The sequence below is a fragment of the Kitasatospora mediocidica KCTC 9733 genome (assembly GCF_000744225.1).
Taxonomy (GTDB): domain Bacteria; phylum Actinomycetota; class Actinomycetes; order Streptomycetales; family Streptomycetaceae; genus Kitasatospora; species Kitasatospora mediocidica.
This window is the reverse complement of sequence record NZ_JQLN01000006.1, coordinates 622,280-737,622: the sequence shown is the minus strand read 5'-3', so window position 1 is coordinate 737,622 and position 115,343 is coordinate 622,280. Positions and strand designations below refer to the sequence as shown.

General features: G+C 70.8%; 87 protein-coding genes and 10 pseudogenes (2 of these 97 running past the window's edge). 46 read left to right on the top strand and 51 right to left on the bottom strand.

Translation table 11 applies throughout. The annotated features are described in order from the left end of the window. On the bottom strand, positions 1 to 487 hold the start of the coding sequence (locus BS80_RS29580) for an ROK family protein (protein WP_083975573.1). It extends 677 nt beyond the left edge of the window; only the first 487 of its 1,164 coding nucleotides appear in the window; it begins with the start codon at positions 485 to 487; its stop codon lies beyond the left edge, outside the window. A 72-nt stretch (positions 488 to 559) separates the two neighbouring features. After that, positions 560 to 1,990, bottom strand: coding sequence for a xylulokinase (xylB, locus tag BS80_RS29575; protein WP_083975572.1), 1,431 nt, complete (start codon positions 1,988 to 1,990; stop codon positions 560 to 562). A gap of 123 nt (positions 1,991 to 2,113) precedes the next feature. Here xylB and xylA point away from each other — a divergent pair, with 123 nt between their 5' ends. Continuing rightward, positions 2,114 to 3,286, top strand: coding sequence for a xylose isomerase (xylA, locus tag BS80_RS29570; RefSeq protein ID WP_035803773.1), 1,173 nt, complete (start codon positions 2,114 to 2,116; stop codon positions 3,284 to 3,286). Between the two features lie 265 nt (positions 3,287 to 3,551). On the opposite strand, the gene BS80_RS29560 is transcribed toward xylA, so the two are convergent. Next, positions 3,552 to 3,800: a hypothetical protein gene (locus BS80_RS29560; protein WP_035803770.1), complete on the bottom strand. Its 249-nt coding sequence runs from the start codon at positions 3,798 to 3,800 to the stop codon at positions 3,552 to 3,554. A gap of 125 nt (positions 3,801 to 3,925) precedes the next feature. Here BS80_RS29560 and BS80_RS43180 point away from each other — a divergent pair, with 125 nt between their 5' ends. The 3 genes from BS80_RS43180 to BS80_RS43170 all read left to right on the top strand — a co-directional run bounded on the left by BS80_RS43180 (position 3,926) and on the right by BS80_RS43170 (position 7,811). Further along, positions 3,926 to 4,078, top strand: coding sequence for a transposase (locus tag BS80_RS43180; protein WP_232246690.1), 153 nt, complete (start codon positions 3,926 to 3,928; stop codon positions 4,076 to 4,078). Positions 4,079 to 4,689: 611 nt separating this feature from the next. Next, positions 4,690 to 6,921, top strand: a complete 2,232-nt coding sequence (locus BS80_RS43665; protein ID WP_157536666.1) for an IPT/TIG domain-containing protein — start codon at positions 4,690 to 4,692, stop codon at positions 6,919 to 6,921. Positions 6,922 to 7,484: 563 nt separating this feature from the next. After that, positions 7,485 to 7,811, top strand: coding sequence for a transposase (locus tag BS80_RS43170; RefSeq protein ID WP_051967354.1), 327 nt, complete (start codon positions 7,485 to 7,487; stop codon positions 7,809 to 7,811). Positions 7,812 to 8,679: 868 nt separating this feature from the next. Here BS80_RS43170 and BS80_RS29535 read toward each other — a convergent pair. Both BS80_RS29535 and BS80_RS29530 read right to left on the bottom strand, forming a co-directional pair. Beyond that, the gene (locus tag BS80_RS29535; RefSeq protein WP_051967353.1) at positions 8,680 to 10,203 is read right to left on the bottom strand and encodes a cellulase family glycosylhydrolase; all 1,524 of its coding nucleotides are present in this window, start codon (positions 10,201 to 10,203) and stop codon (positions 8,680 to 8,682) included. 67 nt (positions 10,204 to 10,270) lie between these two features. Next, positions 10,271 to 12,268 carry a glycoside hydrolase family 6 protein gene (locus BS80_RS29530; protein ID WP_035803766.1) on the bottom strand — a complete coding sequence of 666 codons (1,998 nt, stop codon included), beginning with the start codon at positions 12,266 to 12,268 and terminating at the stop codon, positions 10,271 to 10,273. A gap of 429 nt (positions 12,269 to 12,697) precedes the next feature. On the opposite strand from BS80_RS29530, the gene BS80_RS29525 reads away from it, so the two are divergent. Beyond that, positions 12,698 to 15,676 (top strand): glycoside hydrolase family 48 protein, encoded by a 2,979-nt coding sequence (locus BS80_RS29525; RefSeq protein WP_051967352.1) that lies wholly within the window; start codon positions 12,698 to 12,700, stop codon positions 15,674 to 15,676. A gap of 87 nt (positions 15,677 to 15,763) precedes the next feature. On the opposite strand, the gene BS80_RS29520 is transcribed toward BS80_RS29525, so the two are convergent. The 6 genes from BS80_RS29520 to BS80_RS29495 form a co-directional block, all read right to left on the bottom strand. Beyond that, positions 15,764 to 16,825: a LacI family DNA-binding transcriptional regulator gene (locus BS80_RS29520; protein ID WP_083975529.1), complete on the bottom strand. Its 1,062-nt coding sequence runs from the start codon at positions 16,823 to 16,825 to the stop codon at positions 15,764 to 15,766. A gap of 353 nt (positions 16,826 to 17,178) precedes the next feature. Beyond that, positions 17,179 to 18,732 carry an alpha-L-arabinofuranosidase B gene (locus tag BS80_RS29515; RefSeq protein WP_035803764.1) on the bottom strand — a complete coding sequence of 518 codons (1,554 nt, stop codon included), beginning with the start codon at positions 18,730 to 18,732 and terminating at the stop codon, positions 17,179 to 17,181. Between the two features lie 180 nt (positions 18,733 to 18,912). Next, positions 18,913 to 19,920: an ABC transporter permease gene (locus BS80_RS29510; RefSeq protein WP_035803762.1), complete on the bottom strand. Its 1,008-nt coding sequence runs from the start codon at positions 19,918 to 19,920 to the stop codon at positions 18,913 to 18,915. Then, complete coding sequence (locus tag BS80_RS29505; RefSeq protein WP_051967351.1) at positions 19,917 to 21,485, bottom strand: sugar ABC transporter ATP-binding protein; 1,569 nt, start codon at positions 21,483 to 21,485, stop codon at positions 19,917 to 19,919. The genes BS80_RS29510 and BS80_RS29505 overlap by 4 nt, the downstream gene beginning before the upstream one ends. Before the next feature lie 5 nt (positions 21,486 to 21,490). Then, positions 21,491 to 22,648, bottom strand: a complete 1,158-nt coding sequence (locus BS80_RS29500) for a substrate-binding domain-containing protein (RefSeq protein ID WP_035803760.1) — start codon at positions 22,646 to 22,648, stop codon at positions 21,491 to 21,493. 116 nt (positions 22,649 to 22,764) lie between these two features. Then, positions 22,765 to 23,811, bottom strand: a complete 1,047-nt coding sequence (locus BS80_RS29495) for a LacI family DNA-binding transcriptional regulator (protein ID WP_035804280.1) — start codon at positions 23,809 to 23,811, stop codon at positions 22,765 to 22,767. 570 nt (positions 23,812 to 24,381) lie between these two features. Between BS80_RS29495 and BS80_RS29490 the strand changes: the two genes are divergently transcribed. After that, positions 24,382 to 25,392, top strand: coding sequence for a LacI family DNA-binding transcriptional regulator (locus BS80_RS29490; RefSeq protein ID WP_051967421.1), 1,011 nt, complete (start codon positions 24,382 to 24,384; stop codon positions 25,390 to 25,392). Positions 25,393 to 25,474: 82 nt separating this feature from the next. Here BS80_RS29490 and araA read toward each other — a convergent pair whose 3' ends face one another. From araA to BS80_RS29475, 3 genes are read right to left on the bottom strand one after another with little or no spacing between them, the layout of a single operon-like run. Beyond that, a complete protein-coding gene (gene araA, locus BS80_RS29485; RefSeq protein ID WP_035803755.1) occupies positions 25,475 to 26,980 on the bottom strand; it encodes an L-arabinose isomerase in 1,506 nt (501 codons plus the stop codon). Positions 26,981 to 26,994: 14 nt separating this feature from the next. Next, positions 26,995 to 27,666 (bottom strand): L-ribulose-5-phosphate 4-epimerase, encoded by a 672-nt coding sequence (locus BS80_RS29480; RefSeq protein ID WP_035803753.1) that lies wholly within the window; start codon positions 27,664 to 27,666, stop codon positions 26,995 to 26,997. Beyond that, positions 27,663 to 29,408: a ribulokinase gene (locus BS80_RS29475; protein ID WP_232246689.1), complete on the bottom strand. Its 1,746-nt coding sequence runs from the start codon at positions 29,406 to 29,408 to the stop codon at positions 27,663 to 27,665. Before BS80_RS29475 ends, BS80_RS29480 begins: the two co-directional genes overlap by 4 nt. Before the next feature lie 628 nt (positions 29,409 to 30,036). On the opposite strand from BS80_RS29475, the pseudogene BS80_RS39835 reads away from it, so the two are divergent. Beyond that, a pseudogene (locus tag BS80_RS39835) lies at positions 30,037 to 30,351 on the top strand (transposase); the annotation flags it as partial. A 130-nt stretch (positions 30,352 to 30,481) separates the two neighbouring features. Here the strand turns inward: BS80_RS39835 and BS80_RS29470 are convergent. Further along, positions 30,482 to 31,243 (bottom strand): SDR family oxidoreductase, encoded by a 762-nt coding sequence (locus BS80_RS29470; protein WP_035803751.1) that lies wholly within the window; start codon positions 31,241 to 31,243, stop codon positions 30,482 to 30,484. A gap of 188 nt (positions 31,244 to 31,431) precedes the next feature. Between BS80_RS29470 and BS80_RS29465 the strand changes: the two genes are divergently transcribed. Then, the gene (locus BS80_RS29465; RefSeq protein ID WP_035803749.1) at positions 31,432 to 32,304 is read left to right on the top strand and encodes a helix-turn-helix transcriptional regulator; all 873 of its coding nucleotides are present in this window, start codon (positions 31,432 to 31,434) and stop codon (positions 32,302 to 32,304) included. Between the two features lie 323 nt (positions 32,305 to 32,627). Here BS80_RS29465 and BS80_RS29460 read toward each other — a convergent pair whose 3' ends face one another. Next, a complete protein-coding gene (locus tag BS80_RS29460) occupies positions 32,628 to 33,905 on the bottom strand; it encodes an FAD-binding protein (RefSeq protein ID WP_035803747.1) in 1,278 nt (425 codons plus the stop codon). A 297-nt stretch (positions 33,906 to 34,202) separates the two neighbouring features. Here BS80_RS29460 and BS80_RS29455 point away from each other — a divergent pair, with 297 nt between their 5' ends. Further along, positions 34,203 to 36,101, top strand: a complete 1,899-nt coding sequence (locus tag BS80_RS29455; RefSeq protein WP_051967350.1) for a cellulose binding domain-containing protein — start codon at positions 34,203 to 34,205, stop codon at positions 36,099 to 36,101. A gap of 530 nt (positions 36,102 to 36,631) precedes the next feature. Here BS80_RS29455 and BS80_RS29450 read toward each other — a convergent pair. Both BS80_RS29450 and BS80_RS44165 read right to left on the bottom strand, forming a co-directional pair. Beyond that, positions 36,632 to 36,811 (bottom strand): hypothetical protein, encoded by a 180-nt coding sequence (locus BS80_RS29450; protein WP_035803745.1) that lies wholly within the window; start codon positions 36,809 to 36,811, stop codon positions 36,632 to 36,634. Between the two features lie 52 nt (positions 36,812 to 36,863). Continuing rightward, on the bottom strand, positions 36,864 to 37,451 hold the full coding sequence (locus tag BS80_RS44165) for an adenylate kinase family protein (protein ID WP_408607448.1): 588 nt from the start codon (positions 37,449 to 37,451) through the stop codon (positions 36,864 to 36,866). A gap of 448 nt (positions 37,452 to 37,899) precedes the next feature. On the opposite strand from BS80_RS44165, the gene BS80_RS29440 reads away from it, so the two are divergent. From BS80_RS29440 to BS80_RS44290, 4 genes and pseudogenes are all read left to right on the top strand, one after another. Further along, on the top strand, positions 37,900 to 38,313 hold the full coding sequence (locus tag BS80_RS29440) for an alpha-crystallin domain-containing protein (protein ID WP_035803743.1): 414 nt from the start codon (positions 37,900 to 37,902) through the stop codon (positions 38,311 to 38,313). A gap of 83 nt (positions 38,314 to 38,396) precedes the next feature. Then, on the top strand, positions 38,397 to 39,248 hold the full coding sequence (locus BS80_RS39830) for a Tn3 family transposase (protein ID WP_083975525.1): 852 nt from the start codon (positions 38,397 to 38,399) through the stop codon (positions 39,246 to 39,248). A gap of 224 nt (positions 39,249 to 39,472) precedes the next feature. Next, positions 39,473 to 39,793 (top strand): GatB/YqeY domain-containing protein, encoded by a 321-nt coding sequence (locus BS80_RS39825; protein ID WP_083975523.1) that lies wholly within the window; start codon positions 39,473 to 39,475, stop codon positions 39,791 to 39,793. Between the two features lie 48 nt (positions 39,794 to 39,841). Beyond that, positions 39,842 to 40,063 (top strand): annotated as a pseudogene (locus BS80_RS44290) (IS701 family transposase); the annotation flags it as partial. Between the two features lie 163 nt (positions 40,064 to 40,226). Here BS80_RS44290 and BS80_RS41230 read toward each other — a convergent pair. After that, on the bottom strand, positions 40,227 to 40,979 hold the full coding sequence (locus BS80_RS41230) for a hypothetical protein (protein ID WP_157536665.1): 753 nt from the start codon (positions 40,977 to 40,979) through the stop codon (positions 40,227 to 40,229). Between the two features lie 190 nt (positions 40,980 to 41,169). Between BS80_RS41230 and BS80_RS29420 the strand changes: the two genes are divergently transcribed. After that, positions 41,170 to 42,123, top strand: coding sequence for a recombinase family protein (locus tag BS80_RS29420; RefSeq protein WP_035803732.1), 954 nt, complete (start codon positions 41,170 to 41,172; stop codon positions 42,121 to 42,123). A gap of 588 nt (positions 42,124 to 42,711) precedes the next feature. Here the strand turns inward: BS80_RS29420 and BS80_RS29410 are convergent. Genes BS80_RS29410 through BS80_RS29395 form a run of 4 tightly spaced genes read right to left on the bottom strand, consistent with a single transcriptional unit; the run spans position 42,712 to position 48,203 of the window. Continuing rightward, positions 42,712 to 45,060 carry a beta-xylosidase/alpha-l-arabinosidase gene (locus tag BS80_RS29410; RefSeq protein ID WP_232246687.1) on the bottom strand — a complete coding sequence of 783 codons (2,349 nt, stop codon included), beginning with the start codon at positions 45,058 to 45,060 and terminating at the stop codon, positions 42,712 to 42,714. Positions 45,061 to 45,068: 8 nt separating this feature from the next. Next, the gene (locus tag BS80_RS29405) at positions 45,069 to 45,896 is read right to left on the bottom strand and encodes a carbohydrate ABC transporter permease (RefSeq protein ID WP_035803725.1); all 828 of its coding nucleotides are present in this window, start codon (positions 45,894 to 45,896) and stop codon (positions 45,069 to 45,071) included. Between the two features lie 11 nt (positions 45,897 to 45,907). Further along, the gene (locus BS80_RS29400) at positions 45,908 to 46,807 is read right to left on the bottom strand and encodes a carbohydrate ABC transporter permease (RefSeq protein ID WP_035803723.1); all 900 of its coding nucleotides are present in this window, start codon (positions 46,805 to 46,807) and stop codon (positions 45,908 to 45,910) included. 31 nt (positions 46,808 to 46,838) lie between these two features. Continuing rightward, entirely contained in the window at positions 46,839 to 48,203 is a 1,365-nt protein-coding gene (locus tag BS80_RS29395) for an extracellular solute-binding protein (RefSeq protein ID WP_083975521.1), read from the bottom strand. Positions 48,204 to 48,405: 202 nt separating this feature from the next. Between BS80_RS29395 and BS80_RS29390 the strand changes: the two genes are divergently transcribed. From BS80_RS29390 to BS80_RS29380, 3 genes and pseudogenes are all read left to right on the top strand, one after another. After that, positions 48,406 to 49,416, top strand: coding sequence for a LacI family DNA-binding transcriptional regulator (locus tag BS80_RS29390; RefSeq protein WP_232246715.1), 1,011 nt, complete (start codon positions 48,406 to 48,408; stop codon positions 49,414 to 49,416). A 325-nt stretch (positions 49,417 to 49,741) separates the two neighbouring features. Then, complete coding sequence (locus tag BS80_RS29385; protein WP_035803721.1) at positions 49,742 to 50,716, top strand: glycoside hydrolase family 6 protein; 975 nt, start codon at positions 49,742 to 49,744, stop codon at positions 50,714 to 50,716. 161 nt (positions 50,717 to 50,877) lie between these two features. Continuing rightward, a pseudogene (locus BS80_RS29380) lies at positions 50,878 to 51,156 on the top strand (RICIN domain-containing protein); the annotation flags it as partial. 59 nt (positions 51,157 to 51,215) lie between these two features. Here the strand turns inward: BS80_RS29380 and BS80_RS29375 are convergent. Then, positions 51,216 to 51,731 (bottom strand): Rieske (2Fe-2S) protein, encoded by a 516-nt coding sequence (locus BS80_RS29375; protein ID WP_035803718.1) that lies wholly within the window; start codon positions 51,729 to 51,731, stop codon positions 51,216 to 51,218. 103 nt (positions 51,732 to 51,834) lie between these two features. After that, a pseudogene (locus BS80_RS29370) lies at positions 51,835 to 52,947 on the bottom strand (TIM-barrel domain-containing protein); the annotation flags it as partial. 142 nt (positions 52,948 to 53,089) lie between these two features. On the opposite strand from BS80_RS29370, the gene BS80_RS29365 reads away from it, so the two are divergent. The 4 genes and pseudogenes from BS80_RS29365 to BS80_RS29350 all read left to right on the top strand — a co-directional run bounded on the left by BS80_RS29365 (position 53,090) and on the right by BS80_RS29350 (position 57,359). Further along, on the top strand, positions 53,090 to 54,001 hold the full coding sequence (locus BS80_RS29365) for a hypothetical protein (protein ID WP_051967347.1): 912 nt from the start codon (positions 53,090 to 53,092) through the stop codon (positions 53,999 to 54,001). Positions 54,002 to 54,086: 85 nt separating this feature from the next. Continuing rightward, complete coding sequence (locus BS80_RS29360) at positions 54,087 to 55,598, top strand: glycoside hydrolase family 43 protein (RefSeq protein WP_035803716.1); 1,512 nt, start codon at positions 54,087 to 54,089, stop codon at positions 55,596 to 55,598. Positions 55,599 to 55,905: 307 nt separating this feature from the next. Then, positions 55,906 to 56,967, top strand: a pseudogene (locus tag BS80_RS38205) (beta-galactosidase trimerization domain-containing protein); the annotation flags it as partial. Positions 56,968 to 57,149: 182 nt separating this feature from the next. After that, complete coding sequence (locus BS80_RS29350) at positions 57,150 to 57,359, top strand: hypothetical protein (RefSeq protein WP_035803714.1); 210 nt, start codon at positions 57,150 to 57,152, stop codon at positions 57,357 to 57,359. 60 nt (positions 57,360 to 57,419) lie between these two features. On the opposite strand, the gene BS80_RS29345 is transcribed toward BS80_RS29350, so the two are convergent. From BS80_RS29345 to BS80_RS43150, 3 genes and pseudogenes are all read right to left on the bottom strand, one after another. Further along, a complete protein-coding gene (locus tag BS80_RS29345; protein ID WP_051967345.1) occupies positions 57,420 to 58,508 on the bottom strand; it encodes an aldose epimerase family protein in 1,089 nt (362 codons plus the stop codon). 317 nt (positions 58,509 to 58,825) lie between these two features. Then, positions 58,826 to 59,137 (bottom strand): annotated as a pseudogene (locus tag BS80_RS29340) (hypothetical protein). Next, positions 59,134 to 59,271, bottom strand: a pseudogene (locus BS80_RS43150) (phytanoyl-CoA dioxygenase family protein); the annotation flags it as partial. The pseudogenes BS80_RS29340 and BS80_RS43150, both read right to left, overlap by 4 nt. Position 59,272: 1 nt before the next feature. Between BS80_RS43150 and BS80_RS29335 the strand changes: the two are divergent. Continuing rightward, a pseudogene (locus BS80_RS29335) lies at positions 59,273 to 59,578 on the top strand (helix-turn-helix transcriptional regulator); the annotation flags it as partial. Positions 59,579 to 59,584: 6 nt separating this feature from the next. Here BS80_RS29335 and BS80_RS29330 read toward each other — a convergent pair. The 3 genes from BS80_RS29330 to BS80_RS29320 all read right to left on the bottom strand — a co-directional run bounded on the left by BS80_RS29330 (position 59,585) and on the right by BS80_RS29320 (position 62,958). Beyond that, positions 59,585 to 60,052, bottom strand: a complete 468-nt coding sequence (locus tag BS80_RS29330; RefSeq protein ID WP_035803712.1) for a cupin domain-containing protein — start codon at positions 60,050 to 60,052, stop codon at positions 59,585 to 59,587. A gap of 211 nt (positions 60,053 to 60,263) precedes the next feature. Continuing rightward, the gene (locus BS80_RS29325) at positions 60,264 to 61,169 is read right to left on the bottom strand and encodes a serine hydrolase (protein WP_035803710.1); all 906 of its coding nucleotides are present in this window, start codon (positions 61,167 to 61,169) and stop codon (positions 60,264 to 60,266) included. A 298-nt stretch (positions 61,170 to 61,467) separates the two neighbouring features. After that, entirely contained in the window at positions 61,468 to 62,958 is a 1,491-nt protein-coding gene (locus BS80_RS29320; protein ID WP_083975511.1) for an arabinofuranosidase catalytic domain-containing protein, read from the bottom strand. A 496-nt stretch (positions 62,959 to 63,454) separates the two neighbouring features. Between BS80_RS29320 and BS80_RS29315 the strand changes: the two genes are divergently transcribed. From BS80_RS29315 to BS80_RS29275, 8 genes are all read left to right on the top strand, one after another. Then, positions 63,455 to 64,951, top strand: a complete 1,497-nt coding sequence (locus BS80_RS29315; protein ID WP_408607442.1) for an endo-1,4-beta-xylanase — start codon at positions 63,455 to 63,457, stop codon at positions 64,949 to 64,951. Between the two features lie 609 nt (positions 64,952 to 65,560). Continuing rightward, positions 65,561 to 66,214 carry a hypothetical protein gene (locus BS80_RS29305; RefSeq protein ID WP_035803706.1) on the top strand — a complete coding sequence of 218 codons (654 nt, stop codon included), beginning with the start codon at positions 65,561 to 65,563 and terminating at the stop codon, positions 66,212 to 66,214. A gap of 136 nt (positions 66,215 to 66,350) precedes the next feature. Further along, positions 66,351 to 67,409, top strand: a complete 1,059-nt coding sequence (locus BS80_RS29300) for a 2-dehydropantoate 2-reductase (RefSeq protein WP_269676127.1) — start codon at positions 66,351 to 66,353, stop codon at positions 67,407 to 67,409. A gap of 102 nt (positions 67,410 to 67,511) precedes the next feature. Then, positions 67,512 to 68,105 carry a TetR/AcrR family transcriptional regulator gene (locus BS80_RS29295; RefSeq protein WP_035803704.1) on the top strand — a complete coding sequence of 198 codons (594 nt, stop codon included), beginning with the start codon at positions 67,512 to 67,514 and terminating at the stop codon, positions 68,103 to 68,105. Beyond that, a complete protein-coding gene (locus BS80_RS29290) occupies positions 68,102 to 68,977 on the top strand; it encodes an alpha/beta fold hydrolase (protein ID WP_035803702.1) in 876 nt (291 codons plus the stop codon). The genes BS80_RS29295 and BS80_RS29290 overlap by 4 nt, the downstream gene beginning before the upstream one ends. 139 nt (positions 68,978 to 69,116) lie before the next feature. Further along, entirely contained in the window at positions 69,117 to 70,136 is a 1,020-nt protein-coding gene (locus BS80_RS29285; RefSeq protein WP_035803700.1) for a S66 peptidase family protein, read from the top strand. Positions 70,137 to 70,879: 743 nt separating this feature from the next. Continuing rightward, complete coding sequence (locus BS80_RS29280; protein ID WP_232246685.1) at positions 70,880 to 71,452, top strand: hypothetical protein; 573 nt, start codon at positions 70,880 to 70,882, stop codon at positions 71,450 to 71,452. 166 nt (positions 71,453 to 71,618) lie between these two features. Beyond that, positions 71,619 to 72,743 carry a DUF6183 family protein gene (locus BS80_RS29275; protein ID WP_035804256.1) on the top strand — a complete coding sequence of 375 codons (1,125 nt, stop codon included), beginning with the start codon at positions 71,619 to 71,621 and terminating at the stop codon, positions 72,741 to 72,743. A gap of 62 nt (positions 72,744 to 72,805) precedes the next feature. On the opposite strand, the gene BS80_RS29270 is transcribed toward BS80_RS29275, so the two are convergent. Together BS80_RS29270 and BS80_RS38200 are read right to left on the bottom strand one after the other, a co-directional pair. Continuing rightward, positions 72,806 to 73,168, bottom strand: a complete 363-nt coding sequence (locus BS80_RS29270) for a hypothetical protein (protein WP_198045648.1) — start codon at positions 73,166 to 73,168, stop codon at positions 72,806 to 72,808. A gap of 201 nt (positions 73,169 to 73,369) precedes the next feature. Then, the gene (locus BS80_RS38200) at positions 73,370 to 73,828 is read right to left on the bottom strand and encodes a hypothetical protein (protein ID WP_051967344.1); all 459 of its coding nucleotides are present in this window, start codon (positions 73,826 to 73,828) and stop codon (positions 73,370 to 73,372) included. A gap of 539 nt (positions 73,829 to 74,367) precedes the next feature. On the opposite strand from BS80_RS38200, the gene BS80_RS29260 reads away from it, so the two are divergent. Further along, positions 74,368 to 75,042, top strand: a complete 675-nt coding sequence (locus BS80_RS29260) for a Type 1 glutamine amidotransferase-like domain-containing protein (RefSeq protein ID WP_035803696.1) — start codon at positions 74,368 to 74,370, stop codon at positions 75,040 to 75,042. Positions 75,043 to 75,319: 277 nt separating this feature from the next. Here the strand turns inward: BS80_RS29260 and BS80_RS29255 are convergent, their stop codons facing one another. After that, positions 75,320 to 75,592: a hypothetical protein gene (locus BS80_RS29255; RefSeq protein ID WP_157536664.1), complete on the bottom strand. Its 273-nt coding sequence runs from the start codon at positions 75,590 to 75,592 to the stop codon at positions 75,320 to 75,322. A 173-nt stretch (positions 75,593 to 75,765) separates the two neighbouring features. Between BS80_RS29255 and BS80_RS29250 the strand changes: the two genes are divergently transcribed. Next, positions 75,766 to 76,038: a helix-turn-helix transcriptional regulator gene (locus tag BS80_RS29250; RefSeq protein ID WP_035804251.1), complete on the top strand. Its 273-nt coding sequence runs from the start codon at positions 75,766 to 75,768 to the stop codon at positions 76,036 to 76,038. A gap of 109 nt (positions 76,039 to 76,147) precedes the next feature. Here the strand turns inward: BS80_RS29250 and BS80_RS29245 are convergent, their stop codons facing one another. Both BS80_RS29245 and BS80_RS42100 read right to left on the bottom strand, forming a co-directional pair. After that, positions 76,148 to 77,701 carry an NCS1 family nucleobase:cation symporter-1 gene (locus tag BS80_RS29245; RefSeq protein ID WP_051967343.1) on the bottom strand — a complete coding sequence of 518 codons (1,554 nt, stop codon included), beginning with the start codon at positions 77,699 to 77,701 and terminating at the stop codon, positions 76,148 to 76,150. Between the two features lie 186 nt (positions 77,702 to 77,887). Continuing rightward, a pseudogene (locus BS80_RS42100) lies at positions 77,888 to 78,016 on the bottom strand (TIGR03842 family LLM class F420-dependent oxidoreductase); the annotation flags it as partial. 310 nt (positions 78,017 to 78,326) lie between these two features. On the opposite strand from BS80_RS42100, the gene BS80_RS38690 reads away from it, so the two are divergent. Both BS80_RS38690 and BS80_RS29230 read left to right on the top strand, forming a co-directional pair. Further along, complete coding sequence (locus tag BS80_RS38690) at positions 78,327 to 83,816, top strand: AAA family ATPase (protein ID WP_063772100.1); 5,490 nt, start codon at positions 78,327 to 78,329, stop codon at positions 83,814 to 83,816. Between the two features lie 253 nt (positions 83,817 to 84,069). Continuing rightward, on the top strand, positions 84,070 to 84,477 hold the full coding sequence (locus BS80_RS29230) for a hypothetical protein (protein ID WP_035803690.1): 408 nt from the start codon (positions 84,070 to 84,072) through the stop codon (positions 84,475 to 84,477). A gap of 53 nt (positions 84,478 to 84,530) precedes the next feature. Here the strand turns inward: BS80_RS29230 and BS80_RS29225 are convergent, their stop codons facing one another. Continuing rightward, positions 84,531 to 85,520 (bottom strand): LacI family DNA-binding transcriptional regulator, encoded by a 990-nt coding sequence (locus BS80_RS29225; protein ID WP_035803688.1) that lies wholly within the window; start codon positions 85,518 to 85,520, stop codon positions 84,531 to 84,533. A gap of 329 nt (positions 85,521 to 85,849) precedes the next feature. On the opposite strand from BS80_RS29225, the gene BS80_RS29220 reads away from it, so the two are divergent. The 5 genes from BS80_RS29220 to BS80_RS29200 all read left to right on the top strand — a co-directional run bounded on the left by BS80_RS29220 (position 85,850) and on the right by BS80_RS29200 (position 91,335). Continuing rightward, on the top strand, positions 85,850 to 86,773 hold the full coding sequence (locus BS80_RS29220; protein ID WP_035803686.1) for a carbohydrate ABC transporter permease: 924 nt from the start codon (positions 85,850 to 85,852) through the stop codon (positions 86,771 to 86,773). Between the two features lie 3 nt (positions 86,774 to 86,776). Next, positions 86,777 to 87,706: a carbohydrate ABC transporter permease gene (locus BS80_RS29215; RefSeq protein WP_035803684.1), complete on the top strand. Its 930-nt coding sequence runs from the start codon at positions 86,777 to 86,779 to the stop codon at positions 87,704 to 87,706. A 43-nt stretch (positions 87,707 to 87,749) separates the two neighbouring features. Then, complete coding sequence (locus tag BS80_RS29210; protein WP_035803682.1) at positions 87,750 to 89,093, top strand: ABC transporter substrate-binding protein; 1,344 nt, start codon at positions 87,750 to 87,752, stop codon at positions 89,091 to 89,093. 148 nt (positions 89,094 to 89,241) lie between these two features. Continuing rightward, complete coding sequence (locus BS80_RS29205) at positions 89,242 to 90,993, top strand: glycoside hydrolase family 35 protein (RefSeq protein WP_035803679.1); 1,752 nt, start codon at positions 89,242 to 89,244, stop codon at positions 90,991 to 90,993. A gap of 144 nt (positions 90,994 to 91,137) precedes the next feature. Then, the gene (locus BS80_RS29200; RefSeq protein WP_035803678.1) at positions 91,138 to 91,335 is read left to right on the top strand and encodes a hypothetical protein; all 198 of its coding nucleotides are present in this window, start codon (positions 91,138 to 91,140) and stop codon (positions 91,333 to 91,335) included. 119 nt (positions 91,336 to 91,454) lie between these two features. Here the strand turns inward: BS80_RS29200 and BS80_RS44285 are convergent. Beyond that, positions 91,455 to 91,781: pseudogene (locus BS80_RS44285) on the bottom strand (SCO2400 family protein); the annotation flags it as partial. 363 nt (positions 91,782 to 92,144) lie between these two features. Between BS80_RS44285 and BS80_RS29195 the strand changes: the two are divergent. The 4 genes from BS80_RS29195 (at position 92,145) to BS80_RS29180 (ending at position 98,303) form a co-directional block, all read left to right on the top strand. Then, on the top strand, positions 92,145 to 92,402 hold the full coding sequence (locus BS80_RS29195) for a hypothetical protein (protein WP_157536663.1): 258 nt from the start codon (positions 92,145 to 92,147) through the stop codon (positions 92,400 to 92,402). Positions 92,403 to 92,616: 214 nt separating this feature from the next. Continuing rightward, positions 92,617 to 94,521 (top strand): phosphatase PAP2 family protein, encoded by a 1,905-nt coding sequence (locus BS80_RS29190; RefSeq protein WP_035803674.1) that lies wholly within the window; start codon positions 92,617 to 92,619, stop codon positions 94,519 to 94,521. Positions 94,522 to 94,546: 25 nt separating this feature from the next. Continuing rightward, entirely contained in the window at positions 94,547 to 95,623 is a 1,077-nt protein-coding gene (locus BS80_RS29185; protein ID WP_035803672.1) for a PI-PLC domain-containing protein, read from the top strand. Next, a complete protein-coding gene (locus BS80_RS29180) occupies positions 95,616 to 98,303 on the top strand; it encodes a lectin (protein WP_083975506.1) in 2,688 nt (895 codons plus the stop codon). Before BS80_RS29185 ends, BS80_RS29180 begins: the two co-directional genes overlap by 8 nt. Before the next feature lie 98 nt (positions 98,304 to 98,401). Here the strand turns inward: BS80_RS29180 and BS80_RS29175 are convergent, their stop codons facing one another. From BS80_RS29175 to BS80_RS29155, 5 genes are all read right to left on the bottom strand, one after another. Continuing rightward, positions 98,402 to 100,168, bottom strand: coding sequence for an RICIN domain-containing protein (locus BS80_RS29175; RefSeq protein WP_035803670.1), 1,767 nt, complete (start codon positions 100,166 to 100,168; stop codon positions 98,402 to 98,404). A 51-nt stretch (positions 100,169 to 100,219) separates the two neighbouring features. Continuing rightward, positions 100,220 to 101,062 carry a carbohydrate ABC transporter permease gene (locus tag BS80_RS29170; RefSeq protein WP_051967341.1) on the bottom strand — a complete coding sequence of 281 codons (843 nt, stop codon included), beginning with the start codon at positions 101,060 to 101,062 and terminating at the stop codon, positions 100,220 to 100,222. Continuing rightward, positions 101,059 to 102,033 (bottom strand): carbohydrate ABC transporter permease, encoded by a 975-nt coding sequence (locus BS80_RS29165; protein ID WP_035803668.1) that lies wholly within the window; start codon positions 102,031 to 102,033, stop codon positions 101,059 to 101,061. The genes BS80_RS29170 and BS80_RS29165 overlap by 4 nt, the downstream gene beginning before the upstream one ends. A 65-nt stretch (positions 102,034 to 102,098) precedes the next feature. Next, positions 102,099 to 103,346 carry a sugar ABC transporter substrate-binding protein gene (locus tag BS80_RS29160; RefSeq protein WP_035803666.1) on the bottom strand — a complete coding sequence of 416 codons (1,248 nt, stop codon included), beginning with the start codon at positions 103,344 to 103,346 and terminating at the stop codon, positions 102,099 to 102,101. 97 nt (positions 103,347 to 103,443) lie between these two features. After that, positions 103,444 to 105,438, bottom strand: coding sequence for a glycoside hydrolase family 127 protein (locus tag BS80_RS29155; RefSeq protein ID WP_035803664.1), 1,995 nt, complete (start codon positions 105,436 to 105,438; stop codon positions 103,444 to 103,446). Between the two features lie 225 nt (positions 105,439 to 105,663). On the opposite strand from BS80_RS29155, the gene BS80_RS29150 reads away from it, so the two are divergent. After that, the gene (locus BS80_RS29150; protein ID WP_083975504.1) at positions 105,664 to 106,683 is read left to right on the top strand and encodes a LacI family DNA-binding transcriptional regulator; all 1,020 of its coding nucleotides are present in this window, start codon (positions 105,664 to 105,666) and stop codon (positions 106,681 to 106,683) included. 13 nt (positions 106,684 to 106,696) lie between these two features. On the opposite strand, the gene BS80_RS29145 is transcribed toward BS80_RS29150, so the two are convergent. Continuing rightward, complete coding sequence (locus BS80_RS29145; protein ID WP_035803662.1) at positions 106,697 to 107,413, bottom strand: response regulator; 717 nt, start codon at positions 107,411 to 107,413, stop codon at positions 106,697 to 106,699. Next, a complete protein-coding gene (locus BS80_RS29140; protein WP_035803660.1) occupies positions 107,410 to 109,038 on the bottom strand; it encodes a sensor histidine kinase in 1,629 nt (542 codons plus the stop codon). The genes BS80_RS29145 and BS80_RS29140 overlap by 4 nt, the downstream gene beginning before the upstream one ends. Before the next feature lie 136 nt (positions 109,039 to 109,174). On the opposite strand from BS80_RS29140, the gene BS80_RS29135 reads away from it, so the two are divergent. Further along, on the top strand, positions 109,175 to 110,551 hold the full coding sequence (locus BS80_RS29135; protein ID WP_063772099.1) for a cation:dicarboxylate symporter family transporter: 1,377 nt from the start codon (positions 109,175 to 109,177) through the stop codon (positions 110,549 to 110,551). A gap of 236 nt (positions 110,552 to 110,787) precedes the next feature. On the opposite strand, the gene BS80_RS29130 is transcribed toward BS80_RS29135, so the two are convergent. Then, complete coding sequence (locus BS80_RS29130; RefSeq protein ID WP_035803658.1) at positions 110,788 to 111,642, bottom strand: patatin-like phospholipase family protein; 855 nt, start codon at positions 111,640 to 111,642, stop codon at positions 110,788 to 110,790. An 82-nt stretch (positions 111,643 to 111,724) separates the two neighbouring features. Here BS80_RS29130 and BS80_RS29125 point away from each other — a divergent pair, with 82 nt between their 5' ends. After that, positions 111,725 to 112,285, top strand: a complete 561-nt coding sequence (locus BS80_RS29125; protein ID WP_035803656.1) for a TetR/AcrR family transcriptional regulator — start codon at positions 111,725 to 111,727, stop codon at positions 112,283 to 112,285. Between the two features lie 57 nt (positions 112,286 to 112,342). Here BS80_RS29125 and BS80_RS41225 read toward each other — a convergent pair whose 3' ends face one another. From BS80_RS41225 to BS80_RS29105, 5 genes are all read right to left on the bottom strand, one after another. Continuing rightward, positions 112,343 to 112,552, bottom strand: coding sequence for a hypothetical protein (locus BS80_RS41225; RefSeq protein WP_157536662.1), 210 nt, complete (start codon positions 112,550 to 112,552; stop codon positions 112,343 to 112,345). Positions 112,553 to 112,790: 238 nt separating this feature from the next. Continuing rightward, positions 112,791 to 112,976 (bottom strand): CsbD family protein, encoded by a 186-nt coding sequence (locus BS80_RS29120; RefSeq protein WP_035803654.1) that lies wholly within the window; start codon positions 112,974 to 112,976, stop codon positions 112,791 to 112,793. A 122-nt stretch (positions 112,977 to 113,098) separates the two neighbouring features. Beyond that, entirely contained in the window at positions 113,099 to 113,269 is a 171-nt protein-coding gene (locus BS80_RS29115) for a hypothetical protein (protein WP_035803652.1), read from the bottom strand. A 448-nt stretch (positions 113,270 to 113,717) separates the two neighbouring features. After that, complete coding sequence (locus BS80_RS29110) at positions 113,718 to 113,999, bottom strand: helix-turn-helix domain-containing protein (RefSeq protein WP_408607447.1); 282 nt, start codon at positions 113,997 to 113,999, stop codon at positions 113,718 to 113,720. Positions 114,000 to 114,834: 835 nt separating this feature from the next. Beyond that, positions 114,835 to 115,343, bottom strand: the final stretch of a protein-coding gene (locus tag BS80_RS29105) for a PP2C family protein-serine/threonine phosphatase (RefSeq protein WP_035803648.1). 670 nt of this gene lie beyond the right edge of the window; the window shows 509 of its 1,179 coding nt (coding positions 671–1,179); its start codon lies beyond the right edge, outside the window; the stop codon is at positions 114,835 to 114,837.

Genomic DNA, 115,343 nt, shown 5'->3' with positions numbered 1-115,343 from the left:
GGGCGTGCTCGATCAGGCCCTGCCGCGCGGTCGGCACCACCCCGGGCACGGCCAGCACCCGGCCCTCGACGTGCAGTCCGAGCCCGGCCGCCTCGGCCTGCGCCTCGGCGCCCAGCTCGGCGAGCTCCGCCAGCACCCGCCGGGCCGGCCGGCCCGCGTTGGCCCGCTCCACTCGCCGCCACACCCGGGACTCGCCGCGCAGGTCCACGACGCACGCGCCCAGGTGCGAGACGCCGACCTCCAGTCCGAGGCCCGCCGGTCCGCAGCTGCTCACGGCCAGCGCCCGGCCGGGCCGGCCGACCCGGCCGCTCGGCGCGGTCTCCAGCTCGGTCAACGCGCCGCGCCCGATCAGTTCGTCGACGAGCGAGGAGACCGCCGCCCTGGTCAGCCCGGTGAGCCCGGCCACGTCCGCCCGGGAGAGCGGGCCCTGCCCGGCGACCGCGTCGGCGACCGTGCCGAGGACCACCGCGAGGTTCTGCCGGCGCATGTCCTGCTGCGAGGCCGGCCCGGCCTCCGGGTTCCTGTTCCCTGCGCCGACCGCCACCGCGCGCCTTCCCTCCTACCGCTCCCGTGCCGGGGCGCCCTGCAGCGCTCCCGCCCGACGCAGGGTATCGGTGATCCTCTCAAGCGCCTCGCCGTCGCGTGCCACCGGCTCCAGCAGCAGGCCCTCCGCGGTCCGCCAGCGGCGGGCCACCGCGTCGGCCGGCTCGCCGGTCAGCAGGGCGGCGGCCTGGGCGGCGGCGCCGAGCGCGACCAGTTCCCCGGCGGCCGGCACCTGGACGGCGCGGCCGCTCAGGCGCAGCACGGTGCGCTGCCAGGCCTGCCCGCGGGCGCCGCCGCCGATCAGGACCAACGGCACGTCCAGGTCGGGGCTCTCCCCCGCCGAGCGCAGCACGTCGTCCAGCGCGGTGAGCAGCGCGTGGGCGGCGCCGTCGTAGGCGGCCTGGAGCAGCTGGCCGGGGGTGGTGTCGTGGCGCAGGCCGTGCACCAGGCCGGAGGCGCCGGGCAGGTCCGGGGTGCGCTCGCCGTCCAGGTAGGGCAGCACCACGGCCGTGCCGCCGTCCTCGACCTGCTCGCGGTCGCGGCCGAGCAGGGCGGCGAAGCGGTCGACGGCCAGCGTGCAGTTCAGCGTGCAGGCGAGTGGCAGCCAGCCGCCGAGGGCGTCGGCGAAGCCTGCGACGGTGCCGCTCGCATCGGTGGGGCGCTCGCGGCCGACGGCGTAGACGGTGCCGGAGGTGCCGAGGCTCAGGACCGGCTGGCCGGGCGGCAGGCCGAGACCGAGCGCGGCGGCCATGTTGTCGCCGGTCCCGGTGGCGACCAGCGCCCCCCGGCGCAGGGCCAGGCCGGGGCGGACGAAGCCGACGGCCGAGCCCGGTTCGAGGACCGGCGGCAGGAGCGCGGGGTCGAGGCCGATCCGGTCGAGGATCTCCCGGTCGTAGCCGTCCGGGCCCCACCAGCCGGTGCCGGAGGCGTCACCGCGGTCCGTGGCCGCCTCGCCGGTCAGGCGTTCCGTCAGGAAGTCGTGGGGCAGCCGGACGGCCGCGACCCGGTCGGCGGCGGCGGGCTCGTGGGCGCGCAGCCAGGCCCACTTGGCGGCCGTGAAGGCGGCGGTCGGGACGCTGCCGGTGCGGCGGGCGATCTCCGCCGGGCCGAACTCCGTCCGCAGCAGCTCGGCCTGGGGGGCGGACCGGACGTCGTTCCAGAGCAGGGCCGGGCGGACCGGCCGGCCCGCCGCGTCGAGGGCGACCAGTCCGTGCTGCTGCCCGGCGATCGACACGGCCATCGCCCGGTCCGCCCACCCCGTCCCGGCGACCGCCTCGTCGAACGCCAGCCACCACTGTTCGGGATCGCTCTCGCGCCCGGCACCCGCACTGACCGTGTGTGCGGCGCGGCCCTGACCGAGCACGGTCCCGGTGGCGAGGTCGACGGCCAGGGCCTTCGTGGACTGGGTGGAGCTGTCCACCCCGATCACAACTCGCTGTCCTGCCATGCGCTCCTCCATCTGACGCGGTCCCAGGGGTTCCTTCGGACGCCTTGGCATACTAATTTGTTTTCCGCCCTGACAAACACCCCGACGAACAAACATCCCTCAGCAAGTGATCGGAGCCTTCCAATGACCAGCCTCCCCCTCGCCCCCACCCCCGCCGACAAGTTCACCTTCGGCCTGTGGACCGTGGGCTGGCAGGGCCGGGACCCGTTCGGCGACGCCACCCGCCCCGCTCTCGACCCGGTCGAGACCGTCCAGCGGCTCGCCGCACTCGGCGCCTACGGCGTCACCTTCCACGACGACGACCTGATCCCCTTCGGCTCGGGTGAGACCAAGCGGGAGAGCATCGTCAAGCGGTTCCGTTCCGCCCTGGACACGGCCGGCCTCAAGGTGCCGATGGCCACCACCAACCTCTTCACCCACCCCGTCTTCAAGGACGGCGCGTTCACCGCCAACGACCGCGACGTGCGCCGCTACGCGCTGCGCAAGACCATCCGCAACATCGACCTGGCGGCGGAGCTGGGAGCTTCGGTGTACGTCGCCTGGGGCGGGCGCGAGGGCGCGGAGTCCGGTGCGGCCAAGGACGTGCGCACCGCGCTGGACCGGCTGAAGGAGGCCTTCGACCTGCTCGGCGAGTACGTCGAGCAGCAGGGCTACGACCTGCGCTTCGCCATCGAGCCCAAGCCCAACGAGCCGCGCGGGGACATCCTGCTCCCCACCGTCGGCCACGCCCTGGCCTTCATCAACGAGCTGGAGCGTCCCGACCGGGTCGGCCTCAACCCGGAGGTCGGCCACGAGCAGATGGCCGGGCTGAACTTCGCGCACGGCATCGCCCAGGCCCTGTGGCACGGCAAGCTCTTCCACATCGACCTCAACGGCCAGTCCGGCATCAAATACGACCAGGACCTGCGCTTCGGCGCCGGCGACCTGCGCCAGGCCTTCTGGCTGGTCGACCTGCTGGAGTCCGCCGGCTACGACGGCCCCAAGCACTTCGACTTCAAGCCCCCGCGCACCGAGGACTTCGACGGCGTCTGGGCGTCGGCCGCCGCCTGCATGCGCAACTACCTGCTGCTCGCCGAGCGGGCCCGCGCCTTCCGCGCCGACCCCGAGGTCCAGGCCGCGCTGACGGCGTCCCGGCTGCCCGAGCTCGCCGCCCGCACCGCCGGGGACGGCCTGGCCGGACTGCTGGCCGACCGCAGCGCCTTCGAGGAGTTCGACGTGGACGCGGCGGCCGCCCGTGGCATGGCCTTCGAGCAGCTCGACCAGCTGGCCTACGAGCACCTGCTCGGCGCCCGCTGAACAACCGCCCGCCACTGCCCGGCGGGGCAGTGGCGGGCACCCACCCCCACCCACCCAGATCGGGACGCACCTGCCATGGCGAACACCACCCGAACCACCCGCTTACTCAGGTCTCTCCGGGCGCTGGCCCTGGCGGCGACGGTCGCCCTTGCCGGCCTGTCGGCCACCACCGCGCAGGCGGCGACCCCCAGCCAGTTCACGCCCGGGGCGAGCTGGAACGACCAGAACGGCAACCCGCTCCAGCTCCACGGACTCGGCATCGGGGTCACCCCCGATGGGCGCCCTTGCGCTGGGCGCGGGTGCGCAGGGCCGGCACACCGCCGCCGATGGCCAGCAGACCCACGCCGGTCAGCGGCAGCAGGTCGTTGGAGCCGGTGAAGGCGAGGTCGTGGGCCGACCCCCCGGTCGGGCCCGGCGAAGGCGCAGCCGAAGCCGACCCGGACGAGCCCGCGGCGCCCGCCGGCGCGGGCTGCCCCGCCCACGCGGACGGTGCCGCCGGAACGGGCGGCGCCATCGGCGCAGGCTTCCGTCTCCGTGCCATTGCCGTCCAACTCCGCACCCCTGTCGTGTGACTGCCTCGCTCACCGGTTCGGGAGCGCCGGGCATCGGCCGCACAGGCGTCCGAGGCACCTCTCGGACATGACCGACGCGGAATGGGCCGTCGTGCGCGACGCGATGCCCGTGCCGGGGTGGCTGGAGGGCCGGGGCGGGCGGCCGGAGGGCTACTGCCACCGGCAGCTGGTCGACGCGGCCCCCTACCTGGTCGCGGGCGGGTATCTTCGGGCTCGCTGAGCCGGTCGATCTGCGCGCGCACGTCCTCGGTCTGTGTTCGTGCGACCTGCTCCCGGTCGGTGATCTTCTCCGGGGCGGGCTTGTGCATCGGCGCCTCTTGACTACCGGTTCGAGAGTCCGAGCGGGGCCAATGCGGGGCGGTTTCAACCGGGCCCACCCCCTGATCGAGCTGCCTCCGGCCCGGGGTAGGCCGGGGCCAACGACCGGCGGGCCGTGGCTTGTTCCAGGTTTTCCGCGCTCTTGCGAGGCCTATCTCGCGCTCGCCCTGCCAGTGTTCGGTGAAAGGTGCGCCCGTTCGTGATCGGTCGGTGCCAGGTGAGAAGCGGGTGTCGTCCGCGGTTCGGGCGTGGCGGAGGGTTGGCCGAAGAAGTGGCTGACACCGCGTCGGATATCGGCTACTGATAGTGATGGACATTTCAGGGTTCTTGTACTGAACGGGAGCGGGAGGCGGGTTGCGTGCCACTGGGGCTCACTTGCGCCTGGACCCCGCTTCCAGCTCCGTATGGCCGCGTTCACGGCGGCCGCCTGATGTCCGGAATGCGACGCACTGCCGCGGACGTCAGAGCCCGCCGGGCTCGGCCGGGGTGTGCGGCCACGAACAGGAGCCCACCATGATGATGTCCTCGACCAGCCCTCCGATGACCGGCAGGAGGCGCCGCGGCCGCGGCCTCATGATCACCCTGGCCGCGTCCGGCGCGGTGGTGGCGGGCCTGCTGGTGCCCACGGCCGCGCAGGCGGCGTTCCCTGGCGGCAACGGAAAGATCTACTACCAGCAGTCGGGCAACGTGTTCTCGGTCAACCCCGACGGCACCGGCAACACCCAGCTCACCACCACCGGCGACGCCCAGTCCGGCGGGTACGCCAACCCGGCCGGCACCAAGATCGCCTTCCAGCGCTACACCACCTCCGACCAGGTCTGGACGGTCAACCCCGACGGCAGTGGGCTGACCCAGATCACCACCGGCAGCAGCGCCTACAGCGGGCTGCTGGGCTGGTCGCCGGACGGCAGCAAGCTGGTCTACGCCCCCGGCGGCACGCTGACGGTCATCAACGCCGACGGCACCAACCCGGTATCCCTGGGCGTGTCCTCCCCGTTCTCGGTGGACTGGTCCCCGGACGGCACCAAGATCGCCTACACCGACGGCAACGGCATCTCCACCATCCACCCCGACGGCACCGGACAGACCCTGCTGACCGCAGCTCCGGCCGGCCAGTTCGTCGGTTCGGCCAGCTGGTCCCCGGACGGCAGCAAACTCGCCTACTCCGCCAGCGACGGCAACGGCGGCCTCGGCCAGCTCTACACCATCCACGCCGACGGCACCGGACAGACCACGATCCTGGCCAACAGCACCGACAACGAAGGCTCGCTGTGGTCCCCGGACGGCACGAAGATCGCCTTCTACGCCGGAGGCCCGCTGGCCACCGTCAACCCCGACGGCACCGGCGAGACACCGGTCGGCACCACCAGCGCCTTCCCCACCGACTGGGCCCCCGTCCCCGCCGCACCGGCCCCGACAGTGACCGGCTTAAGCCCGGTGCACGGCCCTGAGGCCGGCGGCACCGTGGTGACGATCACCGGCACCGGCCTGACCGGGGCCACCGTCGCCTTCGGCACGACCCCGGCCGCCGCGGTGTCCTGCACCGCCACGTCCTGCACCGCCACCGCCCCGGCCCGCACCGACGCCACCGTGGACGTGACGGCCACCACCGCCGGCGGGACCAGCGCCACCAGCACGGCCGACCACTACACCTACGACGAACCCGCACCTGTGATCACTGGGATCAGCCCGGCCTCCGGCGACGCCACCGGCGGCACCACCGTCACGATCACCGGCACCGACTTCCTCGGCGCCACCGCCGTGCACTTCGGCACCGCCGCGGCCACGTCGTTCACCGTCACCAGCGACACCCAGATCACCGCCACCACCCCGGCCACCAGCACCCTGGGCCCGGTGGACGTCACCATAACCACCCCCGCCGGCACCAGCGCCACTTCGTCGGCGGACGAGTACTCCTTCGTCAACACCGTCGCCAAAGCCACCGCCGACGGCCGGATCGACGTCGGCGGCCACGATGCGAACATCTCCTTCACCGCCCGCCGCACCACCCCGGGCGGACCGGTCAAGGGCAACCTGACCTATAACAACCACGACGCCAACATCAAGATCAAACAAGCGGTCATCACGGCGTTTTACCTCACCACGGCGAACACCGCCTACGCCGCGGGCACCGCGCAGTGCACCATCAGCGGAACCACCAGCACCTGCCCGTTCACCCTCACCATCGTGGACAACGGCGACCACGGCGACGGCAAGCCCCACCTGGACACCGTCACCCTGACCTACAACACCACCACCGTCGGCGGCCGACTCGAAGACGGCCGGGTCGAGATCTCCCCGGAGACCGGAGGCAACGGCAACTCCGCCACGCGATTCGCCAGCCCGGCCACCACACCGGTCGACGCCACACCGATCAGCGCCGCCATGGACGGCGGGTTCTCCGCTTCCCTGCTGGGCGTCACCCTGACCGGCGGACGCTGCGCCACCGCCGCCCTGGCCTACACCGACGGCACCGCCTACGGCGACACCACCTGCCGGCTGCTGGGCCTGCTCGGCGTCGACATCGACCTCGACCTGCACCTCACCGGCGCCACCCTGGGCACCGGCGCCACCTCCGCCACCGTCACCGGAACTTCCACCGTCACCGTAGCCGGCCTCCTGCCGGTCACCCTCCCGGCCACCGAGGTCCTCACCAGCACCGGCACCACCGGACTCCAGCTCACGGTGGGAGGGGTGAGCCTGCCCGCACTGCCCATCGGCACCGGTGCCATCCAGATCGGCTAACCACCTACGCCGCATACGACCCGAACAACCGCCCCGCCGCCGCCCGCGGCGGGGCGCGAGGTCAGCACACCCTTGCTGTAGCAGGAGAAGGGCAGTGCGACCAGGACCGCGGGCGGCCAGCCGGCGCCGCTCTGACCGTCGGCACGGTAGCCGTCCTCGAAGGCTGAGAGATCGAGCTCCTCGAACCCCTCGAGCACTCTCCAGGAGCAAGTGCCCGGGCGGCAGCCACTCCCGGACACTCCTCGGCATCTCAAGATCACTTTCACGGTTGCAAGCCAGGAAGTTGGAGTAGCTAGCCCTTGCTCCATCGATCTTGGTGATCGTGAGTTCGAGTCTGCCGACTCAGTCGGGTGATCTTCTGGTCGGCAGGGCTTGGAAGTGGGGCTTCCCGCACAGCTCGTGGGTGTCGAATCCAGCCGAGCAACAGGAGGCCCCTGATGCCGCAGGCTTCCGTCTCCGTGCCATTGCCGTCCAACTCCGCACCCCTGTCGTGTGACTGCCTCGCTCACCGGTTCGGGAATGCCGGGCATCGGCCGCACAGGCGTCCGAGGCACCTATCGGACATGACCGACGCGGAATGGGCCGTCGTGCGCGACGCGATACCCGTGCCGGGGTGGCTGGAGGGCCGGGGCGGGCGGCCGGAGGGCTACTGCCACCGGCAGCTGGTCGACGCGGCCCCCTACCTGGTCGCTGGCGGCATCGCCTGGAGGGCGGTGCCCGCGGACTTCCCCGCGTGGGACCGCGTGTACGCCTTCTTCCGACGCCGGCGCGGCACCCGCCTGGTGACCCAGTTCCACGACCGGCTGCGCGACGAGGTCCGCCAGGCGGCGGGCCGTGATGACGCAAGCGGCACATCCTGGTGGACACCCTCGGGATGCTGCTGGCCGTGATGGTCACCGCAGCCTGCGTCACCGACCGCGAGGCAGGCCGGACGCTGCTGGAGCGGCTGTGGCTGATGCACTCACGCCGCCTGGCCCGCGACTACGACCCGCACCGACACCTCCGAGGCGATGATCCGGTGGTCGATGAGCATGGTCATGAGCCGCCAACTCGCCCGGCGACCACACTGAGCCCCCGGCGGCCCGCGCAGGCCGTTCACTGGCCACCCCGGCCGGCGGCGCCTCCTCGCCTGCATGGCGTTCCGCCAGGACTTCGGCCACCGTCTGACGGGCGATCACGAACCGCTCCCACGCGGCTTCCTCCTCCTGCAGCTCGGCCTGCAGGACCTCCACCCGTTGCCGAGCAGCACGCTCGCGCTCCTCCAGCAACCCCATCACCGACGGCATCCGGCACCTCCACCCAAGAGACGACACGACACCCCGTCTCTGCTACCGAGGCACCGGCACTATGCCTGAACAGCGGAAACGTACGCGTCGCTCTCGGAAAGACAACGGCTTCTGATCGCCACTGATCCGCCAGCGCAGGGCGTTCTGGTAGGCGGCGTGGACGTCGTTGTAGAGCGTGGTGAAGTTCTGCGGAGCATCGCCTCCCCGGTGGACGACGGCTTGCGGGTTGGCCTTCCAGCCGCGCTGCGCGTGCTGGTAAGCGTGCGACAGCGACCCCGGCCGGAGCCGCCCGCGCCCGCGCCGCCTGGCGAAGTGCCAAGGCGGAGCGGGCCGTGGCCGTGAGCAGATCCCTGAACCCGGTTGGGTGCGCCGGCAGTTGGTGATGGGCATCGGGACTCGGCGTGGGCGTGACCGGGCAGGCCGGACTGCCGGGAGCTCCCCCGGGCTCCCGGCAGTGTGGTGGGCGGACGGGTCAGCCGAGGGTGGCCAGGTGTGCCCGATAGCCTGCCCCGAACGCGGTGGGGGTGCCGTCGTAGGAGGAGATCAGCGAGGGGCCGCTGGAGCAGTCCCAGGTGTTCCAGGTCCACGCCAGGTAGGAGATCCCGTGCTGGTCCAGCCAGGGCAGCAGGCTGTCCAGGTAGCCGTGTGCGCAGTCGCTCTCGCCGAGTTCGCCCGCGACCAGCGGCACGGCGGCCGCGACCGGGGCGATCTGGGAGTTCCAGCAGCTGGGCGAGGAGCAGGTGTTGAAGTTGTACGAGTGCCAGGAGGCGGCCAGCTGGTGCAGCGGGTCGACCGGCTCGTAGGCGAGCCACTGCGTGAGGTCGTTGGAGTACTCCATTCCGCCGAGCATCAGCACGTTGTCCGCGCCGGTGCCGCGCACCGCGTCCACCATCGCCTGCATGCCGGCCACTTGGTAGCCGATGCCGTTGCAGGTCCCACCGTCGCGCCAGCAGGCCCAGCCGCTCGTCTCGCTGCCGGTGGCACGGGAGGGGTAGGGCTCGTTGAACAGGTCGAAGACCGTGGCGTCGTCGCCCTTGAAGGTGGCGGCCACCGAGCGCCAGAACGGGATGGCGTTCGCGGCGTCCGGCATCGGCTTCTGGCAGGTGGCGGTGGCCGAGGCGCAGGCCGAGGAGTTGCCGGTGTAGGCGCCGTCGGTCCAGTGCAGGTCGAGAATGGTGGTGATGCCGTTGCTGTGCAGCAGCGCCACGTACGACTTGATCGCGTCGATGTAGGCGGCCCCGGCGTAGGCCGGCTGGACGTTGGCGAGACCGAGCCAGCAGTCCTCGTTCAGCGGGATCCGCAGGGCCGTGATGTGCCAGTTCTTGATGGCGTCGATCGAGGCCTGGTCGACCGGTCCGTCGAAGATGCCGTTGCCCTGCACGCAGGCGAACTCGGCGCCGGAGCGGTCGGCGCCGTGCAGGGTGACGGTGTGTCCGTTCGGGTCCTGGAGCTGGTTGCCGGCCACGTGCAGCGCGGGCGCGGGGCCACCGGGCGACGGCGTGCCGGTGGGAGTGGGTGTCGGCGTCGGGGTGGGCGTCGGGGTCGGGCTCGGGGTGGGCGTCGGGCCGGACTGCGGACCGCAGGTGGTGCCGTTGAGGGTGAAGGTGGTGGGGGTGGTGTTGGTGCCGCTGTAGCTGAAGTTGGCGCTGGTGGTGTAGGTGCTGCCGGGGTTGATGGTGGTGGCGTAGCCGGGGTTGGTGACGGTGACGGTGGTGCCGGTCTGGGTCCAGTTGCCGTTCCAGCCGTTGCTGAGGGTCTGGTTGCCGCTGTAGGCGTAGCTCAGCGTCCAGCCGTTGACCGGGGTGCTGCCGGTGTCGCTGATGGTGAGGTTGGCGGTGAACCCGCTGCCCCAGTCGTTGGTGCTGTAACTGACGCCGCAGGAGACGGTGCCCGCGGCGGCGGCGGGGGTGCCGAGGACGCCGCCGGCCGCGGCGGCCAGGGCGAGCGCGCTGATTGCGGCCGCGGCGAACGTGGTACGCGGGGTGAGTGGTCCCATGGGTGCGCTCCTAGGGAGCGGGGCCGACCGGTGGGTGGACCGGTCGGCCCCGTGGGGAGGGAGTGGATCAGCCGGCGGTGCAGGTCAGCGTCGGGGCGGTGTTGGCGCCCGAGTAGCTGCCCTGGAAGCCGAAGCTGGTGTTGGCGCCGGCCGCGATCGCGCCGTTGTAGCCCGCGTTGACGGCGCTGACCGAGCCGCCGGTCTGGGTGACGGTGGCGTTCCAGCTGTTGGTCAGCTGCTGGTTGCCGCCCCAGGTCCAGCCGACCTTCCAGGAGTTGGTGGCCGTGCTGCCGGTGTTGGTCACGGTGACGTTGGCGGTGAAGCCCGAGCCCCAGTCGTTGGCCACCGAGTAGCTCGCGGTGCAGCCGCTGCCGCCGGTGCCGCCGCCGCCCGCGGTGGTGGCGGTGACGGCGGCCGAGGCGGTGGAGACGTTGCCCGCGGCGTCGTGCGCGGTCACGGTGTACTGGTAGGCGGTGGCGGCGGTCAGCCCGCTGTCGGTGTAGCCGGTGGTGGTGCTGGTGGCGACCTTGGTGGCGTTGCGGTAGACGTCGTAGCCGGTGACGCCGACGTTGTCGGTGGAGGCGGTCCAGGAGAGCGAGACGCTGCTCGCGGTGGTGCCGGTGACGCTCAGTCCGGTCGGGCTGCTGGGCGGGGTGGTGTCGCCGCCGCCCGTCGTGGAGCCGAACGAGGGGTAGGCGTTCTGCACCAGCTGCTGGAACTGCGCGCCGAACCACTGGCCGGCCGGGACGTCGTAGCCGGGGATGGCGTCGGTCGGGTAGGTGTTGGTGCCGTCGGTCTGGGTGCCGTTCGGGTCGCAGTGCGGGTCGCCGTGCGGGTGGGTGGCGGTCGGGTAGTCGCCGTCCGACTCGCCCGGGGGCTTCACCCAGAGGAAGGCGATGATCGGGTTGGTCGATCCGTACGGCTGAGCCTGCGGCCGCGCGCCGATGCCCGCGCCGTTGATGTTGCACCAGTCGCCGCGGAACGGGCGCTGGTCCACCTTGTTCTGGGTGACGTAGTCGTTGACGTTGGTCGCGCCGGAGTTCAGCGCGGTGGGCCGGGAGCTGCCGCCCCAGCCGTTGCGCGAGGTGTCGACCAGCATGCCGATGGTGCTCGGGAAGCCGTCGGAGACCAGGGTCGAGTACATCTGGGTGTCGTAGGTGTACTCGTCGAAGTCCGGGTTCCACTGGTAGAAGTTGGCGGACTTCACCGGCTGGCCGCCGACCTGCTGGTCGGGGTTGGTGAGGAACGGCTCGTTCAGCGGGGTGGTGTTGGCCGTGTCGCTGATGAAGCCGTCCACGCTGGCGAAGCCGGCGTTCGTGGCCTTGGCGATCTTGGCAAACTCCTGCCCGGCCGGGCCCATGTTGCTCGACCAGCCGAGCCAGCCCGAGTGGCCGATGTCCAGGTAGTCGTAGACGTTGCCGATCGGGTGGAGCTTGTTCAGCGTGTACTCGACGCCGGACTCGTAGAACGGCGTGGCGGTGGCGCAGGCGGGCTTGCTCTGGTTGGTCACCGCGTTCGGCAACGAGTCCGGCTCGATGATCGCGGCGATCCGCAGCGAGGCGTACTTCGGGGCGGCGAGGATCGCGGCGATCGGGTCGACGTACTGGGTCTCGTACGTGGTCAGGCCGGCGGCGGTGGCGGGGACCTCGCCGTTGGAGGCGAGCGCCGCGCAGTCGCGTCCGGGCAGGTCGTAGATGACCACCTGGACGACCACCGGAGTGTTGCCGGCCGCCGCCTGGGCCAGGGCGTGGTCCAGGTGGGCGCTCAGCCCCAGGCGGCCGCCGTCGCCGGCGATGGCGCCGATGTGGTCCATCCAGACGGCGGTGGAGTTGCCCGCCACCTTGGCCTCGGTGGCGCCCAACGCACCGCCGTCGGCCGTGGCCTGGGCGTTGACCTCGGAGGTGAAGTCCGGGTTCAGGTAGCCGGTCGCGCCGACGAACGGGTTGGTCAGATGGGTGGTGGCGGCGTGCGCGGCTTGCGCGCCGACCATCGGGACTAGGGCCGCGGCGCCGAGCACGGCCGCGGCGGCGGCCGTCCGGAGTCTGCGTAACGTGGGGAGATGCACAGGTCGGGTCCCTTCGGGTGGGAATGCGTGGTGGCCCGGTTGGTGCCTTGGCGGATGCTGCGGGCGAGGCCAGGGCGTCCCCGGTCGAGCGCTCCGATCCGAGCGAGCCGTGGGAGCGCTTCCACTTGTCCGGCAGACTGCGTCACCGGTGCCGAATCACATAAAGCCAGGATGACGAAGGGCCGTCAAGAGCAAAAGCCGAGACGGTCCGATCGAAATGGGCACGCTCCCATGAACACGATGTAACTTACCCGTTGCGAGTCCGAGTCGTCGGCGACCGTCCGCGCTGGTCGGCGCCGCGATCGCGCCGGGAGAGCCGGGTGGGCGACGGGCGGCGGCGTTTACGGAGCCCATCGGTCGCGGCACGCTGCGCCACACGGGACCGGGCAGCAGGCCCACCCGTGCTCCCCCACACTCCGGAGGTCGCGCATGCGACGCAAGACCCTGCGCTCCCGCGCCCCAGCCCGCACCCTCGCCTCGGTCAGCGCGCTCGCCCTGGCCGCCGCGGCCGGCGGCGTCCTCGGCACCCCCGCCGCCGCCGCGGGCACCGTCTCCTGCGGCGTCAGTTACAGCACCAACGACTGGGGCAGCGGGTTCACCGCCAACCTCACCATCAGCGACACCGGCAGCACCCCGGTCAACGGCTGGACGCTGAGCTACGCCTACAGCGGCAACCAGACCCTCAGCAACGGCTGGAACGGCAACTGGACCCAGACCGGCACCACCGTCACCGTCACCAACCCCGGCTACGCCACCACCATCAACCCCGGCAGCACCTACACCACCAGCGCCAACTTCAGCTACAGCGGCACCAACACCACCCCCACCACCTTCACCCTCAACGGCACCACCTGCCACGGGGCCAACCAGGCACCGACCGTCTCGCTCACGTCCCCGGCGGCCGGGCGGACCTTCACGCCCGGCTCCACCGTCCCGCTCGCGGCCACCGCGGCGGATGCCGACGGGAGCGTCGCCAAGGTGGACTTCTACGCCAGTACCGGCCCGGGCAACAACACCCTGATCGGCACCGCCACCACCGCGCCCTACCAGTTCAGTTGGGCGAACGTCCCGGCCGGCGACTACTCGCTGACCGCGGTGGCGACCGACAACCTGGGCGCCACCACCACGTCCGCCCCCGTGGCGATCAAGGTGGCCGGGCCCAGCGTGCTGGTCAACCCGACGACCCTGGCGGTGCAGCAGGGCAGCAGCGGAACCTTCACCGTCGCGCTCTCCCAGGCGCCGGCCGCCAACGTGACCGTGGCGGTGACCCGTTCGGGCAGCGACAGCGACCTGTCGGTCCAGTCCGGCGGAACCCTGACGTTCACCCCGGCCAACTGGAACACCCCGCAGACCGTGACCCTCGCGGCCGGCACGGACGCCGGGCAGGCCGGCGGCACCGCCACCTTCACCGCCGCCGCCACCGGCTACGGCTCGGCCTCGGTCACCGTGACCGAGGCGGCGAAGAGTTCGGGGTACGACACGTACTTCCTCGACCTCTACAGCACGATGAAGAACCCGGCCAACGGCTACTTCAGCCCGCTCGGCATCCCCTACCACTCGGTGGAGACGCTGATCGTCGAGGCCCCCGACTACGGTCACGAGACCACGTCGGAGACCTACAGCTACTGGCTCTGGCTGGAGGCCGACTACGGCCGGGTGACCGGCGACTGGACCGGCTTCAACAACGCCTGGACCAGCCTGGAGACGTACATGATCCCCGGGCACGCCGACCAGCCCGGGCAGAACACCTACAACCCGTCCAAGCCGGCCACCTACGGTCCCGAGAAGGCCCAGCCGGACCAGTACCCGGTCAAGCTGAACTCCTCGGTCCCGGTCGGCAGCGACCCGCTGGCCAACGAGCTGTCCACCACCTACGGCAGCTCGGACATGTACTCGCCGGCCTGGATCATGGACACCGACAACAAGTACGGCTTCGGCCGCTGCGAGGACGGCAGCACCAAGCCCAGCCTGATCAACACCTACCAGCGCGGCCCGCAGGAGTCGGTCTGGGAGACCGTCCCGCAGCCCGACTGCGACGTGCTCAAGTACGGCGAGTCCGGCTCGGGCTTCCTCAGCCTCTTCAACGACGGCGGTGGCTCCTACTCCAAGCAGTACAAGTACACCGACGCGCCGGACGCGGACGCCCGCCTGGTCCAGGTCGCCTACTGGGCGGAGACCTACGCCAAGGCGCAGAACAAGAGCACGACGATCAGCGGCACCGTCGCCAAGGCGTCCAAGCTCGGGGACTTCCTGCGCTACGCGCTCTACGACAAGTACTTCAAGCAGGCCGGCAACTGCAACGGGTCGATGAGCTGCCCCGCCGGCACCAGCAAGGCCAACGAGCAACTCGGTCTGCTGACCTGGTACTTCGCCTGGGGCGGTGACACCGGCGGAGCGTGGTCCTGGCGGATCTCCGGCTCCACCGCGCACCAGGGCTACCAGAACCCGATGGCGGCCTGGGCGCTCTCCACCGATCCCGGTCTGGAGCCCAAGTCGCCCAGCGCGGCCACCGACTGGTCCGGCAGCCTGGACAAGCAGCTGCAGTTCTACCAGTGGCTGCAGTCCACCGAAGGCGGCATCTCCGGCGGCGCCACCAACAGCTGGGGCGGCGACTACGGCGACGACGCGGCGCCCCCGGCCGGCGACCCCACCTTCTACGGCCTGTCCTACGACTCGCAGCCGGAGTACCACGACCCGGCCAGCAACCAGTGGTTCGGCTTCCAGACCTGGTCGATGGAACGGGTGGCCGAGTACTACTACGCCACCGGCGACGCCCGGGCCAAGAGCGTGCTGGGCAAGTGGATCCCGTGGGCGATGTCGGTCAGCAAGGCCGACCCGGCCACCGGCACCCTCACCACGCCCGACACCCTCACCTGGACCGGCGCGCCGGACACCTGGAACGCCACCAGCCCCGGCGCCAACGCGAGCCTGCACGTGACGGCCGCCGGCGCGGACACGGACCTCGGCGTGGCCGGCTCGCTCGCCAAGACCCTCTCGTACTACGCGGCGAAGGCCGGTGACGGCTCGGCGCAGAAGTTCGCCCAGAACATCCTGGACATCATTCACGCCAAGTACGCCGACCCGCTCGGCTACTCGGCACCGGAGACCCGGACCGACTACAGCCGCTTCACCCAGCCCTACGACCCCTCGACCCACCAGGGCCTGTACATCCCGCCGGGCTGGACCGGGAGCTACCCGGACGGGACGCAGCTCAGCTCGTCCACCGACACCTTCCTGTCCATCCGGCCCTGGTACACCAGTGACCCGCAGTGGTCCAAGGTGCAGAGCTACCTGAACGGCGGCGCAGCACCGGTGTTCAGCTACCACCGGTTCTGGGCCGAGGCGGACATCGCCACGGCCTTCGACACCTTCGCCCAGCTCTTCCCGACGGTGAACCCGGGCAGTTGACGCCACGTCAGGCCATTCCCGGGAGCCCACCGGGGCGGTGCCGTGCGGGGTGTTCCCGCACGGCACCGCCGGTTGCCCGGCCGGCCGTCAACCGGCCGAGTCGCGCAGCACCAGACTGGTCGGGAGCACCAGGGAGGCCGTCCGGTCCGGCCCGTCCAGCACCATCTCCAGGGCCCGAGCGCCGAGTTGCTCCACCGGCTGGTGCACCGTGGTCAGCCGGGGCCGGGCCCGGGCCGCCGCCGGCACGTCGTCGAAGCCGATCACGGCGACCTGGTCCGGCACCCGGCGCCCGAGCCGCCGCAGCACCCGCAGGGCGCCCATCGCCATCGGGTCGGAGGCGACGAACACCGCCTCCAGGACCGGGCGTTGCTGCAGAAGCCGGAGCATCGCGTGTTCTCCGGAAACGCCGGAGAAGTCACCGTAGGCGACCGCCGGCCGGAAGGCCGGCCCGGCCTCCGCCACCGCCTGCCGGTAGCCCGCCAGCCGGTCCGCGCCCACGGCGGTGTCCGGCGGTCCGGCGATGGTCGCCACCGAACGCCGTCCGCTCTCGCACAACCACAGAGCGGCGGCCCGGGCACCGCTCAGGTTGGCCACGTCCACGTACGCCGCCGCCCCCGCCCGCACCGGACGGCCCACCGAGACCACCGGCACGCCGGCCGCCCGCAGCAGGCGCGGCAACTCCGCGTCCTCCCACGCGCCGACCAGCAGCACCCCGTCCACGTGCCCGCCGCACAGGTGTCGCAGCAGGGTGGGTCGTTGCGCGCGCTCGGGGACGGTGAAGACCGCCAACTCCCGCTCCAGGCCGGCCGCGGCATGGCGCAGCCCGGCCAGCAGCCGGTGGTGGAATGGGTCGGCGTGGGAGCGGAGCGGATCCGCGAAGACGACCACCGCCACCACGCCGGTGCCCCGGCCGCGCGGCGCTCGGCGCCGCACATAGGTCAACTCCCGGGCTGCGTCGACCACTCGGGCGGCTACTGCGGCGGAGACCGGTGCGGACCGGCTCAGTACCCGGGAGGCGGTCGCGGTGGAGACGCCCGCTCGCCGGGCGACCTCGGCGAGGGTGGCGGGTGCGCGGGCGGGCACGGGTACCGCTACGGGTGCGGGTGCGATGGTGGCCGGCGGCTCGGGGGTGGTGTCGGGCTGCTGCATGCGGGCGGACCTCGCCTGTCGGGGGAGGAGGAGATCGGACGGCGACAGCGCGCGCCGCCCGCTACGCCGCGCCAAGTCACCATCGCGCACGCTGTGGGCGCCGTCAAGGAGGGCGGCCGACCTTCGCAGGAGCGGACGTCGGCCATGACACCCGCGCAGGCCGAAGGCGCGGGTCGCATCGAGCGGCCCGCGCCGTGCAGAACGAACGGCCCCGCGCGGCGGTAGGACGCCGCACGGGACAGACCGCCGACGGGGTCGCGGACACACGACCCCGTCGGCGGCGCCTGGTCACACCCCGGGCTCACAGCCGCGATCTGTCACACGCGCGTGCCGGGTGACTGTCCGACCTGTGGTCAGCTCCAGGGCTGGTCGACCAGCCAGCTGCTGTCGTCCTTCCAACTGTTGCTGCTGTCCCAGGCGTTGGAGCCGCCGTCGCTGGCGACGTAGAGCGTGTAGTCGTAGTGGCGAAGGTACTTGGTCGGATAGTTGACGGACTGGAACGAGAAGCCCGTGCCACTGTTCCCGGCCCCGGAGCAGAAGGTGGCGTCCTGTGCGAACGCGGCGCCCCCGTCGTCCGGGCTCAGGTAGAGCTCGAAGTTGTAGTGCCGCAGGAACTGGCCGGGGTCGTTGGCGGACTCGAAGGTCAGGCAGGAGCTGTTCGCCAGCCCGGCCCGCACGATCCAGGACGCGTCGCCCTTGAGGGCGGACGAGCTTGAGGAGTTGACGGCGGTGATGCCGGCCTTGTTGTCCGCGTCGTCGTGCGTGATGTAGTCCCCGGTGCAGCAGGTGGTGGTGGCCCGCAGCGAGACTCGGGAGCCGGGCGTCAGCGTGTTGCCGGCGACACTGGCACTGCTGTAACCCGCCGCGGTGACATTGGCCTGGACGGCGTTCTCGGTGGCGTCGCTCGGGTAGCCCGAGGTCATCACGCCCTCGTAGAAGGTGCCCGCGGAGCCCTTGCTGTTGTCGCCGCCGATGCCGAGGATGATCGAACCCTCCTTGTGCATCGGGTTGTAGCCGGCCGCGTTGGGGCGGGCGCCGCTGTAGTAGGTGGAGAGGCCACCGGACTGGGCGTCGCCGGCGCGGATCGCCCACTGGTTGGGCGCGCCCTTGACGATGGCGGTCAGAAAGCGGTCGTTGACGCTGGGGTCGTTGGCGTTGAACTGGGTGCCGGCGCCGGAGAACAGGCCGTTCTCCTGGTCGGCCATCACCCAGGGGCCGTTGCCGGTGCCGTAACCCCAGGCCTTGATGTCGCCGAAGTAGATGGCCTCCATGTGGCCGTTGCCGGTGTCGTGGTCGTTGGCCTCGGCGTTGCCGTAGTCGAAGCAGCAGCCGCCGTCGTAGTGGGTGCCGTCGAGGACGGCGTACATGCCCTCGGGCTGGTCGCCGGTGGCGATGCCGTTGGTGTGGTCGTCGCGGTAGCCGGTGCCCGGGGCGATGTAGACGCCGTAGGCCTTGTGCCCGCCGACCGAGACCGGCGCCTCGACCGCGTTGGCGAGGTTGTCGGGACCGCCGGCGGCTCCACCGGCGGGGGCCTGGGTGAGGTTGTTGCCCTTGCCCGACTGGTCGTAGATCACGGTGATCACGCAGCTGGTCCCGGCGCAGAAGGAGTCCTGGGCGGCCGCGTTGGCGTAGCCGCCCGCGCCCAGCACGCCGATGTCCTTGGTGGCGCCGTCGGAGGCCCGCTTCACCTGGTACAGCGGGCCGTTGTAGGAGCCGTACAGGGCCCGGGTGCTGCTGTGCGCGGCCACGCACGGCGTGCCGCCGCCCTGGTAGATGTCGCAGGGGCCCTGAACCGCTGCCTGCGAAGGTGTGGCCGTACCGGTGAGCACACCGGCGGCGAGGGCGAGGGTCGCCCCCGCCGTCATCAGGGTGCGCCGCAGCCGGCGCACCCACTGTCCCGTGGTCATGGTTCTACTCCTCCGGGTGGGAAGGAAATCGGATGTCGGCACCAGCGGGCCGCCGCGTCGTGGCAGGGGCCCGCACGGGGATAGCGAGTGTTAGCGCTAACATTTCAGCGCCCTCCGATGCGGGTGGCCGCGGCCTCACCATGGAGACACCCCGGCACGCCCGCTTCGGGTGTCGCGGCGTCAGGCCCTGCTGGAGAAGTGCTTGGCGCGGAGCCGGTCAGCGAGGATGGCGATGCCGAGGACACCACCGAGGACGATGTTGGTGTAGTTCGAGTTGATCTGCAGCGTGGTCAGGCCGTTGGTGATGAGCTCCAGCAGTACGGTGCCCGCGACGATGCCGAGGATCCGCCCCTGGCCACCGGTCAGGCTGACGCCGCCGATGACGGCCGCCGCGATGGCCTGGAGCTCCCATCCGACGCCGACGCCGCTCGCGGAGCCGACACCCATCCGGCCCAGCACCAGCATCGCCCCGAAGCCCGCGAGGAGTGAGCTGGTCACGTACATCGAGACGATCCGCCGGTCGCCGCGGATGCCCGCCAGTCGGGCCGCCTCGGGGTTGCCGCCGACGGCGTAGACCTGGCGTCCGACGAAGGTGCGCTCCAGGAAGAACCAGGCCGCCACCGCCACGATCGCAAAGAGGATCAACGGGACCGGGATCTGGGCGAGGTAGGACTGGCCGATGTCGCCGAAGAAGCCCGAGATGCCGACGATCGACGTCCCGGAGGTGATCGCCAGGGTGACGCCCTGGGCGACGGTGTAGGTCACCAGGGTCACCACGAACGGGGGCATCTTCAGCCTGGTGACCGCGATTCCGTGCCACAGGCCGATCAGCCCGGTGATGGCCAGGGTGGCCAGCATCGCGACACCGGCCGGGAGTCCGGCCCGCACGTTGAACCAGGAGATGAGGATCACCGAGGTGCCGAGCAGAGCGCCGACCGACAGGTCGATGCCGCCGGTGAGGATCACCAACGACTCACCGATCGCGATCAGTCCGTACTGGGCGAGGTCGAAGCCCATGCCCTGCAGGTTGACCGCGTTGGCGAAGGTGTCCCTGGCGAGCGCGAGCGCGACGAACACCGCGACGCACGCGACGACGACGCCCACCTCGGGAGTCTCCACCAGCGAGCGCAACCGCCTGCGCGGGGTCACTCCTGCCCCCTTGGTGACGGGGGTGGTCTGCGTGGTCATGCGGTTGCCTCCGAGCCTGCGGTCAGCGACTGCGTGCCCGCTGCCGCTGTCATGATCTGTTCCTTGCTGAAGTGCTCGCGCGGCAGGTCGGCGACGATCCGGCCCTGCGCCATCACGACGATCCGGTGGCACATCCGGAGCAGTTCCTCCAGCTCCGAGGAGGCCACCAGGACCGCCAGCCCGTCCTGCGCCGCGTTGTCGATGAGCTGGTAGATCTCGGCCTTCGCCCCGACGTCGACGCCCCGGGTGGGCTCGTCCAGGAGCAGCAGGTCGGGGCCGGCGTGCAGCCAGCGCCCGAAGACGACCTTCTGCTGGTTCCCGCCGGACAGGTCACCGATCGGCTGCTCCTGGGAGTGCATCCGCACCCCCAGGTCCTGGACGATCCGCTGCGACCGTTCCTTGTCCCCGCCGGGGGTGAGGACACCGTGCCAGGAGTCGCGGCGCAGGGTGGCCAGCGTCGCGTTCCACCGGACCGGGTGCTGGAGCAGCAGGGACTGCTCCTTGCGGTCCTCGGGCACCAGACCGACCCCGGCCGCGACGGCGTCGGCCGGGTGCCGCGGCCGGAACGGCCTGCCGTTCAGCTCCGTCTCACCGCCGGTACGGGGCTGGGCCCCCATGATCGTGTGCAGCAGGCGGCTGCGGCCGGAGCCCATCAGGCCGGCGACACCCACGATCTCACCGGCCTTCAGCTCCAGGTCGACGGGTCCGAGGCCGTCGGCGGTCAGCGAGCGGGCGAGCAGGACGGTGCGGTCCGTGCGGGAGACGGGCGGAGCGCCGTCGGAGTGGGCGAGCTCGCTGCCGACCATCTCGCGGATCATCCGTTCCTCGGTGGCCTCCTCGGGCGTGAGGTCGGCCACCAGTTGGCCGCCGCGCAGCACGACCACGCGGTCGGCGATGTCACGGACCTCGTCCAGGCGGTGGCCGATGAACAGGACCGCCCCGCCGTTCGCGGTGTGGCGGCGTGCGAGGTGGAGGACCTTGGCGGCTTCGACCGGGCCGAGGGAGGAGGTGGGCTCGTCCAGGATGAGGACCAGCGGGTGGTTGCCCCAACCCTTGGCGATCTCGATCATCTGCCGCAGTGGTACCGGGAGCTGCCCGACCGGGCGGTCGACGTCGATGCCGTCCACTCCGACGTCCGCGAGCAGTTCCCGGGCCTCCTGGCGGGTTCCGGACCGGTCGAACAGCACCCGCCGCAGCCGGCCCGCCTGCTCGGCCGCCCGGCTGTGACGGCCCAACAGCAGGTTCTCCGCGACGCTGAGCCCGCCCACCAGGGGGAACTCCTGGGCGACCATGCTGACGCCGAGCGCCTTGGCGTGGTCCGGACGGCCCGGCTGGAGGGCCTGTCCCGCGATCAGGATCTCCCCCGTGGTCGGGGAGACGGTGCCGGAGAGCACACCCATCAGGGTGGACTTCCCGGCGCCGTTCTCCCCCACCACGCAGGTGATCTGGCCGCGCTTCAGCTCGAGTTCGGGGATGTCCAGCACGGTGACCGGCCCGTAACTCTTCTGTACCCCGCGCAGGACCGCGGCCGGGCCGAGGCGGGTCGGGGAAGCGTTGCTCGTCACCTCTCTCACCCCGTGATGCCGAGCTGGGTCTGCTTGGCCTGGTAGTCGCCCTGGTTGGCCTGGGTGACCACGCCGACGCCGGAGCTCAGCGTCGTCCCGTCGGACTCCAGGTACTGCTTGACCAGCGCCATGGTGGCGTCCTTGCCGAGCACCTTGAGGGCGGCCAGCAGGTAGGCGCCGGTGTAGCCCTGCTGGTAGGGCGACTGCACGACCGTCGCCTGGATGACGCCCTGCTGGATGAACTTCAGGGTCTGGGCGTCGGAGTCGTCCGAGATGACCTTGACCTTGCCCGCCTTGCCGGCGGCCTGCACGGCCTGGGCGGCGGAGGGTCCGTCGTAGGAGTAGACGCCGTAGAGACCGGTCACGTTCGGGTCGGTCTGGATGGCCGTCTGCGCGTTGGTCAGCGCCTTCGAGGCGTCCATGCTGTCGGACAGCTTGTTGACCACCTTGATGCCGGTGCCCTTGAGCGCGTCCTCGAAGCCCTGGATCCGCTCCACGGCGTTGGACGCGGTGAGCGAGCCGACCAGCACGACCACCTCGCCCTTGCCGCCCAGCGCGGCCTTCATCGCCTCGCCGGCCTTCTGTCCGGCCTGGTAGTTGGGGGTGCCGAGGTAGAGCGCGGCGCCGTCCTCGGCGGGCAGCGGGGAGTCGATCGCCAGCACCGGAATGCCGGCCGAGTTCGCGTCCTGGATGGGTGCCTTGATGGCGGTCGGGTCGATCGCCGAGACCGAGAAGGCGGAGATGTTCTGGCCGCGCATGGTCTGGATCATCGACAGTTGCTGGTCCAGCCGGCCGTTCGCCGGGGCCTGGAAGGTGCCCTTCACGCCGAGGTCGGCCAGACCCTTGTTGAATCCGACCTTGCCGGCGTTCCAGTAGTCCACCGAGACGTTGACCACCATGGCCAGGTCCAGCTTCGACAGGTCCTTGCCCTGCAGGGAGCCCTTCAGCGCGTCGTCCAGCTTGGCCAGGTTGGCGTCGTTGAAGGTGATGTCACCCTGGATCACGGGGGCGGCGGCGGCCCCGGTGGAGCCGGCGCCGCTGTCGCTGCCGCTGCTGCCGGCCCCCTGCTTGGAGCAGGCGGTCGCGGTCAGGGCGAGCGAGGCCACGGCGGCGATGGCGGCGAGGCGCAGGCCTCTGCTGGAGCGGGTGGTGGTGGCGCTCATGTGATTCCTCTTCTGGTCTGTACCGGGCGGTGCGAATCGGTGCGGTGGACAGGGGGATGCCGGCGGTGCTCCCGTCCCTCGTCGGGAGCGGGGACGGACCGCGCATCCGGTGGGGGTCAGCGGCCGGGCTTCGCGCTACTGGCCCTGACAATCAACTCGGGTGTGACGATGGCCACTTGGTGGCTGCTGTCGTCCCCGGCGGCGGTGGGAGCGGAGAACTGGACGCGGTGCAGCAGCAGTTCCAGACCGCAGCGCCCGAGTTCTCCGAAGTGCTGGCGGACGGTGGTGAGCGGCGGCGTGAGGAATGCGGCCTCGGGGATGTCGTCGAATCCCACGACACTCACGTCCCGCGGAACCCGTCGCCCCGTCTGATGGAGGCCGCGGACGACTCCCAGCGCCATGTGGTCGTTGGCGCAGAAGACCGCGGTCACCCCCGGGTCGTCGGCCAGCCGCAGGGCCGCCTGGTACCCCGACCTCGCCGACCAGTCCCCCGGCAGGCAGTCGGGCACGGGCCGCCCGTGGTCCTGGAGCGCGCCCCGCCAGCCCACCTGACGGGCCTTGGCCTCCAACCAGTCGTCCGGTCCGGCGACGTGGTGGACCGTTTCGTGCCCCAGGTCGAGCAGGTGACGGACCGCCGCCCTGGCGCCGGCCTCGTTGTCCACGCCCGCTCCGGGCAGCCGGCCCGGATCCGTGGGCCCGACGGTGACCATGGGGACGGTGGCGATCTGCCGTGCGAGCGCCGCCATGGCGGAGACTCGCGAGGCGATGACGGCGATCCCCTCGACGGCCTGGTCCCGGAGCCGGTCCACGGCCTCGTGGACGGAGAACGTGTCCTGGTCGCGCAGGCTCGCGATGCTGATGTAGTAGCCCGCAGCCCGGGCAGCCTGCTCGATTCCGTACAGCATCTGGGAAGGCCCGTAGAGAGTGGTGTCGAAGCTGATCACACCAAGGGTCTGGGAACGACGGGTGACCAGTGCCCGCGCTGCGGTGTTGGGACGGTAGTCGAGTTTCCGGATCGCCGCAAGCACACGTTCCCGGGTCTGCGCACGCACATGGGGACTGCCGTTCAGCACGCGCGAGACGGTCTGGTGGGACACACCGGCCAGAGCGGCCACGTCCACCATCACCGGCTGCGTACCGCCGGCGGTTCTGGCTTCCGACATGGTCTCTCCCGAGTCAGGGGTGGCGAGGTTCCCGAGGGCGGCGCGCGGGCGGTCCCCGTCGACCTCCCGTTCCGACACGTATTGTTAGCGCTCACAAATCTTCCGTCAATGGGTCGCGCGGGTCACGTTTGTGTCACTGGTGTTACCCCGCCCAGGGGCCCACCCGCCCCACGCAGGCGCCCGGGGAGCAGCAAACGGGACGGCAGGACGGGACGGCGAACGGTCGGCACACCCGAGGGCGTGCCGACCGCAGCGGGCGGAGGTGGGCGCGTGCGGCGCTGCACGCCCTCCACCCACCTGCCGGTCCGGCCGCACCAGGGCGAGCGGACCGCTGCCGACGGCCGCGACGGAAGCGGGTGGCCAACGGCCGCCGGCAGAGCATTTCGGCACCCGCGCGGTCGAGGGCGCGGTACGCGGACTCGCAGGGACTCGCCCGGACCTCGCACCGCGGGCTCCGCTGTCCGGCCAGGGGTGAGTAGGCTGCGGTGTGCAGTTGGATCGTGAGTACCGCACCGGGACAGAGCCGTGGAGGGGCATGTGAGCGAGGCCGCCAACAGGCGCGCACCGACGATGGCGGATGTCGCCAAGGTGGCGGGCGTGTCCCACCAGACGGTGTCGCGCGTCCTCAGCAATCATCCCAACGTTCGCGATTCCACCCGCACCCGGGTCCGCGAGGTCATCGCCGAACTGGACTACCGTCCCAACTCCGCCGCCCGCGCGCTGGTGACCAAGCGGTCCCGGACCCTGGGCGTCGTCGCGGCGAACACCACGCTGTACGGCCCGGCCAGCATCCTGGCCGGACTCGAACACGCCGCCCGCGACAAGGGGTACCTGATCGCGGCGGTGAACCTGGACGAACTGGGCGAGACGGCGCTGCGCAAGGCGCTGGAGCACCTGGCGGCCTGGGGCGTCGAGGGCGGCGTGGTGATGACGCCGCACGAGCGCACGGTCACCGCCCTGCTGCGGCTGGCGGCGCCCTTCCCGATCGTGACGGTCGAGGGCGGCCACGAGCTGGACGTGCCGGGTGTGGCGCTGGACCAGTTCGCCGGCGCCCGGCTGGTCACCGAGCACCTGCTGTCGCTCGGCCACGCCTCGGTGTGGCACGTCGCCGGGCCCCGCGAGTGGCTGGAGGCGGAGGGCCGCTTCCAGGGCTGGCGCGCGGCCCTGGACGACGCGGGAGCCCCGGTCCCGCAGTGCCTGAGCGGTGACTGGAGCGCCGCATCGGGCTACCAGGCAGGGAAACTGCTGGCCGCGGCCCACGCCGGCCTCGACCCGGCCGACAGGCCGACGGCGGTGTTCGTCGCCAACGACCACATGGCCCTCGGGGTGCTGCGGGCGCTGCGCGAGGCCGGGCTTCGCGTCCCGGAGGACGTGGCCGTGGCGGGGTTCGACGGCCTGCCGGAGTCCGACTACTTCGCGCCTCCGCTGACCACCGTCCGGCAGGACTTCACGGCGATCGGCAGGGCGGGTATCGACCTGCTGCTGCAACGGATCGAGGACCCCTCCGCCAGGCCGGTGCACACCACGCTCACGCCGGAACTCGTGGTGCGCTCCAGCACGGGCGCACCGGTCGGCCGCTGAACCGTGCCCGGGCGGTGCTGCGGCGCTGCCCGGGCACGGAGCGGTCCGAACTCCGGCCGGGGCAGCGGACATCGGCGCAGGCCTAGAAGCCCTGAGCCAGGCGGTAGTAGGCCTGGTTCCAGCGCAGTTCGCGGGTGAAGCGGCGGATGCTGGTGCTCTCGTCGATGACGACGAGTTCGACCGCGAGCATCTCCGCGAGGTCGTCCAGCACATCGGTGCCGAGCGCCCGGGTCAGCACGGTGTGATGCGGGGCTCCGGCGGTGAGCCATGCCTCGGTGGAGGTGCGCAGGTCGGGCTGCGGCCGCCAGACCGCGCGGGCCACCGGGAGACTGGGCAGCGGCTCGGTGGGCTCGACCACCTCGATCTCGTTGGCGACCAGCCGGAAGCGCTCGCCCATGTCCGCCAGCCCGACCACGACGGCCGGGCCCGGCTCGGCGTCGAACACCAGGCGCACCGGGTCCTCGCGGCCGCCGATGGAGAGCGGGTGGATCTCGCAGGACGGCGTTCCGGCCGCGATGGAGGGGCAGACCTCCAACATGTGGGCGCCGAGGATCAGCTCGTTGCCGGGCTCCAGGTGGTACGTGTAGTCCTCCATGAAGGAGGTGCCGCCGGGCAGACCCTCCGCGGCGGCCTTGAGGGTGCGCAGCAGGACCGAGGTCTTCCAGTCGCCCTCCCCGCCGAAGCCGTAGCCGTCGGCCATCAGACGCTGGACGGCCAGACCCGGGAGCTGCCGCAGCCCGCCGAGGTCCTCGAAGTTGGTGGTGAAGGCGCGGAAGCCGCCGTCGGTCAGGAAGCCGCGCAGGCCGAGTTCGATGCGGGCGGCGTAGCGCAGCGCGTCGTGCCGCTCGCCGCCGGCGCGGAGCTCGGGCGCCAGGCGGTAGAGGTCGTCGTAGTCCTTGACCAGGTCGGTGATCTGCGCGTCCGGCACGGCGTCCACGACGGCGACCAGGTCGTTGACGCCGTAGGTGTTGACCGAGACGCCCAGGCGCAGCTGCGCCTCCACCTTGTCGCCCTCGGTGACGGCGACGTCGCGCATGTTGTCCCCGAAGCGCGCCAGCTTGAGCGTGGCGAGTTCGGCCCGGCCCGCGGCGGCGCGGGCCCAGTCGGCGACGCGGCCGGCGACGACGGGGTCGCTCGCGTGGCCGGCGACGGTCTTGCGGGCGACGCCGAGGCGGGACTGGATGTGGCCGAACTCGCGGTCGCCGTGGGCGGCCTGGTTCAGGTTCATGAAGTCCATGTCGATGGTCGCCCACGGCAGGTGCGCGTTGGCCTGGGTGTGCAGGTGCAGCAGCGGCTTGCGCAGCGCGTCGAGGCCGGCGATCCACATCTTCGCCGGGGAGAAGGTGTGCATCCAGGCGATCAGGCCGACGCAGGAGTCCTCGGCGTTGGCCTCCAGGCAGATCCGGCGGATCGCGGCGGCGTCGGTGAGGACGGGCTTCCAGACCAGCCGGACCGGGATCCCGGCGCCGGTGAGCTGCTCGACGACCTGGCGGGACTGCTCGGCGACCTGCTGCAGCGTCTGCTCGCCGTAGAGGCCCTGGCTACCGGTGAGGAACCAGACCTCACGCCCGGAAAAGGTTTCAGTCACTGGGGTTTGCTCCTTCAGCGGGCAGCGGGCTGCTGGCCGTAGACGTTTCGGTAGCGGAAGTTCAGGCTGTCGATGTCGGCCTGGGCGATGGGAAGCGGTTCGCCGAGCTGGCGGGAGATGTGGACCGTGCGGGCGACGTCCTCGCACATCACGGCGGCCTTGACCGCGGCCTCGGCGTCCTTGCCGATGGTGAAGACACCGTGGCTCTTCATCAGGACGGCGGGCGAGCGGTGGCCGCGCAGCGTCTCGACGATCCCGCGGCCGATCGAGTCGTCGCCGATCAGGGCGAACGGCCCGACCGGGATCTCGGCACCGAACTCGTCGGCCATCGCCGTCAGCACGCACGGGACGGCCTCGCCGCGGGCGGCCCAGGCGCACGCGTAGGTGGAGTGGGTGTGCACCACGCCGCCGACCTCGGGCATGTGCCGGTAGACGTAGGCGTGGGCGGCGGTGTCGGAGGACGGGCTGTAGTCACCCGCGACGACGTTCCCGTCCAGGTCGCACAGGATCATCTTCTCCGGCGTCAGCTCCTCGTAGGGGACTCCGCTGGGCTTGATGACGAACAGGTCCTCGCCCGGAACCCGGCCGGAGACGTTGCCGGCCGTCCAGACCACCAGGTCGTAGCGGACGAGTTGCTGGTGCAGATCGCTGACTTGACGGCGGATCAGCTCGATGGGGTCGGTCACAGCCGGTCAACCTCACAGTTCGAGTCTTCGGAGGCCCGGTGGGCCTCGCTCACGGCGGCGTTGCGGATGGCGCGCAGGCGGTGCAGCTGCTTGTCCGGGCCCGTGCCGAAGTGGTCGTGCAGCAGCCGGTACTCCGCGTAGAGCGCGTCGTAGGCGTCGGCGCGCGCGGGCTCGGGCAGGTAGGCGTGGCGCTCCACCCGGCCCATGGCGGCGGCGGCGGTGCGCACGTCGGGGTGGGCCCCGGCGGCGACGGCGGCGTGGATGGCGGAGCCGAGCGCGGGTCCCTGCTCGGAGGCGGCCAGCGAGACCGGGCGTCGCAGCACGTCGGCGTAGGTCTGCATCAGCAGGGCGTTCTTCTTGAGCCCGCCGGCCACCACGAACTCGGTGACCGGGACCCCGCCCTCCTCCAGGGCCTCGACGATCGCGCGGGTGCCGTAGGCGGTGGCCTCCAGCAGGGCCCGGTAGACCTCCTCGGGGCGGGTGGCCAGGGTGAGGCCGACGATGACGCCCGACAGGTGGTGGTCCACCAGGACCGAGCGGTTGCCGCCCATCCAGTCCAGCGCGACCAGGCCGTGGCCGCCGACCGGCTGGTCCGCGACCTTGCGGGTGAGCAGCTGGTGCAGGTCCTCGCCGGTGGCCTCCGCCTCGCGCAGGTAGTCGGCCGGAACGCCCTGGCGCAGCCACCAGGCGAAGATGTCGCCGACCGCGCTCTGCCCCGCCTCATATCCCCAGGCGCCGTCGACGATCCCCCCTTCGACCACGCCGCAGATGCCCGCGACCTCGGCGAGGACCGGGCCGTTGACGACGTGGCAGGTGGAGGTGCCCATGATGGCGAGCAACTGGCCGTCGTCCACGGCCCGGGCCGCGGGGGCGGCGACATGGGCGTCCACGTTGCCGGCCGCCACCGCGATGCCCTCGGGCAGGCCGGTCCACGCGGCGGCGCGCGCGCTCAGCGAGCCGACCCGGGAGCCGAGCGGGGCGAGCGGGTGCTCCAGCCGGGTACGCGCGAAGTCGGCGAACCCGGGGTGCAGGGCGGCCAGGTACTCGTCGCTGGGGTAGCCGCCGTCCTGGTGGATGCCCTTGTAACCGGCGGTGCAGGCGTTGCGGCTCTCGGTGCCGGTGAGCTGCCAGACGATCCAGTCGGCGGCCTCGATCCAGCGCTCGCAGGCCGCGTAGACGGCCGGGTCCTCCTCCAGCAGCTGCAAGGCCTTGGCGTACTGCCACTCGGCGGAGATCCGTCCGCCGTAGCGGTGGATCCACTTCTCGCCGCGGGCGTGGGCCAGGGCGTTGATCCGGTCGGCCTGCGGCTGGGCGGCGTGGTGCTTCCAGAGCTTGGGCCAGGCGTGCGGGCGGGCGGCCCACTCGGAGGTCTCGGCCAGCGGGGTGCCGTCGGCCCGGACCGGCAGCACGGTGCAGGCGGTGAAGTCGGTCGCGATGCCGATGACGGCGGCGGGATCGATGCCCGCGGCGGCCACCGCCGCCGGCACGGCGGTGCGCAGCACCTCGCGCCAGTCCCCCGGGTGCTGCAGCGCCCAGTCGGGTGGCAGGGCCCGGGCGGTGCCCGGAAGACGGTCCTCGATCACGGCGTGCGGGTAGGCGTGGACGGCGGTGCCGAGCTCCTCCCCGTCGTCGACCCGGACGACCACGGCCCGCCCGGAGAGGGTCCCGAAGTCGACGCCGACTACGTAGCGATCGCCCTGGCCAGCAGCGTCGGCGGCCCGGGCGGAGATCGTCTCGGTCACAGTTTCGTTCCGTCCTTCATGCGTGGCGGGGTGGAGAGCGGCCGGCCGCCGCAGCTCCGCCGACGGATCGGCGGCCGGCCTGGGGTTCCGCCGCCTCACCCTCATAAGGCGCGGAACCGCTACCGCCGCGGCCGGAAGGCGACGCCATCCGGCCGGCGGGGTGTGGCGACACGGTAGGACGCGGGGTACGCAGGGCGGTTGGCCTGTTCCGTCGCGCTCCGAACCGTGGAGCCTTCGAGATGTTAGCGCTAACAAATACTCTCCACAAGAGCCCTGTCAAAGGCCGGACGACCCGGGGCCGGCCGCCCGTCGAGCCGGACGGGTCGCGGGTCGCGTTGACGGCCCCGGGCCGGTGCCGAGGATGTCCTCGGCACCGGCCCCCGGGGGGCCGCTCGTCAGCTCAGGGGGGCGACGGCGAGCCAGCTGGTGTCCTGGGCTCACGACGAGGTCGCGTCCCAGGCGTTGGTTCCGCCGTCGCTCGCGACATAGAGGCCGCGCGGATAGGCGGCAGGCGGGGCCAGCTGACAGACGGAACAGGCACAGGTTCTGTGATCACGGAGTTGCGACGCTCTGTGATCACTGGGGAGACCTGTGCCTGCGCTGCCATCCTGGCTGACCGAACCGCTGGGACCAGATCACCGTCCATCTCGACGCCGGCTACGACTCGGCCAACTCCCGCGCCGTGCTTGCCGAGCGCGGTCTGCACGGCCGGATCGCCCGCAAGGGGATCAGAGCGCCGGTCCAGGCCACCCACCGGTGGCACATCGAGCGCACGCACGCCTGGCAGAACGCCTTCCATCGGCTCACGCGCTGCTACGAACGCCGGACCCGCGTTATCGAGGCCTTCTTCGACCTCGCCGACACGATCATCACCGTACGTAGTCTGATCCGCCGAGCCTGGACCACTCACCGCTGGGCAGCCCGCCCAGGATGCCGACCTTGACGGGCCGCCAGCGGCAGGCCATGCTCTCGCCGACCGGTAGCGCGCCGTCACGGGCCGCGGCGGCGATCTCCTCAACGAGGCGAGAGCGATCGGCCGAGTTGAATGGCGGCCCAAAGGGCGAGCGGCTGTGTCAGCCTTGGCGGCTGGGGAGCATGGTCAGGGCCTGGGAACGCTGTGCGACAAGGCCGTCGTAGGTGCCGTCGCGCTCGGCCCAGCGGTGCATGAGGACCCGGTCGACCAGGATCTCCTCGGGGGTGGGGTCCTGCGAGAGCAACTGCATGACCTCGGCGCCGAAGTCGTCGAGCGGCAGTGCAAGCGGGTTCACCTTCTCCTGTCCTGCCGTGGCGACGGCCGGGGGGACGAGCTCGACGACGCTGACGCCGGTGCCGTCGAGTTGTGCGCGCAGTGCCTCGGAGTAGGCGTGCACCGCAGCTTTCGAGGCGGCGTAGGTGGGCATCGGCGGGAACGGCAGGAAGGCGATGCCGGAGGTGACGGTGATGAACGTGCCTGCGCCGCGTTCAACCAGGTGCGGGGTGAAGGCGTCGATGACGCGGATGGTGCCGACCAGGTTGGTGTCGATCGTCGTCCGTGCCGCCTCGAAGTGCGCGGAGTCGCGCAGGTCCTCCAGGAGCATGACGCCCGACATGGTCACCACGGTGTCCAGTTCGGGGTACTGGGCGAGCACGGCGTCGCGGGCACGTGCGACGGAGACACTGTCGGTGACGTCGATGCCGAAAGTGCCGAAGCCTTCCTGGGCGAGTTCCGAGAGTGCCTCCGGGCGACGGCCGCCGACAGCCACGGTGCTGCCCGCTGCGGCGAACCGGCGGGCCAGTTCTCGCCCGATGCCCGAGGTCCCGCCGACGATGAGAACGGTGCGGTTGGAGAGATCCACGAGATCTTCCCTTCAGTTCAGGGCGCGACGGCGTTTGGGCTCGCGGCGCATTCAGCGATGGTCCCTGTCCTTCACAAACAGTGATGCCGCAAGTCTTGACCGCATCCGCCGGGTGTGGCAGGGCCCCCGTCTTCCCTGGTCCTGCCAGGGCCCCCTCTGAAACGCGCGCACCGCATTACGGTGTCGGTATGAAAGATGAGGAATCCGGCAACCGGCTCGGCAGCTACCTCCGCGCCCGGCGTGAGCTGGTCTCCCCGGTGCAGGCGGGGCTCCCGTCCGGCGGCAACCGCCGCGTCCCGGGCCTGCGCCGTGAGGAAGTCGCCCTGCTCGCCGGAATCAGCGCCGATTACTATCTGCGCCTGGAACGGGGCCGCGACAAGAATCCTTCTCCTCAGGTCCTCGAATCACTCGCGCGTGTCCTGCACCTCGACGACATCGAGCGGACGTATCTGCTCGGCCTCGTGGCAGCCCGCCCTAGGATGCCGCGCCGCAAGCGACCCGAGCAGGTACCGGCACGGGTGCACCAGCTCCTTGCCCACCTTCAGATCCCCGCGTTCGTCGAGGGACGCGCCTTCGACGTCCTGGCCTCCAACCCGATGGCCGTCGCGCTCTCCCCGCGACTGCGGCCCGGTGAGAACCGGCTCCGTTCCCTCCTCCTCGACCCCGAGGAACAAGCCTTCCACCAGGACTGGACGAAAGCCGCCGCCGGCTTCATCGCCACCCTTCGCACCACCATCGGGGACGACACCGACAATCCCCGGTTCGTCGAACTCGTCGGAGAACTCGCACTGTCCAGCCAGCGGTTCCGCACCCTGTGGGCCCGACACGACGTCCGCAACCTCGACGGAGGCACCACCACCGTCAATCACCCAGTCGTCGGTGAACTACGGCTCCACCGCGACAAACTCCCCGTAGACGACGTCATCCTGGTCGTCTACTACCCAGACAAGGACAGCGACAGCGACGAGAAACTGCAACTCCTCGCCGCACTCTCACACACCGAACCTATCGACACAGCACGCAGCAGGCCGGCAGACACCAGGCACCCGAAGACACCCTGACGGACACCGGCCGTCCGGCGGCGCAGCCAGAACGACCGCGCCAACGGGTGGGCCGGGTCGAACTCGGGACGCTGCGGCAGCAGGGCGGCGAAACCGCGTTGAGCACGATCCCGCAGGCCCGGCACGCGAATGCTGCTTGACGCCTGATGGTGGTGGAATGACCGCACCAGGCCCCGTGACCGGCATCACTATGGCCACCCATCGAGGCACCGTCAAGACATCGCGCACGCCGCACCGTGCACCCGATGCGGGCAGTGCGGGCGATGCGGGCGATGCGGGCAGTGCGCCCGGTACGGGGGTCGGCGGACGGAGCTCGCGAGCGGTCAGCCGCCGGTGCCGGACAGCCAGTCGTCCAGCAGCTCGTTGCGGAACTTGCCGTCGGGGTCGAGGCCCCGGGCGAGTGTGGCGAAGTCGGCCAGTCGCGGCACGGCCTCGGCCAGTTGGGACGGGGTGCAGGAGAACAGCTTGCCCCAGTGCGGGCGGGCGCCGAGCGGCAACAGGGCCTCCTCGACCGCGATGATCAGCGGAGCGACCCGGGACTGGTCCGCGACCCAGGTGAAGTGGAAGGCGACGCTGTCGCGCCGGAAGGCGGGACTCAGCCAGAGCTCGTCGGCGGCGACGGTGCGGATCTCGGAGATGTGCAGCGCCGGTGCGAGCTGCGGCCCGAGGGCCGTCAGCCGGGCGATCCCCTCGGCGGCCAGGCCTCGCGGCAACAGGTACTCGGACTGCAGCTCGTCACCGCTGCTCGGGGTGAAGGCGGCGCGGAAGTGCGGCAGGCGGTCGTGCCACGGGCCCGGCTGCCCGAGCTGGGCCGTGCAGTTGACCGCCGGAACGCCGGGGATCGGGTGCTGCGGCGTGCCGGCCGCGACGGCGCCGGCCGGCGACCCCGGCGGCTCGGCAGCGTCCGTACGGTGCTTGGTCCAGACGGCCGCCCGGCCGCCGGCCCAGTCGGTGAACGCGCTGACGCTGTAGGCCGCGGCGAAGACCTCGTCGAAGTCGGCGGCGAGGCGGTCGAGCGCGAGGTCGAGGTGCACCGTCTGCGCCACCTGGAAGGACGGCTCGACGGCCAGCGTCAGCTCGGTCACGATGCCGAGCGCGCCCAGAGCCACCACCGCTGCGGGGAACAGGTCCGGGTCGGCCTCCCGGTCCAACGCGCGCAGCTTGCCGTCGGCGTCGACGAGTTCGAGGGCGAGGACGGCCGATGCCAGCCCCTGGTTCCGGTCGCCGGAGCCGTGCGTGCCGGTGGCGACCGCCCCCGCCACCGAGATGTGCGGCAGCGAGGCGAGGTTGGCGAGGGCCAGCCCCGACGCCTCCAGCTCCTCGGCGATCTCCGCGTAGCGCAGGCCTCCGCTCACCCGTACCGAGCGGCGGTCCGGGGCGATCCTCAGCACCCTGGGCAGCCCGGCCGTACTGACGAGGTCCCCGGTCGTGTCCGCGAGCGCGTTGAAGGAGTGCCGCGACCCGACGGCGCGCACACGTGCGGCGGATCGGACCAGCGCGCTCAACTCCTCGACGCTGGTGGGCCGGTGGAAGCGCGCCGCGGAGTAGCGCAGGTTCCCGGCCCAGTTGGCCGGCGGTAGGTGGGCGGGGTCTGCGGGCATCGGCTCTCTCCTGATGGGTCTGCCGGTCAGCATTTCGTCACAGCAGTGAACAAATTAGTGGACGAGACCCCCCGGAGGGAAGGAGCCGGCCGCCCGACGGAGGCGGTCGCCGGATGAAAATTACGCCGGACCGCCCGATCGTCCGCCGCAGCTCAGCCCCTGCTGCGGCGCGGCCGCCGGGAAGCACCGTTGACGCCTCCCAGTCCTCCGGCGACCCTCGGGTCACCGTCGGCTCCGCTCCCCCGTCCCCACCCGCGGCGCATCCGGCGGTACCCACCCGTCGAGAGGAACACGTCCATGTCCCTGCGGCCCCCATCGAGCAGGTTACGCCTGCCCGCCGCGCTGGCCTGCCTGGCCCTGCTGGCCGCCGGCCCGCTGTGGAGCACCGCGTCGAGTGCCGGCGCGGTGGCCCCCGCCACCACCACGGCGACGGTGAGCGTGAACGCCGCGCAGTCGCTCGCCACCGTCCCCACCACCGCGATCGGCACCAACGGCTCGGTCTACGACAGCAAGTTGACCGACGCCGCCGTGCCCGGGCTGTTGAAGCAGGCCGGGGTCGGCCTGGTCCGCTTCCCGGGCGGCAGCTCGTCCGACAGTTACGACTGGAAGACCAACAGCGACCTCACCAACGGCACCCAGGCAGTCGACTTCGACCAGTACGCCACCATGCTCCAGCAGTCCGGCGCCCAGGGCATGGTGACGGTCAACTACGGCAGCGGCGACGCGGTCGGGGCCACCGAGTCCCCGGCCGAGACCGGTGCCCAGCTCGCGGCCGACTGGGTGCGCTACGCCAACGTGACGCACGACTACCACGTCAAGTACTGGGAGATCGGCAACGAGATCTACGGGAACGGGACGTACGGCGCCGACTGGGAGACCGACAAGCACTGCGCCGCCGGAGCCGACCCGGCCAACTGCGGTCCGGCCGTGTACGCGCAGAACGCCAAGGCGTACATCGCGGCGATGAAGGCGGTGGACCCGACCATCCAGGTCGGCGTGGTGCTCACCGCGCCCGGCAACTGGCCGGACGGCACCACCTCGGCCGGCAGCCCGCAGCCGTGGAACCAGACCGTGATGACGGCACTGGCCGGGCAGATCGACTTCGCGGACGTGCACTGGTACCCGCAGAACCCGAGCAGCGTCACCCCGCCCGGGCCGACCGACTCCGGTCTGCTCGCCTCCCCCGCGCAGATCCCCGCGATGGTCGGCACGCTGCGCTCCCAGCTCGGCCAGTACGCGGGCAGCAGCTCGGTGCCCATCATGATCACCGAGACCAACTCGGTCTCCTCCAATCCGGGGAAGCAGACCGTCGGCCTGGTCAACGCCCTCTTCCTGCCGCAGGACTACCTCGGCTGGCTCACCAACGGCGTGGCCGGGGTGGACTGGTGGCAGATCCACAACGGCATCGTGACCGGTAGTGACAACGGCGCCGGGCTCTACGGCTCGGCGACGTACGGCGACTACGGCATGCTCGCCGACGGCAGCTGCGCCCCCGGCAGCGGCAGCGGCACGCCGCTGTGCGAGCCGGCGGCCGACACGCCGTTCCCGGCCTTCAACGGCATGACCCTGCTCGGCCGGTTCGTCCACCCCGGGGACACCCTGGTCCAGGCAAGCTCCGACCAGTCGCTGCTCAAGGCCTACTCGGTGAAGGCCGCCGACGGCTCGTTGCGGGTGCTCCTGGTGAACAACGATCCGGCCAACAGCTACCAAGTGGGCCTGGACTACGCCGGGTTCGTCCCGGCCGCCGGCACCGCGCCGGTGACCACGATGGCCGGCGCCACGGCCGCGCTGACCACCACGAGCACCGGCACCGCCGCGTCGCAGACCGTCGCTCCGTACAGTGCGGTGCTGCTCACCCTGCAACCCGGCGGCGCGACCGGCGGCGGCAGCTGCAAGGTCGGCTACTCGGTGAACGACTGGGGCACCGGGTTCACCGCCACCCTGGTGCTCAGCAACACCGGCAGCACACCGGTGAACGGCTGGACGCTCTCCTTCGGCTGGCCCGGCAACCAGCAGGTCGGCAGCGGCTGGAACGCCAACTGGGCCCAGTCCGGCAGCACGGTGACCGCCACCAGCCTCTCCTACAACGCCGCCCTGGCACCGGGGACGAGCACCACGATCGGGTTCAACGCCGCCTACTCCGGAGGCAATCCGGCTCCGAGCGGCTTCACACTCAACGGCCAAAGCTGCGGCTGACGGGGTGACAGGGTGACGGGGGCGGCCGCCGGTGCACGAGCACCCGGCCGCCCTCCTCGCGCATTCCCGGTCGCCGGGATACCCCCGGATCGAACGGCCTGATGCTTGCTGACTGACCGCCGGCGTGGTCACCGACACGTTCGACTCGCGGCCGGTCACCGCCGCGAGCACTCCCCGGCCGCCTCAGCGCGCGGTGCCGCCGCCGGGGCGCGGGGCGCCGCGCCGCACCCAGCCGATCGCCCGCCCGCGCACGCTCGGGAACGTGTGAATGACCTTGATGCGTGACTTGATGGTGTCCTCGGTCGGATCGGAGCCGAGGTGATCTGTTCGGTGAGGACGGTGCCGTGGGTGATCGGGACGGCGGCCAGCTCGATCAGTTCAGGTGGGGATGTGCCGTTGCCTTCGGTGTCGACGACCAGCAGGCGGGGCCAGGTGTCGTAGTCCAGGCGGTTCCTCCGGGCGGGACGTGGGTGGGCCGGGCGCCGGCTGTCGAGAGGGCCGAGGGCCGGCGCCCGGTCGAGGGCGGGCTGTTAAGCGGGGGTGGTGCGCGGGCCGGGGATGGCGCGGTCGCGTTGGAGGTCGAGGAGTTCGCGGAACAGGCCGTCCTGCTGTTCGGCGAGTTCCTGCCAGGTGCCGGTCTGGATGACGCGGCCTTCGTCCATGACGATCACGCGGTCGGCGACGGCCGCGTTGGCGATGTTGTGCGTCACCAGCAGGGTGATGCGTCCGGGGGCGAAGGCGCGCAGGGTGGCTGGTCGGGCCCTATGACGTCGGTGGCCCTGAGCGGGGCCGGGGGCTATGCGCCCGAAGCGCCGTCAGCGCGCACCTGGTTATCTCGTCGGACGTGCCGGCAGCGTCGACCGTGACGAGGAGATCCTGCCTGGCGTAGTGCTGGGCAATGGGTTCCAGCCACGCGTCGCGGGACCTGAACTTACTGCGGATGCTGTTCTCATTGTCGTCCCCGCGTTGATAGAGCTCACCGCCGCAGACGTTGCAGACGCCATCGACGCGCAGCTGATCCACCTCTGGCTCGAAGCGGTGGGTCCGGTCGTCGCGGCAGAAGCGACGGGCCGCCAGCCGGCGGACGTGGCGCTCCACCTCCGCCTCGGAAAGGCGCAGGTGGAGCACGCCGTCGAGGGGTTTGCCGAGCTCGCGGAGCAACTGGTCCAGAGCGAGCGCCTGGGCGGCACTGTTCGGATATCCAACGAGGAGGAAGTCCGGCTGGTCCGCTCCGTGCAGGCGGTCGCGGGCGACCGCGGTGATGATTTCTTCAGGGAGCAGGCTGCCGGAGTTCATGATCTCGGCGGCTCGGATCCCCAGCTCAGTGCCCCGGGAGAGGTGGGTACGCATGAGATCGCCGAAGGAGATCCGAGGCACTCCCAGGGCCTCAGCCAGCAAAGCGGCCGGGGCTTCGTGCCTGAACACTGGCGGTTGGAAGAGGACGACGCGCATGAGCCCATCATTCCTTGGCTCGGCTCTGGCTCAGATCCATGGGCCCGTGTGCAGCTTGGACGCGCTGATCGGAGGTTCCACACGACTTGTCCAATCGGACATCCGCTGTACAAGGCGCCCGCGTCCGCGCTGCCAAGGCAATCCTGGCTCGTCGACGGTAATCGTGCCGACGAAAGTGCTGCCGCGGCCCGCCTGAAGCGACTCTGCCTGACGAGTGGCCAGCTGGAGGAGGTGAGACAAACCGAACAGGTGGCGTGACACCCGGTAGTTATACTGTAGCGCTAAGGCACCACGCAGGACGCGTACCGCCACTACCTGGCGGACAACACAGATGACGGAGCATCGTATGGCTGACGCAGTAACCCCCAAGGTCATGTGGGCACAGAGGTTGGATGAGATCTACCTGACCATCGATGCGGAAATGATGAACACGACGGCCGACATTGCTCTGACCGAGACCCGGATCGACTTCAAGGCCACGGGGCTCTCCGGCGAGAACTACGCCTTCAGCCTCGAATTCCTGCATGAGGTCCTCCCCACCCCGGCACGTCGGGAGAACGAGGTTCGCTCGCTACTGCTCGTACTGACCAAGAAGAAGGCGGGCTCGTGGGCGACGCTGCAGAAGGGGCAGAAGCTCGCTTTCGTCGGGGTCGACGCGGAGCGGTGGAACGAGACGAAGGCGGAGGAGGACGAGCAGGAAGGGGATTACGGTATGGACGAGGACCTTCGTCAGACGCTCAACAAGCTTCCCGGCCGGTAGCCCGGCGCGGCGCACGGACACCTTCACCACCCGCTGTCCTGTCGAAGTGGATCTGTCAGGTGGCGAGCTGTTGACCTGCTGGGGTGCCAGGTCGTTTGAGAAGTCGGAGGCCCGGGGTTCTCGGGCGACCTGGCTTTCGCGGAAGTCGCGATCTCGGTAGAGGCAGAGTCTCCGGTAGAGGGGGTCCTGGGTTCCGACCAGACCCAGATCCATCGCCCCCCTCGGCTCGGCGTTCCTGCCGAAGCGACCGTGACAGGTACTGCGAGAACCGGATCTTCCGGCCCACGCGGCAGACCTCCTACGTCCACATCGACGCGCTGTTCGGCGAGGCGGGCCGCAACGTCATCGACTGGGACCTCATCGAGCAGCACTTCAAGGGCCTGATGCGGGTCGCGTTGTCGGTGCGCGAGGGCAAGGGCTCCTCCGTGCTGCTGCTGCGGCGCCTGCGCTCGGGCTCGCGCAAGAACGCCCACTACGCGGCGTTCCGCGAGGTCGGGCGGGTGATCCGCACCATCCAGCTGCTGCGCTACCTGACGGACCCGCAGATGCGCCGGCGGGTGACGGCCGCGACCAACAAGGTCGAGGCGTACAACGGCTTCTCCGAGTGGGGGCGCTTCGGCAACCGGGGCGTCATCACCGACAACGACCCGGTCGAGCAGGAGAAGGCGGTCAAGTTCAACGCCCTGCTCAGCAACTGCCTGATCTTCCACAACACCCTGGACATCGCCCAGGCGGTGCGCGAGCTGCAGGCCGAGGGCTGGAAGGTGGAGCCCGAGGACCTGGCCGAGGTCTCGCCCTACCTGACCGAGAAGATCATGCGGTTCGGCGAGTACTCCACCCACGAGCTCGACCTGGCGCCGGAAGCGTACGAGCCGCACCTGGACGTCGACTTCGCCAAGCTCGACCCACAGGACCAGGCAGGCCCCGAGCGGTAGCGGGTACGTGGCCGGGGGCCGGATCCACCTTCTGCGACTCCGGCCCCCAGGGGTTTCCCGGCTAGTACTCCAGTCTGACTTCGCGATCTTGTCGCCGGGCGTAGCCCCTCACATGGCGGGAAGTCTGATGGCGCACGTATATCGCGTTGTGGGTTCGGCGGTGCCGCCATAAGGTCACCGGCATGTCTCTACGTCTTCGTATGCGTCAAGCACTGCCGGAAGCGATGCGCGCCCGTGACAAGGCCGCGGTGAGTGCCCTGCGCGCAACGCTTGCTGCGCTGGACAACGCTGAGGCGGTGCCCGTCGACGAAGCTGAGCTTAGCGGCGTGGCCCTTGAGCATTCGCCGGTTGGTGTCGGTACCACCGAAGCAGCGCGGCGTGAGCTGAGCGAGCGCAGTGTGGTGGATATCGTGCGCGCCGAGGCCGCCGAGCGACTGGAGGTTGCAGCGCAGTTGACTGCGCCCGCGCACGCTAACCGAGCCGAGCGGCTCCGCACGGAGGCCGCCGTACTGCATCGCTTCCTCGATGGCCCCGGCACCGCATAGGACACGGCGTCGCAGTACGTCAGAAGCGATGTAGGAGCAGGGCTGGGCACGAAGCCCGCCAGAAGGGCGGATCCGAACCGTCCCGCCCGCAGCAGCGACCCGATCGACCTGACCATCCCGGAGATCCGCCACCTGATCGGCGCCCTGCAGAAATGGCCAGCCGCATCAGTGAACTCGCTGCTGGCCTGGTCGATCTGGCGCAGAAGCCACCAAGCACAGGCCAGACGCTGCCACTACCGACGGCGCCTTGCCGCCTTCTCGTCCACCTAGATCACGAAGTCGCACTGGAGTACTAGGCCGGGTGAGCAGGGCGGGGCCAACTCCGAGCCAGCGACCGACTGTCGACATCCCGCGAGCTCCTGATGCCCGCTGACGTCCCGAGCTTGTGGCCAGCGGCTTCCCCCTGAGCGCCGCCCGGTCGTTGAGGCCACACTCAATCCGGGAGGTCCGCGACATCCTGCATCTTCTGGTCGAAGGTCACGCTCACCACAACCTGGTAAGCCACGATGTGTACGGATCCATCTGACAGCAAGACGCGGGCTTCACCGCACTGCCAGATGCGCTTCCAGCTCAGCACGATCCGCACAGCGGCGCGTTCTGGGACCGTGACGCTGATTTCCTCCTCGAACAGGTGCGTACTGCCGATCGCGAGCGAGAGCGTACTTTGCAGTTCGGCTTCGATGCTCCCCTTTGCCGAGAGCCAAAGCAGGCTTGCGGTCACGTCACCGTGCACGGTCTGACTGTGGCTTCCGCCCAGGGTCAGAGTGCGAGTCCACTCGCGGCTGGCCTTCAAGGTGCGAGTGACTGGGGCAGGACTGGCGCGGTTATCGATCAGACGTACGTCCTCACCGAGCGATTCCTCAATGCGTCGCGTCTGTGTCACTTCCATGACCCGGGCGTCCGCAGCCCCGGTCTCAGATAGTGAGGATGTTGGTGGGTCTTCGAGGCTTTCGAGGCGTCGAAGTGTGACTTTGGACCAGTTGCTCTTCTCCATGACGTACTCGCCCCGGAAGCGGACGACCTGATGAGGCTCTACCAGGACAGAAAGCGTCTCACTGTTCCTCACGCCGAGCAGGCTGAGCGGTGGCGCGACGCGGAGTTGCACACGATGGGCGCCTGGCGGCACCGGGATGTCGACTACTCGCCGGGCGCGCAGCATGGCCACCTGAACGTCGTCGATATACACCCTGAACTTGTACAGCGGATAGTCGTCTCGCCCGTCTCGGGATATGTGTACTGTCCCACCGGGCCCCGATGCCTGACCAATCATCAGGCAAGTATGGCTGGGTGTCGCGCATCCGGGCTCGCAAACGACCCTTTCCGGGAGCAAGATCGGAAATGGACGTCGAGGGCAGTCCGGACGCCCGATCTCTGGCGTGACGGACCCTCAGGACACCATCGAGAGCGACGCCGACGACGTCGAGCGCCACGACTGCCCCCGCTGCGGCGTTCAGCCTGGCTCACCCTGCCGATCTCGCTCGGGCGCGGTCGCCGGGATCTACCACACCGGCCGCTTCAAGAAGGTGGCCCGGCTCGCCAAGCTGCTGCGGGTGCCGACCCCCGCCGACCGCGGCCCCGGTCAGCCCTGGCGGCCCGGCACCCCGCCGCCGGCCGCGCCCGAGTCGGACACCCCGGGCGCCGACATCCGCATCGGGTACGCGAGGTGCAGCCACCTCACCCAGGAGCTGCAGTCGCAGCTGGACGCGCTCAGCGCGCACGGCATCCCCCGGGACAAGATCTTCTCCGAGAAGATCAGCACCCGCATCCGGGTCCGCCCCCAGTTCGAGGCCGCCCTCACCCTCGCGCGCGAGATCAAGGCCCACGCCCCGCACTGCCGGGTGCTGTTCACCGTCTACGAGATGAAGCGGCTCGGCCGCGACGCCGCCGAGCTCACCGCGCTGGCTGACCACCTCAGCGCCCACGGCCTGGCCCTGGAGATGCCGGCCGGCCCGCTGCCCGGCATCTACGACCCGTCCGGCCCCGGCCGGATGCTCTTCGGGTTCTTCGCCGCGATGGCCGAGACCGAGCGCGAGAGCATCCGCGAAGCCACCCTCGAAGGGCTCGACGCCGCCGCCCGCAAGGGCAAGCGCGGCGGCCGGCCGCCCGTCATCACCGACGACATGCTGCACACCGTGCTGCGGCGCCGGTCGGCGGGCGAGTCCGTCGAGCAGATCCGGCCCGACCTGATCATCCCCACCGGCAAGCGCAAAGGCCAGAACCCTGGTCTGGCCAGCATCTACCGGGCACTGGCCGAGTACGAGAAGCGCCAGGCGTACCCCGAAACCGTCGCCCAGGCCGAAGCCGACTTCGCGGCTCTCCGAACCGGCTGACGACGGATCCGCCTACAAGATCATCTCAGTGTGGGTTTTGCAGGCACCTTGGCCGGACCCCTATGAAACTGCTCCCCAATTTCGCCGGGAAAAATGAGCGGAGCCGTTCACGACCTCGGTCGGGGCTCAGCCGGCGCCGCCCGGTCGCTGACGCCGAATCAGGTCAGCGACGGCGGCCGAGCAGCTCAGGTAGGGCGAGTGGCTGGTGTCCCACGTTTCCGTGCGAGAGCAACGCCCGGCGAAACGGTCCGGGAGTGGAGTCGCTATGGTTCGGTCCTGCTGCCCACGGAGGTAGATCGAAGGGGTGTCCCGCCAACTCACGCGAGTGGGCGTGGCGTCGAAGATCGACGGGGGTTCCGGACGCAACAACTCCAGCGCACGCGTGGCCGCCGGTTCGTCGACGTCGCCGAAGAGCTTCGCCCGAGCGTCATCCAGGTCCAAGTTCGACGTAGTGAGCGGGCTGATGCCAGGCTCCGTGAAGGATGGTCACGTCAGTCACTTCTGCACACTACCGCTCTTGGCCCGACCGAGGGCACGTACTTGGCCCTCTCGAACAACGCTGCGCACGCCACGGGACGCGCCCGGTGGTCACTCGGCCCGGAACGAGGGGTGCAGCCGCCGGGTGTGGTCCACCTCCCGCACCGCTCCGGTCAGCCGGAGCGCAACCGTGTGCCGGACGTCGGTGCTCGAGGCCGCAAGCCGCAGCTCCAGGTCTCCCGGCTCCACGATCCGCCGCCCGGCCCGGCCGGTGAACGAGGCCAGGTCCGCGGGCACCGTGATCCGCAGCCGGGCCCGCTCCCCCGGCTTCAGGGCGAGCCGGTGATAGCCGACCAGTCGCTGCACCGGCTGCACGACCGAGGCGACCGGGTCGTGCAGGTAGAGCTGCACGACCTCGTGGCCGGCCCGGTGCCCCGTGTTCGCCACCGTCAGCAGCAGTTCGAACTCACCGCCGGTGTCGGTCCGGTCGCGCGTCACCACGGGCTCGGACCAGCTGAACTCGGTGTACCCGAGACCGTGTCCGAACCCGTAGGCCGGTGTCGGGTCGGTGCTCGACACGCTGCCGGCCTGGGCGAGCCGGGGCGCCAGGTAGCCGGCCGGCTGCCCGCCGGGCCGGGCCGGGATGCTGATCGGCAGCCGCCCCGAGGGGTTCACCCGGCCGCTGAGCACTCCGGTGGCCGCGCGGGCGCCCTCCTCGCCGGGGAAGAAGGCCTGGACGACGGCGGCCGCCTCGGTCACCGCCCGCCCGAGCGCGTAGGGGCGCCCGGCCAGTAGCACCAGCACCACGGGAGTGCCGGTGTCCAGTAGCGCGTCAAGCAACGTCCGCTGCGCGCCGGGGAGTTCCAGGGACTCGGCGTCGCAGCCCTCGCCGCTGGTGCCGCGCCCGAACAGGCCCGCGCGGTCGCCCAGGGCCAGCACCGCCACGTCCGCGTCGCGGGCCGCCGCCACCGCCTCGGCGAGGCCGGAGGTGTCGCCGGTGTCGATGCCGGTCCCGGCGGCGGTGACCACCTGCGCGCCCGGGAACTCCTCCCGGACCCGCTGCAGCAGGGTCGGCAGCTCGATGCCGGGCGGCAGATCGGGGTGCAGGCTGCCGACGTGCACCGGGAACGAGTAGCAGCCCAGCAGCGCCTGAGCGGTGTCCGCGTTCGGGCCGACCAGCGCGATCCGCTGCGGCCGGTCCAGCGGGAGGGTGCCGTCGTTGCGCACGAGCACCACGGCCGCCTCGGCGATCCGCTCGGCGAGGGCGCGGTTGGCGGGGCCGTCCAAGTCGATCCGACCGAGCAGTGCGGCCTCCTCGCCCGCCGCGCCGTCCAGGCCGGCCAGCGCGCTCGGCACGGGCGACCAGTCCGGGTCGAGCAGGCCGAGCTGCACCTTCTGCACCAGTACCCGGCGCAGCGCGCGGTCCACCAGGTCCTCGTCGATCCGCCCGTCCAGCAGGCCGTCCAGCAGGGGCCGCCCGAACGTCTTGACGGTCGGGAGTTCCACGTCCACCCCGCTGGCCAGCGCCGTCAGGGCCGCGTCGGTCCAGTCTGCGGCGACGCCGTGCAACAGCTTGAGGAACGCGATGCCGAAGTAGTCGGCGACCACGGTTCCGGTGAACCCCCAGCGCTCGCGAAGCAGTCCGGTGAGCAGGTCCGGGTCGGCGGCCGAGGGGATGCCGTCGGTGTCGGTGTAGGCGTGCATGACGGAACGCGGCCGGCCCTCGCGCACCGCCATCTCGAACGGCGGCAGGACCACGTCGGCGCGCTCGCGCGGGCCCATCGAGACGGGGGCCAGGTTGCGGCCGGCCCGGGAGGCCGCGTAGCCGGCGAAGTGCTTCAGGGTGGCGACGATCCCGGCGGACTCCAGACCCCGCACGTAGGAGGTGGCGATGGTGGCAACGAGGTACGGGTCCTCCCCGATGGTCTCCTCCACCCGGCCCCACCGCGCGTCGCGGACCACGTCCAGCACCGGGGCGAGGCCCTGGTGGATCCCCACCGAGCGCAGGTCGCGCCCGATCGCGGTGGCCATCTCGCGGATCAGCTCCGGGTCGAAGGTGGCGCCCCAGGACAGCGGAACGGGGTAGGCGGTCGCTCCCCAGGCCGCGAATCCGGCCAGGCACTCCTCGTGGGCCAGCGCGGGGATGCCGAAGCGGTTCGCCGCGGCGATCCGCCGTTGTGAGCGGGCCAGCGACAGCGCGCCCAGCGCGGGGTCGACGGGCGCTGTGCCGAACGGGCGCGTCAACTGCCCCAAGCCGTCCGGCAGTAGCGCCTCCAGGTCGATCGAATCCTCCAACTCGTGCTGGTGCGGTGCGACTTCACCACCGTCAGCGCCAGCGCCGACCCAGACACCGACCAGTTGGGCGATCTTCTCCCGGATCGTCATGGCGGCGATCAGCGCGTCGGCCCGCGCGTGCGGGTCGAGCGACGGGTCGCGCCAGGGTTGGTCGTCCTGCCTCACGGATTTCCTCACTTTCCGCCCATCCCCATCAGGCCCTGGACCAGGGCGCGGCGGGCGAACAGGTAGACGCCGAGCACCGGCAGCATCGACAGCACCACGGCACTGAGCAGGCCGGGCGCGTTCACCCCGTGCTCGGTCTGGAAGCTGTAGAGACCAAGGGTGATGACCTTGGTCGAGTCCGACTGGGTGAGCACCAGGGGGAAGAGGAAGCCGTTCCACGCCTGGAGCGAGGCGAACACCACGACGGTGGCCAGTCCGCCCCTGGACAGTGGCAGCACCAGTTGCCAGAACACCCGCCAGGGCGAGGCTCCGTCCACCGCCATCGCCTCGTACAGCTCGGGGGTGATCTCGCGCATCGTCCCGGTGAGGATCAGGGTGCAGATCGGCAGGCTGAAGGCCGCGGTGGGGAGCACCACGCCGGTCAGGTCGTCGTACAGGCCGGCCTTGCTGATCAGGTAGAACATCGGGACGATCACCGCCTGGGCCGGCACCGCGAGCCCCAGCAGGAAGACCCGGAAGACGGTGCGCACGCTGCGCCGTCGGCTGCGCACGATGGTGTAGGAGAGCGGTGGCACCAGCAGCAGCACCACGGCGACCACGCTCACCGTGACCAGGCAGGTGTTGGCGAGGTCCTGGGCGAAGCCCTGGGACAGGGCGTCGGTGTAGTTCCCCAGGGTCAGCCGCTTCGGAAGGGTGAGCGGGCCATTGGTGGCGTAGTCCGACTGGGTGCGCAGGGTGGTGGTCAGCAGCACCACCAGGGGCAGGCCGACGACGCCGAGCCAGACCAGCGAGCCCAGCCCGGCCAGGTAGTTCGCACGGACCTGCCGGCGCGTCATATGACGGATCATCAGATCCCCTCCGTCCCGGCCCGCATGGCGTCGTAGCCGGACAGTCGCACCATGGCCAGCGACACCAGCGTGGCGACCAGCACCAGCACCAGCGCGATCGCCGAAGCCTGGCCGAAGTCGAAGCTCTTGAAGCCCTGTTCGTACATGTAGTAGGCGCTGATCGTGGTCTCGGTCCCCGGGCCGCCCTGGGTGAGGATCAGCACGGTGTCGAAGGTGGTCAGCCCGCCGACCACCATCAGGACGGTCGAGGTGACCATGGTGGTGCGCAGCTGCGGGAGCGTCACGTGCCAGAACTGCCGTAGCCGGCCGGCGCCGTCGATGGCGGCCGCCTGGTAGAGCACCTGCGGGATCGCCCTGGCGGCGCCCTGGTAGATCAGCGTGTGCAGCGGGGTCCACTGCCAGGCGCCGACGAAGGCCAGCACCCCGATGGCACCGTCGCGGCTGCCGAGCAGGTTGCCGTCGCCGAACAGCCAGGGCGCCTGGGCGGGCAGGCCGAAGTTGGGGTCGAGCAGCGCCCGCCAGAGCACCGAGACGGCGGTGGCGGAGAGCAGCAGCGGCACGAAGTAGATCGCGGACAGGATCGCCCGGTGGCGCTGGTGGCCGGCCGCCCAGACCCCGAGCAGCAGGCTGATCGGGGTCTGGACCAGCACGCCCAGGGTGGTGAGCAGTGCGCTGAGCCAGAGGCTCTTGAGCATCACCGGGTCGTGCAGCAGGGCGGTCCAGTTGGCCAGTCCGGCAGCCCGCGGTGAGTCGACGCCGTTCCACGCGGTGAACGAGAGCACGGCGACCAGGGCGAGCGGGACCAGGGCGAACACGGCGAAAAAGGCGGTGGCGGGCAGCGCCCAGGCCAGGCCCGGGCGGGTCAGGCCGGCGCCGCCGGCCGCGGGTGAACGGGTCATCGGTCGAGACCTCCGTACTCGGCCGGGTGGCTCAGGGAGTGGGCAGGGCCTGCATCGCCGCGACGAAGCCGCCTGCGTCCAACTGGCCGTCGAAGAAGCGCTGCACGGCCTGGTGCATCGGAGTCATCGCGGCCGGCGGGTAGGCCTGGTCCCAGGACAGCTGGAACGACGGGGCACGCTCGACCAGGTCGTACTGGTACTGCGAGTACGCCGGACTGGCCGAACTCGCCAGGAACTTCGGGGTGTTGGTGGTGGTCGGCAGGTTGCCGATCGCCAGCTGCGCCTTGACGAACTCGTCCGAGTACATCAGCTTGAGGAACTGCGCCACGGCGTCCGGGTACTTGGTGGTGCTGCGCACCGAGTAGAAGTTGTTGGTGTTGCCCACCAGGTCGTTCGGGTCGCCCTGCCCGTCGGCGACGCTCGGGAAGGCGCTGTAGCCGAGCTGGTTCTTGGCGAAGTCGGGGTTGGCGGACTGCTGGGTGGCGTACTCCCAGGAGCCCATCAGCTCGAACGCGGCCTTGCCCTTGGCCAGCAGGGCCGGTGACCCGCCGTCGGTGAACTTGACCGAGTCGTAGGTGGTGCCGAACGCGCCCGCGTCGATCAGCTGCTTGAGCAGGCCCAGGGCCTTGGTGCTCTCCGGGCTGCTCCAGGCGCTCTTGTCGCCGCCGACAGCCTTCTGGAGGACGCCGGGGCCGGCCACCCGGTCGAAGAGGTACTCGAACCACATCAGCTCGGGCCACTGGTCACCGCCGCCGAGGGCGATCGCGGTGATCCGCTTCGCCTTCAACGTGCGGACCTCGTCCAGTAATTGGTCCCAGGTGGTGGGCGGGGTGAGCCCGGCGTCGGCGAGTACCTTCTTGTTGTCGAACAGCAGCACCGGCTGGGTACCGCGCATCGGGACGCCGTAGGACCTGCCGTCGATGACGGCCGTGTTGAACACCGAGGGCAGGAAGTCGGCCTTCAGGGCCGGGTCCTTGGCGATCATGTCGTCGAGCGGCATCAGCAGGCCGGCCTTGACGAAGGGTGCGATGCTGCCGCCGCCCCAGTTGAAGAAGACGTCCGGCGCCTGCGGGGTGTTGATGACGGTCTGCAGCTTGCTCTGGTAGTCCGCGCCGGGAATGGTGTCGAGCACCGCCTTGACCTTGGAGGTCTTGTTGAACGTGTCGACGATGCTCTTCTCGACGGTGTTGCCCGCGTCGCCGTAGGCCAGGACGTGGATGACGCCCGAGCCGCCCGAGCCGCTGCCGCCGCTGGAGCCGCAGGCGGTGACCAGGGACAGCGCGGCCGCGCAGGCCAGGGCGGTGGCCGTCAGCGGAACGTGGGAACGGCGGGGAGCACGGGAAGGGTGGGAAGGGCTGGAAGCCCGACGGTGGGGGGCGGTCGAGACGTGCTTCATCGCCTGCCTCTTTCGATTGTTTCGGATGAACGACCGAATGTTGTGGGGAAACGTAGGCCGGGCGATCGAGCGCGTCAAGCCCTTCGCACAGCTTCACTTCACGGCTCCAACGCGTCGGGCAGGGGCTACCATCCGTGCTGTGAAGCTTTCAGGAAGCGGAAATTCGCAGGCAGCAGCGGACGAGGCGGACGAGGAGGAGGCCGTGACGGGAACGGCGACACTGGCGCAGATCGCCAGAGCGGCAGGGGTTTCAGCTCCGACAGTTTCGAAGGTGCTGAACGGCCGGGCGGACGTCGCCCCGGCCACCCGGGAACGGGTGGAGGAGCTGCTCCGGGCCCATGGCTACCGTCGGCGGCGCGGCACCGGCCACGCCGCGCCCCTGCTGGAGCTGGTTTTCCACGAGCTGGAGAGCCCCTGGGCGATGGAGGTGATCCGCGGCGTGGAGAACGTGGTCCGCGAGGAGGGGCTGTCGGTGGTGCTCTCCGAATCCTCCGGCCGCCTCAGCATCGGCCAGTCCTGGGTCGACGGGGTGCTGGCCCGCCGGCCGACCGGCGCGCTGCTGGTGCTCTCCGGCCTGGATCCGGTCCAACGGGCGCAACTCACCAGCCGGGACATCCCGTTCGTGGTGATGGACCCGGCCGGCGACCCCGGCCAGGAGGTGCCCGCGGTCGGCGCCACCAACTGGAACGGCGGCCTGGCGGCCACCCGCCACCTGCTGGACCTGGGCCACCGGCGGATCGCGGTGATCGCCGGGCCGGGCCGGATGATGTGCAGCCGCGCCCGGGTGGACGGCTACCGGGCGGCGCTCGAGACGGCCGGCGTCCCGTTCGATCCGGCCCTGGTGCGCGAGGGCGACTTCCACCACGAGGCCGGGTACGTCGCCGGCCTGGAACTGCTGCGCGCGCCGGACCGTCCCACCGCGGTCTTCACCGGCAACGACCTCCAGGCGCTCGGGCTCTACCAGGCCGCCCGCGAACTGGGCCTGCGGGTCCCGGAGGACCTGAGTGTCGTCGGCTTCGACGACCTTCCGCTGGCCCGCTGGGTGGGGCCGGCGCTGACCACGGTGCGCCAACCGCTCACCGAGATGGCCGAGGTGGCCACCCGGATGGTGCTCGACCTGGCCCGCGGCAACCGGCCGAACACGCTGCGGGTCGAGCTGGCGACCACGCTGGTGGTGCGCGGCAGCACCGCTGCTCCGTCCGCCCGCTCTTGACGGCCCGCCGCTCGGGCTTTAGGGTCGCCGCCTGGCGATCGGTAGCCTGGTCGAAACCTTCGAGCCCCCTTCAGCCGGGTCGGCCCCAGGGCTCCCCCAGCCGCGACCAACTGACGCCCCGCCGGTGACCAGGCGGCGGTCGCACCCCCATGGCGACCGCCGCCTGCCGCCTGCCGTCGCGGCGTCAGGCGGGGGACGATCCGGCCGGCGGCGGGTGCGCCCGACTCCTTGACAGTGAGTCACCGAGGGGCCAATCATCCAGACGTGGAAGCGCTCCCACGCACCACTCCCCCAGCCTCCACCCACCCCCAGCGGAGGAAACGCCATGCGCCGTTCGCGCCGCAGGTTGTCATTGCTCATCGCGGCATCGCTGACCGCACTCCTGGCCGCCGTCCATCCCGGGACGGCATACGCCGCCGCCCCGACCACCATGACCGACGGTTTCTACGTCGATCCCGGCTCCAGCGCCCAGCAGTGGCTCAACGCCAACTCCGGTGACGGCCGCGCCGCCGCCATCCGTTCGTCGATCGCGAACGTGCCCACGGCCCGTTGGTTCGGCAACTGGAGCGGCCCCATCGGGACGGCGACCGGCGCCTTCGCCGGTGCCGCCGCCGCCAACGGCAAGCTGCCGATCCTGGTCGCGTACGACATCCCCAACCGGGACATCTGCGCCGGCCAGTCCGGCGGCGGTGCCGGCTCCGACGCCGCCTACGACAGCTGGATCGCCGCCTTCGCCAGCGGCATCGGCAACCGGCCGGCGGTGGTCGTCCTCGAACCCGACTCGCTGGGCGACGAGAGCTGCATGACGCAGGCCCAGATCGCCGATCGCAACGCGCTGCTGAACAACGCCGTCGCCCAGTTCAACGCCAAGGCCCCGAACACCTGGGTCTACCTGGACGCGGGCAATCCCGGCTGGCTGGACGCCACCACCATGGCCCAGCACCTGGTCGCGGCGGGGCTGCGCGGAGCCCACGGGTTCTCCCTCAACGTGTCCAACTTCTACCCCACCGCGCAGAACACGGCGTACGGCAACGCGGTCGACGCGGCACTGCAGCAGACGAACGGGTTCACCAAGCCGTACGTCGTCGACACCAGCCGCAACGGCAACGGCTCCGACGGCCAGTGGTGCAACCCGGCCGGCCGCCGGACCGGCACGCCCACGCAACTGGGCGGCGGCGCCGAGATGCTGTTGTGGATCAAGGCGCCCGGCGAGTCCGACGGCAACTGCGGCACCGGCGCCGGCTCGAGCGCCGGACAGTTCCTGCCCCAGATCGCCTACAACCTGGTCTACGGGTACTGAGAGTCGCTGAACATCCCATGTATGCCGGAACTTCCGGCACGGCAACGAAGAGACAAGCCGCCAGATTGCCCACAAAGGTGCCACTGTCCGCCATCTGCCTCGGCGAGGTCTTCGACTACGAACGCGGCGGCCCCGGCGACATCGCCGCCCCGTACTGGCACGGCAACGGCTCCTACCGGCTGGTCAACCGCACCAACGGCATGGTCGCCGACGGCTGGGGCGCCACCGCCGACGGGTCGCCCGCGCAGCAGGCCGGCTGGAACGGCGGCACCAACCAGCAGTGGCAGATCACCGACCGGGGCAACGGCCAGTACAGCATCGCCAACCGCACCGCGGGCCTGGTCCTGGACGGCGGCGGACAGGTCGCCTCCGGCTCCGTCACCAAGCAGTGGACCTGGAACGGCAGCACGAACCTGCAGTGGTCCTTCACCGCGCAGTAGCCCGGTGACCGGGGGCGGTTCACGACGTGCTCGTGAACCGCCCCGTTCGTCGAGTGCCGTCAGCTCAGGGTGATCGAGTTCCCGGACACCGTCACCTTGGCCTCCGCAAGCGGCTGGGTGGCCGGGCCGTTGGCCACGCTGCCGTCACTGATCTTGAACTTGCTTCCGTGGCAGGGGCAGTTGATCGTTCCGCCGGTCACGTCGCCGACCGTGCAGCCCCGATGGGTGCAGACGGCCGAGAACGCCTTGAACTCGCCGGGAGCGGGCTGCGTCACGACGACCTTCTGCTCCTCGAAGATCTTGCCGCCCCCCACGGGGATGTCCGCGGTGGCGGCCAGCGGGGAGCCTCCGGCGGCCGGGGCAGCAGAGCCGGAGGCCGCGGCGGAGCCGGCGGACGTCGGCGGCACGGCCCCGCCCGCCGGGAGCGAGGAGTCTTGGACGGCAGGTGACTGCGCCGCCGACGGCTTGTCGGTGCCGGAGCACGCGGCGAGGGCCGCCACCAATCCGGTGCCGCTCACGGCCGCCACGACCGTGCGGCGCGTGGGGAATCCTGCTGCGCTGGGGTTCTCTGCCACTGCGTGTTCCTGTTCGCTGAGAGTGCCGGTGGTACGGGCCGTGACCGGCCCGGAAGCGGTCGCCCGCGTTCTAGCACTCATACGCTCGCTGACGGCCGAGCGTTCAATCCGGCGGAGGAATTCCTGACGCCCGCGTGCCGTCTCCCGGCGCACCCGGACCGGTCGGCCTCCGCCGGACACTCTCACGCCGGGTAGGGAACTCGGCCTCCCGGGTGCCGGCGGGCTGGGTGTGCAGGGTGCCGGCCGGGCCGCCGATCCGCAGCTTCCACGGGTGCGGGCTGTCGGTGGTCACCCGCAGCAGCTCACCCTCACGCCGCAACTGGAAGACGGCGGTCCGGCCGGGTCCGTCGGTGCGCGGGATCTCCAGGATGCGCTCCGCTCCGTCGGCGAAGGCGTGCACCCGCAGCTCCACGCCCTCCGCCCAGGCGCAGACCGGGTGCTGGTCGTCGGCGGCGAGCGGGATGACGGAGTCGGGGCGGGCGAGCAGCGGCAGCGTGCGGAAGCCATGCTGCTCCCGCACCCAGCGTGGGCCGGTGAACTGGTCACCCGTCAGGAAGTTGGTCCAGGTGCCCTCGGGCACGTAGTACTCGACCATGCCCTCGTCGGTGAAGACCGGGGCGACCAGCAGGTCCTCCCCCAGCAGGTACTGCCGGTCGAGCGCGGCGGCGGCCGGGTCGTCCGGGAACTCCAGCAGCATGGCTCGCATCACCGGGATGCCGGTGGCGGACGCCCGCTGGGCGGCGTGCTGCAGGTAGGGCGCGAGGCGGTGCTTGAGCAGGGTGAACTCGCGGGTGACCTCGACGGCCTCCTCGCCGTAGTCCCACGGCACGCGGTAGGACTTGCTGCCGTGCAGTCGGCTGTGGGAGGACAACAGGCCGAACTGCACCCAGCGCTTGAAGACCGCGGGCGTGGGCGTGCCCTCGAAGCCACCGATGTCGTGGCTCCAGAACCCGAAGCCGGACAGCCCGAGTGACAGGCCGCCGCGCAGCGACTCGGCCATCGCGTTGAAGTGGGACTCGCAGTCGCCGCCCCAGTGCACCGGGTACTGCTGGCCGCCGGCGGTGGCGGACCGCGCGAAGAGCAGCGCCTCGCCCTCGCCGCGCTCCTCGCGCAGCAGCTCGAAGACGGCCCGGTTGTACAGGTGGGTGTAGCAGTTGTGCATCCGCTCGGGGTCGGATCCGTCGTGCCAGACGACGTCGGTGGGGATGCGCTCGCCGGTGCACCGCGAGCCCGGGTCCGGGTCCACCGTCGCGAACACGGGAGATCCACACCACCCACCCGAGCACGACGCCATCCCCATGGAGGGACAACATGAGATGGTCGTTCCACACCACCCGTAACCGCACGGTCGCGACCGCGTGTCGGTGTCGGTCGACGCCGCGCAGCAGCTCGCCACCAGCCCGAGCACCGGCGTCGGCGTCGGCGTCAACACCGCCGTCTTCGACGCGAACATGAACGCCTCCGACACCCCCGGCCTGCTCGCCAACGCCGGCATCGGCGCCGTCCGCTACCCCGGCGGCAGCCACTCCGATGTCTACCACTGGCAGACCGGTACCGCCTCGGGCGGCGCCTACGTCGCCCCGAACACCGGCTTCGACGCCTTCATGGGCACCATGCGCGCGGCCGGCGCGCAGCCGATCCTGACCGCCAACTACGGCTCCGGCACCGCCCAGGAGGACGCCGCCTGGGTCCAGTATGCCAACATCACGAAGGGATACGGCGTCAAGTACTGGGAGGTCGGCAACGAGGTCTACGGCAACGGCGAGTACACCAACGGCAACGGCTGGGAGTACGACACCCACAGCAGCCACAGCGCCACCACCTACGCCAACAACCTCGTGCAGTACATCTCGGCGATGAAGGCGGTCGACCCGACCATCAAGATCGGCGCCGTACTGACCACCCCCGGCTTCCGGCCGGACGGCATCGTCGGTCCGGGCGACACGCAGGACTGGAACCACACGGGCCTGTCGATCGCGGGCTCGAAGATCGACTTCGCGATCGTGCACACCTACCCGAGTAGCACCAGCGAGGCCGACCTGCTCAGCAAGCCGCAGGCGCTGATCCCCAACATCAGCGGCTCCGTGCGCTCGCTGATCAACCAGTATGCCGGTACCAACGCCCCCAACGTCGGTATCGCGGTGACCGAGGCCAACGCCGCCATCCCCCAGGGCGGAAACGTCCAGTTCGTCTTCCAGGCGACCTGGACCAGCAGTGACGCCGACCCGTCCACCTTCTGGTTCAACGGCTCCACCTGCGCAACCGGCTAGTGCCGCGAACGAACCGTGGTGCCCCGGCCGCCCAAACAGCCGGGGCACCACCCCTCAAGAACAGACCCTGAGAGGAACTGAGCACGTGTCAGGCCAGCACCAGGCGGACGGTACCGTCGCCAACCCCGTGATCCCCGGCTTCCACCCCGACCCCAGCATCTGCCGGGTGGGCGACGACTACTACCTCGTCTGCTCCAGCTTTGAGTACTTCCCGGGCATCCCTGTGTTCCACAGCCGCGACCTGGTGAACTGGAGTCAGATCGGCAACGCCCTGGACCGGCCGAGCCAGCTGCGCCTGCCCCGCGACATGCCCTCCTCCGCCGGGATCTACGCGCCCACCCTGCGCCACCACAACGGCCGGTTCTGGCTGATCGTCACCAACGTGGGCGCAGCCGGCAACGTGCTCTTCACCGCCACCGATCCGGCGGGCCCGTGGTCCGACCCGCTGCCGCTGCCCGGCGTTCCCGGCATCGACCCCGACCTGGCCTGGGACGAGGACGGCACCTGCTGGTGCACCGTTGCCGGCATCTCCCAGCTCCGCCTCGACCCGGTGACCGGCGAGAACCTGAGCGAACCGGAGCGGACCTGGTCCGGCGCGCCCGGAGCGCAGGCCCCCGAGGCACCGCACCTGTACCGGATCGGCGACTACTGGTACCTGCTGATTGCCGAGGGCGGCACCGAGCGCGGCCACTGCGTCTCGATCGCCCGCGGCGACTCGCCGACCGGCCCGTTCGAGCCGTGCCCGGCCAACCCGATCCTGACCCACCGCAGCACCCATCACCCGATCCAGAACACCGGCCACGCCGACCTGGTGCAGGCGCCCGACGGCTCCTGGTGCCTGGTGCTGCTCGGCGCGCGGCCGGGCGGCGGCACCCCTGGCTGGCACGTGCTCGGCCGCGAGACCTTCCTCGTACCGGTGAGCTGGGTGGACGGCTGGCCCGTGGTCGGCGACCTGGAGCTGGAGATGCCCGCGCCGGGCTGGCCGCTGGCGCCCGTTCCGCAGGTGCCGACGCGGGAGGACTTCGACCAGGCCGAGCTGCACCCGCAGTGGATCTCGGTGCGCGAGCGCCGCGCCGAGCTCTGCGGCACCGAGGAGCGCGCCGGGTGGCTGACCCTGCACGCCGCCGGCGGCTCGCTGGACGAGCCCGACGCGGTGTTCGTCGGCAGGCGCCAGCAGCACCGGAGCTGCCGGGTGCGCACGCTGGTCGACGCCTACGCCGGCCGGGGCGGCCTGGCCGTCCGGCTGGACGAGCAGCACCACTACGAGATCGAGGCCGACGCGGGCGAGGTGCGGGTCTTCGCCCGGATCGGGCCGCTGCGCACCGAGGTGGCGGTCCGGTCGCTGCCCGTCGGGCCGGTGGTCCTGGGCGTCGACATCGCCCCGGCGCCGCCGCAGGACGCGCGGACCGGGCCCGATCTCCTCTCCTTCGGCGTCGAGGAGCCGGACGGCACGTTCACCGTGCTCGGCACCCTCGACGGCCGCTACCTGTCCACCGAGGTGGCCGGCGGCTTCACCGGCCGGGTGATCGGCATGTATGCCGCATCCGGCACCGTCCACTTCGACTGGTTCGACTACGAGACCGAGCAGCCCCGCTGACGGCTCGTCCGGAAATCACCAGCCCCTCCACCCCCACCCCCGAAAGGCACGACCCGTGAAGGATGCAGCGCAGCACCCCCGGTCGCTCAACCGCCGACTCGGCCGCACGGCCGCCCTCCTGGTGGCACTGGCCACCACCGGCAGCCTCGCCAGTGGCACCGCCATGGCCGCGCCCACAGCCCCCGGCTGGTTCCCCCCGGGAAGCTGGAACGCACCGGCCCCGCACGACCCGATGGCCGCGGTGGCCGCCATGCAGCCCAGCTGGAACCTGGGCAACACCCTCGACGCCGTCCCCGACGAGACCTGCGGGGGCAACAAGGACCGGCTGCTGGTGCTGCCCACCCAGGGCTGCACGCCGTCCCAGCCCCTGATGGACGATCTGAACGGGGAGATCGCCTCCCTGCACGACCACAACCTGGTGGCCACCGTGCACTACTACGGCTACTACCCGTTCAGCGCGAACATCGCGGGCGGCACCACCTTCGACGCCACGGACCAGAAGATGCAGGCCGACACCTTCGCCCTGATGCACAGCGAGTTCGTCGCCAAGGGGATACCGGTCTACCTGGGCGAGTACGGGCTGCTCTACCGCGCCGCCGTCGAGTCCGGCCGCCAGGTGCGCATCCTGCACGTCCGCCAACTGCACGACCCACGCGGCGACCGCGAGGGGGTGGCGCCCGAGGTGGCGGCCCGGCGACGCCCCGTGCTGGTGGTCCCCGGTCTCTACCTCGCCGAGGACTCCACCCTGGACTGGCTGGAGGCCTACGCCCGCGCCGGCGGCCACCTCGTGCTCGGCCCCCGCACCGGCTACGCCGACCAGGAGGCCCGGGCCCGCCACGAGCTCACCCCGGCCCGCCTGACCGCCGCCGCCGGCGCGCACCACGAGGAGTTGAGCAACGTCTCCGCCCCGCTCCCCCTGCGCACCGCCCCCGGCAGCCCGCTGACACTCCCCCAGGGCGCCACCGCCACCCACTGGGTGGAGGGGCTGACCAGCACCGGCGCCACGGTGCTCGCCGCGTACGACCACCCGCACTTCGGCCGCTGGGCCGCCGCCACCACCCACGCCCACGGCGCGGGCCGGGTGACCTGCGTCGGCACCGTGCCCAGCCACGGCTTCGCCACGGCCCTGGCCGGCTGGCTCGCCCCGACCCCGGTCAGCGGCTGGCGCGACCTACCCGCCTCCGTCACCGCGACCACCGGCACCAGCCCCGACGGGCGACGCGTCCACGTGGTCCACAACTGGAACTGGGAACCCGCCGAGGTGCGCGTCCCCGTCGACCTGACCGACGTCCTGGCCGGCGGTGCGGTCGCCGCGGGCACCCAGGTCCAGCTGGGCTCCTGGGACGTCCGGGTCTTCACCAGCGGCTGAGAGAGCCTGCCCCGCCGAGCCCATCACCCCGTCCCCTCTTGAGGACCCACTCCCGTGATCCCCATCCCGGACCGTTCCCTGTCGCTCCTCCGCCCCCTGCGCGACGCGCGGGCCCCGCTGCTGACCGTCGTCATCCACCGCACCGCCGGCGGCCATGGCGCGCCGGGATCTTCCAACGGCAGATGGTCCGGGCCCGCGACCTCGCCGCGCGCACCGGGGCGATCAGGGTGATCGTCTCGCACCGCTTCTCCACGGTCACCGGCGCCGATCTCATCCTGGTGCTCGACGGCGGGCGGCTCGTGGAGATCGGCTCGCACCGGGAGCTCCTGGCCGAGCGGGGCCGCTACGCCGAGCTCTACGGCATCAAGGCGACGGCCTACGCCGGGCCCTGAGTGCGGCCGGCCCGGGCCCCGCGTGTGGGCCCGGGCCTCCTGCTCACCCGGGACTGCTGCTCACCCGGCCGAGAAGCGGTACACCGTGGTGGAGCGGTACTCCTCCCCCGGACGCAGGACGGTGGAGGGGTACTCGGGCCGGTTGGGCGAGTCGGGGAAGTGCTGGGTCTCCAACGCGATGCCCGCGTGCGCGGGGTACGCCCGGCCGTAGCGGCCGGTGAGCGAGCCGTCGAAGTGGTTGGCGGTGTAGACCTGGATGCCCGGTTCGGTCGTCAGGCACTCGACGCGCCGGCCGTTGCCCGGGTGGCTCAGCACGGCGGCCTGCCGCAGACCGGTGCCGTCGAGCACCCAGTTGTGGTCGAAGCCGCCACCGGCCAGCCGGATCTGCGGATGGTCGGCGGCGATCCGGCGACCGATCGCCCGTGGCTCGCGGAGGTCGAACGGCGTGCCGTCGACCGGCTCGGCGGGACCGAGCGGGATCAGCTCCGGGTCCACGGGGGTGTACCGGTCGGCGTTGACCTGGAGCAGGTGGTCGAGCACCGTCGAGCGGCCCTCGCCCGCCAGGTTGAAGTACGCGTGGTTGGTGAGGTTGACCACCGTCGGGGCGTCCGTGGTCGCCCGGTAGCCGACGGAGAGTTCACCGTCCGGGTCGAGCAGATAGCTCACCTCTGCGGTGACCGCGCCCGGGAATCCCTGGTCGCCGTCCGGGCTGTGCAGGCGGAACCGGACGCCGACCCGCCGACCCGCCCGGACCACCACGCCGTCCCACAGGCGGGTGGCGAACCCGTCCGGTCCGCCGTGCAGGGTGTGCCCGCCGGCCTGGGTGGCCAGCTGGTGCACCCTGCCGTCCAGGGGCAGCGCACCGCGCGCGATCCGGTTGGCGTAGCGGCCGGCTGTCGCACCGAAGTACGCGGCCTCCCCGAGCAGTTCCGGCACGCCGTCGCAGCAGAGGACGACGTTGGCCCGCACCCCCTCCCAGTCCGGCGCGTGGACGGCCTGCAGCCGGGCGCCCAGGTTGAGCACCTCCACGCTGACGCACCCCGGGAAGCCGAACGTCCAACGGGTGACGCACCGCCCGTCCGGGAGCGTCCCGGCAGTCTCCTGGGTCGCCTTCGGTTCACCGGTGGTTTCGAGTGCGTCTCTCGACACGGGACTCTCCGTTCGGCATTGTGCGGGAAAAGCACAACGCCCGCCCTGGGAGCAGGCGTTGTCGGATTCGAGAGGGGTACCGGCCAGATTCCGGCCCTTCCCCGCCGCTGGTGCGCCCTCGTCCGGGGAAGGGAAGGCACACCAGCGGCAGATCACCGTTCCGCTGCCTCCCCCTCAGGAGGGCCGAACGGGCGCCGCCGACGAGCAGGGTGGCCGGCGACACCGGAAACTCGATCGGCGAAGCCGAGAGGTTCACATCTCAACTACCGCGCAGTGAGATTGTTAACGCTCACAATGATCCTGTCAAGCGCGATGGATCATGGTGCGCCGGTGTCAACGATCCGTTCGAAGAAGAACTCGTGCTTGAGGAAGGAGACGTCGTACTCGTGGCCCGGATACGGCGGGATGAGCTGGGCCGCCTGGAACAACCGCCAGCCGTCCTGGAGCGCCGCCACTCCCGAGTCTTAGGGCGGCTCGTCGCCGTCACCCGTGGTGGGCGAGGTGCGGCCGGTGCCGTCGTACTGCGACCAGCCGACGACGTACGAGTCGAGCGCCGAGTCGGACAGGTACAGCACGAGTACCTGCTGACGGAGCGTCGCCCGCACCGGGAGGGTCGATTCGATGGTCATACCGCGGCCTCCTGTGGGCGGTTGGAGACCCTGGTCACCCAGTGGTCGAGGTCGAAGCCGTGGTCGCCGGTCAGCTCCCGCCACAGCAGAATGCGGTTGTACCGTTCCAGCCGGCCGGTCGCCGGCTCGTACCACGAGGCGCGCCTGACGGAGCCCCTGACGGTGCCGGAGATCGCCAAGGCGGCCGGCGTCTCCCACAACCACCTCACCCGGCTGTTCCGCGCCACCACCGGGGAGACGGTCGTCGGCTACATCCGGTCCCGCCGGATGGAACGGGCACGCCACTTCCTGCGGGCCACCACCCTGTCCATCCCCGCCGTCGCCGCCTCCGTCGGCATCCCCGACCTGCAGGCGTTCAACAAAGCCTGCCACCGCGAACTCGGGGCATCCGCGCGCGCCGTCCGCGCCGCCGACGGCACCCGGGCAGTCGTACCGGCCTGAGCGGGATCAGCGTGGCGGGCCGAGGATGATCTGACCGTAGAGGTCGGCGCCCTCGGCCATGCTCTGCTGCGAGAGTTGGAAGCCCTCGGGGCGGGGGGTCGCCAGGTCCCGGCCGGAGTGGCGGAACATGCCCTCGATGCCGCCGGGAGTGCAGATCATCAGCAGATCGGCGGTGTCGGAGGTGATCCGGTAGCCGTGCGGGATGTTCCTGGGCAGGTAGACGATGCCGCCCTCCGAAAGCTCCATCTCCTTGTCGTCGCACCACAACAGGGCCTCGCCCTTGAGCAGCATGAAGACCTCGTCCTCACGGGTGTGCAGGTGGTACGGCGGGGCCTCGCCCTTGGTGACACTGAAGCGTCCGACGGTCAACTGTCCATCGGTGGCGGCGCTGTCGAGGAGGAGTGCCAGTACTCCGCCGTCGAGCCATTCGAGTCGCTGGTGCTGGTCCGGCTGTGCGAGGTAGGGCATGGTCATGGCGTCTTCCCTTCGGTCCGGTCCGGATCACACGGTGGGAATTTCGGGTCAGCGTGCCGCCGCGAGTGGGAGGCGCCTCTCGCGCCGGCGGCAGTGCTGCCGACACCGCACTCGAGCGTCTCATGACTCGTCAGCCGAACCGGCCCCCGCGATCCGGGCCACGGCCTGGCTGAACATCGCCCGCCACCGGTCTGCGTCCATGCCAAGGACTTCAGGCACCCCTGTCCTGCAACGCGGTGACGGCCTGCGCGGTGACGGCGCCGATGGCCCGGCTGATCGCGGCGTCGTCCGAGCCCGGCCGGGATCGAGTGAAAACAGCGGCGGCATACCGGCGGCCGTCGGGATAGGAGATCACTCCGATCTCGTTGCGGATCACGCCGGCCAGGCTGCCACTCTTGGCCGCGACCCGTACTGGCAACCGGAACCCGCTCGCGATCCGGTGCCGGGTCACCTGCCTTGCCATCGCGGCGCGCACACGCTCACACGCGGCTGCCGGGCCCGCCTGGTCAGTCCAGATCAGCCGCAGCAGGTCGACCATGTCGCGAGGAGTGGTGCGGGTCCCCTGCGACGGGTCCAAGGCGCGGGAGGCCAGGAGCCTCTCGTCGGCCTGCGCCATCTCGTTCGCCGATGCGCCGGCTACCCAGGCCAGCAAGTCCTGCCAGCCGGCACGGCCGATATCCTGGCCGATGGAGTCGAGCATGGTCCGCAGGTCGGACTCGATCACCGTACCGGTCAGACCGAGCCGAGTCGCCGTCGCGTTGAGTGCGCCGACGCCGACCCGCCGCAGCAGCGCGTCGGTGGTGTCGTTATCGCTGATGGTGAGCATCAGGACGACCATGTCCCGCCACGAGAGCACGGCATCGTCGTTGAAGAGCGAGATCCCAACCGGGCCGGGAGTCCGATCGGCGGCACTCAGCGTCACCCGCTCGCACGGGTCCAATCGGCCTTCAACGAACCAGGTCTCCGCCTCGAGGGCGACCTGCACCTTGACCACCGAGGCCGGGACCACAGGCTCATCAGCCAGCAGACCGACCTCGGCGTCACCTTCCAGCGGCTGGACGCATAAAGCGCCCTCGCAGCCGGCCCGTTCGAAGATCTCTCGGATGTCGTCCGTCATGACATCGATTCTGTCAGCTCTGAGTGATCGTCAAGCCGTCTCGGAGTCGCGCCCTCGGGTCAGGGACACCAGTGCAGCCCCCCGCATCGCCACCCGTCGCCGGAGCGGCCCCCGTTGAGGCAGTGGGGGACCGCACCGGCGCCGGGTTCCGTCCCGCTCCCCACCCTCCAGGGGGCGGGACGCAGGGCCGTCGGCCGGAGTTGGGAGACCTGGGGGCAGCCACCTCCGGCCGACGGAGCTCTCGATGGCACCGAGAAAGAAGAGTGTTAACGCTCACACATTTTCTGTCAAGCCGGCGTCAACTGAGGGTCCACTGCTGGTTGGAGCGGCCGGAGCAGGTCCAGAGCTGGGCGAGGGTGCCGTTGGCGGTGGCGGCGCCGGTGACGTCCAGGCACAGGCCGGACTGGACGCCGGTGACGCTGCCGTCGGTGTTCAGGTGCCACTGCTGGTTGGTCTGGCCGTTGCAGGGCCAGACCACCACCTTGGTGCCGTTGGTGGTGCCCTTGCCGGAGGCGTCCAGGCACAGCTGGCCGCTGCCGCCGTAGACGGTCAGCTGGTCGGACGAGGTGTGCGTCCAGGTCTGGTTCGAGCCGCCCCAGCAGTCGTAGATCTGCACCTGGGTGCCCGCCGTGGTCGAGGCGTTCGGCACGTCCAGGCACCTGCCCGCACCCACCGACCGCAACGCACCACTGGCGACCCCCGTGGCGGTGCCGTACCCGGCGGCGGTGATGTTGGCCTGGACGGAGTTCTCGGTGGCGTCGCTCGGGTAGCCGGAGGTCATCACGCCCTCGTAGAAGGTGCCCGCCGACCCGTTGCTGTTGTCACCGCCGATGCCCAGGATGATCGCACCCTCCTTGTGCATCGGGTTGTAGCCTGACACGTTGGGCCGCGCCCCGCTGTAGCCGGTGGCCAGGCCGCCCGACTGCGCGTCGCCGGAGCGGATCGCCCACTGGTTCGGCCCGCCCTTGACCATGGCGGTCAGGAAACGGTCGTTGACGCTCGGGTCATTCGCGTTGTAGCCGGCGTTCACCCCGGAGAACAGGCCGTTCTCCTGATCGGCCATCACCCACGGTCCGTTGCCGCTGCCGTAGCCCCAGACCTTGATGTCGCCGAAGTAGATGGCCTCCATGGTGCCGTTGCCGTTGTCGTTGTTGTTGGTCTCGGCGTTGCCGTAGTCGAAGCAGCAGCCGCCGTTGAAGTGCGTGCCGTCCAGCACCGCGTACATGCCCTCCGGCTGGTCACCGGTGGCGATGCCCGAGGTGTTGTCGTCGCGGTAGCCGGTTCCGGAGGCCACGTAGACGCCGTACGCCTGGTGCCCGCCCAGGGTGATCGGCGCGGCGGTGGCGTCGGCCAGGTTGTCGGCGTTGTGGGCGGCACCGCCGCCGGGTGCCTGGGTGAGGTTGTTGCCCTTGCCGGACTGGTCGTAGATCACCGTGATGACGCAGCTGGTGCCCGCACAGAACGCGTCCTGCGCCGCGGCGTCGGCGTAGCCGCCGGTGCTCAGCAGACCGATGTTCTTGGTCGCATTGTCGGAGGCGCGCCGCACCTGGTACAGCGCGCCTCCGTAGGAGCCGTACAGCGCACGCGTGGTGGAGTGCGCGGCCACGCACGGCGTGCCACCGGCCGCGTAGATGTCGCACGGCCCCTGGGTGGCGGCCTGCGCCGGCGCGGCCGTGGTTCCGGCGGTCACCAGCGCGCCGAGCAGGAGGGCGGCCGCGGCGGCCGCCCGGGCGGGGGCGGCGGTTCGCTGTGACCGCCGCAGGCGGCCCCAGACATGACGGATCTTCATCCCGAAATCTCCCTGTAGCGCGAACGAGTAGGGGTGTTAGCGCTAACAGCCTGCACCCCGGGATGCCGGTCCACGGGGGAGGATGTCATGGGAGGAGACGGTGCAGTGCCGCTGACCGGCTGTCAAGGGGTTGCGCGGGAAGTGGATTCGGACGCGGTCGCGGCCGGACCCGCCGCATCCGGCTCCTCCGCTGGCCAGCGGTCGCCGTCGGGCTCCGGAAGTTTCGAAACAATGCCGAAACTTTCAACCGCGTCTTGACTCCCCGATCGGGCGGCGGCTTTCCTGTGCCAGGGAGCCGGTCTCGTCGAGCGCCGTTGCCGGACGGCCCAGCTCGGCGCCTTCCCGGCCCCCTCCCCCAGGGGGCTGTCGCAGCCCCCGCTCCCGCGCACCCGTGACCCGTCGGCCGTACGCCGTACGCCGGTGCCGTCAGCGTGCGCACCTCTCCGGAACCACCCACTGGAGGTCGGACATGCAATCTGGAACAGCAGTGAGGGCAGTGCGCCGTGCGCGCGCCGTCCTGCTCACCGCCGCACTGGCGACCGCGATCGGTCTGCCGGCCACGGCCGCTTCCGCCTCGGCGGCGGCCTTGAGCGCCACCCCCGCCACCCCCGCCACGTCCGCCACGTCCGCCACGTCCGGCGCGACGCTCAAGGCCGCCGCCGAGGCGGACGGCCGCTACTTCGGCACCGCGCTGACCGACGGCGATCTCGGCGTCAGCGGCGAAACCGCAGTCGCCGCAGCCCAGTTCGACATGGTGACCCCGGGCAACGAGATGAAGTGGGACACCACCGAGCCGTCCAACGGCGCCTACAACTTCGGTCCCGGCGACCAGATCGTCGCCTACGCCAAGGCCAACGGCATGCGGGTGCGCGGCCACAACCTGGTCTGGCACAGCCAACTCCCCTCTTGGGTCAGCAACTTGCCGACCAATCAGGTCCAGGGAGCAATGGAGGGCCACATCACCACCGAGGCCACCCACTACAAGGGCCAGGTCTATTCCTGGGACGTGGTCAACGAACCGTTCAACGAGGACGGCTCGTTGCGCCAGGACGCCTTCTACAACGCCATGGGCTCCGGATACATCGCCGACGCGCTGCGCACCGCGCACGCCGCCGACCCCAACGCCAAGCTCTACCTCAACGACTACAACATCGAGGGCGAGAACGCCAAGAGCAACGCGCTCTACAACCTCGTCTCCTCGCTCAAGTCCCAGGGCGTGCCGATCGACGGCATCGGCCTGGAGAGCCACTTCGTCCTCGGCCAGATCCCCGGCGACATGCAGGCCAACATGCAGCGGTTCACGGCGCTGGGCCTGAACGTCGCCGTCACCGAACTCGACGACCGCATCCAACTCCCCGCCACCAGCGGGTCTCTGGCCCAGCAGGGCACCGACTACGCCACCGTGGTCCGCGACTGTCTGGCCGTCAGCGGCTGCGTGGGCGTCTCCCAGTGGGGCGTGGACGACGCGCACTCCTGGATCCCCGGCACCTTCCCCGGCTACGGCGCCGCCACCATGTACGACGACAACGACCAACCCAAGCCGGCCCACGACGCGGCGCTCTCCGCCCTGGGCGGCACGCCCCCGGTCGGCGGCGGTAGCAGTGGTGCGTTGCGGTCGGTGGGTGCGGGCAGGTGCCTGGACGTGCCGAACGCCTCGACCACGGCGGGCACCCAGGTGCAGATCTACGACTGCTGGGGCGGCTCGAACCAGACCTGGACGCACACCTCGTCCGACCAGCTGACCGTCTACGGCGGCAGCGGCCAGCTGTGCCTGGACGCCTCCGGCAAGGGCACCACCAACGGCACCAAGGTGGTGGTCTGGCCCTGCAACGGCCAGACCAACCAGCAGTGGCACCTGAACACCGACGGCAGCGTCACCGGCGTCCAGTCCGGCCTGTGCCTGGACGTCACCGGCGCCGCCACCGCCAACGGCACCCTCGCCCAGCTCTGGACCTGCTCCGGCCGCTCCAACCAGCAGTGGACCCTCGGCTGACCTGCCGCTGCGCTGGACCCGGTCCGGGCTCGGACGGCGGCAGGTCAAGCCGCCGTCCGAGCCCGCCCGAGCCCGCCCGAGGGCCCGGCCCCGGATCGGCTCCGCTAGGCCGTTACGGTGTGGACCCCTTGCAGCCCGACCCAGCCCCCGTCGATGACGGCACCCTGACTCCGCGTCAGCTGCGCTCCGGGCCACTGCGTCTGAGGCTGAGCCCCGGACCGGACCCCCTGCACTCCGACCCAGCCCCCGTCGGTGGCGGCCTGAGCCATGGTGGGCACGAACGCGCCGGCCAGTGCGGCGGTGACGACCAGTGCGGCAGCAGTCTTTCGCATGCGCATGATTCCCCCCTCTGTGAGCACAGCGGCCGACCGGACCGGTGGTTCCCGTCGCACCACTGTTCGTACGCACATCCTGCCCGGAGCGTCCACGGGCGCGCCACTGGAGCCCGGGAGTCCGCTTCCGCCCGGACGTCGCCACCGGGTGCCCGTGCCCGTTCACCGCAGGCCGCGCGGAACTCGTGAGGCCGACTTCACCGGCCCCCTCTGGTTCGCCTACGCCCGATGTGGTGAGATGTGCGCTCACGGTCATGGTCGCTGGTGGGGGTGCGAAGTGCTCAGGAGCGGACAGCTGCTCGCGCTGGACGAGGACGCGGTGCAGCTCGCCGCCACGGGCCTGGTGCGGCTCGGAGTGCAGCAGTGGCGGGACACCGAGGCGGGGGCCGCCGCGTGGCGGATCCGGGCCAGCTCGTTCGCGCACGTGTGGCTGGCCTTCGGCGACGCGCCGGGGCCGGACCTGCGGGTACCGGCGGGCGCGGTCCTGCGCTCACTCGTGGACCGGGCCGCGCAGCTGCTGCTGCGGGTCCATGACGGGCACCGCCCGGCCGTCCTGGAGTGGCTCGGCCTGCGCGCGGCCGAGGCCCGCGAAGAGGCCCGTCGGACGGAGCTGGCGCACCCCGCCGAACCCACCGCCCTCACCCTGGTCTGGCACGGCGTCCAGGCCCTCGGCGCGGAGGGCGGGGCCGGCCACGGGCAGCGGATCGACGACCGGTGCGAGGCGTACATCCGCGCGCGGCACCAGCGGCGGGACACTCTCGCGCTGATCCTGGCCTGCGCCCGGCTGACCGCCACCGCGCTGGCGGAGCTCGGCCAGCTGGATCCGGCCCGGGCCGCCGAACACCTGGAGGAACACGCCGCCCGCTCCATGCCGCTCGACGGCCCCGCGCCGCTGTGGGTCCCCGGACGCCCCCGACAGCCCACGGACTGAGGACCGCCCGGCCGCCTGCCGCCGGCCGCCTGCCGCCTGCCGCCTGCCGCCTGGGGCGTGTATAACTCTCGGCAGTCCGCTACCTCACCCTCACCGTCGCCCCCGCCTTCGCCTTCGCCTTCGCCCGGAGCAGCCCGTGCCCCTCACCCATGCCCGACGCCGGCTCCGGATCGCCGTGTTCGGCGCCGGATCCATCGGCTGCCATCTCGGCGGCATGCTGGCCGCGACCGCCGATGTCACCCTGATCGGCCGACCGGCCGCGATGGCGGCGATCGACGCGGACGGGCTGACCGTCACCGGTCCGGGCCCGGCCCGCCGCGAGACGCGGGACCTGACCACCGCCGCCGACCCGAGCGCGGCAGCCGGCGCCGACTACGTCCTGGTCACCGTGAAGTCCGCCGACACCGCGGCCGCCGCCCGCGACCTCGCCCCCCACCTGGGCCCCGACACGGTGGTGGTGAGCTTCCAGAACGGCCTGCGCAACCCGGAGGTCCTCGCGGCCGCGCTGCCGGCCCACCGGGTGCTGGCCGGCATGGTCCCGTACAACGTGGTGCGCACCGGTCCCGCCGCCTTCCACCAGGGCAGCGGCGGGGCGCTGATGCTGGCCACCGAGAAGGGCGCGGAGGACGGCGCGGAGGACGGCGCGGAGGCCCTGGCCGACGCGGCCCGGGCGAGCGGTCTGCAGCTGGAGCTGCGCGCGGACATGCCGGCCGTCCAGGCGACGAAGCTGCTGATGAACCTCAACAACGCGGTCAACGCGCTGTCCGGCCTGCCACTGCGCGAGCAGGTCGGGCAGCGGGCCTACCGGCAGTGCGTGGCGCGCTGCCAGCGGGAGGGGCTGGCAGCGCTGCGGGCTGCCGGGGTGCGGCCCGCGCGGCTCGGCCCGGTTCCGCCGGGGCTGATGCCGCGGGTGCTGGACCTGCCCGACGCGCTGTTCCAGCGGCTGGCTGGGGCGAGCCTGCGGATCGACGCCACCGCGCGCTCCTCGATGTGGGAGGACCTGCAGCGAGGCCGTCCCACCGAGGTCGACTCGCTCCAGGGCGAGATCGTCGCCCTCGCCGAACGCCACGGCCTCACCGCCCCCGCCAACGCCCGGCTGATCGCCCTCGTCCGCGACGCCGAGGCGGCCGCCCCCGGCACCGCCCCGAACTGGGCCGGTACCGCGCTCCTGGCTGAGCTCACCTCGGCCCGGTGACGCAGGCCTCAGCGATGCCCGCCCCAGCCGGGTGCGATTCCCGATTGCCGTTCCTAGGAGTCCTAGGCTATACCTAGAGCTCCTAGGAACAAGGGAGCGCACATGCCACGGGCCGGACTGACGGCGCACCGCGTGACGATCGCGGGCGCCGAACTGGCGGACGAGGTAGGACTCGAACAGGTGACCATGTCCCAGCTGGCGCGGCGGCTCGGGGTGAAGGACGCGAGTCTCTACTCGCACGTCCGCAGCCTGGAGGACCTGCGCGGTCGGATCGCGCTGCTGGCTGCGGACGAGAAGAGCCTCCTGATCGCCGAGGCGACTGCCGGGCGGGCGGGCAGGGAGGCCCTGGTCGCGTACGCGAACGCCTGGCGCCAGTACGCCCACCGGCATCCGGGCCGCTACCTGGCGACGCAGACCCCGATCCGGATCGATCCCGAGCTGGCCGCGCAGGCGTCCGGACCGCGGCGTGCCGTCGAGCTGACGTACGGCATGCTGCGCGGCTACGGGTTGGCCGAGCCCGACCTCACCGACGCCGTCCGGTTGCTGCGCAGCACGTTCCACGGATTCGTCACCTTGGAGGCTGCCGGCGGATTCGCGCACGAGCGTTCGCCGCAGGACTCCTGGATCCGCGCGCTCGACGCCCTGCACTCCCTCCTGGAGCACTGGCCCCCGTCCCGAGAAGGAGACTCCTCATGACCGACCCGACCACCGGCAGCCTTCGCGTCCACGGCGCGACCTTGCACTACGAAGTACGCGGCCAGGGCCCGCTCCTGCTGCTGATCCCCGGCGGGACGGGCGGTGCGGCCTCCTTCGACGGCATCGCCGACGACCTGGCCGACCGCTACACGGTCGCGACCTACGACCCACGCGGCCTGTCCCGCAGCACGCTGGACGATCCCGAGGCCGACCAGCACGTCGCCGAACACGCCGACGACGCCTTGCGGATACTGGACCTGCTGTCGCCCGACCGGCCCGCCCGGGTGTTCGGCGCCAGCTCGGGCGCGATCGTCGCCCTGCACCTGCTGATCACCCGCCCCGACCGCGTGGAACGCCTCGTGGCGCACGAGCCGCCGGTCGTGGAGGTCCTCCCGGACGCCCACGAGCACCGCGCACTCCTGGCGCGCGTGCAGGAGACGTTCCGCAGCGAGGGGCTGATGCCCGCGATGGGCGTGTTCGCCGCCGGGCTCACGGCAGGCGCTCCCTCCGAGCCGCCGACCGCGGCTGAGACCGCAGCTGAGACCGCGGCCAAGCGCGAGGTCGAGGTCGAGCTTCCGCCGCAGGCGGCGGCGCGCGCCGAGCGGACGATGGCCGGCCTGCCGTACTTCGTCGGGCGCATCGTGCCGAGCTTCATGTCCTACGCCCCGGACGTCCGCCGGCTGGAGGCGCTGTCGGACCGGCTCGTCCTCGCCTGCGGCGAGGATTCGCGCGGCGAACTGCCCTACCGTCCCGCCGCGTTCCTCGCCGAGCAACTCGGCACAGGCCTCGTGCACTTCCCCGGCGGCCACACCGGCCTGACCACACACCCCGCGGCCTTCACCCACCGCCTCGCCGAGGTCCTGCGCGCCTGAGCGCCTGCTCCTGCTCCTGCTCCTGCTCCTGGCGAAGAACAACACCGCGCCCGCATCCGCATCGAGAAGGCCATCCGCTGGGGCGGACGCCCGGCGAAAATCACGTGACCCTACCAACGCCACCGGCGACACTGACGCCATGACCGATCCCGCGCTGCCTCAACTGCTCCGACCGCGTGCCCTGAGGCTCGGAGATCTCGTTGTCATCGCCTCGCTGTCCGGTCCGCTGCCGGCCGCTTACGAACCGAACGTCGAACAGACGGTGGTTGTGCTCAAGCGGATGGGATTCCGCGTGCGCCGGGCTCCGCTACTCGAAGTAGGACGCCGCCATTGGTGGAGCGCGGCCACGCCGGCGGAGATCGCCGAAGAGCTCAACGCCCTTCTGCGAGATCCCGAGGTGCGCGCGATCGTCGCGAGTGACGGCGGCCAGACGGCGTTCGGTTACCTCGACCTGATCGATGCCGACGCGATCAGGGCCGATCCCAAGCCGATCCTCGGCTACAGCGACATCTCACTGCTGCACCTGGTGCTCTACGCGCGCACGGGTCTGGTCGGGTTCCATGCCGACATGGCCGTCCCCGGCTTCGGCGGGCACTGGCAGTCCGCGCCGGCGGCGCGCCAAGCAGAACTCGAGAAGCTCTACACCAGGCTGCTGACCAGTACCGAAGCGATCGGTACGCTGCCCGCAAGCCCGTCCTGGGAGTGCTGGCGTCCTGGTCGTGTCGAAGGCCGGCTGATCGGCGGGGTGATCAACCGCATCGTGATGGCGCAGGCGACGCCCTTCGCGTTGCCGCTCGAACAGTTCGACGGCGCGGTGCTGTTCTGGGAGGAGATGGGCGGCCTGGCATCATACGTGTGGAGCTATCTGCAGGTGATGCGACACTGCGGCATCCTCGATCGGATCTCCGGCATGGTCGTGGGCGTTCCACGCGAGATCAGTGGACTCGAGCCCGGCACCTCCCCGACCCTGCCCGAGATCGTCCTCGACGTCCTCGGCGACCGTGACATCCCGGTCCTGGGCAACGTCGAGTTCGGGCATGCCGGCCCGAATCTGCCGATGCCGGTCGGCATCCGCGTCGGCCTCGATGCGCAGCAGCGGACGTTGTCGCTGCTCGAACCGGCAGTAGGGCCGCACGCGATGACGGAACCGGTCGGCTGAGCACCGCAGATCAGTGAGCCGACGCCTCCCCGGCAGCGCCCCCCTGGGCCGGCTCACGCTTTGGTGACTGCCGCCCCGAGTCGCTTGTTCGGCCTGTAGGAGGGGCGAGAAGACAGCCGTCGTCACCATCACAACCCCGTCCGGAAGACACCGGCGAGAGGCCGCGCGACAGTTGGCGGCGGATCTCGACGGCGAGCGCGAATGGCTCGTGACGAACGGCGTCCCGCCGATGCGGAACTCAGGCGGTTGCGCCCTCAGGCAGCCGAGCTATGGATGACCGGCGGCCAGCAGCGTCAGCGAACTGCCCGAAAGGGCGACCGATCGCCCGGAGCGGACCGCCCGGACGGATGGCGGCTCTGCGCGAATCACTCCTTCACCGCGCCCTCCCAGCCGCGATATCCAGGATCGGCGCCACCATCCGCCCGCAGGGAGGGCCCTGAATCCGCATGCGTCCCCATGACCCCAGCAAGGCACCCGACCACATGGACCCCTGTCGACCGGACCGACCGCCGGTCGACGCGACGCGCGGAGCTGCCGCACCCGCCGCGGCGCTGCCCGCGCTCCCCACCGGGTCAAGGGCAGCGGATGTCCGGGTCAAGACTCGGTCAGACGCACAACGAGCCTGCTTCCAGCACGAGCTGGTGGACCGTCATACATTCCAGCTAAGATTAAGGAACTTCGCCGACGTATTTTTCTTGGCTATCGAGGGGTTTCACGTGCACATGTCGACACAGGGTTCAGCCGTGGCGGCCGTCCGCCGCCGGATCGCCGCCGTCATCGGCTCCATCGCGCTGATGGCCGCCGTCATCGTCGGCGGCACGGCCGCCGGTACGGCCGACGCCGCAGCTGCCACCCCGCAGGCGACCCACTCGGTCGGCGGCTGGACCTGCGCCGGAACGCCGATCCCACCCGGGTACGTCCTCACCGGCTATCAGCGCTCCGGCTGCAACGGCGCGGGCTCCTGGCTCCAGCAGCCCGTACGCGACGGGATCTGGACCTGCGCGGGTTCGCCCATCGTGTCCGGCTACGTCATCACCAACTACCTCAGCTCCGGGTGCAGCGGCATAGGCGCCTGGTACCACCAGCTCGCCCGCAACGGCGCCTGGACGTGCGCGGGTTCGCCCATCCCGCCCGGCTACGTCACCACCGGCCACCTGAGCTCGGGCTGCAACGGCATCGGCTCCTGGTACCAGGTCCAGGTCCGCAACGGCGTCTGGACCTGCCCGGGCTCGCCGATCCCGGCCGGCTACCGCAGCACCAGCTACAACGCCCAGGGCTGCAACGGCCTCGGCGCCTGGCTGACCGTGCGCGCCTGACAGCCGCTCCCAACGCTGGAGGCACCGCGAGCACGCGGTGCCTCCAGCGTTGCCACGGTGACGCGCGAACAAGGCCGGCCTCGACTGAGCAGATCCGCCGGCCGCGCGCCAGTCGGCGGTGATTTATCAGATGAGCTGCGGCCGTCGGATGCGTAGGCTCAGGGCCGTGGCTGATGAGATACAGAAGATCGTGACGGGGCTGCCGGACCTGAAGGACGTCACCGGCGTGCGGGCAGTGGCCGAGGGCCGGGTCGCGCAGGGGGATGCCGCCTTTGCCGCGGACCTTGGCATCGCGCTCGCCAGGACGTACGGCACCGGGGGGCAGGTGTGGCAGTACCGAAGCGTCTTCGACCTTCTGCTTCGACTGTTGAGCACCACCGCCGGTCCCGGGAATGTCACCGAGGCGCTGCGGATGATCTCCTCGGATGAAGTCACCAGCAGGAAACTGGATCGCTACACGGCTTCGTTGCTGGCATCCAGCCACGAGGCGGCCGACCTGGCTGCGGCGTTCACCGGACGCACTTCGGAGGAGCTTCGGGCCTGCCTGGTCCATGAGCTGGTTCTCCGGGGCGTGGACGTCCAGGACACGCCGGGGATCACGGGTTGGGCGACGTCGCCGCATTGGAGCCATCACCCGCTGAGGTGGCTGCCGCTGGCTCTGTCCGACCTGGAGGGAACTGCGGTTCTGCCGAGCCACAGCATCCGTGGCAGCAGCCACTCGCTGCCGTACGGACGGCCGAAGAGCGGCGAACTGGCTGTGATCGCGGACGCGCGCGTCCCGTCGGCGGAGGAGACGACCACACAGGCCGCTGCCACGGCGATGGCCAAGGCCGTCGCGAACTGGGCCGAAGAGTCCAACGGGCGCATCGAGGCGCGCGTGTTCGGCCTCGCCGAACCTCTGGACGCCGAGTCCGTCCCGACCGCGCTCCTGACGCTGGGACTGGAGTGTCTGCACGAAGCGGGGAGGACGACCCCTCCGTCGGTAGCCGTCCTTCCGCCGGCCCAGGCATGGGAGGTGCTGTTCGCGGCGGCGGCGACGGGAGGCGCGTACAACTCCGGTTCCTACGGCGCCTACGGCCGGTTGGCGGCCTGGCGGTCTCTGGCCGCGCTGGCTGGAAGCCCAGAGGGCTCCACCTCCGCTGAGGCCGAAGCACAGGTGCTGGACTGCGCATGGTATGGCTTCGGCACCGACACGCAGTGGTTCGATCAGGTGGCTTGGGACATCGGCCTGGCCGCGCTGTCCCCGGGCCGTCGGCGCCTGGCCGTGCTGGCCGCGACTGATACCGACTGAGGTGCCCGTGGTTCGTTGGGTGGGGAGCTGGGCGAAGTGAACGGTGTCGAGTCCTGCCGTGATCAGCGGTTCTCCAGCGGGTCGGCCTGGCCGAGCAGCTCCGCGAGCGGAGTGCCGGTCCGAGTCGCGACCCTGCGGCGGGCGCGCAGTTGGGCGCGGGTACGGGGACGGAACTTCGGATCACGCCCGCAACCGCACGGCTCGAATCCCTCGTAGCGCAGCCCGGCGCCCAGGACCACCGCGACGACCGACCACGCCTTGCGATTGCTGCGGCGAGGTGCCGCGAAGTCGTGGCCGGCACACAGCAGTGGCCCGGCGCAGCGCGGGCAGGTGTGCCCGGCGTTGCTGGGATGGCGTTTGAAGCTGATCCGGCACGATACGCACGCGTAGTGCAGCTTGTAGTGGACGAAGGCGTAGGTACACACGGACCGACCGTACCGGCGGCGCGTCATCACGGGCCAACAGGTTCCGCCGCCTCAGCCGGTGCCGGTCGGCCGGCACACTCGTGAACCACGTCCTCGGCGTCGCCGTGCAGAACGCCGCGAACGCACGGCTCCTCGTCGAGTGCGGCACGGACCGGGAGACGTGAGACCTGCGCCCCCTTACGGGTGACCTGCGCGCGGCTGTCAGCTCGTGCGCGACGGGTGTGCCTCGACGGGGGCCAGGGCCAGGCGCAGCAGCCTTTCGTCGCGCGGGGATACCAGAATGTCGAACTCCCCGGCGCCCGTGCCGAGTCGAAGGCACGCGTACCGTGCGTGGAGCCGTGTCTTCGGCTCGACGGTTTCGAGAGCGAACGGGGGCTGCAGCTCAGTGGTCTCGCGCGTCCTGCGCTCGCGCCACTGGGGCTGCTGTCCGAGGGTGAGGACGAGGACACCGTTGCGTAGCCGGGCGATCGTGTTCCCCTTACCGATCGATATGCGCTTCTCGCCGCCGATTGTGGTGGTGAGGCACATCATTTCGATGGTGTGGCCGGCCGCGTGGTCGGCCGCGTCCCGCTCGGCCGTGTGGTGGAGGATGCGCAGTCTGGACAGAACTGACATGAGCGGCGACTGGGTGCCGACGGAGAGACGGTGCTTGGTGGTCATGAGGGCCGATCCTGCCATGCCGCCCGGCGGGGAAGGATGACGGGGTCCATGCGCCTGAACGCCGGCTTGTGGTCGGTCGTCGCCGAGGCCTTGGAGCAGGCCGGGACAATGCGGCCGTCCGGCTTCACGCACGAGCTGCTCCTTCTCTGCCAGAGGTCCCGTACGGACCGCGGCGCAACCTCGTAGCGCGCGGTCCGTACGCTGCCACTACGGCAGGTACTGCACCTCGGGGAAGGGCGCGACGGCCCGTCGAGCAGGGCTGACACTCGACCTGATGCGCAGTCAACTCCGGGATGACATCCACGGGTGACTGCGCCGCCGCGAGGGTGCTGGTTACGCTCGCGGGGATCAACATCGTCCAGGCGCCGCCCATGCCCCGGTTGCCGCGTGCGGCCGGCTCCGGACAGGGCACTACAGGGCCGGTTGCCCCCTGGAAGACACTGAGCACAGCACCACTGTCAGTGGCATTCGGCATCATGAGGCATTCGGTCGCGCCGCCGGCACCGACCGCGTCCGTGCCATTCCCCGGGAAGGACATGATGAAGCTTCTCCTCACCGACTCCGGTGTCAAGAACGCGAGCATCCAGGAGGCGCTGGTCGACCTCCTGGGCAAGCCGATCGCCGAGTCCAGCGCCCTCTGCATCCCCACGGCGGGGTACGGGGCGCCGGGCGCCGATCCGGCAGGGCCATGGCGCTTCGTCAGCGGGCGATCCCCCCTCCCCATGACCGATCTGGGGTGGAAGTCGGTGGGCGTGCTGGAGCTCACCGCGCTGCCCAGCATCGACCGGGCACACTGGGTCTCCTGGGTCCGGGCGGCCGACGTCCTGCTGGTCAACGGCGGTGACGCGCTCTACCTGAGTCACTGGATGCGGGAGTCCGGGCTCGCCGAACTCCTGCCATCGCTGCCCGACCTGGTGTACGTGGGACTCAGCGCCGGGAGCATGGTGATGACCCCCCGCATCGGGGAGGACTTCGTGGGCTGGCTGCCGCCCACCGGCGGCGACAGCACGCTGGGCGTGGTGGACTTCTCGATCTTCCCGCACCTGGATCACCCGGCCTGTCCGGAGAACACCATGGCCGACGCAGAACGATGGGCGGCCGGGATCGCCGGTCCGGCCTATGCGATTGACGATCAGACCGCCATCAAGGTGGTCGACGGCACCGTGGAAGTGGTCTCCGAGGGCCACTGGAAGCTGTTCAACGGCGTCGCGTGATCATCGCTACGTCGCTGCTGTCATCCTGCCCGAGCGCCTGCGCATAGCTCGGCCGGGGTCTGCCGTCTCCAGAGTCCTGCGGGGGCGGTTGCCGAGGCGGCCCGCGATCGCACGCGATCGCGGGCAGGTCGTGCTGACAGGGCCTCGGCCACGCTGGAGCGGATCGTGAAAGCGCCGATGGCACCAGTGATTTGTAACAACCGCACCGCCTGGCGGGTAGGAACGGCCAGCCCCTACGTGGACGACAGCGCCATTGACGTCACCGGCGTCCCTTCCGCTATCGGTCAGACCGAGGAGCGTCCGGCCAGACGCCGGCCATGCGTTCGAGGGTTACCCAGAGCTCCTCGGCGTGCGCCCGCATCGACGGCACCGAAGCCGCCCCGGCCTCCTCGGCCGAGAGGAAGGCGTCGATCCCCGTCACGGCGTGCCGCAAGGTGCGACTCGCCTGACTCACCATCTCGGCCTCTGCTCCGTCTCGGTCCGGCTGCCCGAGCTTGGCTTCCAGGAAGGAGGACAACCGCTCCACACCCTCACGGCTCACTCGTTCCACGGCTGATCCTCCTGCTTCGCGCAGCAACACCTCCGACGCGGCCGCTCCCTCAACTGTTGGCCTGTTCGGCTGACATGTCAAGCAATACACGAATTCGATGTCCCCCTTTTGCCTCCGCCCAGAGCCGCTGGATCCCGCACTATCCTGACCAGGTGGACGACAAACCCGCGAGCATGCGCCAGTGGACCTTCCTGACCAACCACGCCCGCGTGCTGGTCCAGATCGCACGTGACCCCGGCGTCCGCGTACGGGACATCGCCGCGAAGTGCATGCTGACCGAACGCGCCGTCCAGCGGATCATCGTCGACCTCGAAGACGCCGGGTATCTCAGCCACGAACGGCGCGGGCGCTCCAACCACTACCACGTCATCGACGGCAAGCAGCTGCGCCACCCGGCCGACAGCGGCCCCACGATCGCCGAACTCCTTGCCGCCCTCCTGCGCTGATCCCCCGTCACCTCCGGCGCGCGCATGGTGACCTGTGCTCTCAGCGACCGCGCGGGCCGGGAAGCCGCCTGGTGAGGATGGGCCGGCCGGCCTCTCGCGATGGCCGAGCTCAGACCTCGGCCGTGGCCGGCTCGTCCGCGGTCGGTGTGGCCCTCTCCATGGGCGGCGCCAGTCGGGTGAAGGCGACGTAGAGCACCAGCGAGGAGGCCAGGCCGACGGCCCAGCCGTAGTCGGCGAGCGGTTGGAGGAAGCCGATCACACCGCCGGTCGGGAAGGGGCCGCCGTAGGAGCCGCCGACGGCCAGCAGGCCGCCGACGACGAAGGCCGCCACTGCCCTCCAGTTCCAGCCTGCGGCGTACCAGTAGCGGCCGCCGGGCGTGTAGAGCTGGCCCACCTCCAGGTGGGTGCGGCGGATGATCCAGTAGTCGGCGATGAGAATTCCGGCGACGGTGCCGAGCAGGCCGCCGACCACGCCGAGCCAGGTGAAGATGTAAATGTGCGGGTCGGCGACGAGCTTCCAGGGGAAGATCACGATGCCGACCACGCAGGCGATCAGCGCGCCGGTACGGAAGCTGATGATCTTCGGCAGCAGGTTGGAGAGGTCGTACGCGGGGCTGACCACGTTGGCGGCGATGTTCACCGACAGGGTGGCGACCAGCACCACCAGCAGTGCGAAGAGGGTGCCCGCCACGCTGTCCATCTTGGCGGCGAGCGCGATCGGGTCCCAGATCGGCGTGCCGTAGACGGCCTGGGAGCCGGAGGTGACCAGGACCGAGAGCAGGGCGAACAGGGTCATCGTGGTGGGCAGACCGAGCGCCTGTCCGCGGATCTGCGCCTTCTGGCTGCCTCCGAAGCGGGTGAAGTCGGGGATGTTGAGCGACAGCGTCGACCAGAAGCCGATCATGCCCATCAGCGACGGGAAGAAGATCTTCCAGAAGCCGCTGCCCCAGCCCAGCTTGGAGGGCTGGTCGAGCAGCGGGCCGAAGCCTCCGGCCTTGACCGCGATCCAGGCGAGCAAGGCCAGCGCGCCGGCGATGACGAAGGGCGCGGCCCAGTTCTCGAACCGGCGCAGCGTCTCCATACCGCGGACGATGATGGCGATCTCCAGCGCCCAGAAGAGCAGGAAGGAGAGCCACTGCGTCCAGGGGAACCCGCCGATCGCCGAGGCGGTCTGCCAGCTGTGGCCGAGGAGCTTGCCCGCGAGCAGGAAGATGCCCTCGCCGCCGATCCAGCTCTGGATCCCGAACCAGGCGCAGGCGACCGCGGCGCGGATCAGCGCGGGGAGGTTGGCGCCGCGCAAGCCGAACGAGGCGCGGGCGAAGACCGGGAAGGGGATGCCGTACTTGGTGCCGGCGTGTCCGGTGAGCAGCATCGGGACCAGCACGATGACGTTGGCCAGGGCGATGGTCAGCACCGCCTGCTTCCAGTCCATGCCGAGCGCCACCAGGCCCGAGGCGAGGGTCCAGGAGGGGATGTTGTGGGCCATGCCAACCCACAGCGCCAGGAAGTTGTACGTGGTCCAGCGTCTGCGATCGACCGGGACCGGTACGAGGTCCTCGTTGGTGAAGCGCGGGTCGGTGAGGGCGACTCCCGCGGCGAGTTCGACTCGTCCGTCGGGATGAACGGTCTGCGCCGCCGTGGGCGGCGGAGTGATTGCGGACATGAACGGCCACCTCGGTTCGCGGGGTCTCGCGTGGGGACGGGACAGAGGCCGGCGGGCGCGGCGCTGGGCCGGGCCGGGCGGTCAGCTCATCGCGGGGATGACGCTGGTGCCGTAGGCGTCGATGGTCGGCTCCACGGCGTCGTGCATGGCGTAGACGGCGAACTGGCGGCCGAGGGTGGCAGGCTGGGTCGCGAACAACGATGCAGAGACCTCCCCGGTGCGAGTCGACGGGTTGGTGACCATCGGGCCGACGACCATCCGCTCGATCAGCAGCGACGCGGGCGGGTCGGTCTGCAGGACGAGGCCGATCTCCACGAAAATCCTCCGGTGGTCCGAGAGTTGGGAAGTTGGAACTTGAGGGAAGGGGTTCAGGTGAGGTAACTGGCAAGTGGCGCGGGTCTTGAACCGGCCGTGACCGGGGCGACGCAGGTAGCTGCCGTCGTCCACGACCACTGTGCCCCGCGACAGCACCATCGATGCCTTGCCGCGCACCCGTAGCCCCTCGTGGCATCGACTAGGCTGCTGCCAGCCCACCGAACCCGTGTCAAAGACCCGAGGTTACGGCCTGCCCTCGCACATTCGGCGTTCTGAGCCCTGCGGAGGATTCATCTGAAGGGAGCTACCCGTGGTCGAGGCGTACGGCGACCGACCGGAGCGCGCCGGCCAGCTGCCGTTCGTCGGCAGAGCTGCCGAAGTCCGGCTGCTGGACTCGGTGTTGGACGGGCTCAAGGACGGCGGACTGGCCATCGTCGACGTCACGGGTGAGGCCGGCATCGGCAAGAGCCGACTGCTGGCGCAGTTCGGCGCGCGGATCCGCAGCCGGGGGATGACCGTGCTCAGCGGGCAGGCCAGCGAGTACGAACAGCACAGCCTGTTCCGGCCGTTCGCCGATGCGTTCGCCGACCTCAGCCCCGCGGTGCTGCGCCGTTTCCCCGCGCTGGCGGAGTTGTCGCCGGCCCTGCGGGGCGTCACCGACACGCCGGCCGCCCCGGGCGGCGGCAACCGGTTCGCGCTGTACCAGGCCACTGCGGCCCTGCTGGGCCGGCTCGGCCCGCACGGGCTCGCCGTGGTACTGGACGACCTGCACTGGGCGGACCCGGCGTCGCTGGAGTTGCTGGATCACCTGGCACGCCATCCCGTGTCCTCTCCACTCCTCCTGGTCGTCTCGCGCCGGGGTCGGCAGACTCCACCCGTGCTGAGCACGTCGCTTGCGCGTGGCGTGGACAGCGGGGTCGCGCTCCGGATCACCCTGGGGCCCCTGCCCGAACGTGACTGCGTCGAGGGCCTGGCCGCAGATCTGCCGCTGCCGCGGGCTTCGGAGCTGTACGCGGCGAGCGACGGCAACCCGCTGTACTTCCTCACCCTCCTCCAGGCCCACCGCGACGCCCGCAAGGCACCAGGACGCTCCTCCCCCGTCGCGGGCCGAGCGGTGTCGGGAGAGCCGGACGGCCTGCCGGTCGGGCTCGGCGCACTGCTGCTGGACGAGTTGGCAGCCCTGAGCCCGCTGGAACGCCGGGTCCTGGAGGCAGCCACCGTCCTGGGAGACCAGAGCACCCCCCGGATGATCGGCGTACTGACCGGGTCCGGCTCCGAGGAGGTCATCCACGCGCTGCGGGGGTTGATGCAGCGCGATCTCCTGCGGCGAGGACACGGCGGACGGCTGGCACTGCGCCATCCGCTGGTCCGGGAGCTCATCCACGAGAACATCGACCCCTGGCTGCGGGAGGACTTCCACCGCCGGGCCTCGGCAGAGATCGCCGCCGCCGGAGCCACCGTCATCGAGCAGGCCTACCATGTCGAGCGGTCGGTGACCTGCTGGGATCCGCAGGCGGCCGATGTCCTCGTCGCGGCCGCCGAGCAGAGCGCCGCGACCGCTCCGGCCGCCTCCGCGCACTGGCTCGGCATCGTCCTGCGGCTGCTGCCGAACGGCTCGGAACACCTCGCCGCACGGCGCGAACTGACGCTCTTCAGAGCCCGCGCACTCGGCGTGAGCGGCGGACTGCAGGAGGGCCGGGACCTCCTGCAGCAGGTGATGGACATGCCGGCCCCGGACCGCTACGACGACATCCGCGCCGCCGCGGCCACGCTGCGCGGCCAGTTGGAGCGGCAGCTCGGGCGCCACCAGGAGGCCGAGGCGATGCTCCGCCGTGAACTGGCCCGCACCCCCGGCCCGTCGGCGTCGCACGCGGTCCGGATCGGCCTGGAACTGTGCTCCTGCGTCCTGTCCGCCGCCCGCTATCCGCGAGCCCGAGCCGACATCAACGAGGTTCTGGCCGCAGCGCGTTCGCTGGGCGACGTGATCGGCGAACTGGGTGCCCTGGCTCGGATCGCCCTGGGCGAGGCCTACGAGGGCGACCTGGGAACGGCCCGCACCGTCGCCGCATCAGCAGCCGCGCTCGCGCGGACCCTGGCCGACTCCGACGTCGCCGAGCTGTGCGAATCGCTGTGCACGCTGGGCTGGACCGAGGCGTTCCTGGAGGACTACTCCGGTGCCGACGGCCATCTGGACCGCGGGCTGGAGATCGCCCGGCGTACCGGACAGGCCTATCTGGTCCCGCAGTTCCTGACCGCGAAGGCCTACATCCATTTCAGCACCTGCCGGATCACCAGCGCGCTGGAACTGGCCGAGGAGGCCGAGCCGATGGCGCGCACGGTGGGCAGTGACGAGCTGCTCGCCTTCACCCTGGCGTTCCAGTCCCAGATCCTGCAGCAGGCCGGCCGACCGGCACCACCGAACGCACTGGCCGTCGCGGAGGAGGCCGCCGCCGCCGCGGGCGGCAACGACCGCTGGTGGGCGACGCTGGCCCAGTGCATGCTCGCCTCCGCCGCGCTCGATGCCGGCGATCCGCACCGGGCAACGGACATCCTGCTGCGGGCCGGCGGCGGAAGCGACCTGCGCCGGCTGCAGCCCACGACGCGCCCCAACTGTCTGGAGATACTCAGCGGCGCCGCCCTCGCCGTCGGCGACACCGACGCAGCCGTGCGCTGGGCTGAGCGTGCCCGCAAGGAGGCGGAGCAACTCGGCCTGCCGGCCCAGCGCGGCGCGGCGCGGCGCAGCCTCGGCCGGATCGCCGCGTATCACGGCGACTCGGCCACGGCAGCCCGGATGTTCACGGCAGCGGCGGAGCAGAGCGTCCGGTCCCGGGCGACGCTCCGCGAAGCACAGTCACTGCTCCTCGCCGCTCCGCACCTGCGGGCGACGGGCGACAGCACCGGTGCGGCCGAGATGTGGCACCGGGGAGCGCGTCTGGCCTCGGAGGGCGGGGCGCACCTGCTCACCGGCCTCGCCGAAAGCATCCAGCCGGTGGTCTTCGCCGCCCCGGCCGAACCGGCGGACGAGCTGGTCTCCCTGACCAGCCGCGAACGGGAGGTGGCCGAACTGGTCGCAGAGGGCCTGACCAGCGCCGCGATCGCCGACAAGCTCGTGCTCAGCCCACGGACCGTCGAATCCCACATCGCCCGGATCTACCGCAAGACCGGCGTCTCCAGTCGCGCTGCGCTGGCCGTCATCGTCAGCCGCAACACCGGGCCGCAACGGGCGTACCCGCAGGTGCGCCGGCCTGCCCCCGAGGTTCCGCTGCCCGCTGACGGTCCCGCAGCCGGCCATCTCTCACCCTTGACGCCGCGGGCCGTGGCCGACACGCCCCGGCTCCTCGGCCGGGACGCCGAACTCGACTCGCTGACCAGGATGTTGGAGGACCTCAAGGCGGGCGTCGGCCGGGCGGTCGTGCTGGTCGGCGAGCCGGGCATCGGAAAGAGTTCCCTGTTGTGGACGGCCTCTGCGCACGCTCGCGCCCAGGGCGTCCCCGTGCTCGCCGCACGCGGCACGCACCCGCCGCTGCCGCCGCTGCCGCCGCCGCTGTCCGCCGGACCGGACATCGTGGACGTCTACGAGCTCGCGGCGCGCGCCGACGACCGCTCCGCCGTCATGGCGGTGGTGGACGACCTGCACGATCTCGCGCCCGAGCGGATCGCCGACGTGGAGCGGCTGTTGGCGGCCACCGTCACGGGTCCGGCGCTGTGTCTGATGGCCTATCGGCAGCGCCGTCTCTCGTCGCCGCTCGCGGCGGTGCTCGCCCGTGCGTCGTCCGCCGGGCTCCTGGAGGTGTGGAACCTCGGACCGCTCTCCCCGGAGCAGGCCCGCGAACTGCTCGGTGACCGGCCGGACCTGGAGGAGCTGCACGGCCTGGCCGGGGGCAACCCGCAGTACCTCAAGGTGCTGGCCGCCGATGGTGGGACGGCGGCCGATGCCGGGACCGCGATCCTCGGCGAACTCGACGGTCTGGACGCCGTGTCACTGACGGTTGTCCAGGTCGCGGCGGTCCTCGGCGATTCGTTCCACCCGGAACTCCTGTCCGCGGTCGCCGACTTGGACCCTTCGGCGGCCATGGCCGCAGTGGACCGGCTGACCCGGCTCGACCTGGTCCGTCCGACCGAGCCCGCGCCGCGGCTGTCACTGCGTCACCGAGCGGTCGCCGACGTCGTCTACGAACGGCTGGAGCCCAGCCGCCGCCTCACCCTGCACCGGCGCGCCGAGGCCGAACTCGCCCGGCGGGCCGCACCGATCGCGGAGCGCGCCTACCACGTCGCACGGGCCGCGGACCCCTGGCGACCCGAACACGCGACGACCCTGATCGCAGCGGCCCGGGGCATGCTCTACTCCGCTCCGGCCGTGGCGACCGGCCATCTGCAGGCCGCCCTGTCGCTGCTGCAGGAAGGCGGGACGCACTGGTACGAGGCGAAGGTCCTGCTGGCGCGGGCCCGGCTGCTGACCGGGGACGCCGCGGAGGCCAAGGCACTGCTCGAAGCGCTGCGTTCGGACATTCCCGGCGGGCCGGCCGACGGGGCACCCGCGCTTGCCGACTCCAGCCGGGTCGAACGGCGGATGGGCCGCTACCCCGAGGCCGGTGCCCTGGCCCGCGCCGGACTCGCCGCGCTGACCGAGGACGACTCGGCCACCGCCGCGGCCCTGTACGCGGAACTGGCCGACCACGCCTACGACGTGCAGGACTACGAGACGTCCCGGCAGCACGCCGAGACCGCCGCCGGGCTCGCCCGTGCGCACCGCGACCCGGTCGGCGAGGTCAACGCCCTGGGCAAGGCCGCACTCGGCCACCTGTTCGCCGGAGACCAGGCCACTGCGCTGGCCACGCTGGCCAGGGCCACCGACATCCTGGACACCGTCCCGGACACGATGCTCGTGGCCTCCCTGGAAGCCGTGCAGCAGGTGGGCCTGACCGAAGGGATGATGGGACGACTGGCCGACTCCGAGCGCCATCTCGCCCGTGGCTCGGACCTGTCCCGGCGCACCGGGCAGACCTACATCCATCCGCATCTGCTGACGTTCCTGGGCAACGCCCGGCTCCGTACGGGGAACCTCTCCGGCGCACTGTCCACGCTGGACGAAGCCGACCGGGACGTCGGACGGATCCGCGACCCCGCGGGCGAGGCGATCCTGATGATGCTGCGGGCCGAGGCACTGCTCTGGCGCGCCGGCCCCGGTGACCTGGCGGAGGCGACCGCCGCGGCCGAACGCGCCAGGGCAGCCGCCGACAGCAGGCCGACCGCGTGGGCGGTCTCGGTCCGCTGCTTCCATGCCGAATTCGTCCTGCTCACCGGTGACCCGGCCGGCGCCGGCTGGCAGTTGCTGGACGTGGCGGGCGGGGAGGAGCTGCCGAGGCTCACCGCCTGGCGCCGGCCCCGCTGGTGCGACCTGCTGGCGCACGCGGCAGCCACGAGCGGTGGCCCGGCCTCCGTCGAGCGCTGGGCGCGGCTGGCCGAGGAGAGCGTCGCCCAGCTGCCGTCCGTGGGCCGCCAGGGCTTCGCCCTGCGGGCCCGGCTGCGGGCGCACGCGGTGTACGGGGACACCGACAGCGCCCTGAGCTGCGCCCAGGACGCCATCGCGGACTTCGCCGACGCCGGTGATCGCATCGAACTGGTCCGCACCCTGCTCACGGCGGCGACGGTGTCGCTGGACGCGGGGCGGACCGACGCGGTGGGCGGCTGGCTGCGGCGGGCCGCGGTGCTGGCCGACCAGTGCGGTTCGGCGCGCCTGGCCGCCGATGCCGCCGGCCTGCTGGCGCGACTGGCCGCCGGTACCCGGGAGTCCCGGTAGGCGCTCGCCCGCGCAGGACGCGACGGTGGCCCGGCGGCGACGCGGCCGAGCCGGGTGCTGCTGCTGCGTAGGTGATTGCCGTGATCCTACGGATGCCGGCCGCCCCCGCGACCGGAAAGGATCACCGCAAGCGAAGAACTCGACCCGGCCCATTGGCCCTGCCCGCCCCGCACGCTGCCGGGCGGGCACGTCGAGGACATCAGCGCTCTGCTTTCGAGCAGCAGAACGACAACGGACACTTTGGAGGCTTCGCATGGGCCTGGCGGAACGCCGCAGCGTCGAGCGGTTCAAGAACGACGACTACCCGGGCTGGAAGTCCCGGATCGACGCGGCGGCAGGGTTCGATGTGCCGATCGAGGTGGATTGGCAGGAGCTGGCCGTCCCCGACTACGCCGACAGCTACGCCGAGTATTTCCCACAGGTGTACTTCCAGCCGCTGGTGGACGCGTTCAGCGCGGTCGGGGCCGACGACATGGGCAAGGACGCGCTCCGCGAGGGGGTCTCGAAGGTCGTCGTCAGGAACACGGGTGAGTACTTCAGCCCGACCGGGATCACCTTCACCGACGGCGTGCTGACGTTCGACCACAAGTCGGACACCAACACCCACCACGTCGAGGAGCGGACCAAGCACATCCAGGAGATCCTCGAAGCCGGGCTCTGACCCCGAACACGCTGTGCGGGTCCGCCGGTTCACCGGCGGACCCGCACGGCGTGTCAGCACGACGGCGGGGCGGCGGTGCTCTCCCGTACGACCAGCCGGGTGGGGACGAGGGTGGTGCCCTGCTCCGCGGTCTGGTTGCGGATCTGCTGCAGCACGCCTTCGACGCAGCGCCGGCCGACATCCGCGAAGTCCTGGTGGACGGTGGTCAGCGGGGGGATGAAGTCGCGGGCTTCGGCGATGTCGTCGAATCCCACCACGCTGATGTCCTGGGGAACGCGTCTGCCGTGTTCGTGGAACGCGCGCAGCAGGCCGAGGGCCATCTGGTCGTTGGCGGCGAAGACGGCGGTGCAGTCGGGATCAGCCGCCAGCAGCAGCCCGGCGCGGTAGCCGGACTCCGCCGACCAGTCGCCCCGCACGATGGGCGGCACGGTGCGGCCCGCGTCCTCGAGTACGGCACGCCACGCGTCCGTCCGACGCTGGGCCGCGAACGAGTCGGCCGGCCCCGCGAGGTGCCGGACGGTGTCGTGACCCAGGTCGACGAGGTGCTGGACGGCCAGGCGAGCGCCTTCGCTCTGGTCGGTGTCGACCACGCTGTACCGCTGGCCCGCGTCGGAGTCGGCGACGACCACCTGGATGTGCGGTGGCAGCGAGATGGTGGCGGCGTCGAGGAGGTGGACCTCCATGATCACGATGATGCCGTCCACGGCGAGCTCGCCGAGCCTGGTGAAGGCCCCGTGCACGCCGGTCTGGGTGGGGACGGCCACCGGCATGAGCGTGATGGCGTAGCCCTCCCTCGCGGCGGCATGGGTGATCGCCTCCAGCGTTCGGACGTTGCCGGTCGTCGAGAGGGTGAACAGGATGACTCCCAGGGTCCGGAACTCGCCGGCCTTCAGAGCGCGCGCAGCGCTGTTGGGGCGGTAGCCCAGCTCCTTCATGGCGGCCAGGACCCGCTGGCGCGTCTCCTCGACGACGCCCGTGCTGCCGTTCGAAACGCGGGAGACGGTCTGCGAGGAGACACCGGCCAGACGTGCGACGTCGGCCATGGAAGCACCCCGCTGTCGTGTGCGTCCGCGTGTCGCACCCTCTGCGGCAGCCGCGCCGTCACCGGCTTCCGCTGACGACGTCAAAGCCCTTGCCCTGCCCACGTATCCCCTTCCTGGTGGTGCCCGCCGCCGACACGGATCGGAAACCACGGCTTCCTCTTGACGCTTCTCGGGCGGCGGTGCCAACATCACGGTAATCCAATGTTTACGCAAACGTCCAGCGCGTGACGCCGCGAGTGTTTACGTAAACATCGAGCTGATGCCGGACGCTTCGCTGCTACGGGCACCGTCAGCGAGCAGCCCGCCACCATCTTCACCACGGGACGGTCATGACGATCACCTCACCACCCGCCGCATCGGCGGGTCGCGGATCCCCACCGCGCAGGCGGAGCAGCCGCGGCCTGGTCGGCTGGGGCTTCATCGGGCCGTTCCTGGCCGTGTTCGCCCTGGTCTTCCTCGCGCCGATCGGCTACTCGGTCTATCTCAGCCTGTTCCAGGACCGCCTGATCGGCGGCAATACCTTCGTCGGCCTCGACCACTACCAACAGGCCTTCCAGGACCCCGAGTTCTGGTCCGGTTTCGGGCGGGTGGCGCTGTTCCTGGCCGTCCAGGTCCCCGTCATGCTCGGGATCGCGCTGCTGGCGGCGCTGGCGCTGGACAGCGGGCGGCTGTACGGGAAGAGCTTCTTCCGTATCACCGTCTTCCTCCCCTACGCCGTTCCGGCGGTCGTCGCCACACTGATGTGGGAGTTCCTCTACGGCTCGCGCTTCGGCCTGGTCGGGGACATCAACCGGGCCTTCGGCGTCTCGCTGCCCGACCCGCTGTCGCCAGGCTTGGTGCTCGCAAGCATCGGCAACATCGTGACCTGGGAGTTCGTGGGCTACAACATGCTCATCTTCTACTCGGCGCTGCGCGTCGTCCCGCGCTCCCTCTACGAGGCGGCCGAGATCGACGGTGCCGGGCAGTGGCGGGTCATCACGGCCGTCAAACTCCCCGCCATCCGCGGGGCCCTGGTCATCGCGACCGTCTTCTCGATCATCGGCAGCTTCCAGCTCTTCAACGAGCCCGCCATCCTCAAGGTCCCGGCGCCCAACGCGATCACGACGTTCTACACGCCGAACTACTACACCTACACGCTGTCCTTCTCGGGCCGGCAGCAGAACTACGCCGCCACGGTAGCGATCGTCATGGGCGTCATCACCATGGTCATCGCCTACGCCTTCCAGCTGCGCGGCATGCGAAAGGAGGCGTGACCGATGCCCACCGCAACGGACGCCCCGGCCCGGGCCCGCAAACACTCCACCGACGTTCCACGCATACGCCGGCGGGTCCACTCGGTCGACCGCCCCCGCCGCAGCGTGTCGGTCACCCTCCTCGCCGGCCTGGTGGTGCTCTACACCGTGGTGCCCCTGGCATGGCTGGTGATCAGCGCCACCAAAACCCAGACGGACCTGCTCGGCTCCCCGGGCATCTGGTTCAGCGGCCACTTCGCCCTGTGGGACAACATCCGGCAGACGCTCACCTACGACGACGGCATCTTCGGCCGCTGGCTGCTCAACACCCTGCTCTACGTTGTGCTCGGCGCGGGCGGCGCGACCTTCCTGGCCGTGCTCGGCGGCTACGGGCTGGCGAAGTTCGGCTTCCGGGGCAAGCGGACCGTGTTCGCCCTCGTCATCGGCGCCGTGGCCGTGCCCACGACCGCGCTCGCTGTCCCCACCTTCCTGATGTTCAGCAAGATGGGGCTGACCAACACTCCGTGGGCCGTCATCATCCCCTCGCTGGTCTCCCCGTTCGGGCTCTATCTGATGTGGGTGTTCGCCTCCGAGGCGGTCCCCACCGAATTGCTGGAGGCCGCGCGCGTCGACGGGGCGGGCGAACTGCGCACCTTCTTCCGCATCAGCCTCCCGCTGCTCGCCCCGGGCATCGTCACCGTGCTCCTCTTCACCGTGGTCGCGACCTGGAACAACTACTTCCTCCCGCTGATCATGATCAAGGACCCGAAGTGGTACCCGCTCACGCTCGGACTCAACGCGTGGAACGACCAGGCGGCCACCGCCGGCGGGCAGCCCGTGTTCAACCTGGTGATCACCGGCTCCCTGCTCACCATCCTTCCCCTGATCATGGCGTTCCTCCTGCTCCAGCGGTACTGGCAGTCCGGCCTTGCCGCCGGCAGCGTCAAGGAGTGACTGCCGCCGGCCCCCCACCCACCCCGATATCGGAGGAACTGAGATGAGAACCAAGGCAGTCCGGCACACGCTGCGTGGCCTCGGTCTGGTGTGCGCCGCCGCGCTCGCACTCACTGCCTGCAGCAGCAGCACCACCGGCTCCGGCGACGGCGGCCCGGTGTCCGCTTCGGGCCTCGACACGGCACTCAGCCAGGGCGGCTCGATCACCGTGTGGGCGTGGGAGCCCACCCTCAAGCAGGTCGTCACCGACTTCGAGGCCAAGTACCCCAAGGTGCACGTCAATCTGGTGAACGCGGGTACGGGTGACAAGCAGTACACCGCGCTGCAGAACGCGGTCCAGGCCGGCAACGGCGCCCCCGACGTCGCCCAGATCGAGTACTACGCGCTGGGCCAGTTCGCTCTCGGCAAGTCACTGCAGGACCTGTCCAAGTACGGGGCGCCCGATCTCTCCAAGCAGTACTCGCCCGGCCCCTGGACCTCCGTCAGCATCAACGGCGGGGTGTACGCCCTGCCGATGGACTCCGGCCCGATGGCGCTCTTCTACAACAAGAAGGTCTTCGACAAGTACGACCTCACGGTACCCACCACCTGGGACCAGTACGTCGACGACGCCCGCAAGCTCCACGCGGCCGACCCCAACGCCTACATCACGAACGACACCGGCGACGCCGGCTTCACCACCAGCATGATCTGGCAGGCGGGCGGCCACCCGTACAAGGTGAACGGCACCAAGGTCTCCGTCGACTTCACCGATCCGGGCAGCGCGAAGTTCACCGACACCTGGCAGAAGCTCGTCTCCGAGCACCTCGTGGCACCCGTCAGCTCCTGGAGCGACCAGTGGTACAAGGGCCTTGGTGACGGCTCCATCGCCACCCTCGCCATGGGCGCCTGGATGCCCGCCAACCTCGCCTCCGGCGTGCCCACGGCCTCCGGCGACTGGCGGGTCGCTCCGCTCCCGCAATGGCGGCAGGGCCAGAGCGCCAGTTCGGAGAACGGCGGCAGCTCACTCGCGGTCATGAAATCCAGCGCCCACCAGGACCTGGCTTACGCCTTCCTCAAGTTCGCGAACGCCGGCGACGGCGCGCAGGACCGCATCAAGGGCGGCGCCTTCCCCGCCACCACGGCCGACCTCAACTCGCAGGCCTTCCTCGACACCGCCTTCCCCTACTTCGGCGGCCAGCAGGCCAACAAGATCTTCTCCGACTCCGCCAAGAGCGTCGTGACCGGCTGGCAGTACCTCCCGTACCAGGTCTACGCCAACTCCGTCTTCAATGACACCGTCGGCAAGGCCTACGTCTCCAGTACTCCCCTGGCATCCGGCCTGAAGGCCTGGCAGGACGCCTCCGTCAAGTACGGCACCGGCCAAGGCTTCACCACCGGTCAGTAGCACCTGCCTGCCGTACGCCCGGCGGCACGCGCACACCCACCGGGTCTCGTCCCGCGACCTGCTCGGGTGTCCCCCGTGCCGCCGGCCCGTCACCAGCTCCCCTCCCCCGGCCCCCGGGCCGCCTGACGACATACGGAGTACCAGCACCATGCCCGTCCTGCAGATCGAGGGCGACGAGTTCACTCTCGACGGCGAGCCGTTCCGGATCATCTCCGGCGGCCTGCACTACTTCCGCATCCACCCCGCCCTCTGGGCCGACCGCCTGCGCAAAGCCCGCTTGATGGGCCTCAACACGGTTGAGACCTACGTCCCGTGGAACCTCCACCAGCCACGGCCCGACGCATTCCGCCTCGACGCGGAACTCGACCTTCCGGCCTTCCTCACCCTCGCCGCCGCCGAGGGGCTGCACGTCCTGCTGCGCCCCGGCCCGTACATCTGCGCCGAGTGGGACGGCGGCGGCCTGCCGTCCTGGCTCCTGGCCGACCCCGGCATCCGGCTGCGCAGCCAGGACCCGGCCTACCTCACCGCCGTGGAAGGCTACTTCACCCACCTGATCCCCCCGCTGGTGGACCAGCTGGCCACCCACGGCGGCCCCGTCCTGGCCGTGCAGGTGGAGAACGAGTACGGCGCGTACGACGGCGACACCGCGCATCTCGCCCACCTCGCGGACCTCCTGCGTCACCTGGGCGTCGACGTTCCCCTCTTCACCTGCGACCAGCCCACCGACCTGGAGCGTGGAGCGCTGCCCGGCACGCTCGCCACCGCCAACTTCGGCAGCCACTCCGGGCGGGGCCTCGCCACCCTGCGCGCCCACCAGCCCGTCGGCCCGCTGATGTGCACCGAGTTCTGGAACGGCTGGTTCGACCGCTGGGGCGGCCACCACGTGGTCCGCGATCCCGCCCAGGCCGCACTGGAGTTGGACGACCTGCTGTCGACCGGCGCCTCGGTCAACCTGTACATGTTCCACGGCGGCACGAACTTCGGATTCACCAACGGAGCCAACGACAAGCACACCTACCGGCCCACCATCACCTCGTACGACTACGACGCCCCCCTCGACGAGAGCGGCGACCCCACCGAGAAGTTCGAGGCGTTCCGCAAGGTCATCGCCAAGTACGCCCCCGTGCCCGCCGAGCCGGCACCCGGGTGCGGCACGAAGCTCGCCGTACCCGCAGTCGCGCTCATCGAGAGCGCCCCGCTGTTCGACAACCTGCCCTTCCTGGGCGCACCGGCGCCGTCCGAACAACCACTCACCATGGAACAGCTCGGCCAGGACTTCGGGTTCGTCCTCTACGAGACCGCCCTGCCCACCGAAGGTCCCGCCCTGCTGGAGGTCGAGGAGGTGCGCGACCGGGCCCAGGTCTTCGTCGACGGCCAACCCGTGGGCGTCCTGGAACGCGAGAACCACGAGAGCGCCATCGCACTGACCGTCCCGCGTGAAGGCAGCGTCCTGCGCCTGTTGGTGGAGAACCAGGGCCGGGTCAACTACGGACCGGGCATGCACGACCGCAAGGGACTCCTCGGCAAGGTCCACCTCAACGGCGCCGAACTGACCGGCTGGACCAACCGGCCGCTGCCCCTCACCTCACTCACCGGCCTCGCCTTCACCGGCGGCGCCGAACCCGTCGTCGGCCCGGCCTTCCACCGCGGCAGCTTCGAGGTCGGCACACCGGCCGACAGCTTCGTCCACCTGCCCGGCTGGGCCAAGGGCAACGTGTGGGTCAACGGGTTCCACCTCGGCCGGTTCTGGTCCCGCGGCCCGCAACGCTCGCTCTACGTCCCCGCTCCCGTCCTGCGCCCGGGGGAGAACGAGATCACCGTGCTGGAGCTGCACGCCGCCCACCGCTCCCGCACCGTCGACCTGCGCGAGACCCCCGACCTCGGGCCGACCGAGGAGTAGCCGCCTGGGGGCAAGGACGAGCTCTTTCGCAGTTCGTGGAGGAGTTCGACGTCCACCAGCTCACCCGGGGCAAGCGGGTCTGGTTCCGCCTGGCCCTCGCTCCGGGTGTGCCCGGGCGTTCAGGTGCACCAGAAGAGGAACTGGGTGCAGGTGGCCGTCGGTGCCGGCTTCGGCACCGGTGTCGTTGTCGGCTTCGTCGGCGCTGAGGGCGCAACCGTTCCCGGACGGGTGCTGGTGCCACCCGGAGCGGGCGTGGTCGCCGACGGCCGGGGGGCCGTGGCCGAAGCCGCGGCGCTCGCGGAAGCGACGGCGGTGACGGACGCTGAGGGTGAGGGTGAGTGACTCGGGCGGGCGCCGGCACTGTGCCGCGCCCCCGCCGTCGGCTGCCCGATCACCTGCACGGAGCTGGCACTCGGGCTCGCTCCGTCCGTCGCCCGGGGCAGCCCTGTGTCGGGTGCGGAGGCCGGAACCGCCGTGCCGTCCGAATGGCCTGAGGACATCGCCACGGTGCCCAGCCCACCCCCCGCCACCAGGCCGACCATCGACAGGACCAGCACCCCGCGCCGCCGGCCCGACCCGCGCCGCTTGCCGCGCTGCCGGTCGGCCGACCGGGCCGACAGCGCCGGGGCGCTTGCGGGCGGCTGCTCGGCCGGGTACGGCGGCTCGGCATGCGGCTCGGCATGGGATCGAGCCGGCGGCACGACTGCCACGGGCAGAGCAATTGCGCCGCAACCGGGGCAGGACAGCGCGCCGTTGAGGTGGCGTCGACAAAACTGGCAGTAGCTCATGCGGACTTTCCGTGGGTGCCGCGTCACCGGATCCGGTGACCTCGCGCGGGGCGCTGGGTACCCTCGCCCTCCTCGCCTCCAGGAGCGTAAGCAGGACCTTGACCTGGGCAAAAGGCGTGCTCTGTGATGCTTCTGAAAAGATCACGTGGACCTGCCAAACAGCATCGCGGGCCTGATCCGTCCGTCGAACCGCGCCGGGCCCGTCCAGCTGGGGTCAGCGCTGCAGGGCGAGGGAGCCCGGACTCCACGCCGACCACCGTGCCGTCGGAGTTGACCTGCCGGTCCACCGCCCGCGGCAGTTCCTGTCCACTATTCTCACTGGCACAGACCAAGTCGGACCCGCTCGAAGGCAGCACACGCACCGTGGCAACCGCGCACCAACTCGCCGACAGGCCGCACCGCGACGCGGTCAAGCAGGCCTGGGCGGGCGAGCGCGCCCCCGCCCTGCGAGCCACCCGCAACCGCCTCACCGTCGCCGCCGGCTCCGCACAACTGCGCCTGGGCACGGATCGGCACTGGTACCCCTACCGCAAGGAGTCCGGCACCTGGTGGCCGGCCGGTCCCGCCGACCGCGACCCGGCAGCAGCCCTCGCCACCGCCCTGGACGTGGAACCGTCCTGACGCCCCTCCACGACAAGGCGGTCCCTCACGATGTGCAGCGTAAGGGACCTCAGAACGCACCCCTGATGTTAGCGTTCACACGGCTGCTGTTCATGTGCCTCACGCGGCCCGTACCACCGCTCGTCACGGGTCTGCCACAGACTCCGATCGCCCAGCGTGGCTAGCTCCTCCGCCGCGCGCTTCTGTCATGGTCGACCGGCACGGAGAGACGAACATGGATACGCAACTGAACAGCATGCCCCGACGCGGTTTCCTCAAGAGCGCGACCGGCGCCACGGTCGGCGTGCTCGCCCTCGGTGTTCTGACAGAGCCTCAGCATGCCTACGCGGCAGGCGGACCTCCCGCGTTCGTCGACGCCTACGCGACCAACACCATGGCCGACCTCACCCCGCAGGGCAACGCGGACGTGCGCATCCTCTCGGGGATGGAGAAGCTCTGGAAGACCGGAGCGGCCTGGAACACCGGCTCGCCGCTGATGGCCGACATCCTGCGAGCCAACATGCGCTACTGCGCACAGGTCACCACTCGGCGGACCGACGCGCAGGCCCGTGAGGCCTTCATCTATGACCGGCAGGACCAGAGTTACGCCATGATCGCCGGGCTGGGTCCGCTCGCCGACCTGTACCGAACCGGCGCGAAGGCCGTCACAGGCATCACCTCCGCCCCCGACGGCACTCCGGCCGCCCCCGTCACCGAAACCCTCCCGGCCGACGCGCCGGCCGGCTCCGCGCTCGGCGCCGGGGCCGTCGACTCCGCGCTCGGCCAGGTGGTCACCCTGGTCAACACGCTGCGCGGCCCGCACGCCTCGGGCAACCCCAGCAAGTTCGCCTACGAGTACCCGCGCCCCTGGCGGATGACCGAGCAGAGCACAGTCGTCGACACCGGGACGACGGACGGCTTCGGCTATCCCGTCTACAAGTCCGACGTGGTCGTCGCACCGCAGCTGCTGCGCCAGCGCAGCACCACTCCCGCCAATGACGGCGGATTCCCCAGCGGGCACACCAACGCGTTCCACCTGGCCGCGCTCGCGCTGGCCTACGCCGTCCCCGAGCGGTTCCAGGAGCTGGTGGCGCGGGCCATGGAGCTCAGCCACACCCGGATCGTCGCCGGCATGCACTCGCCCGTCGACGTCATCGGCGGCCGCATCCTGGGGAGCGCGCTGGCCGCCGCCGCCCTGGCCGACCCGGCGAACGCCGCGCTCAAGGCCGCCGCGCGCACCCAGGCAGCTGCGTACTTCCAGTCACAGAGCGGCAGTTCGGCGGATTCGCTGAACGCCTTCGCGCACTCGGCGGGGCCCGACACCGACCGCTACGCCGACCGCGAGGCCAACGCGGACCTCGTCACACCGCGGTTGACCTACGTACTGCCGCGCCGTGGCCGCTCTCTCGACATGACCGTGCCCAAGGGCGCCGAGGTGCTGTTGGAGACCCGGCTGCCGTACCTGGACGCGGCCCAGCGGCGCGAGGTGCTGCGTACCACCGCGCTGCCCTCGGGGTACGTCCTGCTGGACGGCGACGAGCAGTGGGGGCACCTGAACCTGTTCGCGGCGGCCGACGGTTTCGGACGCTTCGACACGGACGTACGGGTCGTCATGAACGCCGCCGACGGCGGCTTCAGCGCGGCCGATGCCTGGCGGGGCGACATCGACGGATGCGGCGGCCTAACCAAGCAGGGCTCCGGCACGCTGACGCTGTCGGGCCGCAACCGCTACACCGGTGGCACCACCGTGGCGGCGGGCACGCTGGTCGCGGCCTCCCGCGAGGCCCTCGGGCGCGGCGACGTCCGGCTGACCGGCGGCACGCTGCGGCTGGACCCGGCCGACGGCAGCGCCCAGTGCCGCGGCGGCTACACGCAGAGTGCCGGCTCCACGCTGGAGGTGGTGCTCCGGCACGGCGGCACACCGGGGCTCGACGTCGCCGGACGCGTGGTGCTCGACCGCGCCAGCGTGCTCGTCCTGCGCCTGGACGGCACCGACCGGCCTCGCCACCTCACCGTGCCGGTCCTCCAAGCCCGTTCCCTGCAAGGCCAGTTCGGCACGGTCACGATCGACGCGGACGGCTACCGGGCCGTCCCCGTCTACACGCACGACGGCGTCTCGGTCCGACTGACCCTGCGCTGATTCCCCCCTCTCGAAGGAGTCCGGCATGTCCCCGTCCGCCAAGAACCGACTACTCCGCGCCGCCCTCCCCGCGCTGTCCGCGCTCGCGCTGACCTTCGCCCTGCCGGCAGCACCGGTGCACGCCGACGACCTCGGCGCGCAGACCCTGGCCGGCGCCACCGCGGTCGGCCTGCACAACACCTACGACGACAAGGCGCAGTACACCTACCTCGCCAACGCGCTCGACAGCGGGGCCTCGCTGATCGAACTGGACGCCTGGGCCAACGTCTTCACCCACAAGTGGAACGTCAGCCACAGCAACCCGCTCGGCAGCAACAACAACTGCGTGCAGGCCGCCGGCCCCGCCGACCTCTACACCGGCAACCGCAACCAGAACCTGGACAGCTGCCTGGACGACATCCGGATCTGGATGCGGGCCCACCCCACACACGGCCCGATCATGGTCAAGCTGGAGATGAAGAACGGCTTCAACTCCTCGATCGGCCTGGACGCCACGGAGCTGGACGGCTACGTCAAGGCGCACCTGGGCGACCTCGTCTACACCCCGGCCGACCTGCTCACCAAGCCGGACGGCAGCCGCTACCCCGACCTGGACACCGCGGCCCGGGCGAACAACTGGGCCACCCGCTCCGCGCTCGCCGGCAAGGTGATCGTCGAGGCCATCCCCGGCACCGTCGAACAGGCCGTCAGCCCCGCCTCCGGCTGGACGGACGCGGTCGAGGCCGCCCACCTCCAGAGCCTGGCGGCGGACGGGAACATCGCCGACGCGCAGATCTTCCCGAGCGTCCTGAACGCGCAGGGCGGCGACCCGCGCAGCCGCTACGCGGACGCCTCACTGCGCCCGTGGTTCGTGGTCTTCGACGGCGACGCCGGGACCTGGGTGGGCGACGGCAACACCGAGTGGTACAACGCCAACCACTACCTCACCGTGGTCACCGACGCCTACGACGTCGCGCCCGCGCTCAGCTCCACGGCGCCGAGCCTCGCCGACGCGCAGGCCCGGATCGCGCTCCTCGCCGCGGACGGCGCGTCGTTCGTCTCGACGGACTGGTCCACCTCACCCGCCGACGCGGTGCTGGGCGAGGTGCTTGAGCGTGGCTGACATCCGAGCGGTGCGGCTGTTGATCGCGGCGGTCCTCGGCCTCTCGCTGCCGGCGTTACCCGCGCACGCCGCCACCGCGCACACCGCGCACACCGCCACCGCGGTCGCGGACCCGGCCGCACTGGTGAACCCCTTCGTCGGCACGGCGTCCAACAGCAACTTCAGCGCGGGCAACACCTTCCCCGGCGCCGACGTCCCGCACGGGATGCTGCAGTGGAGCCCTGACACCTCGTCACGGCCCAACGGCGGCGGCTACAGCTACGGCGACTCCAGCGTCTCCGGCTTCAGCCTCACCCATGTGTCCGGCGTGGGCTGCTCGGCGGCCGGGGACGTGCCGTTCATGCCCGTGAGCGGTGCGATCGGCTCCTCGCCGGACTCGACCACAGCGTCCTTCTCGCACTCGGCCGAGACGGCCTCGCCGGGTCTCTACTCGGTGGCCCTGGACAACGGGATCAGCACCGCGCTGACCACGACCACCCGGGCGGGCATCGCCCGGTTCAGCTACCCGGCCGGTGCGCCGGCCGACCTGATCCTCAAGCTCGATCACAGCCAGAATCCGTATGCCGGGTCGAGTGTGAGCGTCGACGGCAGCAACGAGGTCACCGGCTCGACGACCAGCACCGGCTTCTGCGAGGCCGGAAACCCGTTCACGCTCTACTTCGCGGTCTCCTTCGACCACCCGATCACGGCCAGTGGCAGCTACGCCACCACCTCGGCCGGGCCCGGCGGGGAGTACCTCACCTTCGACGGTGGCAGCACGGTGGAGGCCCGGGTCGGCGTCTCCTACACCTCGGTTGCCGAGGCGCGGGCGAACCGCGACGCCGAGGTCACCGGGAAGACCTTCGACGCCGTGGCGGCGGCAGCCCGCTCGGCGTGGAACAGTCAGCTCGGCCGGATCGCGATCAGTGGCGGCACCGCCACCCAACAGGCCACCTTCTACACGGCGTTGTACCACTCCGCGCTCTTTCCGAGCGTGCTCAGCGACGCGGACGGCTCGTACCGGGGCTACGACGGCGCGGTCCACGCGGTGGGTAGCGGGCACTCGGCGCAGTACACCGACTTCTCCAACTGGGACATCTACCGCTCCCAGGCCCAGCTCACGGCGTTGTTGGACCCTGCCGCTGCCTCGGACATGGCGCAGTCGATCGTCAACGACTACACCCAGGGCGGCACGCTGACCAAGTGGGGGATGGCCACCGGCGAGACCTACATCATGGTGGGAGACTCGGCGGTGCCCGTGCTGGCGGACTACCACGCCTTCGGCGCAACGGGGTTCGACACCGCCACAGCACTGTCGGCCATGGTGCAGGAGCAGACCACCGACACCAACGTCACACCGGGCGTGACCTATCTGGACAGCTTCGGCTACCTGCCGACCAACTCGATCTACGGCTGCTGCCACCAGTACGCCACCACGTCCACCCAACTGGAGTACGACACCGACGACTTCGCACTCTCCACGTTCGCGGCCTCGCTCGGCGACAGCGCGAACGCGACCCGCTTCAGGAACCGGGCGCAGGACTGGGAGAACACCTTCAACACCTCCAGCGGCTACATCCAGCCGCTGCACTCCAACGGGAGGTGGATGGACGGCTTCAATCCCAAGCTGCTCAGCGGCACTTCCAGCAACGACTTCGCCGAGGGCGACGCGTTCACGTACACCCCGATGATCCCCTTCAACATCGCGCGGCTCGCCTCGCTGGAGGGCGGCAACGCGAATCTGGCGAGCTACCTGGACAGCGTGTTGTCCGGGTTCCAGGGGCTCGGCAGCGTGATCGGCACCCAGTCCAACATGGGCAATGAGCCGAGCATCGAACTCCCCTGGGAGTACGACTGGGTGGGGCAGCCGTACAAGACCCAGAGCACGGTCCGGGCGGTCCAGGACCAACTGTGGGCCGACACACCTGGCGGGCTGCCCGGCAACGACGACCTCGGGGAGATGAGCGCCTGGTACGTCTGGTCGGCGCTCGGCCTCTATCCCCAGACGCCCGGCACCGCTGATCTGGCCATCGGCAGCCCGCTGTTCCCGCAGGCGGTCGTCTCGATCGGCAACACCGGCAGGACGCTCACGGTGAACGCACCCGCAGCCTCCGACGGCTCTCCGTACGTCCAGAGCCTCGCCGTCAACGGCAGCGCATGGTCGAAGGCATACCTCCCGGCGGCGGCCACCGCCTCGGGCGCCGTACTGGACTTCACCCTGGACTCGTCACCGAACACCTCCTGGGCCTCGGCCCCGGCGGACGCCCCGCCGTCCTACGACGGCACCCCGAACGGCACCGTACCCGAGCCGACCGGGGCGATCACCGGGACGGCGACCGGCAAGTGCGTCGACGACGACCGCTCCGGCACCTCCAACGGGACGCACATCCAGATCTACACCTGCAACGGCACCGCCGCTCAGACCTGGAAGCTGGTCCCCGACCACACCCTGCAGGTCCTCAACAACTGCATGGACGTCACCGGCGGCACCACGGCTGTCGGAACGGGGGTCCAACTCCACACCTGCAACGGCACCGCCGCACAGCAGTGGACGGCGGACTCCTCGGGTGAGCTGGTCAACCCGGTCTCGGGCCTGTGCCTGACGGACAGCAGCTCGGGAGCCGGTAACGGCACCCAACTGACCATCACCACCTGCACATCCGCCACCGGCCAGCGCTGGACGGTACCGACGACCGCCTGACGACTGTGTCCCCGTGCCCAGCCGGGCACGGGGACACGGTCGACCGGCCTCGACCCCAGTGAAGTGAGGAGTGAACCCCCCTTGGTGGGCACCGCGATTCAGCGGGCGGTAAGAGTCCAGAGGTGGTCGGCGGTGCCGTTGTCGTCCCACTGCAGAACCTGGGCGCCGGAGGCGGTGGTCGCGTTGGTGATGCCGAGGAGCAGGCCGCTGTTGTAGTTGGCGATCTTGTACCGGCCACCGCCGGCGGGGATCAACTGCCACAGATGGTCAGGCGTGCCGTTGTCGCCCCAGATCAGCGCGGTGCCGCCGTCGCTCGTGCTCTCCTGGGTGATGCCCAGCACCTGGCCGCTCTTCTGATTGGCGATCTTGTAGAGGCCGGAACCGGAGGACACCAGGGTCCAGTTCTGGTCGGTGCCGGTGGTCGAGGTGGCCTGGACGACGGCGGCGCCCTGTGCGGTGCCGGCGTTCTGGGTGTCCAGGGCCAGGCCGCTGTTGACGTTGGTGATCTGGTAGCGCCCGGCGAGCGAGGTGGAGCTGCCGCTGGGAGTCACGACCAGGTGGTACCCGTAGGCGGCGTTGCCGGCGACCGGCACGGTGATGGAGCCGTTGCGGACCGGGTAGTCGCTCTCGGAGATGGTGAGCGGCGGCGGGGCGGCGACGGTGCGGCCAAGGGATGGGGTGTACTCCAGCTTGACGTGCACGGTGCTGCCGAAGGCCGCCAGGGAGCCGAGACCGTCGACGGTGACGGCCGAGGAGCCGGAGCCGCCACCGAAGATCACGCTGACCTGGTCGCCCGCGCCGTTGAGCGAGGCAGCGCCGTCGATGCCGGTCTGCGCCGGCGGCGTGGTGGTGAGCATCGTGCCGGACATGTCGCCATACCACTTGTACAGCCAGTAGGCGCTGTTGGGCGAGCCGCCGGTGTCGGCCAGGGTGTCGCCGAGGGTGCCGTAGTGGTTCCAGAAGGCGAGTTCGGCGTCGTGGACCCCGGCTCGCTCGAACTTGGCGATGTAGCCCGCCAGGGGGCCGGGTACGCCGACCTCGCTGGTGGTGCCGTACTCCTCGATGGCGATCGGCCGCGGGCTGATGCCCAGGCTGCCCTCCAGGGACCGGTATGCGGCGACGTCAGCGGCGATGTTCTGGCTCCCCCCGAGCTCGTGCCAGGAGACGATGTCGGGAACGGTGCCGCTGGCCTTGGCGTCGGCGAGGAAGGTGCTCATCCGGCTGTTGTCCCAGTGCGAATAACTCGGGCCCTGGATGGGGGTACTGGCGCCTCTGGCGCGGACCTCCTGGTAGGTCCTGGTCCAACCCGAGTCGAAGGAACCGGCGTTGGCGGTGTCCCAGGTCCAGTCCGGCTCGTTCCACAGCTCGTAGGCACCGATGTTGGTGGCGCCGGAGGACTTGACGGAGGCGACCTGGGTGTCGACGGCTGACAGCCAGTCGCTCCAACTGACCCACCTATAGGGAAAGTTGGGGTACCAATCGGGCATCCGGACGACGACCTTGGCCCCGGCCCTGGCCGCCTCGGGGGCGACGACCAGGGCGTCACCGGCGGGGCCGGGCTCACCGTTGGGCAGCTGGTGGCCGCCGGGGGCCATCTGGACGAAGGTATTGGGGTGCAGCGGTTCGACCAGGCTGTCGGTCGGATTGGTGGCGGTCGCGAGGCCGTAGAGGCCGCCGCCGGCGACATGGGTGACGGGCCGCAGGGCCTGGTCGGCGCTGACAACCAGGGTGGTGGCGGAGGTCGGGGCGGCCTGAGCGGGGGCGCCGCCGAAGGTTCCGGCGACCATCGCCAGGGTCGCGGTGCCGATGGCGGCGACAGAGCGCGGCAGCGGCCGTCGCCGGCGGGGCGTCTTTGGTGTCTGCATGGGGCGAGTTCTCCTGACTGGGTGGGAGACGGGTGGGGAACGGGCGCCAGGTCAGTCCTTGACAGCGCCGGCAGTGACGCCGGCGGCGACGTAACGCTGCGCGAGGACCAGCAGGACGGCGGCCGGGATGGAGGCGACGACGGCGGTGGCCATGATCGAGTTCCACTCCTGGTTGTTGTTCCCGATGTAGCGGTAGATGCCGAGGGTGATCGGCTGGAGGTCGCCGCCGCTGTCGAGGGTGTTGGCGAAGACGAAGTCCGACCAGGCCCAGAGGAAGCTGAACAGCGAGACGGTGACCACCGCGTTGCGGCTGACGGGCAGGACGACGGACCAGAAGGTGCGCCAGGCACCGGCACCGTCGACGGTGGCCGCCGCAGTGAGTTCGTCGGGGATGCCCGACATGAACGCCGTGAAGATCATCACGCCGAACGGGACGGCGAGGGTGGAGTCGGCGATGACCAGTCCCCACCAGGTGTGCATGATGCCGAGGTTGAGGAAGATGCCGTAGAAGCCCATCGCCATGACGATGCCCGGGACCATCTGGGCGATCAGCAGCGAGAGCCCCAGGAATCCGCTGCCCCTGGGGCGCAGCTTGGCCAGGGCGTAGGCGGCGGGTGCGGAGAGCACGAGCGTCACCACGACCGTGCTGACGCCGATGAGGAGGCTGGTGGCGAGGTACGGCAACTGATCGCGCAGGACCGCCTGGTACCCGGTGAAGGTGGGGTGGAGCGGGAAGAGGTCCGGCGGGGACTTGCGCATGTCCTGCTGGGGGGTGAGGGACACGTTGATCATCCAGTACACCGGGAACAGCATGAGCGCGGTGAGGCCGACGCCGATCACGGTCGTGCGAAGGGAACGGCCGGCGCGGGGACGGCCGGCGCGGGGGCGAGTCATGCCTCCTGCCTCCTCTGGATGCGGATGTAGAGCAGGCCGAAGAGCAGGGCGATGAGGATGAGGATGTTCCCGACCGCTGCTCCGGGGCCGAACTGGGGCAGCAGAGTGCCGAATCCGAGTCTGTAGGACCAGGTCGCGAGCGTGGACGACGAGTTTCCCGGACCTCCTCTGGTCATGATCCAGATCAGGTCGAAGACCTTGAGGGTGTAGACGAGACCCAACAGAAGAGTGATGGCGGAGACCGGCCGCAGCAGCGGGAAGGTGATACGGCGGAACTGCTGCCAGGCGCCGGCACCGTCGAGGGATGCCGCCTCGTACAGTTCGGCGGGGACGTTCTGGAGGCCGCTGTAGAGGACGACCAGGTTGAACGGGACGCCGATCCAGATGTTGGCGATGATGACCGAGGTCAGGGCCCAGCGCGGCGAGGTGAGCCAGTCGACGGGGGCGATCCCCACCAGGTTCAGCGTGTGGTTGACGATGCCTGATTCACTGTTGAGCATCCACGCCCAGGTCGACGAGGAGACGATCAGCGGCAGCAGCCAGGGGATGAGGAACAGCGCCCGCAGGATGCCGGCCAGCCGGAAGCGCCGGTTGAAGAACACGGCCAGGGCCAGGCCGATCGTGTACTGGAACGCGAGCGAAGCCACGGTGAAGACCGCGGTGTTGGTCAGCGCGGGCCAGAAGGTCGGGTCGTGCAGGACCTGGGAGAAGTTGGCCCACCCCGAGAACGGGGCGTTGCCGTCGACGAACGAGCGCACGGTGTAGTGGCGCAGGCTCAGATCCAGGTTCCGGTAGAGGGGGTAGAGGTAGAAGGCGGCGAGGTAGGCGACCAGCGGGGCGACGAAGGCCCACGCGGTCAGCTGGGTGCGTCGGCGCCGGCACCGAACGGCGGCCTGCGGGCCGCGGGTTCGGTGGGTCGCCCTGAACGCCGCCGGTGACCGCGGCGGGCGGTCGGTGTGGGCGAGAGTCACGGAAAACTCCTTGCAGCAACTGGCGGCGTCCAGGACGCGCGGTGGTTCCGGGATGAGGCTCCGCGTCAGCCCTGGTGGTTCGCGGCGGCGTTCTGCGCGGCGGCGAGGGCCGCCTGCGGGCCCTGGCTTCCGGACAGGGCGCCCTGCACGGCCGTCCACATCTGCTGCGAGATCACCGGATACTTGACGCCGAGGCCGTTGCTGGTTCGGCCCCGGGCGGCGGCCACGGCGCTGACCCACGGTGTGAGGGCGGAGTCGGCCCGGGTCTGCTGGGCCTGCACGGCCTGGGTGGGGGCGATGTAGGACAGCGCGGTGTCGGTGCCGAGCAGGTTGGCCGCATTGGTCAGACAGGAGACGATCTGCTTGGTGACGGCGTAGCGGGCGGTGTCCTTCTGCACCGGAACGGTGACGAACTCTCCGCCGGTGGGAGCGGGCGCCGGCCCGCCGTCCTTGGCGGGGATGGTGATGACGCCGTAGGGGAAGCCGGCCTTCGCCGCGTTGGCCAGCTGCCAGGTGCCGTTCTCGCCGAAGGCGTACTGGCCGGTGGCGAACTCCTGCCAGCTGGTGGTCTGGGTGTTGCTCAGCACGTCGTTGGGTGCGTAGCCGTCGGCGACCCAGCCCTTCCACAGCGAGAGGGCGTCCACGCCCCCGGAGCCGTTGAGGTGGGTGAGGTCACCGCCGGCGCCCCAGAACCAGGGCAGGAACTGGAAGCTGCCCTCCTCCGTGCCGATCGCGGAGAAGGTGATGCCCTTCTTGCCGGCCGCCTTGACCTTGGCCAGCGCGGCGTTGAGGGAGTCCCAGTTCGTGACGGAGGCGGGGTCGACGCCGGCGGCGTCCAGGACCGACTTGTTGTAGTAGAGGGCCAGCGTGTTCGCACCGATCGGGAGTCCGTAGGCGGCGCCGTCGATGGTGCCCGCGCCGATGATGTTCTGCTGGACGGACGAGGTGTCCACGCCCAGATCGCTCATCTTGGTGAGGATCCCGGCCTCCACCAGCGTGGAGACCACGGGGTTGTCCACCAGCATGACGTCGGGCGAATCGCCCTGCTGAGCGGCGAGCAGGGCCTTGTTGCCGAGGTCGGTGGTGTCCAGGGCGGTGCGCTTGACGGTGACACCGGCCGGGGTGCCGCACGAGGCGACGCGCTTGCCCCAGTCGGAGGAGGCGTCGAACTGCGGATACGGGTCCCAGAAGGTGAAGGTGCCCTGGTCGGAGGATCCCTGGGCGGTGGAGCCGCTGGAACAAGCGGTCGCGGAGGCGAGCGCGGTGGCGGTGAGGAGGACGGTTGCGATCGCGGTGCGCCGGGTCTGTCTCATGGGAATGACCTCGTTCGGGGGTGGGGACGCTGCGGTGGGGACGGTGCCGAGAGGTGCGGATGCCTCGGAGGCGGGGGGGTGCGTCCTGAGCGGGGATTCAGTCGGTGGGAAGCCAGACGCGCATGCCGCCGTCCTCGCGGTTGGCCCAGGCGTAGTACGGGACCGCGGTGAGCTCCACCGGCTCGCCCCTGCCGACGGCTGACGCGGGGTCGCCGTCCGCCGCGTCCGCCCGGTCCTGGTAGGGCCACCAGCCGGACGGGACGGGCCGGCGCCGGTAGCCGGCGCCGAGCACCGTGACGACACCGCCGAGCAGGTCGGGACGGTCCTTGGCGGACAGCGGGCGGCTGGTGTCGAGGACGACGTCGTCCAGGCCGCCGCCCGGGTGGTCCACCTGCTCGACGCAGTAGACCAGCGGGCCGCGTTCGATCGCGACGCAGCCGCGGACGGCGTCCACCCGCGGGTCGGCCTCGACCAGGCGCACTGGCAGGTCCAGCTCCAGCACGAGGGTGTCCCCGGCGGTCCAGACGCGCTCCACCCGCAGCCAGCCGTCCTGCGCGTCCACCTCGTCCGGGGTGCGGGCGGGAACGCCGTCGACGCTGAGCGTGTAGTCGCGGCACCACTGCGGTACGCGCAGAGACAGTGTCCAGGGCACATCCGGACTCTCCTGGACTGTCACCGTGATGCGGCCCTGCCACGGATAGTCCGTGTTAACGCTCACAACAATGGGCAGCCCTCGACCCGTCTCCCCTCGGTAGCGTCCCGAGAGGTACTGGTGCAAGTGAAGGCCGGACCCGTCGGACGCGGACACGTAGTGCTCCAGGCTGGCCAGGAGCCGCATGACGTTCGGCGGGCAGCAGGCGCAGCGGAACCAGCGGGTACGGCGGGTGGACTGGTCGCCTCCCGTGTCGGTGTGGCCGTCGCGCACCTGCAGCGGATTGACGTACAGCCAGCGCTCCCCGTCGAGCGACATGCCCGCCAGGAAGCCGTTGAAGAGGGTCCGTTCGATCAGGTCACCGTAGCGGGCCTGCCCCGTCAACAAGGCCATGCGCCAACTGAATTGGATGGAGGCGATGGCGGCACAGGTCTCGCAGTAGGCCCGTTCGTTGGGCATCTCGTAGGGATCGCCGAAGTCCTCCTCGTCGTGGTGGGCGCCGACGCCGCCGGTCAGGTAGGTCTTGGTGGCGACCATGGCGTGCCACAACCTGGCTGCGGCGGAGCCCAGTTCGTCGTCTCCCGTCTCGGCGGCCAGGTCTGCGGCCGCTGCCAGCAGGTAGAGCTGGCGGACGGCGTGGCCCTCCACGTTGTCCGCCCGGCGCAGCGGAACCCGGTCCTGGCAGTACGCCTCTCCCCCGAGCCGTCCGTGACCGAAGCGGTCCACGAAGTACCCGGCCAGGTCCAGGTAGCGCCGCTCACCGGTCTCCCGGTACAGCTCGACGAGCGCGGTCTCCACCTCGGGGTGGCCGTCGATGCCGTCGACGGGCTTCCCGCTGTCCGGGGTGCCGAACGTGGCGTCGATGTGGTCGGCGAACCGGCGGGCCACCCGCAGCAGGCTGTCGTCGCCGGTGGCTCGGTGACGGGCGACGGCCGCCTGGATCAAGTGACCGGCACAGTACAGCTCATGACCCCAGCGCAGGTCCACATACGGACCCTTGCCCCTCCCTGACTGGAACCAGCTGTTGAGGTAGCCGTCCGACTGCTGGGCGTCCGCCACCAAGGCGATGATCTTCTCCACGTGCTCGGCCAGGGATGCCTCCGCGGCGGCATCGCGCTCGCCGTCAGGGGCCTGGGCGAGCTGCCAGGAGGCGGCCTCCAGCCACTTGTAGACGTCGGAGTCCATGAAGGGGTAGTCGCCACGGAACGGGCCGTCGGCGGCGCCGGCCGCCAGCCGCAGGTCGTGAAGATTGCCGGCCGACTCCAGCAGGCCGGGGCCCTGGGGGATGGACACGCGGGCGATCGTCCGGCGCCGGTCGTACCAGAAGCCCCCGCTCACGACCGGATCGACGGTCGGCCGCTGCGCGGTCCGGGCCCGGGCACCGAGCCGGACCGGACCGGGCGTGGAGGGGGTGGCGGGGGTGGAGGTGCTGCGGGACATGATCCTCCCAGGATCAACGCCGGGTGGGCACGGGGGCGGACAACGCAGACGGGGAACAGCTACGTCGGCATCTGCGCAAACCTTTTCCAGCCGGAAACGTAGGCGCAACCAACCAGGGCGTCAAGAGTGCTGACATCGAAGCATTTTGGCGTGCAACAAGGCGCTATTACCTCGCTGTTGTGGCACCATGGGGCCTGCCGTCGAAGCTGAGCAAAGGGTTTCCCCGTGTCCGAGAACGTCCGCCCGGCCGTCGTGGCGAGAGCCAGGCTCACAGACGTCGCCGCCCTGGCCGGGGTGAGCGTCGGTACGGCGTCGAAGGCGCTCAGCGGCAGCGGCCGGATGCGCCCGGAGACGCGGCAGCGGGTGATGGCCGCGGTTCAGGCACTGGACTTCCGTCCGAATCAACAGGCGCAGAGCCTGCACAGCGGACGCAGTTGGACCGTGGGCCTGATGACCACGGACGGCATCGGTCGATTCAGCACGCCGGTCCTGCTCGGCGCGGAGGACGCACTCGGAGCGGGCCGGATATCCGTACTCCTGTGCGACACCCGGGGGGACGCGATCCGGGAGCAGCATCACCTGCGGAACCTGATGGACCGCCGGGTGGACGGCATCATCGTCACGGGTCGCCGCACCGACCCGAGGCCCCCGCTGGAAGACGTGCAGGACGTACCGGTGGTCTACGCCCTTTCCCCGTCCACCGGCCCCCGCGACATCTCGGTGATCAGCGACGAGAAGGGCGGCTGCCGCCTGGCGGTCGAACACCTGCTGGGCGGCGGGCGCACCCGCATCGCGCACGTCACCGGACCGGCCCACCACGCCGCGGCACAGGACCGCGCCCGCCACACCGAGTCACTGCTGAGCGAATCGTCCCTCCCCCTGTCGACCGGCCGGGTGCACTACGGCGACTGGAGCGAGGCATGGGGGCGCCGGGCCACCGACTCGGTGCTGCGTTCCGACCCGGACACCGACGCCTTCTTCTGCGGCAACGACCAGATCGCCCGAGGCGTCACGGACGCTCTGCGCGAGCGCGGAGTCCGCGTACCGGAGGACGTCGCCGTGATCGGCTACGACAACTGGGACACCATGGCACTCGCCAGCCGCCCACCGCTGACCACGGTCGATGTCGACCTGGTCGAAATCGGCCGTATCGCGGCCCTGCGGCTGCTGGAAGCAATCGACGCCCGGCCGGACCCCGGCACCCACACGGTGCCGTGCCGCCTGATGGTCCGGGAATCGGCCTGACCCCGCGCAGAGCTTAGCTGCCGCTCATATTCCGTGCCCGGTAGCATAGTTCGGGTCGCCCGACCTGCCCGTAGCGTGGTTCGCGGACGGCCAGGCCGGTGTCCACCAGGTGTTCCAGGTAGCGTCTCGCGGTGATCCGCGAGACACCCGCCCGCACGCCGGCGGCGGCAGCCGACAGGCTGCCGTCCGCGTGCTGCAACACCGTGGCGACGGCCTCCAGGGTGGGTGCGCTGAGGCCCTTCGGAAGGGTGCTGCGCTCGGAGGTCCGCAGCACGGCGAAGGCCTGGTCCACCTCGTCCTGCCCGGTGGCCTCACCCGTCCGGGCCAGCGACGCGCGGTAGCGGGCGTAGCGGTCCAGGCGCTCGTGCAGGGTGGCGGCCGCGAACGGCTTGAGCAGGTACTGCACCACGCCCGCCGAGACCGCCTGGCGGACCGTCGTCAGCTCGCGCGCCGAGGTGACGGCGATGATGTCGGTGCCGTGCCCGGCGGCCCGCAGGGTGCGGCAGAGTTGGAGGCCGTGGCCGTCAGGCAGGTGGAGATCGAGCAGCGTGAGGTCCACCGGGCGGCCCGCGGCCCGGGCGTTCTCCAGGAAGCGCAGCGCCTGGGTGGCCGAGTGCGCTGTGCCGACGGTCCGGAAGCCGGGCGCGCGGCTGACGTGCAGCGCGTGCGCCTCGGCCGCCACCGGGTCGTCCTCGACCACCAGCACGTCGATCGTCGCGGCCCGGGTCACTGCACGGCCGCCGACCGCTGGAGGGGGAGCCGGACCGTCAGTACGGCGCCCCGCTCGCGTCCGACCTCCACGGCGCCGCCGTTGCGGCGGGCCGCCTGGGCGACCAGGGCGAGGCCGAGACCGTGCCCGCGCTCCTCCTTGGTGGACCAGCCGCGCCGGAACACCTCGTCGACCTCGCCCGGCTCGATTCCGGCTCCGGTGTCGGCGACCCTCAGCAGCAGTCGGCCTGCGTCGATCCGCGCGGTCACCACCACCTCGGGGGGTCCCGGGTGCGCGGCGGAGTTGGCGATCGCGGCGTCCACGGCGTTGTCGATCAGGTTGCCGAGTATCGTCAACAGGTCGCGGGCGGGCAGCTCGGGAGGCAGTACACCGTCGTCGATGCGACTGTCCTCGGTGAGCGTCAACTCCACTCCGCGCTCTGCCGCTTCGGCGGTCTTGCCGAGCAACAGCGCGGCCAGCACCGGTTCGCTGACAGCGCTCACCACTCGGTCGGTGAGGCGTTGGGCAAGTTCGAGTTCGGAGGTGGCCAACTGCACGGCCTCACCGTACCGCCCGAGTTCCACCAGCACGACCACGGCGTGCAGCCGGTTCGCGGCCTCGTGGGCCTGCGCGCCGAGCGCCTCGGAGAAGCCCCGGACTGAGTCCAACTCGCCGTTCAGCAACTGGAGTTCGGTGTGGTCGCGCAGAGTGACAACGGTACCGAGGGTGGGGCCCGGGCCGATCGCCGAGGTGTTCAGCACCACCACCCGGTCCGCCGTGAGGTGCAGCTCGTCGTGGGCCGGATCGGCGCCCAGCACCGACCGGGTCAGCGCTTCGGGCAGCGCGAGTTCAGCGAACTTCCTTCCCTCCGCAGGGCCTTCGAGGTCGAGCAGTTCGCGGGCCGCATCGTTGCAGAGCACCACCGTGCCCGCGCGGTCGAGCAGGATCAGGCCCTCCCGGACCGAGTGCAGCGTCGCCTGGTGGTAGTCGTAGAGGTGGCTCAGCTCGTCTGCGCCCATGCCGTGGGTGTGTCGGCGCAGCCGCGCGTTGGCCAGGTAGGTACCGAGGCCGCCGACCGCGAGCGCGGCCAGCGCGACCCCGGCCAGTACGAGCAGCGGGCCGTTCAGTTGCCGGCTGATCGACTGCACTCTGATGCCGACACTGACCAGGGCGATGACCCGCCCCCGGTCGTCCTGGACCGGGACGACCACCCGCACCGACGGGCCGAGGGTGCCGGTGTAGGTCTCCCTGACGGTCCCGCCCGCCAACGCCTGCTCGATATGGCCGAGGAAGGGCCGGCCGATCTGCGTCGGGTCGGGATGGGTCCAGCGCACGCCGTGCGTGTTCATCACCGTGACGAAGGCGACGCCCGCGTCCGCGCACACCCGCTGCGCGTAGGGCTGGAGCACCTCGGTGGGGTCCGGCTCCGTGGCCGCCTGCCGGACGGTGGGGGAATCCGCGACCGCGTGGGCGGTGGCGGAGACCTGGCCGAAGGCTGCGTCACGGGCACGCGCGGCGACCGTCAGATACGCCAGGATCACGCTGCCGGCGACGACGACGGCGACGATCACGATCTGGACGGCGAACAGCTGCCCGGCCAGGCTGCGCGGCAGCCGGCCCGGTGGCGAGGGTGGGCGGATGGGCATGTCGGACAGTGTGCCTCTGCGGTGAACTCAGCCGTGAACTCTATGAACGCAAACGTGACGCCCGTCACCTCCAGCGCCGATAGTCGGAGCGGCCCGCCCCCACGGGCAGCGGGAATGCAGGCAAAGGAGCCGACGCATGACGATCACAGCAGCAACCGACCGGACGAAGAGACCGGCCGACCGCACCCACTACCTCTATCTCACCGTTCTGGCTGCGGTCCTGGCCGGCATCGTGCTCGGCCTGGCGGCGCCGTCGTTCGCCGTCCAGCTCAAGCCGATCGGGACGGGCTTCGTCAACCTGATCAAGATGATGATCAGCCCGGTGATCTTCTGCACCATCGTGCTGGGCGTCGGTTCGGTGAGCAAGGCCGCCAAGGTCGGCCGGGTGGGCGGCCTGGCACTCGGCTACTTCCTGGTGATGTCCACCGTCGCACTCGGCCTCGGCCTGGTGGTCGGCAACATGCTGGAGCCGGGCTCGGGCCTGCACCTGACCCAGGCGCTCGCCAAGGCCGGACACGCCCAGGCGGTGGGCGGCCAGCAGAGCACCACCGACTTCCTGCTCGGCATCATCCCGACCAGCCTGCTCTCCGCACTCACCCAGGGCCAGGTACTGCAGACCCTGCTGGTCGCGCTGCTCTGCGGGTTCGCACTCCAGGCGATGGGCAGCGCCGGTGCGCCGGTGCTGCGCGGCGTGGAGCGCCTGCAGCGGCTGGTCTTCCGCGTCATGTCGATGATCATGTGGGTGGCCCCGATCGGTGCCCTCGGCGCGATGGCGGCGGTGGTCGGCGCGACCGGCACGGCAGCGCTCAAGAGCCTGGCCGTCATCATGGTCGGCTTCTACCTGACCTGCGCGATCTTCGTCATCGTGGTGCTCGGCCTGCTGCTGCGACTGGTCACCGGCGTCAACGTCCTCGCGCTGCTGCGCTACCTTGCCCGCGAGCTGCTGCTGATCCTCTCCACCTCCTCCTCCGAGAGCGCGCTGCCGAGGCTGATCGCGAAGATGGAGCACCTCGGCGTCAGCCGTCCGGTGGTAGGCATCACCGTGCCGACCGGCTACAGCTTCAACCTGGACGGCACCGCCATCTACCTGACGATGTCCTCGATCTTCATCTCGCAGGCGATGGACCGGCCGCTCTCGCTCGGCCAGCAGTTCTCGCTGCTGGTCTTCATGGTGATCGCCAGCAAGGGCGCCGCCGGCGTCACCGGCGCGGGCCTCGCCACCCTGGCCGGCGGCCTCCAGTCACACCGGCCCGAACTCGTGGACGGCGTCGGCCTGATCGTCGGCATCGACCGCTTCATGTCCGAGGCCCGCGCGCTGACCAACTTCGCCGGAAACGCGGTGGCCACCGTCCTGATCGGTCACTGGACCAAGGAGATCGACCACGCCCGGGTGAGCGAGGTGCTCGCCGGCCGGATCCCCTTCGACGAGACCGTCCTCGCCGACCCCACCGACCACCGGCCTGCCGTCCCCGAGCAGCCCCAAGCACCGAGCACGGAGACCGCGGTGGCCTGAGAGCGGGCGGGAGCCGATCGCCTGGGCGAGCTGCGGGCCGATGGTGCTCTCGCTCAGGAGAGCGGTCACGCCGCGGTCGGTGATCGACAGCGCTGAGCACTCCAGCGGTAGATCGTGATCTTGACGACCGGACGGCTTGCCGGCGGTGGTAGCTCGTCGCGAATCAGCTGTAGGTAGGACCAGGGCCGAGGGCGGGGTCAACCGGACGGGCAGCAGTCTGGGGATCGGGCGGACGGTCAGTCCATGTCGGATCCGGTCTTCCAGGCGAGGCGGAGCTGCTCTGCGGCATCGGCGGCTTGCCGAAGGCCCGCCTGGTAGGCCGGTTCCCAGACCGTGCGGTCGTTGAGGTCCGAGCCGAATGCGCGTACAGATGCCGGATCGGGCTCGATGGTCACCACTGTGTGCGCCGCGGCGACCGCCAGCTCCTGGTGGAGCAACTCGCGGGGAAACAGGTGCGCCTGCGGGTCGATCGCGACGAGCGTGCGGGCTCCGGCCGCGAGTGCGGCGTTGGTTGCCGACCGCAGGGAGCCGTCCATGTATCGGCGGCCGTTGATGGTGATCGGTGGGTAGATGCCCGGGAAGGCCGCGCTTGCCGCGACGGCGGAGGGCAGGGGTGCGCCACTCGCGCGGTCGAAGACCTCCTGCGCGCCGGTCTCGGCGTCCATCGCGGTGATGAGCAGCTTCCGATCCGGCCATTGGTCTGCGCCGGCCATGGCGCGCATCCGGGTGACATGTGCCTGCTCGGGGCCGGTTTCGGCGGCGAGCGCGATCTGGCCCACTCGGCGCCAGGCCTCGGCTGGGTTCGAGGCGGCATTGCCGAGCACGGCGAACGCTTCGCCCAACCGGCGCCCGTCCACCTGGGGCGGGGTGCTGTTGGTGTCGGCGGGGCGTACTGGGGTGGCGAGTCGGCCCGGGTCCTGGCCGGTGGCCAGCAGTGCGGCGAGGATCGCGCCGGCCGAGGTGCCGACGAACAGGTCGGCCTCGCCGAGGTCCACCCCGGCGCGGTGCAGTCCGCAGGCCAGTCCGGCCATCCAGGCTGTGCCGACGAGACCTCCGGCGCCCAGGACGAGCGCCCGGTCGAGTGCGTGCATGACTGTCTCCTCTCGTTATTGAAACAGTCGTACCATATACTGATGCCGGCTCAGATCCGCAGTACCGAGAGGATGGTCCGCCGTGGGGCGACCCCCAGACCCCGCCCGGCGGGAGCGCACGTTGGCACGGGCGACCGACTACGTCCTGGCACACGGCCTGGCCGGGTTGAGCCTGCGGCCACTGGCCGCGGCTCTCGACACCAGCCCCCGGATGTTGCTCTACGACTTCGAGAGCAAGCAGGAGCTGGTGGCTGCCGTCCTCGCCGAGGCCCGCCGCCGCGGTGCGACACGGTTGACCGAGAACCTCCCGCCAAAGACGGCATCCCCGGAGGAACGCCTGCGCGCCATCTGGGCCTGGATGAGCGCACCCGAACGCGCCTCGTACGTCCGGCTGATCTTCGAGGTGCACGCCGACGGCCTCGCCCACCCCGAGAACTACCCGGACCAGGCCGAGGCGATCACCGGCTGGTTCGACACCCTCGGCGCCACGTTCCCCGACGCCACCACCGGCCCGGACGACACCGTCACCCCCACGCTGGCCATGGCCGTCATGCGGGGCCTGCTGTTCGATCTCACGACCACCGGCGACCGCCGCCGCACTGACCTTGCCCTGGACCGCTTCTGCGAACTCCTCCGGCCTTGAATGAAGGAGAGATTCCGGGCGAAGCGAACGAACGAACAGATCGCTAATCTCGAACGCTCACTGGGCATAGACCCCATCCAGACCGCGGGTGATCCAGGACGCAGCTGAGGCAGGGCGCAGCTCGACAGGACTGGTGGCCAGGTTCTCCGGGGCCATGGACCATCCGGTCACAGCGGACTGACGGTTAGTCAGCAGTGCGCTCTCTTCGAGCGTGAAGAATGAGCACTCCGGAAGGTGGATGCCATGGGAATATTCGGAGATCCGCATCAGAAGCTTCTCAGGCTGGCGAAGGCCACCGTCCGCAAGATGGAACAGAAAGGTAAGCCGACCCGATCCTCGCTCCTTATACCCCGGATCAGGGCGGTGGCCCCCACTCGCTGAATGTCATCAGCGGTGCGTTGAAGAGCCTGCCGAGCAGACCGTAACCAGCAGCATTCCAAGGGCTACCACAGGGGAGTTCCCCGAACCCGTCGGGTTCGGGGAACTCCCCCTGGCGTGTCGTGCCTCAGCGGTCGAGAACGTCCTTGACCGCGTCCTTGACCTTCTCGCCGGCCTGCTTGGCGTCTCCTCGGACCTGGTCGCCCTTGCCCTCCGCTACCAGGCGCTCATTGCCGACGGCCTTTCCGGCGGCCTCCTTCGCCTTGCCCTTGGCCTTGTCGGCCATGTTGGAAACCTTGTCACCCTCACCCATGAGAAATCCTCCTGAGATAGACGTCCAGTGCCGATCATTTGAAGCGTCCCGCCGCTGAAGCGGCTCGCTCCCTCACCACGCGGTTGCCCAGGACCACGGCCTTCACACATCGAACTCCTGGGTTACCAGCGGTACCAGCGGTTTCGGCTGCCGGAGGCGTGGGTGCCCCGGGCGACGAATCCGACCAGCCACACCACCAGGACGACGACGGCGACCCACCAGAGGATTTTCAGTGCGAATCCGGCGCCGAAGAGGATCAGAGCCAACAGCAGGACGAGAAGAAGGGGACCCATCGTGACCTCCACAGTCGGTGTTGAGACATCGCTTTCCCCGCTGTCGGGGGAACATTCGTCTGGATTTTCCGCCGGGACTGTCCGGGGCAGCCGGCCTCGGCAGGGAGTTTCACGCCGCCCTCACCGGTCAGACGAAGCGCTGGAGCGATGGAGCGGGCCCGCGTCCGGTGGTCCTTCGGGGCGGCCCGCAGTGATTGGATCCCATGCGATGAAGGGTGCGGATGACGTCCTGAAGCGGCTGCGCCAGTGGGATGTGGAGCAGGTGTTCGCCTATCCGGGGACGGCATCGGCCGCACCGGGGTGTGCGACGCGACCTCCGGTCCGGGCGCCATCCATCTGCTGACGCGAACGGCCGGTCTTCCGCCTGCGGGTCCCCCGGTTGGCCCGCGGTGAGCATCTGTCACTCACCGCCGGCCGGTCTCGAGGGAGCTGTGGGCGGGCAATGGCGTCAGTTGTCGGTGGCAGTTTCCTCGCCGGGCTGGGAGCGGCGGAGTTGCTCGTTGATGCGCAGGGCTTCCTCGAGTTGGTCTTCGAGGATGATGATGCGGCACGCCGCGTCGACTGCGGTGCCCTGGTCGACGAGGTCGCGGGCGCGCATGGCGATGCGTAGTTGGTAACGGGAGTAGCGGCGGTGGCCACCGTCGGAGCGCAGGGGTGTGATGACACCCTGTTCCCCGAGAGAGCGTAGGAAGCCGGGCGTGGTGCCGGTCATCTCGGCGGCGCGGCCCATCGTGTAGGCGGGGTAGTCGTCGTCGTCGAGGGAGTCGGGGGTAGCGGGCCTGTCGGTCGTCGTAGTCACTGCACCTCTCTTGGTTCCTGGGGAACGCGTCGAGGGGCCCCGAGGCCATTGCGGCTCCGGGGCCCCGAAGGGGAACAACACCATCTACCGGCGTGAGCCGGGTTCCTTGTTCCGCACGAACCCTGGGTAAGGGGCATGCGGGGATCGCGTATGCGTGACCGGAAACCACCGTCCTCGTACTCAAAGGGGGTCTGCGGTGTCCGCCCGGGTGAATGGATCACGAGCCGGGCGATCCTGATGGCGCTCTGTCCCTCCGTTCATCCTCTGTACTCGCTGGTTTACTGCCAACTACCTGTTGCACTGCAGGATGGCCCTACCGGGCCACCGTGTGTCCGGCAGCCAGCCCCGTCGCCCGTCCCACACTTTCACTGGCTTGGAACCCCACTGCCGAACTCCCAGCACGCGCGCCCGCAGCCCTGACGCCTTCACTGAGATCCCGCGAAACGCGACTGCTCGGTGCCGCTCGGTGGTGGCCCCTGATACCTGCGGGCCGCCCGGCCCGGCTGCCGGTCCTGTCGCCGTCCTGATCCTGCTCTGGCTTCAAGACCCCACACCCGTGCCGACCTGCGAACTTCTGTGCCACACCCCACCAGTTCGTGTCTGGTGGGTACTGCTTGACTGCGCCTGCGAGAGAAACACTAACCACGGCGCATGGCAATGTCTACTCCAGCCAGCATAGATTTTTCCGTGTCCGAAGAGCAGGTTGGTGCCCCTAGGCCGCCTGGCAGGCGTGACCGGGGCGCACCTCTCCACCTGTGAGCGGCGATCACGGCTCCGCGGCTCGGCGGCCGTACCAGTCGAGGCAGACCACCAGGGCGTCGTCGTCCGGGTCGGCGTCCCGGTGTCGGGCGAGTTCGACCAGCACGGCGCGCGGCACCTCGGCGGCGGGCAGCAGTCTGGTGGCCAGGATGGCGCGGGCCAGGGCCCGCTCCCCGTACGCCTCACCCAGCTCCGACGCCACCGCGTGGACGCCGTCACTGACGAAGATCAGCCGGTCCCCGGGCAGGACCTGGATCCGCTGGGCGCGGTAGGGGGTGTCGTCGGCCATGCCGAGCGGGAGCTGCGCCTCGAACTGGATCCGCTCGACCGTGCCGCCTCGCAGACGCAGCAGCTGCGGCGAGCCCGCGTCGACGATCTCCACCTCGCCGCTGTCCAGCCGGAACTCCAACAGCAGCACGGACACGTGCGCCGCACCCCTGTGCTGCCCGTAGACGGCCTGGTCCGCCAGGGCGGCCTGGTCGGCGATGCTGACCCCGGCCCGGCGGGCGTTGCGCA

Bases quoted from the DNA above. Each gene is read 5' to 3' on its own strand.
- BS80_RS29205 (WP_035803679.1), top strand. From the start codon at position 89,242: ATGCCCGTCCTGCAGATCGAGGGCGACGAGTTCACTCTCGACGGCGAG.
- BS80_RS29250 (WP_035804251.1), top strand. From the start codon at position 75,766: ATGCGCCAGTGGACCTTCCTGACCAACCACGCCCGCGTGCTGGTCCAG.
- BS80_RS29290 (WP_035803702.1), top strand. From the start codon at position 68,102: ATGACCGACCCGACCACCGGCAGCCTTCGCGTCCACGGCGCGACCTTG.
- BS80_RS43170 (WP_051967354.1), top strand. From the start codon at position 7,485: ATGACCGACGCGGAATGGGCCGTCGTGCGCGACGCGATACCCGTGCCG.
- BS80_RS29525 (WP_051967352.1), top strand. From the start codon at position 12,698: ATGCGACGCAAGACCCTGCGCTCCCGCGCCCCAGCCCGCACCCTCGCC.
- BS80_RS29395 (WP_083975521.1), bottom strand. From the start codon at position 48,203: ATGAAGCACGTCTCGACCGCCCCCCACCGTCGGGCTTCCAGCCCTTCC.
- BS80_RS29535 (WP_051967353.1), bottom strand. From the start codon at position 10,203: ATGGGACCACTCACCCCGCGTACCACGTTCGCCGCGGCCGCAATCAGC.
- BS80_RS29490 (WP_051967421.1), top strand. From the start codon at position 24,382: ATGGCGGATGTCGCCAAGGTGGCGGGCGTGTCCCACCAGACGGTGTCG.
- BS80_RS29110 (WP_408607447.1), bottom strand. From the start codon at position 113,999: ATGGGCCGCGCCGCCGAGATGACCGGCACCACGCCCGGCTTCCTACGC.
- BS80_RS29385 (WP_035803721.1), top strand. From the start codon at position 49,742: ATGCGCCGTTCGCGCCGCAGGTTGTCATTGCTCATCGCGGCATCGCTG.
- BS80_RS29455 (WP_051967350.1), top strand. From the start codon at position 34,203: ATGTCCCTGCGGCCCCCATCGAGCAGGTTACGCCTGCCCGCCGCGCTG.
- BS80_RS29185 (WP_035803672.1), top strand. From the start codon at position 94,547: ATGTCCCCGTCCGCCAAGAACCGACTACTCCGCGCCGCCCTCCCCGCG.
- BS80_RS29295 (WP_035803704.1), top strand. From the start codon at position 67,512: ATGCCACGGGCCGGACTGACGGCGCACCGCGTGACGATCGCGGGCGCC.
- BS80_RS44165 (WP_408607448.1), bottom strand. From the start codon at position 37,451: ATGCGTACCCACCTCTCCCGGGGCACTGAGCTGGGGATCCGAGCCGCC.
- BS80_RS29350 (WP_035803714.1), top strand. From the start codon at position 57,150: ATGGTCCGGGCCCGCGACCTCGCCGCGCGCACCGGGGCGATCAGGGTG.
- BS80_RS29115 (WP_035803652.1), bottom strand. From the start codon at position 113,269: ATGGGTCCCCTTCTTCTCGTCCTGCTGTTGGCTCTGATCCTCTTCGGC.
- BS80_RS29135 (WP_063772099.1), top strand. From the start codon at position 109,175: ATGACGATCACAGCAGCAACCGACCGGACGAAGAGACCGGCCGACCGC.
- BS80_RS43665 (WP_157536666.1), top strand. From the start codon at position 4,690: ATGATGATGTCCTCGACCAGCCCTCCGATGACCGGCAGGAGGCGCCGC.
- BS80_RS29140 (WP_035803660.1), bottom strand. From the start codon at position 109,038: ATGCCCATCCGCCCACCCTCGCCACCGGGCCGGCTGCCGCGCAGCCTG.
- BS80_RS29130 (WP_035803658.1), bottom strand. From the start codon at position 111,642: ATGCACGCACTCGACCGGGCGCTCGTCCTGGGCGCCGGAGGTCTCGTC.
- BS80_RS29495 (WP_035804280.1), bottom strand. From the start codon at position 23,811: ATGTCGGAAGCCAGAACCGCCGGCGGTACGCAGCCGGTGATGGTGGAC.
- BS80_RS29175 (WP_035803670.1), bottom strand. From the start codon at position 100,168: ATGCAGACACCAAAGACGCCCCGCCGGCGACGGCCGCTGCCGCGCTCT.
- BS80_RS29245 (WP_051967343.1), bottom strand. From the start codon at position 77,701: ATGTCCGCAATCACTCCGCCGCCCACGGCGGCGCAGACCGTTCATCCC.
- BS80_RS29190 (WP_035803674.1), top strand. From the start codon at position 92,617: ATGGATACGCAACTGAACAGCATGCCCCGACGCGGTTTCCTCAAGAGC.
- BS80_RS29460 (WP_035803747.1), bottom strand. From the start codon at position 33,905: ATGCCCGCAGACCCCGCCCACCTACCGCCGGCCAACTGGGCCGGGAAC.
- BS80_RS29225 (WP_035803688.1), bottom strand. From the start codon at position 85,520: ATGGCCGACGTCGCACGTCTGGCCGGTGTCTCCTCGCAGACCGTCTCC.
- BS80_RS29520 (WP_083975529.1), bottom strand. From the start codon at position 16,825: ATGCAGCAGCCCGACACCACCCCCGAGCCGCCGGCCACCATCGCACCC.
- BS80_RS29260 (WP_035803696.1), top strand. From the start codon at position 74,368: ATGAAGCTTCTCCTCACCGACTCCGGTGTCAAGAACGCGAGCATCCAG.
- BS80_RS29405 (WP_035803725.1), bottom strand. From the start codon at position 45,896: ATGACGCGCCGGCAGGTCCGTGCGAACTACCTGGCCGGGCTGGGCTCG.
- BS80_RS39825 (WP_083975523.1), top strand. From the start codon at position 39,473: ATGCGCGCCCGTGACAAGGCCGCGGTGAGTGCCCTGCGCGCAACGCTT.
- BS80_RS38200 (WP_051967344.1), bottom strand. From the start codon at position 73,828: ATGACCACCAAGCACCGTCTCTCCGTCGGCACCCAGTCGCCGCTCATG.
- BS80_RS29325 (WP_035803710.1), bottom strand. From the start codon at position 61,169: ATGACGGACGACATCCGAGAGATCTTCGAACGGGCCGGCTGCGAGGGC.
- BS80_RS29510 (WP_035803762.1), bottom strand. From the start codon at position 19,920: ATGACCACGCAGACCACCCCCGTCACCAAGGGGGCAGGAGTGACCCCG.
- BS80_RS29215 (WP_035803684.1), top strand. From the start codon at position 86,777: ATGCCCACCGCAACGGACGCCCCGGCCCGGGCCCGCAAACACTCCACC.
- BS80_RS43180 (WP_232246690.1), top strand. From the start codon at position 3,926: ATGACCGACGCGGAATGGGCCGTCGTGCGCGACGCGATGCCCGTGCCG.
- BS80_RS29400 (WP_035803723.1), bottom strand. From the start codon at position 46,807: ATGACCCGTTCACCCGCGGCCGGCGGCGCCGGCCTGACCCGCCCGGGC.
- BS80_RS29330 (WP_035803712.1), bottom strand. From the start codon at position 60,052: ATGACCATGCCCTACCTCGCACAGCCGGACCAGCACCAGCGACTCGAA.
- BS80_RS29220 (WP_035803686.1), top strand. From the start codon at position 85,850: ATGACGATCACCTCACCACCCGCCGCATCGGCGGGTCGCGGATCCCCA.
- BS80_RS29440 (WP_035803743.1), top strand. From the start codon at position 37,900: ATGGCTGACGCAGTAACCCCCAAGGTCATGTGGGCACAGAGGTTGGAT.
- BS80_RS29515 (WP_035803764.1), bottom strand. From the start codon at position 18,732: ATGACCACGGGACAGTGGGTGCGCCGGCTGCGGCGCACCCTGATGACG.
- BS80_RS29560 (WP_035803770.1), bottom strand. From the start codon at position 3,800: ATGGCGCCGCCCGTTCCGGCGGCACCGTCCGCGTGGGCGGGGCAGCCC.
- BS80_RS29230 (WP_035803690.1), top strand. From the start codon at position 84,070: ATGGGCCTGGCGGAACGCCGCAGCGTCGAGCGGTTCAAGAACGACGAC.
- BS80_RS29160 (WP_035803666.1), bottom strand. From the start codon at position 103,346: ATGAGACAGACCCGGCGCACCGCGATCGCAACCGTCCTCCTCACCGCC.
- BS80_RS29500 (WP_035803760.1), bottom strand. From the start codon at position 22,648: ATGAGCGCCACCACCACCCGCTCCAGCAGAGGCCTGCGCCTCGCCGCC.
- BS80_RS29320 (WP_083975511.1), bottom strand. From the start codon at position 62,958: ATGAAGATCCGTCATGTCTGGGGCCGCCTGCGGCGGTCACAGCGAACC.
- xylA (WP_035803773.1), top strand. From the start codon at position 2,114: ATGACCAGCCTCCCCCTCGCCCCCACCCCCGCCGACAAGTTCACCTTC.
- BS80_RS29210 (WP_035803682.1), top strand. From the start codon at position 87,750: ATGAGAACCAAGGCAGTCCGGCACACGCTGCGTGGCCTCGGTCTGGTG.
- BS80_RS29465 (WP_035803749.1), top strand. From the start codon at position 31,432: ATGAAAGATGAGGAATCCGGCAACCGGCTCGGCAGCTACCTCCGCGCC.
- BS80_RS41225 (WP_157536662.1), bottom strand. From the start codon at position 112,552: ATGCGGATCTCCGAATATTCCCATGGCATCCACCTTCCGGAGTGCTCA.
- BS80_RS29155 (WP_035803664.1), bottom strand. From the start codon at position 105,438: ATGTCCCGCAGCACCTCCACCCCCGCCACCCCCTCCACGCCCGGTCCG.
- xylB (WP_083975572.1), bottom strand. From the start codon at position 1,990: ATGGCAGGACAGCGAGTTGTGATCGGGGTGGACAGCTCCACCCAGTCC.
- BS80_RS29285 (WP_035803700.1), top strand. From the start codon at position 69,117: ATGACCGATCCCGCGCTGCCTCAACTGCTCCGACCGCGTGCCCTGAGG.
- BS80_RS29120 (WP_035803654.1), bottom strand. From the start codon at position 112,976: ATGGGTGAGGGTGACAAGGTTTCCAACATGGCCGACAAGGCCAAGGGC.
- BS80_RS29170 (WP_051967341.1), bottom strand. From the start codon at position 101,062: ATGACTCGCCCCCGCGCCGGCCGTCCCCGCGCCGGCCGTTCCCTTCGC.